Genomic DNA, 80,928 nt, shown 5'->3' on the forward strand with positions numbered 1-80,928 from the left:
CCCCGGAAAAGCCAAACCTAACTGCTGAAAAAGAAGCTGGTTTCCCAAAGTAGAACTTGGCCGGATATGATTAAGGGCAATTCCCCAATTGTTATTCTGAATGACACTCAGTGATAAAGAGGACAAATTGTTCGTAATGCCGGAGCCGTTGCCTGTTGCCATGATTTCCAGTCTTTGTTTCGCATTCGGATTTTTGGCATCAATGAATCTGGTGACATTGATGCCGATATTGGCGCCGTCTTCATAGATCGAGAATCTCTTTTTGAATAATGGTTTGTCCTGAGAATCTTTGTACACGATGATCTCGTAATTTCCTGAGATTTTTGGCTGGATTTTCTCGTTCGGGAAGGTCAATTCGTAATGCGTATATTTTTGATAGGTATTGAATGAATATTGGAATTGATCGATCAGCGCATTCATACTACCGTTCGCATATTCTGTGAAGAACAATCCGTCTTCTTCCCAGTTTCTGTTGTAATGTTTGTAGGTGTAGCGGTAGATCTGGCTGGAGTTGGAAAGATCATCAAATCTTAAGATCAACTGTTGACCTTGTGCAATGACAGGTGTTTCGTCATTGGTCTTTGGATTGAAAACCTGAATGCTTTTGATCTCCTGCGCAAAAGAAAATGCACTTAAAAAAAGAAAAATTAGTCTAAATACCTTCATCTTGCTAAGTTAATGTTTTATATTTTTACAGATAAAATTAAATAAAATGTTACACGTAGAATCTTTCACTTTCAACCCATTTTCTGAAAATACCTATGTTATTTATAACGATGAAAAGTCGGCTTTTCTTATAGATCCAGGTAATATGCCCGATGAAGAAACCAAAGTTCTGGCTGATTTTATAAAATCTAATGACCTGAAAATACAAAATATTCTTTTGACGCACGCGCATATCGATCACGTGATCGGTCTGCAATGGGCTTATGACGAGTTTCAAGTTCCTGTTTTGATCCATCTTAACGAAATGGAAATTTTGGAAAAAGCACCTTTTACGGCAAAGAATTACGGTTTCTTCTTTCCGGCTTTCAAAGGTGAAATCCGAAACATCAAAGAAGGCGATGAATTGGTATTGGGTTCTAACATTATGCGTGTTTTCGATGTTCCTGGACATTCCCCGGGAAGTGTGGCTTTTTTTAATGAGGACAATGATTTTGTGATTTCCGGAGACGCGCTGTTTATGATGAGCATTGGCAGAACAGATCTTTACAAAGGCGATTACGACCAATTGATCACCAGTATCAAAACCAAATTACTCTCGCTTCCGGAATCTACGAAAGTTTTCAGCGGACACGGAGAATCTACGACGATCGGTTTTGAAAAAGCACATAATTCTTTTTTGAAGTAAAATTTAAAACGATGACATATAGAATTCTTATTCTTTTATTATTAATATTCAATCTTTCGTTTGCTCAAAATGATTTGGACAAAAGCGAGATTGAAAATATTCAAAAACTGATCAAATTATGTCAAACTAAGAATGTCGATGGGATTTCTAAGATCATCAGTTATCCTTTGAATAGAGAATATCCAATTCCTGTAGTTAAAAATGAAGCGGAGTTAAAGAAAAGATTCAATCAGATTTTTGATAAGAAGATTATTGATCTAATTTCAAATTCTAAAATTGATCAATGGTCAAAAGTGGGTTATAGGGGAATTATGTTTGACGATGGAAATCTATGGATTGAATCTGATGGGGAAATAAAAGCGCTCAATTATCAAAGTGATTTTGAAATAAGTCAAAAGAAAAGTCTGATTAATAATGATAGGGAGAAGTTGTTTTCATCTTTGAAAGTTTTTAAATCTCCGACTTACAAAATCAAAACTAAAAGTTACCTGATCAGAATTGATGAATTGAATAATGGAAAATACCGTTATGCTTCTTGGAAAATCGGAAAATCAGAAGCTGCAAAACCAGATTTAATTCTAACAAACGGAGAACTTAAGTTCGATGGAAGTGGTGGCAATCACACCATCATTTTCAAAAAAGGCGAATATGTTTATGCAATTTACCGTGGAATCATCGGAGAAAAAGATGCGGCGGAAATTTCTTTGACTGTAGAACAAGAAGGGCAAATGATTTTACAGCAAGACGGCCAATTAATAGAATAAAAAAACGCTTCCGAATTGGGAGCGTTTGATTGATGTTTTAATCTCGGAAATTCACATCTCTGATGTTAAGGAAGTGAGAAACGTTCCCTTTCCAATGGTTTTCTTCTATGGTGAATGCCAAATCGAAAGTTTTAGTTTTGAAGTCTTCGGCAAACTGTCCAAATCGGAATCCGACACATTCTATATTTCTCCCTGTTGTCGGCTGGGAAATATTAAATTTGAGATGCGTGCTTTCTTTCCCCATCAATCGGACGTAACCACTGACTTTCACATTTTTGAGAACCAAAATAGGTTTCATATTTTGCGGGCCAAAAGGCGCTAGTTTTCTGTGGAAATTGATAAATTCTCTGTTTAAGTCTTCAGGATTGACCACACTGTCCACGTAAATTGTTGGTTCTTTCTGGTGTTCCTGGATGTTGTTTTTGACGTAGTCTTCGAATCTGATTTTAAATGCCTCAAACTTGTCTTTCTCCATAGAAAGTCCTGCCGCAGCCTGATGTCCACCAAATTTCATAAAAAGGTCGGCGCAATGTTCCAAAGCTTTGTGGATGTCAAAATCCGAAACAGATCTGGCAGATGCTACCATCTCCCCGTTATTTCCTTCGGTAAAAACCAAAGTCGGTTTAAAGTAATTTTCGATCAGCCGGGACGCAACAATTCCAATCACGCCTTTGTTCCAGCTTGGATCATAAACAATGGTGGAATAACGCGCTGTTTGCTGTAGTTCCAAGGCTTGGCTCATTGCAGACTGCGTGATGTTGATGTCCATCTCGCGGCGTTCGTCATTCAGGTTGATGATGTCTTCCACGATTTGCTGAGCCTGTTTTAGGTTGTCGGAAATCATCAGTTCAACCGATGCCTTGGCATGTGAAATCCTTCCTGCTGCATTGATTTTCGGAGCGATATCAAAGACGATATTTGAAATTTCGAAATGCGCGAGTTTCTCTTCCGGAATTAGTAATCTCAATCCAAATTTCCTTGTTTTTCTTAGAAATTTGAGACCTTGCATCGCCAACACCCTATTTTCACCGGTCATTGCAACAATGTCAGAAGCGATACTGATGGCCAGCAAATCCGTCAATTCAAACAGTTCACTTTCCGGAATTTTATAGATCGTATTAAGACCTTGGCAAAGTTTGAAACCAACGCCACAACCACTCAATTCCTTGTAAGGGTATCGGCAGTCTTTTCTTTTAGGATCCAGAACAGCAATCGCTTTCGGAAGTTCGTCTCCTGGTAAATGGTGGTCACAGATGATGAAATCCACACCTACAGAATTGGCATAATCTATTTTGTCAACAGATTTGATCCCGCAATCCAGAGCAATAATCAATGAAAATCCGTTGTCTCGTGCGAAGTCAATGCCTTCATCAGAAATACCATAGCCTTCTACGTTTCTGTCCGGGATGTAAAAGTCTAGGTATTTTTTGTCAACTATTTTGCTGAGGTACAGGTACATCAATGCAACAGATGTAGTGCCGTCTACGTCATAATCGCCGTAAACTAATATTTTCTCACCATTTTCTATGGACGTTGCAATGCGTTCTACCGCCTTTTGCATATCGGCCATCAGAAAAGGATTGTGAATGTCTGTACCGTTTGGTTTGAAGAATTCTCGGGCTTTCTGATAATTATCGATGCCGCGCATGACCAGGATTTTGGATTCTAAAGTTCCAAAGCCAATAGAGGAAATTAATCCATCAACAATGTCTTCGTCCGGCTCGGTTTTATAGATCCATTTTTGACTCATAGCTACAAAAGTAATGAAAAATTTATCGATAAGAAATTAAAACAGCTGCCAATTTGATTGATAGCTTGGATTGGAAAGGGTCTGTATTGTTTTAATTTTTGATGAGTTTTTGGGTTTCAATTCCTGATAGTGTTTCAATGGAAATCAGGTAATTTCCTTTAGAAAAGGCGGAAATATCAATCTGCGAAGTTTGATCAGACTTGATTAGTGAGCCTTTGATGTCATAAATTTTAACTGATTTGATGTCTTCTTCAGATTTAATAGTAATGAAATCAGAACTTGGATTCGGAAAAACACTGATTTGATTTTTAGTGATTTCCTGTACCGCCAATTGGTCCATATCTTTAATGGTAATATGGTCCACGATAAAACCACTGCCATCATTGTCGAATTCGAAATTCAGCTCATTAGCTCTTACTACTTTATTGCCAAGGGCGGACGTGTGAACCAGTTGATTGTCAAGATAATATTTCACGTTTTTTTCTGTGACGTGGTCTATTTCAATCGTTAGATGATACCATCGTCCGGCAGTCCAGTTTCCTAAATCTAAGAAATTGACGTCGCTGTCCGCATACAGTTTACCGCTGTACATAAAATTAAATCCGCCAGCCCAAGCGTAAGTGCCATTGTTATGGTAATACAAAGACAGCATATAGTAATCCGACTTGTCCAGTTTTTCCAATTTCACATCTGCAGAGATTGAAAGTCTGTTGTATTCAGGGATTTTTTTGAAAAGAAAAGACATGTTTTCCGTGTACGCCCCAGTGCTTGTCACTTCAACAGAGTTGTTGCCGTCTGTAGCTTTCCCCGTGACCACTTTGAAATTATTGTTAGGCACATTATCTGTCTTTACCGTCCATTCTTTTTGCCCGACAACCGTTCCGGGTTGATAACCTTCGGAAGTTTCAAAGGAAATTTTTTGTTGAGCGGATGTTGTGATTGCTAAAAAAATAGTGGCTAACGAGAATAGAAATTTTGTCATAAATTCATTTGAAAAGGCAGGCGAATTTAGAAAAATAATTATTGATTCCCTTAAAATCAATAAAAAAACCTTCCGAAAAAAATCGAAAGGTTATGTTTTGACTGAGTATGTCCTAACGTGCCAAAGTCTATTTGGTGTGATTCATCGCATTAGCATCGATATTGACACCAAGTCCTTGCGCAACTCTCATTCCAAGCTCTATATTCGCACGGAAAAAGTGGCAAAGCTGACGGTTGATGATCTCGTCTCGTTTGGGTCCGTCTACGCCACCAAGATGTCCAACGATGTTGTTTACCAAAGCGGTTCTGGCTTCCTGATCCAAAGCTTTTGTGTAGAAAAGTCCGGGCTGCGTGTAATGATCATCGTCATTCTGATTTCTGTCAAAGTGTGCCACTCGGGAATGGTCCAAGTCATATTCCAGATTCTTGTAAGATTCTGTAGGCTCTACATCGCTGAAGCTGTTTGGGAAATAATTTGGCTTGTCACCATAATCAGTGTCTTCTGCCATATGGCCGGCTCTCTGGAAATTGTTCACAGCGAATGGGCATCTGTTGACTTCCAGCTGATGAGAGTTAACACCTAACCTGTATCGGTGTGCATCTGAGTAAGAGAATAATCTGCCTTGCAGCATTTTGTCCGGAGAAAAACTGATGCCGTCTACCAGATGGCTTGGTGCAAAAGCTGCTTGTTCAACGTGAACGAAGTAGTTTCTTGGCACTTCATTCAGTTCCATGACGCCAACTTCCTGTAAAGGAAATTCATCCTGGAACCAGACTTTGGTGACGTCAAACGGATTCCAACGGAATTCTTTCGCCTGCTCTTCTGTCATGGTCTGGATGTAAAGTTTCCATTTTGGAAAATTTCCAGCTTCGATTTCTTTGATCAGATCTTCTTGGGAAAAATCCGGGTTTTCACCTTTCATTTTTGTAGCCTCGTCGTCAGAGAAGTTTTTAATGCCTTGTTGCGTTTTGAAATGGAATTTGACCCACGTTCTTTCATTTTTATCATTGATCAAAGAAAAAGTGTGGCTTCCAAATCCGTGCATGTGTCTGTATCCGTGAGGCGTTCCTCTGTCAGACATCAAGATCAGAACCTGATGAAGAGATTCCGGGTTCAAAGACCAGAAATCCCAAACCATCGTTTTGCTTTTCAAATTGGTTTTGGGTACACGTTTTTGAGTATGGATGAAATCAGGGAATTTCTTAGCGTCCTTGATAAAGAAAACAGGTGTGTTGTTTCCTACCAAATCCCAGTTTCCGTCTTCTGTATAAAATTTCAAAGCGAAACCTCTTGGGTCTCTTTCTGTATCAGCACTGCCCATTTCTCCACCTACTGTTGAGAATCGTGCGAACATCTTGCAGGAGTTGCCAACGCTGGAAAAAAGTTTTGCTCTTGTCAAATGTGTAATGTCGTGTGTTACGGTAAAAGTTCCGTAAGCTCCAGAACCTTTGGCGTGTACAATTCTTTCCGGAATCCTTTCTCTTACAAAGTGTGCAAGATTCTCCTGAAGAATAAAATCCTGTAACAAAACCGGACCGCGTGGGCCTACAGTCTGCGAATCCTGATGCTCGTAGTAAGGAGCACCTACAGAATTGGTGAGTTTTTTCTTGTTTTCCATATTTCAGATTTTATTGATGTATGTTATTTTTAAGCGAAATTCGATAAAAAAACTTATTTATGAAACAAATTAATAATTATATTTGTCATAGATAAAATAAATTACAAGTCGTGAATATCCAACAATTAGAATATTTAATTGCAGTAGATAAATATAAACATTTTGGCAAAGCTGCACAAGCCTGTTTTATTACCCAGCCTACGCTGAGCGCAATGATCCAAAAGTTTGAAGATGAGCTGGATGTCAAGATCTTTGACAGAACCACACATCCTATCAGAACGACTGATGCAGGTGCAGAATTGATCAAAGAAGCGCAGAAAGTGATTGATTCTGTGATGGAATTGAGAAACAAAGCTAATTTCCTTAACAATATCCTTGCAGGAAAGCTTAATTTGGGAATTATTCCTACGGTTTCTACCTATGTTTTACCAAACGAGATTTTTAGTTTCCTTAATAAGAATCCGCAGATAGAGCTTAATATCAAGGAGATGACCACGGAAAGCATCATCAAGTCTTTGAAATCCGGAGAGTTGGATGCTGGTATTATTTCCACGCCTTATTCTGCTGCGGATGAGTTTTATCAGGATTTTCTTTTTAATGAAGAGCTGATGCTTTATTCCGGTACAGAATCCGGACAGAAAAAGGACTGTTTTGTAGTTCCAGAGGATATAGATGTGAATAAAGTATGGCTTCTGGAAGAAGGCAATTGCTTGCGGACTCAATTTGAAAATATCTGTCACCTGAAAGAAAATTCTTTGAAACCAAAAAACCTGGAATTTTTAGCTTCCAATGGCAATACCTTGATCCAAATGGTGGACAAAGTGGGCGGAATTACGATTCTTTCTGAGATTGGCGTCCAGCAATTATCAGATGAGCAAAAACAAAAAGTTTCCAGATTTATCAAGCCATTTCCTTACAGAGAGATCAGTCTAATCTATTACAAGCCAACTTACAAGCAGAAGATCATAGATGAATTGATCTCGGAGATCCGCACTTCTATGGAGCAGAAACTTAATTTTTATAAAGACCAGGACAATTATGTCAGCATAAAACCTGAATAAATTCATACTGGATTGATAGGGATTGATTTTGAAATCTAAAAAATAGTATGTAAATTTGCAGTCGATTTTTGAATAAACGGAGGAGAACTTTGACTGATTGCAACCTCAATAAAAAATGCTAAAACAGATTCTTTCTCTTTTAGTTCCTTTTTTAGAACAATCATTGTTTGACCTCAAAAATTTAATATAAAAAGGAATATTTATGTCTTATTTATTTACGTCCGAATCAGTTTCTGAAGGACATCCTGATAAAGTAGCAGATCAGATCTCTGACGCGCTTATTGATCACTTTTTAGCTTACGACAAAAACTCAAAAGTAGCTTGTGAAACGCTTGTGACTACAGGTCAGGTTGTTTTGGCAGGTGAGGTGAAGTCAGAGGCTTATCTTGATGTTCAGCAAATTGCAAGAAACGTGATCAACAAAATTGGTTACACAAAAAGTGAATATATGTTCAATGGTGATTCTTGTGGTGTCATCTCAGCGATTCACGAGCAGTCTCCGGACATCAATCAAGGTGTAGATAGAACATTGGATGAAACCGATTTTGAGACCAGAGCAAATGCTCAAGGTGCTGGTGATCAGGGGATGATGTTCGGTTATGCTACCAATGAAACAGAAAATTATATGCCTTTGGCATTAGATCTCGCGCACCAGATCCTGAAAGAATTAGCAGAATTAAGAAGAGAAGGTTCTGCTATCTCTTACCTGCGTCCTGATGCAAAATCCCAGGTCACTATTGAGTATTCTGATGATCACAAACCAGTGAGAATAGACAGTATCGTGGTTTCTACGCAGCACGATGACTTTGCAAGTGAAGAAGCGATGTTAGCGAAGATCAAAAAAGATATCATAGAAATTTTGATTCCCAAAATCAAAGCGAAACAGAAACCGGAACTTCAGAAGTTGTTTGATGATAATATCAAATACCATATCAACCCAACAGGGAAATTTGTGATCGGTGGGCCTCACGGAGATACAGGTCTTACGGGAAGAAAGATCATCGTCGATACTTACGGAGGGAAAGGTGCTCACGGTGGTGGTGCATTCTCTGGTAAAGATCCAAGTAAAGTGGACAGAAGTGCAGCGTACGCAACAAGACATATTGCGAAAAATCTAGTTGCAGCCGGTGTTGCAGATGAGGTTTTGGTTCAGGTTTCTTATGCTATTGGTGTGGCAGAGCCTTGTGGGCTTTACATCAATACTTACGGGACTTCCAAATTGGATATCAATGATGGCGAATTGGCGAAGAAAGTGCAACAGTTGTTCGATCTAAGACCTTACGCAGTTGAGAAAAATCTTAAATTAAGAAATCCAATTTATATTGAGACAGCTGCTTACGGCCATATGGGAAAAGACTATTACGTAGCTGATAAAACCTTTAATAAAGGACTTAAAAATGAAATCACTTTGAAAGACCTGGAATTTTTCACTTGGGAAAAACTAGATCGAGTAGAGGACATCAGAAAAGAATTTGGGTTATAAAACCTGATTTTTTAGAAATCTCGAACTGCTTTGTCTTTGGATGAAGCAGTTTTTTTTAAATTTGAAATCTGATCATCTCGTAAAATCGCACGGTATAGTGTCCTTGGAAATGTTACTATTCAAAAATCTATTTTTTTATTTTTGTCGTCAATTAATATTAAATTAAAATGAAATCAAAATATTACATGATCGCGTTCCTCTTTGTTTTTTGTGCTTTTGCAAAATCACAATTGACGATGCATAAGTTCATAACCGCTGGTTATGTCTATCAAAACCAAAGCTTTGGTGAGCTGGGTGGTAAACTGCTTTTCCTAAGCAATGACGACGTTCTGTTCCGCGTTGGAGCTTCTGCTTTGATGGGTTCTGCCAATAGTAAATTGGCGATATTGCCCAAAGTAAACGCCGATTTTTTATTGAATTTTCAACGAAATGTGGACTTCTATCACGCGAATTATTTCATTTTGGGAGCAGAAGCAACCCATAAATACATCGCGCCGAAAGCAGGATTCAGTCTTTTTGGAATTTTGGATCTAACAGGTGGATACGCTTTTTCGCTGGACAAAGAAGGAATCAATGGTAAAGAGTTGAAAGGGCTTAATATCAATTTCACAATCAATATCCCATTAGTTGTGATTAATTGATTTAACTATTTCATTTTTTTTGAATCAAATTAAAGAAATATAAAAATTTAACAGTCTATTAACATTTTGTTTAGTCTTTTTTATTACTTTTACAGACCTAAAAAAAAGCGTATAGAAAAAATTTACTTCATTAAAAATTAAAAACAACCGGGTCAGGACAATTAGTTACCGCAGTAACTGATGGTTTGCTGGGTGTTGTATTAAAGAAGTATTATTATGAAAACGCAAACTGATAGCCAATTAATCCTAAAATATCAGAATGGTGACGAGAGGTCACTTTCCCTTCTGATCAACAGACACAAAAAAGATCTTTTCAGCTTTATCTATTATAAGTTGATGGATGAAGATCTGGCCAATGATATCTTCCAAGATACATTTGTCAAAATCATTGTAACACTCAAAGAAGGCCGTTATAAAGAGGAAAACAAATTTATTCTCTGGGCAAAACGTATCGCCCATAATTTGATTATTGATCATTTTCGTCTGCAGTCCAAACACATCAAAATTTCCGAAACATCTTATGAAAATGAAGAGTTTTCCATCTTTGATATCATCAAAGAACCGGATAGCAATATTGAGGACAGATTGATAGACAAACAAATAAATGACGATCTTTTGAGAATGCTTGTTATGCTTCCGGAGAATCAGCAGGAGGTCGTAAAGCTTAGGTTTTTTGACGGTCTCAGTTTCAAAGAGATTGCAGATCATACAGATACCAGTATCAATACCACACTTGGAAGAGTGAGATATGCGCTGATTAATCTCAGAAAAATAATGGAAGAGCATAACATTATTTTGACAAAATAACCACTGTGTAATAATAAAGATTTTCTTTTGGCGTTATTGTTGTAAAAGTCAGCCTATGAAAAGAAACGACACTTTAACAACGAAAACATTGACGCCAAAAAAAGAAATAATCGATTTTCTGATGAACTATTCCAAGAATATTCATCCGATAAAAACCAAGAACAGAAAAACTATTTTAGTTTCTAAGAACTAAGCATTTTAGATTTTTAAATAATTGATTTTTATGACAGAACTTTCCTATGTAGATCAAAAATGATTAGATTTGTGCCTTATGACAAACGTAAGGCACATTTTTTTTGATCTCGACAATACGCTTTGGGATCACCGCAGAAATGCATATTTGACCATCAAAGAGTTATTTGAGCAGCAGCAGATTGCGGAAATCTATCACATCGATTTTGAATCCTTTCACGACGCTTATCACGAAATTAATGAAAAACTTTGGGAGCAGATGCGCGATGGCGAAATCGATAAAGACTATTTAAGAAAACACAGATTTTTTGATACCTTCCTAAAATTCCAGGTGGATGACCAAGATTTGGCAGATTATTTTGAACATCATTTTCTTGACGAAATTTTGAAGTATAATGAATTGGTTCCTGGCGCGGCTGACCTTCTGGATTATCTGCAGGATAAAGATTATAAGATGCATATCATCTCCAATGGTTTCCAGGAAGTGACTGAGAGAAAATGTGTTCTTTCCGGCATTGCTGATTATTTTGAAACCATTACCAGCGCAGATTCCGTTGGTATTAGGAAACCAAGACCGGAAATATTCCAATATTCTTTGGACCTTGCAAAAGCTGAGAAAAATGAAAGTCTGATGATTGGTGATGATTGGATTGCGGATGTAAAAGGCGCTCAGAGATTTGGGATCGATGTTATTTTCTTTGACGTTTACCATGACAATCCACGGGAACAAAATCTGAAAGTCATCAAACATTTATCAGAAATCAAACAATACGTATAAAAGATAAAAGCCTTTCATTGTTGAAAGGCTTTGCTGTATTTGAAAAGAAATAGAGATTAGATCCCCAAACTTTCTCTCACTCGGGAAATTGTATCCAAAGCTATTTTTCTTGTTTTCTGCGCACCTTCCTGTAGTTTGGCTTCAAGCTCGTCCAGATGAGTCATGTAATAGGCAAAAGTCTCTCTTTCTTGTGCAAATCTTGTCAGGATCAGATCCAGTAATTCTTTTTTAGCATGTCCGTAACCATAGTTTCCAGCCAGATATTTGGCCCTCAACGCCTCAGTTTGTTCCGGAGTTGCTACCAAAGCATAGATTGCAAAAACCTTATCTGTTTCAGGATCTTTAGGATCTTCCAAAGGTGTAGAGTCTGTCTCGATGGACATTACCTGCTTTTTCAGTTCTTTTTCTGGTAAGAAGATATTGATGATGTTACCTCTCGATTTTGACATTTTGTGTCCATCGGTTCCTGGTACATATTTGGTGTCTTGCTGCAACTCCGCCTGAGGCAATACCAAAACTTCACCCATTTGATTGTTGAATCTGGAAGCCACATCTCGTGCGATTTCCAAGTGCTGAAGCTGATCTTTCCCCACAGGAACTATTTCCGCATCGTAAAGCAGAATATCAGCCGCCATTAGAATCGGATAGGTGAAAAGGCCTGCATTTACATCTTGCAACCTGTCTGCTTTATCTTTGAAAGAATGCGCCAATGTCAGTCTTTGATAGGGGAAAAAGCATGACAAATGCCACGACAACTCACAGGTTTCCGGGATGTCACTTTGTCTGTAGAAGTAGGTTTTTTCTGTGTCTAGTCCGCAGGCCAGCCAAGCTGCGGCAATCTCATAGGTGTTTTCTTTAAGTTCAACAGCATTTTTGATCTGTGTTAAAGAGTGAAGATTGGCGATGAAGAGAAAGGATTCGTTCTCCGCTTTTTTGGATAGTTCTATTGCAGGGATGATGGCTCCCAAAAGATTTCCCAAATGTGGCGTTCCGGTGGCTTGTATTCCGGTAAGGATTCTAGACATTAAGATGAAGATTAAAATTTCAGATTTCAGATTTTCTAAAATCGAGTCACAAAAATAGGAAAGATAAAATGTTCCACAAAGAATTGGTGCAGGGTTTTATTTAATCTCAATCTTTTCTCCACCGAATTTTGGCTCTACATCAAAAAGAAGATCTACGAACACCTTTGCTTTTGCAAGATATTCCCGAAGGTTTGTTTGGATTCCCGCATATTGATTCACATCCGCTGCATTGTAACCGTACGCTGTGGTATGGTTTTTTTGAGCCAGAAAAACAGCCCGTTCATTATGGAATCTCTGGGAAATAATAATGAATTTATCTTGACCGAAAATTTCTTTCGCCCTCACCACAGAATCCAAAGTTCTGAATCCTGCAAAATCTTCAAATATTTTTTCTGCCGGAATGCCTTCTGCAATGAGGTCGTTTTTCATTTGTTCAGGCTCATTGTAGCCCTCAACAGAGTTGTCTCCACTCACGATGACAAACTGTATTTTTCCAGCTTTGTACAATTCCGAAGTAGCTTTGATCCGATAAGAGAAATATAAATTGGGATTTCCGTTGTTCAAAGTTTTACTTGTTCCCAAAACCAAGGCTGTTTTGCAGGTTGGGATTTTGCTGACATCGGTATAAAGAAACGCGTCGCTTTTACTTTTGATGGTGTAATTGGCAAAAAGGATAAAAAGAAATCCTGTCACAAGAAGTAACAGGAATAGGTTGATAAAGTTTTTAGTGAGTGTCATTGGTGTTTTTTTAACCCATTTTAAAAATCCAATCCGTTCGGGAAAGCTTTCTTTCTGAAGAGATAAAGAAACAGTGCGCCGGCTGTGATAGCACTATCAGCAACGTTGAAAATGTATTTGAAAAACTCAATTCTGTTGCCACCTAAGACAGGAACCCAATCCGGCCAAACGGTGTCTACTAACGGGAAGTGCAGCATATCTACCACGCAGCCTTTCATCAAATCTGAGTAGCCCTGCCCGAACGCCGTAAGTTGGGAAACGCCGCCGTAATCGATCCATCGTTCCGAAGTGGTGTCATAGAAGGTGCCGCTGTCGAAAATGACGCCATAAAAAATACCGTCAAAAACATTCCCGATGGCGCCGGCAAAGATCATGGCCATTGGAATAATCAAATAATTAGAAGCGCCTTCTTTCAGCCATTTTTTGAAAAGAAAAACCATTCCTACGGCAAGCCCAAGTCGAAGAATAATGAGCGTGTATTTCCCCCATAATCCTCCGAAATGCAGCCCATAAGCCATTCCGGGATTTTCCACGAAGGTCAGTTTGAACCAACTGAGTCCTAAAACATTGATGCTCTCGCCAAGGTAGAAATGGGTTTTGATATAGATTTTGGAGAACTGGTCGATGAAAAGGATCAGCAAAGTAATGGCCACTATTTTCTTCATTACAATCCTTTTGGTTTAGTTGGTTTGAAGATTTTTTTATCTTTTCTGTCCGTGATTTTTTGGATGGTTTTCTGATTATGAAAATTGTTCTTAGTATGAAATTTTTCGAATTCGATATTCATATCTTTCAATACACTTTTCAGTGCGGTCAATTCCATGGCGTTTTTTGGATGTACAATGATGGATTCCATTATGTCAATTTTTTGGGGTTAAAATCAAGATTGTATTAATTTTTCCTGAAGAAAAATTTTTGCAAATGTAATTTAAATTACTTATTTCTTAGACAATTCGTCCAGTCTTTTACGTTCTTTTTCACTCAAATCGGCCAACCCATTTTTCCCGATTTTGCTAAGAAGATGATCGATTTCGTCCTGGCGTTCTTTGCGCTTTGCATTGAATGCATCATCAATGGTGTAATATTTCTGATCGGGTTGAAAGATATTCTTTACAGCCTTATTCCTAAAAACAAAAAAGCCGATCACAATAACCAGGAGTAAAATAATAATTAGAATCATCTTTATAAAAAAAATACAAAGCAAAAGTGCCGAAACACCTTATGCTTTGTATGATAGTTGATTACATTAAACGCTGTACTTAATACTTTTTACAACAGCTTATCGCTGCATGTTTTTGGCTTCAATACTCAACGTTGCGTGAGGTACGGCTTTTAATCTGTCTTTAGGAATCAGTTTTCCGGTGACTCTGCAAATACCGTATGTTTTGTTCTGGATACGGATCAAAGCATGCTTCAAGTCACGTACAAATTTTTCCTGTCTTCCTGCAAGGATAGAATTCTGTTCTTTGCTCAGTGTTTCTGCACCTTCTTCAAAAGCTTTAAAAGTTGGCGAAGTATCGTCTGTGCCATTATTTTGATCATTGATAAAGCTTTCTTTGATAAGCATGAGATCGTGTTCTGCTTTATCTATTTTATCCTGGATCAATTGTTTGAATTCCTGAAGGTCTGCGTCACTATATCGTAATTTTTCGTCGGCCATTTCCATTGTTATTAATTGTTTAATTTTTTTTTGGCTTTTTGCTTTTAGCAGCCACGCTTATTTTATGATTCAACAAGTATAGAAATAAAATTCAAAAGATATCTACAAAGAATTGTCAATTCACAATTTCTTAACAATAATAAAAATTTGTTTACTTTTTATTAATTTTTACCTTGAATTTCTCTTCATCTATCTCTATTTCGTCAAAATCCGAGAGTGAATTTACAAATTCTATTTTATCTGACAATACCTCTGCAGAAATATATGCATCATTGCTAATAATTTCTTTCTGGAAAGGAGAATCTTCTTCCAATTGGATTGCTATCTTATCCGTCAAATCAAAATTCTTTTCTTTTCTAAGATTCTGAACCCGATTGATGAACTCTCTCGCAATGCCTTCCGATTTCAACTGATCCGTGAGCGTCAAATCTAATGCCACAGTTACTTTTCCTTCACTAGCAACAGTCCATCCTGGGATGTCTTTTGTGGAAATTTCGACATCATCAGTGGTGATCTCGTATCCGGAAACAGTCGCTTTTCCTTCTTTTTCTAATGAAGCAATTTGCTCAGAAGTGAAATTCGAGATTTCTCCAGCCACAGTTTTCATATCTTTTCCTAATCTCGCCCCAAGGGTTTTGAAATTCGGTTTGATTTGTTTTACAATCAGGTGCGCCGCTTCTTCAGCATTAATCAGTTGTAATTCCTTCACATTGACTTCTTGCTTAATGAGTTCAGAAACCGCTAAAATCTGCTGCTCAGTTTTCTTATCCAAAACTGGGATCATCACTTTTTGAAGTGGTTGACGAACCTTTATGTTCTCCTTTTTTCTTAATGAAAAAACCATCGACGTGATTTGCTGAGCCAAATGTGTTTTCTCAACCAGATCCTGGTCAATCAGGCTTTCATCCACAACCGGGAAATCTGTTAGGTGAACAGAGTTTACCACGTCTTTTCCAGTCACTTTGTTCAAATCTTGGAACAATTGATCCATAAAGAACGGCGCAATTGGTGCGGAAAGTTTCGCAACAGTTTCCAGGCAAGTATAAAGTGTTTGGTAAGCCGAAATTTTGTCATCAGAATAATCGCCTTTCCAGAAACGCCTTCTGCACAGTCTTACGTACCAGTTGCTTAAATTATCATTAACGAAGTTATTAATGGCTCTTGATGCTTTTGTAGGCTCGTAATCTTCGTAGAAAGATTTCACGTCTTTGATGAGTAGATTTAATTCAGACAAGATCCAACGGTCAATTTCCGGCCTGTTTTCAATGTTGCTTTCCAAATATTTGAAACCGTCAACATTGGCATACAAGGCGAAGAAAGAGTAGGTGTTGTAAAGCGTTCCGAAGAATTTTCTTCTCACTTCATCAATGCCTTCAATGTCAAATTTCAGATTTTCCCAAGGATTCGCATTGGAAATCATATACCAACGCGTCGCATCTGGCCCGTAAACAGAAAGTGTTTCGAAAGGGTCAACGGCGTTTCCAAGACGTTTGGACATTTTCTGTCCGTTTTTGTCTAAAACCAAACCATTTGAAACGACGTTTTTATAAGCTACAGAATCGAAAACAGTTGTTGCAATTGCGTGTAAAGTGTAGAACCAACCACGCGTTTGGTCAACGCCTTCTGCAATGAAATCTGCCGGGAAAGCTTTGTTGTTATCAACTTGCTCTTTATTCTCAAACGGATAATGCAATTGCGCGTAAGGCATCGCTCCAGAATCGAACCAAACATCAATCAAATCGCTTTCACGCTTCATCGCTTTTCCGGATGCTGAAACTAGAGTGATTTGGTCCACAATATTTTTATGAAGATCTACCAAAGCGTAATTTTCTTCAGACATATTTCCAATCTCAAAACTTTGGAAAGGGTTTTCTTTCTGGAAACCAGCTTCGATGGATTTTTCAATGGCGTTGTACAATTCTTCCACAGAACCGATGATCACTTCTTCTTTTTTGTCCTCAGTTCTCCAAATTGGCAACGGAATTCCCCAATATCTGGAGCGGGAAAGATTCCAGTCGTTGGCGTTTTTCAACCAATTTCCGAAACGGCCTTCTCCTGTAGATTTTGGTTTCCAGTTGATGGTTTCATTCAAATCGAACATTCTGTCTTTCACATCAGTCACTTTGATGAACCAAGAATCGAGTGGATAATACAACAAAGGCTCATCCGTTCTCCAACTGTGCGGATAACTGTGAACATATTTTTCAACCTTGAAGGCTTTATTTTCTTTTCTTAATTTTAAGGCAATTCTTTCATCAACAGAAAGATAGGCTTTCAAATCAGAAATAATTGATTTTAAATTTTCTTTCTGAATGTTAAATTCTACAGCTTTTTCTTCTTCATTAAGGTATTCACCTTTCACATATTCATTGGCAAAACCGTAAGTTTCATCTTTAACAATCGATAAAAATTTACCTTGCATATCCACCAACGGAACCGGATTTCCATTCTCATCCAAAACCAACATTGGTGGAACTTCTGGCGTTGCTTCTTTCGCAACTTTCGCATCATCTGCACCAAAAGTCGGCGCGGTGTGCACAATTCCTGTTCCATCTTCTGTTGTCACAAAATCTCCGGCAATCACTCGGAAAGCATTTTCCGGATTTTGGTAAGGCGTAGCGTAATCTAAAAGTTGTTTATATTGAATTCCAACCAAATCAGCACCTTTGAATTCGGCTAAGATTTTATATGGAATAACTTTAGTTTCAGAAGTGTAATTGGCAAAATCTTCATCTGTTCCTTCCGCATATTTCTTCGCAAATTGTTTTGCAACCAAAGCTTTCGCCAAAATAATATTAATTGGTTCGAAAGTATATTGGTTAAAAGTCTTCACCAAAACATAATCGATTTTTGGTCCAACCGTCAAAGCGGTGTTGGAAGGTAAAGTCCAAGGCGTCGTCGTCCAGGCAAGAAAATAAACATCAGATCTTGGTTGCTGATTGTCAAATTCTTCCCAATGCAAAGCTCCGCCACAACTATTTCCTGCAGCTTCAGAACTATCTATTTTGGAACCGGAATAAGCAATCGCCGACAATTTTTTCCAGGTTTCGCTTGCGTTTTCGGGTGCTTGTTTTATTTTAAATTGAGCTACAACCGTCGTGTCAGAAACATCACGATAAGCGCCTGGCTGATTCACTTCGTGAGAAGACAAACCTGTTCCCGCTTTTGGAGAATAAGGTTGGATTGTGTAACCTTTGTACAGCAAGCCTTTGTCATAGATTTGTTTCAAAAGCCACCAAACCGATTCCATATATTTTGGTTTGTAGGTGATGTATGGATTTTCCATATCCACCCAATAACCGATTTTTTCGGTCATATCGTTCCAGACATCGGTGTAGCGCATCACGGCGTTTTTACAAGCTTCGTTGTATTCTTCGATGCTGATTTTCTTGCCGATATCTTCTTTGGTAATTCCCAATTCTTTCTCAACACCCAATTCTACTGGAAGTCCGTGTGTGTCCCAACCTGCTTTTCGGAAAACTTGTTTTCCGGATTGCGTTTGGAAACGGCAGAAAATATCCTTAATTGCTCTCGCCATCACGTGGTGAATACCCGGCATTCCGTTGGCAGAAGGCGGTCCTTCATAAAAAACAAACTCCGGCTGTCCTTCGCGGATCTCTACGGATTTTTTGAAAGTGTCGTTGGTTTTCCAAAATTCTGCAACGTTTTTTGCAGTTTCGGTAAGGCTAAGATTTTTATATTCGGTGAACTTGCTCATTTTCAATGTCTCAAATCTGTTTTTGATAGATTAAGTTTGCGAATTTAGTGATTTTTGTCGATTTTTAAAGCATCTTTTATGCGGTTTCTGAATGTTAAAAACTTCAAATTCAGAATCATAAAATTGGTTTATGTTTTTATAAATTTGTCACTTAAAATTATCATCCTTGGAACTATACCCAACCATTGAAAAATCCGATTTAAAATCAATCAAAACCTTTCAGGAAAGCCAACTGAAAGAGCTTTTGGTTTACTTAAAATCCAATTCGCCGTTTTATCAAAAATTATTTAAAGACCATAAAATTGATATTAAAGACATCAAGACGCTTGAGGATTTGTCCAAAATCCCGACAACTTCAAAAAATGATATTCAGGCAAATAATCAGGATTTTTTCTGTGTTCCTCAGACGGAGATTGTGGATTACAGCACGACCTCGGGAACTTTGGGTGATCCTGTCACTTTTGGGTTATCAGATAAAGATCTGGAAAGACTGGCTTATAACGAAGCCATTTCTTTTGCCTGCGCAGGGATCCAAAAGGGCGATGTGGTGCAGATGATTACAACCATCGATAAGCGTTTTATGGCTGGTTTGGCTTATTTCCTTGGATTGAGAAAAATGGGAGCCAGTGTTGTAAGAATGGGACCTGGGATTCCGGAATTGCAATGGGATTCGATCTTTCGATACAAGCCGAAGTATCTGATCACTGTTCCTTCTTTCCTTCTTAAAATGATAGATTACGCAGAGAAACACGGTATCGATTATAAAAATTCCAGCGTTTACGGCGCAATTTGTATTGGTGAGGGTCTTAAAAACCAAGATTTTACAGATAATATTTTGTCCCGTAAAATAAAGGAAAGATGGAATATCCAATTGTTTTCCACATACGCTTCTACGGAAATGAGCACGGCTTTTACAGAATGCGAATTCCAAATTGGCGGTCATCACCATCCGGAACTCCTCATTACAGAAATTCTTGATGAAAATGAAAAGCCAGTGAAGGAGGGCGAAAGCGGCGAATTGACGGTTACAACTTTGGGTGTAGAAGCCATTCCATTGTTAAGATTCAAAACCGGAGATCTGTTGAGAGCACATTACGAACCTTGCCAATGTGGTAGGCATACGATGCGACTGGGTCCGGTTTTGGGCAGAAAACAGCAGATGGTCAAATACAAAGGAACCACACTTTATCCACCGGCTATGACTGATATTATGAATGATTTTGAGAAGATCAGCTGTTATCAGATTGTCATAAAATCGGACGAAATCGGCTTGGATGAGATCATTATCAGACTGAGTACAGACCATGAAACCGATACATTTGTGGATGAAGTGAGGGATCATTTCCGAGCAAAGTTGAGGGTGAGTCCGAAAATCGAAGTTTTGGATTTTGAAATGTTGTCGAAAGTTGTTTTCAATCCCACGAGTCGTAAACCGGTTAATTTGATAGATCTTCGAAATTAAGTCAGAGTACTGCTATTGTTGCTCCAGCTTTTCGGATTTGATAAAATGAGCCAGATTCTTGATTGCGGTGTCGTGGATCCTCACAAACGTATTTTTTTTATCCCAAACATAACCTGCCAAAACCGCGCAGATTTTTCTTTTCACATCGGGGTTTTCCGGCTGATGAAAAAATAGTTCCTGAAGATTTCCGGTGTACCATTCCTTCACGTACGTTGTGAAAACATTCACGCCGTATAAGATGTAATCTGCATATTCCTTTTGCCAATCTATGGTTTCGCCGTTCAGTTGTCTGATGGCTAATTTTGCAGCCAGCATTCCTGATTCTGTCGCAAAGGCCATTCCGGAGGAGAAAACCGGATCCAAAAATTCTGAAGCATTTCCAGTCAAAGCAAATCCGTCCCCGAATAACTTTTTAACAGAACAGGAATAATCTTTCAGATGTCTCGGTTCAAAAAGAAAATCAACATGGCCGAAGCGTTTCACGTAATAATTTGAGAGTGAAATGGCTTTTCTTAAAGCTTCTGAAGTATCACCATTTTTGGATAACTGATCAATGTAATCTGTTGGACCTACGATGCCGACGCTTGTATTGCCGTTAGAAAAAGGGATGACCCAAAGCCAGACCTCGGTTTCAATGATGTCAAATGAGATCAAAGTTCCTTCCTCACCTTCTTCTCTGTTAATATCTTTAACGTGGGTAAAAATAGCGGAGTGCGGAGACAGTTTAGAGGGTTTTTCAAGGTCTAATAATCTTGGAAGAACTCTACCGTAACCGCTGGAATCGATGACGAATTTTGAGTGGATCTCTTTAAGTTGTCCGTTTTTACTTTTAACAGTAGTGATAGAATCTGTTCCATTGAATTCGATTCCGATCACTTCGGTTTCAAATTCCAGATCGATGCCTTTGCTGGTCACTTCCTGAGCCAAAGTGTGGTCAAAATCAGCTCTCGGAACCTGCCAGGTCCAATCCCAGCCTTCTCCAAATTTGTTGCTGAAATCGAAAACACAAATGTCGTCTCCTCTCATAAAACGGGCACCGCGTTTTTTTTCAAAGCCCATCTTGTCTAAGGCAGGAAATAATCCCGCTTCCTCGAAATGATCCATTACTCTGGGAATCAGGCTTTCACCAACAACGAGTCTTGGGAATCGTGTTTTTTCAACAACTTTGACATTGATGTTGTTTTTTTTGAGAAAAGAAGAGGAAACGCAGCCCGAAGGGCCGGCTCCAATGACCAAAACATCAACAATTTCTTTGTCCATTTGATTAATAAAACTTTTATCTTTGCGCAAAATTAACGACAATATATTTAATTATATTACAATTTTACCTTTTATTACTATCATTAATGAAAATCAGCAACTATCTAGATATTAGAGATTTCCAGAAAATAATCATTGAGCATAAAAACATAGAATTAGATGATGCGCTTCTGCAGAGGGTGAGTGCCAGCTTCCAGTTTCTAAAAGAATTTTCGAAAAATAAAGTCATTTATGGTGTCAATACTGGTTTTGGACCAATGGCACAATTCAAGATCAATGATCAGGATACGCATCAGCTGCAGTACAATCTTATCAGAAGTCATTCTTCCGGCATCGGAAATTCATTGCCTGCAGATGAGGTAAAAGCCTGTATGTTGGCGAGGCTCAATACGCTTTCATTAGGAAGATCGGGTGTTCACGATTCTGTGGTTCATTTGCTTAAAGAATTGATAAACAGAAATATTACGCCCTTGATTTTCGAGCACGGCGGTGTTGGTGCCAGCGGCGATCTGGTTCAGCTGGCTCACTTGGCTTTGGTTCTCATTGGTGAAGGTGAGGTTTTCTACAATGGCGACAGAAGATCCACAAGAGATGTTTTTGAAACTGAAGGTTTACAGGCAATTAATGTTGAAATCCGAGAAGGTCTTGCTCTGATGAACGGAACATCTGTAATGTCAGGAATTGGGATTATCAATGCTTACAAAGCCAACCAGTTAACCGAAATTTCTATCAGATTATCTTGTGCGATCAATGAATTGGTTCAGGCCTATGATGATCATTTTTCAGAATCGCTTAATGCGACCAAAAAACACCTGGGACAACAGAAAGTAGCAGAAAAAATGCGCACTTATTTGTCTGATAGCAAGCTGATAAGAAAAAGAGAAGACCATCTTTATACCAGTTTCGAAGAGCAGGACAAAGTTTTCAAAGAAAAAGTACAGGAATATTATTCTTTGAGATGTGTGCCGCAGATTTTGGGCCCAGTTCTGGATACTTTGGAATATACGGAGAATGTTCTCGAGAATGAGATCAATTCAGCCAATGACAATCCAATCATTAATGTTGAAGATCAGCACGTTTACCATGGTGGGAATTTCCATGGGGATTACATTTCACTCGAAATGGACAAGCTGAAGATCGTTGTGACAAAAATGACCATGTTGGCAGAAAGACAACTCAATTATCTTTTGAATGCGAAGATCAATGAGATTTTTCCACCTTTTGTAAATTTGGGTAAGTTGGGATTCAATTTTGGGATGCAGGGCGTTCAGTTTACTGCGACTTCTACCACGGCAGAAAGTCAAATGCTGTCCAATCCTATGTACATTCACAGTATTCCGAATAACAATGATAATCAGGATATTGTAAGTATGGGAACCAATGCAGCTGTCATTTGCAGAAAGGTAATTGAAAATGCTTTTGAGGTTTTTGCGATTGAATTGATTACCGTTGTTCAGGCAGTAGAATATCTTGGTTTTCAGGAGCAGATTTCGTCTAGTACAAAAGAATTATACACAGACATCAGGAAAATTATGCCTGCATTTTCAGAAGATATGGTCATGTATCCGTACTTGGAAAGCGTCAAGCAGTATCTGAAAAATTATAAATATTAAAGGCAAATAACCTATGAAATGTGCAATCATCACAGGCGGATCCAGAGGAATCGGTAGAGCCATTTGTCTGAAACTGGCAGAAGAAAAACATTATCATATTCTCATCAACTACACTTCCAATGAAGCTGCAGCAAAGGAAACTTTGGCTAAAGTTGAAGACTTGGGTTCTACGGGAGAAATTCTTAAATTCGATGTAGGAAATGCCGAGGAAACTCAAAAAGTTTTAAATGAATGGCAGGAAAATAATCCAAAAGCTATCGTTGAGGTTATCGTCAATAATGCCGGAATTACAAGAGACGGATTATTCATGTGGATGCCAAGCGAAGACTGGAACTCTGTGATTAACACGAGTTTGAATGGTTTTTACAACGTCACCAATTTCTTCATTCAGAAGTTATTGAGAAACAAATACGGCAGAATTATCAATATGGTTTCTGTTTCCGGAGTGAAAGGAACTGCCGGACAAACCAATTACTCAGCCGCAAAAGGCGCTTTGGTGGGCGTTACAAAAGCTCTCGCTCAGGAAGTTGCCAAGAGAAACATCACGGTAAATGCCGTGGCGCCAGGTTTCATAAAAACGGATATGACGCAGGATTTCAATGAAGATGAACTGAAAGCCATGATTCCCGCCAACCGTTTTGGTGAAGCGGAAGAAGTGGCAGATTTGGTTGCATTTTTAGCGTCAAAAAAAGCATCTTACATCACAGGAGAAATTATTAATATCAACGGCGGAATTTACTCCTAAATAATGTACCAATGTACCAGTTTATCAGTTTAACCAATGTGCCAGTTTACCAATCCTTAAAATTGTTACATTGTCAGACTGATACATTGTTAAATTTAAAATGATGGAAAATAGGGTAGTTATTACTGGAATGGGAATTTATTCTTGCATCGGCACTTCTTTGGAAGAAGTGAAAGAATCTCTCTACGAAGGTAAATCCGGAATTGTTTTGGTTGATGAAAGAAAAGAATTTGGTTTCAGATCTGGTCTTAGTGGGGTCGTTCCGAAACCTGATCTGAAAAATCTTCTCAGCAGACGACAACGCGTAAGCATGGGAGAAGAAAGCGAGTACGCCTATGTAGCAACCCTTGATGCTTTGAAACAAGCGAATATCGACCAAGATTTTTTAGACCAAAATGAAGTTGGAATTTTATACGGAAACGACAGCGTTTCAAAAGCTGTTGTAGAATCTATCGACATTGCGAGAGAAAAAAAAGATACGACATTAATGGGTTCAGGAGCGATTTTCAAATCGATGAACTCCACTGTGACAATGAATCTTTCTACTATTTTTAAATTAAGAGGAATCAATTTAACCATCAGCGCAGCCTGTGCCAGCGGTTCTCATTCTTTAGGATTGGCTTATCTGCTGATCAAGAATGGGATGCAGGACATAGTGGTCTGTGGAGGTGCCCAAGAAACGAACAAATATTCTATGGCAAGTTTTGATGGTTTAGGAGTTTTTTCAGTAAGAGAAAATGAACCTACCAAAGCTTCAAGACCTTTTGATTCGGGAAGAGACGGGCTTATTCCTAGCGGAGGTGCAGCCACCCTGATCGTGGAAAGTCTGGAATCTGCACAGAAAAGAGGTGCCACAATCCTTGCAGAAATTGTAGGCTGCGGATTCTCATCCAACGGCGGACATATTTCTACGCCTAATGTAGACGGTCCAGCTCTGGCTATGGAAAGATCTCTGAAACAAGCCCATCTTTCTCCAAAAGACATAGATTACATCAATGCCCACGCAACTTCTACACCTTTGGGCGATGCCAATGAAGCTAAAGCAATCTATGAAATTTTTGGAAGTAAAGTTCCGGTAAGTTCTACCAAATCGATGACCGGTCATGAATGTTGGATGGCAGGTGCTAGTGAAGTGATTTATTCGATCCTCATGATGCAGAACGATTTTGTGGCCCCGAATATTAATTTGGAAAACCCCGATGAAGACGCAAAAAAGATAAATTTAATCTCCGAAACTACAAATCAAAAAATTGACGTATTTTTGTCGAATTCTTTCGGATTTGGGGGAACCAATTCTGCATTGATTGTTAAAAAATACGTTTAGATAAAGCTATGGAAAAAGACGAAATTGTTGCGGTTGTAAATGATTTTTTGGTTAATGAATTTGAAGTTGATCGTGATGATATTGTAAATGATGCTAATTTCAAAACCACTCTAGGCCTGGATAGTCTGGATTATATTGATATGGTAGTTGTTATAGAATCTAATTTCGGTGTTAAATTGGGAGAAGCGGACTTCAAAAAAATTGTTGTTTTCGATGATTTTTATAATGCTATTCAAAACAAAATTTCTGAAAAAATATAACAATTTAGCAATCTACCAATATTTTAAAATTGTGACACTGTTCCATTGATATATTGTTAAATTGAAACTATGAATAAGTGGAAAGGCAAATCTAAAGGCACAATTTTAGGATATAGAATCTTCGTCTGGTGCATTAGAAACATAGGAATCCGCAGTTCATATTTTGTGCTTTATTTTGTTGCTTTGTACTATTTTCTATTCGAAAAAAAGAGCAACCATTACATCTCATATTACTTCAGAAAACGGCTCAAATTCAGTTTCTGGAAAGCCAAACTAGCAGTATATAAAAGTTATTTTACGTTCGGAAAAACGTTAATTGATAAAACGGCCATCTCAGCAGGGTTGAGAGGAAAATACACCTACGAATTCGACGGAATTGATACGCTCAAAAATCTTTTGGCCGAAAAAAAAGGTGGCGTCCTCATCAGCGCGCACATCGGTAATTTCGAAATAGCCGAACATTTTTTTGCCGATATTGATCTTGATTGCCAAATCAACTTAGTGACAACAGATCTGGAAGTTACAGTCATTAGAGAATACTTGGAAAGTGTTTCCGTAAAGAAAAGCAATGTGAAATTCATCTATGTGAAAGACGATATGTCGCATATTTTTGAAATCAATCAGGCGCTTTTAAACAATGAACTTATCTGTTTCACAGGTGACCGCTATTTCGAAGGCTCAAAATTCTTGGAAGCAGAACTGCTCGGAAAAACGGCCAAATTTCCTGCAGGACCTTTCCTTATTGCCTCCAGACTGCGCGTTCCCGTGGTGTATGTTTACGTGATGAAGGAAAAAAATCTCCATTATCACCTTTACGCAAGAGTTGCAGAGAACATAAAAAACCGAGATTCCCAAGGTTTGCTCAATTCCTACACCCAGAATCTGGAATCGATGCTCAAAAAATATCCACTACAGTGGTTCAATTACTTCGATTTTTGGGACGATGTTGATTGATTTTCAATATATTTAGAGAAATAATTTACTGGTTGAGTAAATTTTACATCTAATGTCTACTATCTCAATTCTAAGAAAAAATGAAAAAAGAATACGACATATTGGTCATTGGCAGCGGTCTCGGCGGTCTTGTTTCTGCACTTATTTTAGCGAAAGAAGGCCTGAAAGTCTGTGTACTCGAAAAAAACAACCAGTATGGCGGAAACCTCCAGACTTTTTCACGAGACAAACTTATTTTCGATACAGGAGTTCATTATTTGGGCGGATTGTCTAAAGGGCAAAATCTCAACCAATATTTCACCTATCTCGGCATTATGCAGGACTTGGATTTGAAAAAAATGGATGAGAACGGCTATGACAGAATCACCTTTGATGGCGATGAGGTGGCGTATCCGCATTCTCAGGGTTATGATAATTTCGTGGAACAATTGGCCAAGATCTTTCCAGAGGAAAGACAAAACCTCGCGAGATATGTGCAAACCATCCAGAATGTCTGTGCTCTCTTTCCACGGTATAATCTAAAAAGTGATCCTTACAATGAAGATAGTCTGTACATCAATGCACGGGATTTTTTAAGGTCTGTAACGCCCAATAAAAAGCTACAGGTTGTCTTGTCGGGATCTAGCTTCCTTTACGGTGGAGTCACAGCAAATACGCCGTTGTATGTTCACGCTTTGACGGTGGATTCTTACATTCAAAGTTCTTATAAATGCGTCAAAGGTGGCAGCCAAATTTCCAAACTGTTGATAAAGCAACTTAGACATCACGATGCAGAAGTGTATAAACATTCTGAAGTGTCCGAAATGATCTTTGATGAAGAAAACGGTTTAAAGTCTGTTAAAACAAAAAATGGGAAAGAATTTTACGCCAAAAAGTTTATTTCCAATATAGAAATCAGAACCACTCTGGATCTGGTGGGGAAAGAGCGTTTGAAAAAATCTTATACCAATAGAATCTGTGATCTGGAGCCTGTTATCTCGTGTTTCAGTGTCTATCTGGTGTTAAAACCGAAGTCCTTTAAACATTTTGATCATAACTATTTCCATTACCGATCCGAAGATTTGGTTTGGCAAAATCCCAATATTTCTCCAGATTACTGGCCTGGATTTTATATGCTTTCTTCAACAGAATCAAAACGTTATCTGGGATTTGCGGAGAGTTTGACTGCTTTGACTTATATGAGTTATGACGAGGTGGAAAAGTGGGGAGATACGTTCAATACCGTTGCGGAAAAGTATGAACGCGGAAAAGACTATGAAAAATTTAAGGAGGAAAAGGCAGAGAAAGTCCTTTTTGAGATAGGAAAAAAATTCCCGGAATTACGTACAATGATACAATCTGTTTACACCTCTTCACCACTTTCTTACAGAGATTATATCGGTGGTTACAAAGGTAATATGTATGGCTTCGTAAAGGATTCTGACCATCCTATGAAAACTATTTTTTCTCCAAAGACAAAAATCAGCAATCTGTTTCTTACGGGACAAAGTGTGAATATGCACGGGATTTTGGGTTGTACAATTGGCGCGTTCAGCACCTGCTCTGATATTTTGGGCAAAGAAGTCATAGACGAACGCTTGGAAAATGTCACAGAGCAAAAAGATCGCTGATAGCATTTTTTTTACCCCTTGGCGAAGCGCAACCCGACTTGAACGGAAATCCTTTTTTGTGGCTGGAAAAGCGTAGGCAAAAAGATTGGGAGTGGAAGGCGGAAAAGTTGCCCAAATAATCCTACCCGTTTTCAGGATTTACTTTATTTAAAAAAAGATAAAAACCAACGCCCAAAATAGTAGAAACAGAACTGGCCAAAATGAGACTTCCAATAATGTACTGAAGCAGGTGATTTTTCACCAATTCGAAATTGATTTCGTGATTCAGAAAGTTGGTTTCTCCATCTACGAACGGCGCACCAATAAAGAGAGAACCCGCAATAATAAACGGAATAAATGGCGGGAAACTGATGTTTGAAGAAACAAATGCCAGCACTTTGTTGAGTTTGAAAATAACAGCCAAAGATATCGTTAAAGCCGTTTGAAAACCCCAAACCGGCGACAGACCAATGAATGCACCCAAGGCAATAGAGAGCGCTTTGGTGCGGTTGCTCCCGTCGCTTTCCAAGACATCTTCTTTGATGAAGCTCCTGAAGCTTTTCTTTCTGAAATTATGGATAAAATTTCTGGGCTTGATGTACACCAAAGCGAAAAAAACCAAAATCGTATTCAGTATACTGATTCTTGTAAAATCTTTAAAAGGTCTGAAATGAGAAACTCTTTCCGCAGGATCGTACAAAACTTTTATAGGAATATTCTTCACGGGAACGTGTCTCCAGGCGGTTCGGACGATAATTTCAATCTCAAACTCAAACTTTGGAGTATAGTACTTTTCCGGAATTTTATGTAGAGGATATAATCGGTAACCAGATTGCGTATCTTCCAGCTTGATTCCGGTTTCAAACCAAAACCAAAAGTTAGAAAACCTGTTACCGAAACTGCTTTTTTTGGGAATTCCGTCTTGTGACATATTCCGGTTTCCGATAATTAAAACATCTTCGGTTGCATTCTGTAATGCTTCAATAAAAACGGGAATGTCGTCTGGATAGTGCTGTCCATCAGAATCTATAGTAATTGCGTAGTTATAGCCAAGATCCTTTGCTTTTCTGAAACCGATTTTCAAACCATTTCCTTTACCCTTATTTTCAGGAAGATTGATGACGGTAAGCTGAGAGTAATTTTCTAAAATTTCTGAAGTAGAATCCGTAGAACCGTCATTAATGATGATGATGTTTTGTGTATATTCTAAAACACCGTTTATTACTCTTTTTAAAGTTTTTTCGTTGTTGTAAGTAGGAATTAAAACGCAGATTTTCTTCTCGTTTATTGCATCTTGTACTTCAGAAATCAGCATTTATTTCAATGAGTTTTTTTCCGTTGCTGTCATTGTTTTAGACTGCATTGCAAATTTTTTAATATACACTTTCAGCACAGAATTTTGCCTTGTATAGTTACTCAAAATATAGGCTTTGTCTTCTTTTAAATTCTTAGAATATCCCACAATTTTCGGAATATTTTCTTGTATACTCATTCTGATGAGTCTCATTTCTACGTTGTTGGGGTTAGATTTTATCACGGTTTCCAACTCTGTAGCGCCAGATTTTACGAAAGATTTTCTTTTGTTTTTTTCTGTTGTCACTTTGGCTTCCAAAATTTTTGCAGCAGCTTTGTAACCTTTGATTAATGGGTCAGAAGAAGAGCTTTTATCAGCCAATTCAATGAAGTTTTTTGCGCCTTCGTTTGAGGTATTGGCTTTAGAATAAGCATTTCTAAGGGCATCCAAATCTGATGTTTGAAAAAATAAAAACAAACCAGTGAAAAGAGATAATATCAGTTTCATCTTAAATTTTAGTATAATTAACAGACATTTTCAATGCAATAGTCTCGCCAAAAGCGGTAGTGTTTTTCACTTTAACTTCGGTTTCACTTTCGGTAATGATGAAACTTAAATCTAAATCTGGCGTCTCAAAAGGATTAATAATCGCCATAAATTTTACATTGGAAGCAGATTTTAGGAATAATTTTTTTCCGGTAAACTCCTCCGTCAATTCTTTTACGATCTGCATCATACAAACACCTGGTGTTACAGGATTGCCTGGGAAATGGCCCTTAAATATTTCGTGATCTTTATTGAGGGAAATGTTGGCAATAAAACTTCCGTTTTCCGTCTTTTCAGAGGATTTTAATGTGTAAAAATCTGTAAGAATAGTCTGCATTATTTATTCAGTTTCAGTGATTTGGAATAATTTTATATTGATTTTAAAATCTTTATGGTCAAGAAGAATCATCTCTGCAAAAGTAGGTTTTTTTGCATCAAAACTAAAATCGATTTTTTCCTTATTGCTCTTGGTATAAATGATTTGTTTCAGCAAACTATTTTCTTTGTTGAAAAACAAATAATAGCTTTTCTTCTTAGTTTTCGAGAGGTAAATTCTTGAGTTTTCATTTTCAAAACTTTCGTTCACAAGGTATTTTTGCCTTAAAAATTCCTGAAAATCATTTTTCAAAAAATTAATAACCATTTTTTTATCTAAATCTGCCAAAACATAGTTGAGCTTAAAATTATTTTCAGAAATTTCAAAATCAATCATTTTATTGCCAAAATCTGATGTCATCACCACCCGATGTGTGTCATCTGATATTTTTTTGATGATTAAAATTCCGCTGACGTGATTTTTATAAATATCCATCTGGCATTTGTATACATAATCTTCTTTCGACGAAAAATATAAATTTTCAACCGTTTTTTCGAAATTTGAAATAGGTTTTACATCTTTTAGCTGGTACGTCTTACAAGAAATCAACAGCAGAAAAAGTGAACTATAAAGAAAACTCAGCAGCAGGAATCGGCGCATTGATTTTGGTGTTTTTGAAAACAATATTCGTGGTGTCGCCCGAAGCTTCGGTCATATTCACTTGTGAAACGGTGGATTGGTTTTTAGGAAAATGAAGTTCAATCTGTTTGATGTATTTCAGTAATTGAGGAGATTTTGGTGTAAACTTGGCGATGTTTGAACTTCCATTTTTAAAATATGAAACTACAAATTCCGGATCGCTAAACATTTTTCCGTTAGAACTTCCTACAATTAATTTGTTGATCTTTTCAAAAGTTTTGCTTTTTGCATCCACCGAAGATTTTTTTCCTTGGTCGTTGATGAAAATTTTATTTTCCTTGAAGATAATATTGTACTGATATGGTTTTGTGTACTTCCAGCTTAAGTTATTTGGGGATTTTAAAGACATTCTGCCTTGCGTGACAATATTTTTATCTAGAAAATCCATTTTTTTGGTCTGAACAAAATCACTTTGCAAAGTTTTAATTTCCTTAGTTTCAGACGAAATTTTGTTTACAAATGCTTTTGATTCAGCACCTGTCATTGCCGTATTTTGTGCAAAAACAAAACTTGAAATTAGTATAAATGTGGTAAAAACTATATTTTTAATCATTGTCTGGCATTTTACTTTCAACCACAAAGATTTCACAAAGGTCACTATTTTAAAGTTATTTGACTCACGCTTTGTGTTCTTCGTGAAAATTTCTTCGTGGACTTAGTGGTTTTTGAAATTATCAATTGTAAAAGTCGAATACTTCATACGTTCCAAAAATAACAATAATTCTACCAAAACATTGTAGGTTTTTTCTGAAGTATCGTGCAGCAGAATTACACTTCCTTTTTTTAAATTTTTTGTTACTCTTTTCAGAATTTTATTTTCTTCAACAATTACGGTGTCTAAGGACCGAACGTTCCAGCCGATACTCTTTTTATTTGTTTTCTTGATGGCTTTAGCAATATTAGGATTGGTTACGCCAAAAGGTGGACGGTAAAGATTGGTTTTAATATTCCCGATTTGATGAATCACTTCATCACACTTTTCAATTTCCTTAATCATCTTTGAAGTAGATAAAAATCCGGTATTATTAGAATGTGAAAAGGTGTGATTTCCTATTGTGTGACCTTCCGCAATAATTCTTAGAAAAGTTTCGGGATATTTTTCAATCTGTTTTCCGATGCAGAAAAATGTGGCCTTGATGTTGTTTTCCTTCAAAACATCTAAAAACTTCGGCGTAAACTCAGTAGGTCCGTCATCAAAAGTCAAAGCGACTTCTTTTATTTTCGTTCGTTTGTGGGTAAAATTGTTAACAAAATATCCTAACTGAATATCAAACGATCCCCAAATTACAACTACTGAAAATAGAATGAAACAAAAGATGTAGACCCAAATAGTTCCCTGAAACCCGAAAATAATAAGGTTGCAAAACAAGTAAAATAGGACGAAAGAATAGTGTTTCATTTTTTTATGTCTGTAAACCTCCAAGGTTTGGTTTTAAGCCTTCTCCAGCAAAACCAAACTATGGTCTTTTCCTCCAAGATGATTATAGAGAAGAATATTTTGAATGTTTTCCCTTTTCACATCATTAATTTTCATCACTTCTGGAATCTCTTGATTTTTAAGAATCTTGCAAGCCATAAACGTTGAAAAACCACTTGTTGTATTGTATTCGCCACTCAAATGCTTGTAATAAAGTAGTGAAGAATTTGGAAATAATTCAGATGCATTTTTATAATAAACATCAGATGCAGAATCTCCGCTGAAACCAAAAATTACAGCATCAAGCTCTTCGTTTTTCAACTTATTTTTAACTAAAAAATCCTCAATGAATTGTTGAGTTTCGTTTAATTCTAATGAGTTAATAATTTTAATATCTTTTAGTTTGGCATAAGAATTTTCAGTTTTCTCTTTTCCTAAAACAAAAAAGCTAGAACCTTCGCCCCAAATTACGCCTTCACTTTTTGAGTTTAAATAATCAACCGGAAGATTTTCTTCTTTTTTAATGGCATTGGTAAGCTTGTACAGTTCCATTGTTCGCTCGGTTTGCTCGTCTGTAGAACCTACCAAAACATTGTCTGCTTCACCGTCCAAAATCTGAAGTTTGGCATCCAACATAGAAAATTCCAGCGAAGAAGAGCAATTAACGTAAGTGAAATTATAGCCGTGACATTGCAGTCCCAAAGCGATTTGTCCGGCAACGGTGTTGTGAGTTGACTGGATAAAAAAGGTAGGCGTCAAAAACTCTTCATCGTTATCAATCACATTTTTCAGAAATTTTTCAGAATCTTGTGAACAACCCATTCCGGTTCCTACGATGATGGCGTCGGGTTTTTCAATTCTAGCTTCTTGTAAAGCTTTTTTGGAAGCTACGGAACTCATTTTCACTGTTTTAGACATTCTTCTGCTCATCGCTGGCGGAATGAATTCTTTGTAATTCGGTTCAATGGCTTTTAAAACTAGAACTGTATTTTCAGATTTTAAATGGTCTAAGAAATTGTCGTTTAAAGTGTCCTGAACCGAGATGCAGGCGGCACTGTTGATGTAAACGGTACTCATTGTTTAGAGAAAATTAAAGTTGAACAGTTTCCTCCAAACCCAAATGAATTGGAAAGTACGTGGGTGATATTTTTCTCCTTCAGTTCTGTAACTGGCTTCAGGTCAAATTCTTCCATTTTTGTTTTGAAATTAAGATTTGGAAAAATCACATTGTTCTGCATTGCTAAAATAGAATAAACTGCTTCAATTCCCGCCGCTGCGGCTAAAGTGTGACCAGTAAACGCTTTCGTAGAACTGAATTCAGGAACTTTGTTTTCCCCAAAAATCCGAATCATTGCAATGCCTTCAGACAAATCATTGTTCGGAGTTGCGGTACCGTGAACGTTGATGTAATCGATGTTTTCTTTATTTAAACCTGAGACTTTCAATGCTTTTTCCATTGCAAGATAAGCACCTTGTCCGTTTTCCGAAGAAGCGGTTTGGTGGTGCGCATCGTTGGCATTTCCGTAGCCGGAAAGATAGGCAATTGGTTTTTTATTTTCTTTTTTTACAATTTCGTCAGATTCCAAAACCAAGAAAGCAGCTGCTTCGCCCAGATTAAGACCTTTTCTGTCGTTGTCGAAAGGGGTATTGTAAGAATCAGTTAAAATCATCAGCGTATTAAAACCATTCAAAGTAAACTTCGAAAGTGAATCTGTTCCGCCAACAATCACACGGTCTAGGACGCCGTTTTTAATGAGTTTTGCGCCCATCATAATCGCATTGGCTGCAGACGAACAGGCTGTGCTGATGGTAGAAACTATTCCTTTCAGACCCAACAATTCTGCAATCGCCAAAGATGAATTTCCTGCGTCGTGAGCGTCGATGTATTTTTGCTTTTCAGGAAAATCTTCGTAGGTGTAGAAATATTTTTCGGTGACATCCATTCCTGCAACACTTGTAGAGGAAATAAGGCCGGTTTTGTATGCGTTGATATCCGATATTCCGGCACTTTCTACGGCTTCTTTTGCAGCAACCATTCCCAATAAAGTGGTTCTCGTTGCTTTGTTATCTTCACTAAGTTGAAGTTTCCGCACAAGTTCTTCGTTAGATAATTTTATCTCGCCTGTTTTGATGCTTCCTTTATGGCGACTTTCAAACAATTCAATGTCTGAAATACCGTGTTTGCCGGTTGTGAGCGAAATAAAATTTTCCTCAACATTGTTACCAATGGAGGAAATAATGCCCATTCCTGTAATGGCAATTTTTTGACTCATCTTTTACAAATGTAACAATGTAGCAATGTAACAGTTTACCAATAATTGCCAGACTGTTACACTGTTAGATTGGTAAATTAATTTATTTTGTTCTGTTTTCTTCGATGTATTTCGCCATCACTTCGATAGACTGGAAGATTTCTTTTCCTTTTTTCGGATCAGCCAATTTAATTCCGTAGTCTTTGTCTAGAAGTACAATTAATTCTAAAGCGTCGATAGAATCTAAACCAAGACCACCACCGAAAAGTGGATCTGTATCTTTGATTTCTTCTACTGCAACGTCTTCAAGGTTAAGAACTTCTATAATTTTGTTTTTTAATTCTAATTTTAAATCTTCCATTTTTCAAAAATTTACCAATGTATCAATGTATCAGTTTACCAATTGGAACTGAAGTATTGTTACATTGTTATACTGTTATATTGTTAAATTACGTAGTCAGCAAATATACAAAAGCTTTATAACTTTCCTGATATAGTTCCACCCAGCCACACAAGACTTTTTCGGCTTTTCCAGATTGCAGAATCTGTGCCGAATAGGAGTTTAAAAATTCTTCATCAAATTGATCTAAAACGAAAAACGCATTTTCGGTTTGCATTTTATGTTTAATGCTGATTTCTCCTACGCAGATATTGGGTAAAGTGTACACAAAAACCGCAGGACTCGGGAAAAAATCTTCCTGAGAATTGATGCTTTGCTGGTATTTAAAATCCGTATCTAAACTTGAAGATTTGTTGGCGAAAACCAAAGCCGTTTTGCTGTGATCATCGTTTTTCAGAATCATTTCGGAAGCGAGAAAAGCGAGTTTGCTGAGATGATCCATCTTATGAAATTTGGGATAATTCAGTTCTAAAGTTTTGTAGGCTTCTTTCGCAAAGTCTGAGAAATTTTCGGTTTCAGTTTCAAAAATAATTTGTTCGTTGAGGATTATTTTTGAGTTTTCTATGGTACAAATGTCTGTTTTCTTCATTAAGGTTTTTCAAAAAGGTTAAGGCTTTTTTGTTGGATTTTGATGAGTGTTGAAAACAGAAAGCACAATTATTTTGGAATCAATAATGTCAAAAACGATGAGATATGGAAACTTTTGAATAAAAGCTTCTCTATAATTTTTTTTAAGCTGGAAATGTTTCGGATCGTTTTGAATTCTACGCAAGTATCTATCTAAATTTTTCATAAATTTTTATCCCAAACCTTTCTGCGCATTTTCATAATAAATATATGCTTCCAGAATTTCCAGGCTTGCTTCTTCCTGTAAAATTAATTTATAGGTCATTTCAAAGCAGATTTTGCTTTTTCTTTGACTTCCTCCCAAGTATACGAAGGCGTTTCTCCTTTCAAATGCTTTTCCCTTTCAATTTCAAGCTTTTCATAATACCAATCAGGAATTGCTGGATAGTTGTCTTCCTGCTCCTCAACATTAATAATTCCGTTAATGATGCGCAGAATTCTCTCATCTGCAATATCGGTGAAGTCGTGAATTCTTTTTCTGAGTTCTAAAGTAGATTCCATTTCCTAAAACTTTAATGCTATCAAAATTACAAAATTATTTTTATGCTTTTTCCAAAACAATTGCCGCATTACATCCGCCAAAACCCGAAGCCGTTTTCAAAATATATTTAATTTTTGCCGATTTATTTTCCTTAATAATATTCAAATCCTGTGAAATGCCCATTTCTTCAAAATTTTTAGAAGGAATCAAAGTATTGTTTAAGGCAGATTGCATAGAAATAATACTTTCCAAAAGTCCTGATGCGCCCAAACAATGTCCATAATAACCTTTCATACTGTTGAGGGGCACATTTTGCAAATCCATTCTGTTGAAGGCAATGGCTTCCATCTCGTCGTTGTAAAGTGTCGCTGTTCCGTGAGCGGAAATGAAATCTATTTGTTCTGATGAAATATTTGCTTCATTCATCGCATTTTGAACGCTGGCAAACAATCCGTCGCCAGTTCTTGATGGGCCAGAAATATGATTGGCATCGTTAATGGCAGAATCGCCTAACACTTTAAACCGAAATTTTTCGTTTTCTGATGGAGTGGAAGTGATGTAAGCTGCTGCAGTCGCTTCGCCCAGATTAATTCCGTTTCTGTTTTTGTCATAAGGTTTGCACGGTTCGCTTCCAATGGCTTGAAAAGAATTAAAACCCGAAATCACAAACTCAGAAATCTCATCTCCAGCAACCACAAAAGCGTCTTTATAGTTTCCTGCCAGAATCATATTTTTCGCAACAGCAATCGCCATCACTCCAGAAACGCAAGCGTTGGAAACCACGATTGGTTTGGTTTTAAATCCGAAAAAATCTGCTAATTTTTGAGCTAAATTCGAGAGATAAACACCTTCCGGTAGAGAGCTTTCGTGCTTTAATAAGCTGATGTTTCCCTTCGTTGTGGAGAGAATAAAAGCGGTTTGATCTGAAATCGGATGTCTTTCTACTAAAGGTTTCAGACTTAGTAAAAACATTTTTTCAAGTCTTGTGAAATCCTTATTGTTGAAGTTATTATTAAATTTTTCTTCCAGCTTTTCAGAATCAATTTTAGAAACAAAAAAAGCTTCGTGATTATCAACAACTTTATGCAGTGCAACGCCAGATTTTCCTTGCAAAATTGCTTTCCAGTTTGATTCTACATCAAAACCCATAGGCGTGACGCAGTTGTAATCTGTAATGTAAATTTCTTTGTTCATTAACTACTAAAATTTTTGAATCTTATTTTGAAAACATTATTGCCGATTAAATACAATTAACAGGTCGCTCCTACGGAGCTTTAATTTTTGAATAATTTTTTCTATTATCAGTATGCTCCTAACGGTGCTGTGTTTATTCCTATCGGGATTTACTGTTAATAGAAAAAAGTGAAACCACCAAAAACAGAGCTCTAGAGGAGCGAAATGTAGATTTGTCTTGTAAACATCGTGTTTGTCTGTTTTCATCGGACAACAATTTTTTAAAAAGCTAATAGCCAATTGCCAAAAGCCATCTAAAATCCCATTTTGTTTTTCCAAGCCAGAAAAAACTCGGGATTGTACAGGCATAAATTATTGTCGGAATCCAGAAAAACCTGAATGGTTTCTCCACTGCAAACCAATTGATTTTGCTGATTGAAAATCTCGTATTTGAAAATCAGTTTCGCTGACACAGAATTCACGAAAGTCGTAACGATGTTGAATGTTTCACCGTATTTCAAAGGTAGAAAATGTTCGCACGTACTTTTCACAATCGGTGTTACAAATCCCGCTTTTTGGATGTCGAGATAGGTTAAGCCGTGTTGTCTTCCGAAAGCTTCTCTTCCATCTTCAAAATACACGATGTAATGGCCGTGCCAAACAATTCCCAGCGGGTCTGTTTCGTTGAATCGTACGCGTACTTCTTCTGTACAAGTTATATTTTTAGACTGCATTTTGTATTCTTTTTTTTTACCACAAAGGGCACAAAGGTTTTCACAAAGATTTCACCAATTATAATCTGATAAAATTGAAATAAGATTATCAGGTCGCTCTTCTAGAGCTTTAATTTTATCAATATCTATTTGCTATTAACAGTTTGCTTCTAACGAAGCTTTGCAAAGTCCCATCGGGGCTTACTGTTAGTAGAAAAAAATGAAGCCCCAAAAGCAAAGCTCCAGAGGAGCGAACTGTTTATTTATCTTTCAACTTTGCCAAAGTTTTGTCTCTTTGATAGGGTTGACGAAACGTGAATTTCCAACGAAATCCCTAGCCCTGATGGGAACGGCATCCTTTTTTGTTATTGCGGTTGCTGACGGGTTCAATAGATAACTTCACTTCGTTCGCAATGACAAAAAAGATATAGTGGACAGCAGGTTCCCGGCTCCTAAAAAAATCACACACTATTTTGTTTCCTCTCATACAATAAAGAAACAGTTACCATCACAATATAAAATAAAAATAAGAAAATAAGTTCTTTGGCAATTTCGCCAATCCCGCTGTTTCTTAAAATGATATCGTAATACGCATTCAGCCCCCAATTCATCGGGGAAAACTGCGCAATTTTCTGCATAAATTCGGGCATCAGGAAAACCGGAACCCAGATTCCGCCAATCGCTGCCAAAACCACCACTGAAGTTGCTCCAAAGGGCGCCGACTGCTCCTGAGTATTGGACATTGTTCCGATTAAAACCCCAAATCCAATCGCTGCCAAGCCCGCAAAAAGCGTAACAATGAGAAGGTGGAACATTTTTCCGGAAACATCAAACTGAGGCAAATCCATCAGTGGGAAAAGCCAGATTCCTACCGCTACCATCAGAAGAAACTGGATGACGCAAATGATAAGATACGTCAATGTTTTTCCTAAAATATGAATGTAATACAGCGTAGGGCTCACTCGAACTCTCACGCTTGTTCCCTGGCTTTTTTCTTTCACCAAATTAATAGACAAAGGCACCACAATGAAGAAAATCGCAAACAATGCCCAAGCAGGAACGTTGTGCTGAACAGAATTCGGTATTAGTTCTTCCTTGCCTTTGTTCGGCGTGATTTCTTTGAAGCTAATTAAGCTTTGATTTTTAAGGTCTTCCGTTGTTCCCAGTTGATCTTGGAAAGCTTTGTATATTTTTTTATTCTCGATTTCAAAAACCATTTTATTGATGGAATTCATCACAGAATTTTTGAAACCTGCATTGGTTGCAGGGTCGAAATAGAGATGAATGTTTTTCGCTTTAGAAGCCACGGCTTTTGTAGCAGTAGAATCGGTCTCCAAACCAAACGAACTTACGATGGCTTGAACTTTAGAATCAATATTAGAATTTAAATCTTTCGTTAGATTTTCGGGGATGACGATGGCCATTTGATAATCACCAGAAAAAACGGCATTTTGAGCGGATTTTTCATCATAATTGGTGAGTAAATCAAAAGTTTTACTGCGTTGAAATTCTAGTTTGATGTTCTTAGAAATTTCAGATTTATCTTTATCGATAAAAATAATCGGAATTTTTGAACCTTCCAGATTTTTGAATGTCGAATCCTGAATTAAGGTAATTGTAATAATCAGCAACAACGGCATCAGAAATATAATGACAATTCCGCCAGAATCTCTTTTCAATAATTGAATTTCTTTGATGAAACTTCTCCACAATTTATACAACATCTCTCAATTCTTTTCCGGTTAATGAAATGAAAACATCCTCTAGGTTTTCGGCATTGGCAATTCTTTCTACCAATTCTTGCGGAGTTCCCGTTGCGTGGATTTTTCCGTGGTCTATGATGGCGATTTTTGTACAAAATTCCTCAGCTTCAGATAAGTGATGCGAGGTGTAAATAATGCACGTTCCTTTTTTATTTAGATCTAAAAGATAATCAATTATTGCTTTTTTTGATTGAACATCAACGCCAACGGTCGGCTCATCCAAAAACAGAACTTTCGGATTGTGGAGCGTTCCTGCAATCAAATTGCAACGGCGCTTCATTCCACCGGAGAACTGATCTACTTTTTTATTGGCAAATTTCGTTAGACCCATTAATTCCAACGCTTCATCGATGGCTTTGTGAAGGTAATTGTTCTTCAAACCATACAGACTTCCGAAGAACAGAAGGTTTTCTTTCGCCGTCAGAGTCGGGTAGAGCGCATATTCTTGAGGAACAACGCCAATGATTTGTTTGATTTTAGAACTGTCTTTTTTCGGAGACAATCCGTTGATGGTAAAACTTCCTGAGGTTGGTTTAATCAAACCAGAAAGCATAGAAATCAACGTGGTTTTTCCTGCTCCATTGGGACCGAGAATTCCGTAGATTTCGTTTTTATCAATATTCAAAGAAATATCATTAACCGAAAAGTCTTCCGAGTTTTTGTATTTCTTGTAAAGGTTTTTTATTTCGATGATATTCTCCAAACTAAATCGCTTTTCGTAGTTTCTTATAAAAAGCCTCTTCCAAATCAGCAATATGCAACATCGATTTTGAAAGCTGATTGTAAATGTCGCTTTTCGAATTTCTATTTTTGTAAACTCTGGCAATATCCACAGCAAAGTCTCTCCATAGATCACCGATGGCGGTAATTTCTTTGGATAATTCCTTTAACTCGTCATTTTTAAGAATCACAGCTGCTTCCTGTAAAAAAGCACCGTAAATAAATCTAAAACCGCCACCGCCGGTCCCGATTTCTTCCTGCATTCTGATCAATTGTCCGAGATAATGATTGGTCACTTTTGTGCCTTTTTTCTCGGCCCATTTGGGGATGCTTTTGGCTACCCAACGCATTGCTTTTACGCCGATAATCGGAACGGGAGCCAGCATATTTTTGCAGGTATCTTTAATTCCTTTTTTAATAGCTTCTTCCAGATTTACATTCTCAGGAATGTGTGTCGGGAAATACATATGACCTTTTGGAGCGAGTGCGCCTTTTGCATAGCGAACTTTTTCAAGTTCAGCTTCCGTCAAAGTTGTTGCGAAATCCATTACTGGGTCGCTGATGAGGAATTTGCCGTCCTCTTTTCCGTAAACCACAAGGTTGTGAGCGTTGAAATGGAATTTATATTCTTCAGGGAAATACGTGAGGTTGAAAACTCCGACTTGCAGACCTGTCGGGATATTTTGTTCTAAATTTTTTTCCAAAGCAGCCTGAGCTTCTTTAGGATTTGAAAATTTTATTCTTTTGATTTTAATTCCAAGCCTTTTTGCAGCCTTGCTGAAAATAGCTCCCGGCATCGGACGGTAGCTGAAACCCGGCGCAAAATTGACTTTTAAGAAAGGCAGATAAACGAAAAACAATCCGGAACCGATTCCGAAAATCATTGGTTCGCTGAGTTTCAAACCTCTATTGAGAAGTAGATTGGAGGCAACACCGTTTTCGCAGTGGGCAGTCTGATGGTGTTCAAAATTCAATTTCATTATTTACCGTCGAAGTTTTTGAGTTCGTCTACCGAAATTCCGAACGTATCGGCATATTTCTTCAAAGTAGAATCACTGAGTTTTTTGAAAATTTTTGGTTTTGCGTGTCTTTTAACCGTCCATTGCCACATTCCGACGTAAGCCGCGAGAACCTGCAAATCCATTTTGTTAAATTCCATAAAATAGATGATTGGGCTCACAATCTGGTTGGCAACGTTTTGTTTTGCCTCTTCAATTCTCTCGTTGATGAGCGCCATAGATTCATCGAGTGCTGCTTTTTTGGCGTCCCAGCCGATGCTGTTGGCGGTAGTGTAATTGTTGTTTTCATCAGTCACATAGAGCATCTCCGTCATATTTGCTGATTGAAGATTGCTTTCATCTTGTGGAATATCTTGTTTTTTCATCTGATTCTTAGTTTTTCAATTCCTGGATAAACAAATTGATTTCTGCCCTTGTCAATAATTGTTCATTCATAAAAGTCTCGCAGAAAATATGGCAAATGTTCTCGTATTGAGAAATCATCGATGCTTTTGAGATGATATGGTCTCCCACTTTGGGTAAGGCAAAAATCTCTATCTTTTTGATATTGGTAATGAAACCGATGACCTTGGTTTCTACCTCAGGATTCTGAAAAAAACTTTGTCCAAGAATTGATGAACAGGTTTGTGCGACATTTTCTATCAGTCCGGCTTCTACAAATTCATCATTGATAAGAAAAATATTATCTGTTCTGATTTCGAAAGAAGTGATAACGGTTTCCGGAGTGAGTTCCAAAATATAATCCGTCATCAGCATTGGTTTGCGATGGGGAAGAAAATTGTGGATGTTGATTAAGTTTTCGGCCTTCAGTTCCATATTTTATTTTAACCACAAAAGTCACAAAAGCAGTTTTTGATTTTCCTTTTGTGACTTTCGAAGTTTATTTTTTTTATTATTTCACAACGGTTTTCATCTGCGATTTCGCAATTACCGTCTCATTGATTTTCGTGATGATTTCAACCAAAGTTACGCCCATCATTTCATTCAAAATTGTGGCTTCAGAAATCAATTGGTCGCCAACTTTCGGTAAGCTCTCCGCTTCGAAAGATTTGATTGCGCCGATGTAACCGGTCGGAGATTCCTTACCCAAGAGAAAATATTTGTAACCAGTATGCAAAGCCACAGTTTGCGCTTGATGTTCAATTAATCCTGATGCTTGAAAAGTGCCTTCGTTTACAAAAATGTGATCTTCCTTAATCGTGAATTTCGAAACAAGGTGACTTTCAGAATAGTCAGAAACTTCGCCAACCATGACGAATGGAAACCTTTGCGGAATCAGACTTTCTACAAAATCTTGATCTGAGTTTGGTAGAGTAGTTTCCATTAGCAAACCGTTAACAAGGCACAAGAATAAGCGAATCTTCCACTTTCCGGAACACAAAGAAGGATTTTTTCGCCTTTCTTCAATGTCCCGGAATTCATCAACTGTTCAACAGCGATGAAAATAGAACCGGCACCAATATTTCCTACTTCGGACAGGTTGTAGAACCATTTTTCCCAAGGGAAATCTAATCCAACATTGGCGAATTCTTCCTTCAAGCCATCTTTGAAATAGCCGGAAGAGATGTGAGCCAAAACATGATCCACAGATTCTGGATCCAACTGATGTTTATCAAAAGAGGTTCTGAGGCTTTCTGCTCCTTTTACCAAAATGTATTTATCAAGAATTTTGGTGTCTTGCTTCAAAGCGAAGATCGATTGTTTCAGCCATTCGTCAGAAGGATAATCTGCCCAGGATTTTAGGCTTCCGTCTTCTTGTTTTTCACAGCCAGAATACATACAAGCTTCAATCTGGTGTGCGTAAGAATAGAAATCGATCCATTCTATTCTCAGAGAAGTTGTATTTTCCCTTGGTTTATTTTCCAGCAAGAAAGCACCTGCACCGTCAGATAGCATCCATCTTAGGAATTCTCTTTTGAAGGCGACAATGGGTCTTTCTTCCAGAAGTTTGAGGTTTTCTGCCTCGTGGTCAAATTTGTCAGCGGTCATCCAGGAAGAAAATCTTTCAGAACCTACACAGACTGCATTGTCCTTTACGCCTGCTTTTACAGATAGGAATCCATAATTCAGGGCGTTCATTCCCGAGTTGCAAAGTCCCATTGCGGTATTCACCTCTACAGATTTTCCAATGTTGAGCTCGCCGTGAACCATAGAAGCATGCGACGGTTGGATCTGGTCTGCAGAAGTGGTTCCGCAAGACAGCAGTTCCATATCTTCTTTTTTGAAATTCTCATCAAAAAGTCCATCAATTGCCCTTGCTGTTATTTGAGCATTGGTATGCGTTGGGTTTCCGTTTTTGTCCAAGGCATAATACCTTGTTTTGATCTGATTGTTTCTGAGAATCAGAGCTCTTGCTTTAGAAGGTGTGTTGTTTACCAATCCCAGGTGTGTTTCCATTTCGTCATTAGACACGGGGTCGTTTGGTAAGTATGTGGATGATTTTGTGATGTATACGTTGCTCATCTTTTATTTTAAATTTATGCCTTGTAAATATTCTCTTTGCTTTTTTCTTTTGGACCATAATAATGGTGCCGCCAATATATGGAAAACCAATACAATAGGTGAAATAATCCATATGGCTGACATCAAATATACCTTAAAGAGGTTAATCAGCAAAGGACGTTTTTCTTTTTTTGTGATAATCAAATTGGACCAGACGGTGAAAATTTTATTCCCTACTTTTTCTACGCGGACCAAAAATGGGCGGATCTCGACGGCTCCGTTTTTCACCAAGTCCGGCTGTAGGTCTTGAAAGTCGTTGGTGCGGAAATGCGCTTCAATGATCTTGCCATACTTGACAGATCCTGTAATTTCTTCGTCAGAAATGCCTGCCGCTGGTAATAATCCTGATTTTTCTTTTTGTCCTGTGGTGAGCCATCGCAGGATGGTCAAAACGCTTGTGTAATTGTCTCGCCTGTCTACCAATGCGATGTTCCCAACCAATTTGGCATTCATTCTTTTCAGATAGACTTTCAGTTTTTCCTGTGAAAGCATCCACATATTTCTGGTTGCGGAAATGGTCACCACGGGTGTGTCCTTGAGGATGTTTTCTGCAAATCCACTTTTCAAAAATGAAATAATCGGGATAGACGGTGTGAGATACCACACCTGATAGCCAAAAAGGATAAGGTCGAATTTGGTGTTCTGTATTTCATCGGATGGTGGGAGTATGTCGCTCGGGATCTGCAAATAGGATTCGGGAAAAGTGTTGAAAAAGACATCACTCGGCCAAGGGAAAGGAAAATCCTGTTTCAGCTGAATGTTGTAATAGGTGACTTTGTATTGTTCATTATTTTCAAACGGTTGGGCGATGTTTTTGACGATATCTTCCAGTTGTCCGGTTTGCGAATAATAGATGACAAGTATGTTTTTCTGCATTATATCTAATATGTAACAAAAATAAGATTTTCAAATTTATTATTTGCGTCTCATTATCTTAATTGATTCTGTATTGTGAATAAGGTTAAATTCAAAATGATCAGAAAGCGAATTTTCTGCATTGAGAAAAATCACAGTTTCTGGAAGATTCTGGATTTCGGAAAGATCAAAATTTTGATCAGAAATCAAAATGACATCAATACTTTTATGGACGTCAGATACGTGTTGGATGTAATTTAGCTTTCGTCTTTTGACAACATAATTTTGTTCTGCAATCGCGCGTTTTTCCTGGTTTTTTATAAAACTAAAGATGTTCCTGCTGGCTTGCTGCATGGTCAGAAGAAAGTCTTTTTGCCCAAAATCATCCGCGATGTGAAGAATGGTCGCGTCTTTAGCAATATGCTTATTCAGCTCAAAATAAACCGATTTATTCGTATTGAAATCTTTCTTAATTTCTTTTACAACATCGCTTTCTTTATAAAGAAAACTTAAAAATAATTTCTTTTTAAAATAATTTTCATCCTCAATTTCACTTCGCAGTTTTGCAAATTCTTCGCGGAAATGTGCATTTATTTTTTTTGAACGTTCAGAATAGGTTGTTCCAAATGATCCATTATCGTTACGGATTCTTTCACCTATTTTTACAGTGATACTCCCGTCATAAATGATACAGTCACCTTTTGGCAAAACCTCAGAATTGCCGTGGATGTAGATGGGAAGAATATCGATCCCGAATTCCTCCGCCAGATAAAAAGCACCTTTGTGGAAACGCTTGATATCATTTGAAAAAGAACGTGCAGCTTCCGGAAAAACAATCAGAGAATAGCCTTGGTTGACCTTTTCACGCAATGTTTCTATGCCGTTTTCTATGCCCTGAGAAACAGGATAAAAACCCAAAGCCTTCACTATTTTTCCGAAAATAGGCGAGTCGTAAACCCAGTTGTTTACCAAAAAAACCATTTTGTGGGTCGTCATCGCAATGACCAAAATATCTAAAAATGACGTGTGATTGGCAATGATCACTGCTGGCTGACTGAAGTCTTCGTCCGGGTTTTTAATTATTTTTTTCTTCACAAAAAGATTACTGTACAAAACAGAAGCCATAAATTTGGCTAAGATCAATTTGATAATATCTAAAGTTTTCCCTTTTGCTTTTCTCACAAAAAGACTGCCGAAAACCGAGAAAAATAAGCCGCCCAAACCATAATAAGTAAAAGACAGGACAGCGTTCAAAAATAACCTTAAGGTGATTGGCGACAATCCTTTTTTCTGTCTGTTGATAATTAAAAACCGAAACCAGAACGGATATAATGTGGAGGTAATGATAATCACAGAAAGCATCCCGATCAACGCGACTAAAGCCAAAGAATGCAGCGCTGGATGTTTGGCAAAAATCAATGAACCAATGGATAAAACGGTCGTGAAAACGGCTAATATAATGGAAATGCGATACGTGGGAAGCTCATTTTTACCCGTCGTGTGCTCTTTCTGCATCGCCTTCGTTAGGAAAATACTGAAGTCGTCTCCAACCCCAAAAACCAAGGTGCAGACCACGGTGCTGAAAATATTAAGTTCTAATCCTAAAAAATATAAAATTCCGGCTGTCACAACACCCGTCAGAACAATCGGGAACATGGTAAGAAGTGTGAGCTCCAAATTTCTAAAGAAAACGATAATGGTCAAAAGAATCGCCAATAATGAATAATTAATCAGCGTATTGAAATCTCTTTTCAGCAATCCTAAAAAATTCTCATTCATCTGCTGACGGTCGATGGCGATGGCGTCGTGCCTCTTTTCCACGTCTTTGATGAACACATCTCTTTTCTTCTCGTCCACTTTGACCACATTCGAAACCGTGAAAAACCCATTCTCCTGACTCAGGAATTCTGAGATTTGGAGTGCTTTTATTTTTGAGTAATCTTTTAAGCTTAAAGTGGAGTAGGTTTTGTTTAAATTTTCATTAAACTGATCAAAAGCAGAAGACTTAAAGCCAAGTTTATGGCCATTGCGAACCAATGCTGAAATTGTTGAATCTTTCCTGTTGTCGTTCCAGAATTGTAGCCAGATTTCTACTTTTTCCTGCTGATCTTCTTTTGATAACACCACATTCCCAACTGAGTTATAACTGAGGATTTTACCTTCTTTTTTTTCTTTTTCCAGAAACTCACTCAGATCTGAGTTTCTCGCCAGAGCTTCCTCTTCAGAATTTCCGTATGAGATGGTGTAAATGGATTTCGATGTGATGTCGGACAGTTTTGCAAGTTTTGCTTCACTGATTTTTAAATCTTTCGGAATGTAATTGAGATCACCAATATCTTCATTAAAACCAACGTGGCGGAAACCAAACAAACATGCCATGATCACCACTGAACAGGCAATAATCAAGGGCTTATTTTTCTCGTAAGGATAATGCCCGATTTTGTCTATGAAATTGGTACGTAATTGATCTGAATTTTCTTTTGGACGATACAGTTGCGGAACAATGATCAAGGCCAAAACGGAAGAAAATAGAACGGTAATGGATGCAAAAAGTCCCAAATCTTTCAAGGCCTCAGAACGTACAAAAACCAGACACAAAAAAGAAACGGCCGTGGTGGCACTGCTCAGGATGATCGGCTGGGTGATTTCTTTGTAGAGCTCTTCAATATTATGGTTGTGCTTGTAATGCGTGAGAATATGAAGCGCATAATCAATCGTAATGCCAATCAAAATAGCGCCAACACTGAGTGAGATGGCAGAGATCTGATCTTTAACAAAATACAAAACCATCAACGCCAGCAAAACGGAAAACAGCGTTGGGAGAAAAATAATGATAGGCGTGAAAAAGCTCCTGAAATAATACATCAACAAAATCAAAAGTACGCTCATCGAAATAACCACCGTATTCTGAATGTCCTTCTTGATTTGCTGCGCATTAGCCACCGCAATCACCGGCGAACCGAAATAACTCAGCTCAGTTGTTCCTTTGAACTCTCTGTTGAGCTTGTCTTTGATTTCATTAAGTTGATTCACGAAAGCCTCATTGTTTTTGGTGTCGTTGCTTTTATACTTCGGCTCGATGAACAGCAGAAGGTTTTTTCCGTCTTTGGTAACGACGTAGTTGTCTTCGAGTTTGAAATCTTTGCTGATATTAAGCGCATTCAGCTTTTTGATGCCTAAAAAAGTGATTCCCAGCGGATCTTTTTTAATGAAATCTTTGGTCACCAAACTCGTAGGCGAAACCAAAGAAACATAATTGTTCTCAACCTGTTTGGCGATGCTGTCTTTGTTGACTTTCCTTTCGATTTCCTGATAATCGTTTTCGTCTAAAAACAAAGGCAGATTCTGATTGACGAAATCAAAGGTTTCAGAAATCTCGCTGTCATTCACTTTGCCTTGGATCGTGCTGATGTACTTTTCTAAAGGTTTTGTCTTTTCTAAAAATTGGTCCGCCGTTTCGGACAATTGGAAAAGATCGTCTTTCGATTTTTTTTCGATGATGACAATGATCTTATCCGAGAAATTGAGTTGCTTCAGAACTTTCGCCGTCAGATCAGACTTTTCATGTTTTGGAATGATTTGATTGATGTCTTCTTCAAAATTGATCTTCGACGCAAAAAAAAGACACAGCGCCGCAATTCCTAATGCAGTTGCAATAGAAAGAATTCTGTTTTTGGCGATCAAATCATATAAAAAAATGAAAAAGCGATGCATGATGTGTCTTAAACCTGCAAATTTAATGCTTTGATCGGTATAATTAATACCGGCTAATTCAAAATCAAGAGCTCTAAATTAGTTGTATAAAAAAAAACCTCTACTTTTGCAGAAATTTTCCAGTATGCCAAAAAATTTAGTAATCGTCGAATCACCAGCAAAAGCCAAAACAATACAGAAATATCTGGGTAGTGATTTTGAGGTGAAATCCAGCTTTGGACACATCCGCGATTTGCCTAAAAAAGGAATGGGAATAGACCTCACGAGTTTCACGCCCGACTATGAAGTGTCTGCCGATAAGAAAAAATTGGTAGCAGAACTGAAGGCTTCTGTGAAGAAGGCAGAAATGGTTTGGCTGGCATCCGATGAGGACCGCGAGGGTGAAGCGATTGCCTGGCATCTTGCGGACGAACTGAAATTAAAACCCGAAAACAGAAAAAGAATTGTTTTTCACGAGATCACCAAAAATGCGATCCTCAAAGCCATCGATAATCCAAGAGATATAGACCAGAATCTGGTGAATGCCCAACAAGCAAGACGGGTTCTGGACAGAATCGTAGGTTTCGAAATGTCACCAGTTCTCTGGAAAAAAGTAAAAACCGGGCTTTCCGCTGGTCGTGTACAATCCGTTGCCGTAAGACTGGTGGTAGAAAGAGAAAAAGAGATTCGTGAGTTCACACCAAAACCGAGTTTCAAATTAGAAGGCATTTTCTTAAATAATGCGCAACAAGAAATCCTGGCGAAACTGAAAAAAGATTTCGAGAAAGAATCTGATGCAGAGAACTTCCTTAATCTAGCCCAAACCACAGACTTCAAAGTTCTGAATGTAGAAACCAAACCTGGAACTAGAACTGCTTCGGCACCATTCACGACTTCTACTTTGCAACAGGAAGCTTCTTCCAGACTGGGTTATAATGTGACCAATACAATGCGTCTGGCGCAGAGACTTTACGAGGAAGGATTTATCACCTATATGAGAACGGATTCCGTGAATCTATCACAAGAAGCGATCAATGGTGCGAAGGCGCAGATCATCTCAGAATACGGTGAAAATTATTCTAAACCAAGAAATTATACTACCAAATCATCTTCTGCACAGGAAGCCCACGAGGCGATCCGTCCTACAGATTTCGCTTTGAAATCCATTGGTGATGTTCAGTTGAATAAACTATACCAATTAATTTACAGAAGAACGTTGGCTTCTCAAATGGAGAATGCGAAGATCGAAAAAACGGTGATCGAAATTGGAAATGCCAAATTACCGCAACATTTCGAAGCGCAAGGAGAAGTGATTATTTTCGATGGTTTCCTTAAAGCTTACGGCATCGTAAAAACGGAGGACGAAGATGACGAAAGCAATGAAAAATTATTACCAAAAGTTTCCATCGGCGAAGCTTTAGACTATAAAAAAATTACAGCGACAGAAAAATTCACGAGACCTTCTGCAAGATTTACGGAGGCTGGTCTGGTGAAGAAACTGGAAGAGTTGGGAATCGGTCGTCCATCGACATATGCACCTACCATTCAGACCATCCAGAACCGTGAATATGTAGATAAGAGAGAACTTGAGCCTCAGAAAAGAGAGATCGTGAAAATGACATTGGGCAAATCCGGTGTCAAAAAAGAAGTGCTCGAAGAGAAATTTGGTGGTGATAAAAACAGATTTATCCCGACCGATATTGGGGAAGTGGTGAATGATTTCCTGACCAACAATTTTGCTGAGATCTTGGATTACGGTTTTACGGCAAGGGTAGAGGAGAGTTTTGACCACATTGCAAGCGGCGACCAGAAGTGGAAGGAGATGATGACGGATTTCTATTCCAAATTCCATCCAAGGATTGAAGATGTGGAGGAAAATGCAGACCGCGCGAATGGCGAAAGGATATTAGGTGTTGATCCGAAATCCGGTAAAAACGTTCACGCAAGAATCGGAAGATTCGGACCGATGATCCAGATCGGCGAGCAGGACGATGAGGAGAAACCAATCTTTGCCTCATTGATGGCGCATCAGAATATTGCGACCATCACTTTGGAAGATGCTTTGGAAGTGTTCAGACTGCCTTTTGACCTGAAAGAAGTGGACGGGCAACCTGTTGCGGTTGGTGTGGGAAGATTCGGACCTTACGTGAAATGGGGCGAGACTTTCATCAGCATTCCGAAAGGTGAAGATCCGCTTTCCGTAGATCAAAACCGTGCGGAAGAGATCATTAATGAAAAGAAAGTGGCAGACGCGCCAATTGCAAGCTACAAAGGCGAACCAGTGACGAAAGGAACGGGGAGATTCGGGCCGTTTATCAAATACCAAAGTATTTTCATTAATGTTCCGAAACGCTATAACTTCGATAATCTGTCTCAAAGCGACATCAATGAACTGATTGATGCGAAATTGGAGAAAGAAGCCAACCGATACATCCAGCATTGGGAAGCAGAAAAAATCTCCATCGAGAATGCGCGATGGGGACCAATCGTAAAACACGGCAAGAATATCCACAAAATTCCTAAAAAGAAAGACGACACCAAATATGAAGCAGACGACCTGAAAGACGTTTCTCTGGATGAGGTGAAAAAATGGATCACGGCGCAAGACCCAAAAGCCTTCGTTGAGAAAAAGAAACCGGCCGCCAAAAAACCAGCCGCCAAAAAAGCGACAACAGCTAAGAAAGCACCGGCTAAGAAACCTGCTGCTAAGAAGTAATAGTTTTTAAACTTAATATAAAAACCCCTTTTGGATTTCAAAAGGGGTTTTGTTTTTATTGGATCTGCGAAATTGAGATGTCTATTTTTTACTCGTTTATTCTGTTTTTCAAGTCCATTCTTTCGTGTAATATTCTAATGACTTCTATTTCATCTTCTGAAATTTGGTGATAAAATATGATGTGTTTTCCTGATTTTAATCCAAATAGACCCTTGCTTATCTCAGTATAAATCTTTCCAATATTAAAATTTGCTTCAATACCTTTACAAGCTAATTTTATCGTATGATAATATATGTCGGCTTGATCTTCTGACCACTCTTGAAATGTATAATCCCAAATATCGGTTAAATCGTCAATTGCCTCTTGTCTCAATATGACTTTAGCCATTTTTTCTTTTTTCTGATTTTAGCTTGGACAGATGTTCATCAAAATCAAAATTTTCAACTCTTGGACTATCTAGGCCTTGTTGAATGGCACTTTTCAAAGCAATTACTTTACTTTCTTCATTTTCTAGAAGTCTAAGTCCTGCACGAATAACTTCGCTCACATTTTTATATCGTCCGATAGAAACTTGGCTACTAACGAATTGATCAAAATAATTTCCGAGTGATACTGATGTATTTTTCATTATTAATAACTTTCTCCAAAGTTACCAAAAATTGGTAAATAGTCAAATTCTATTTTCATTTTGCAATTCCAATAACGTCATTTCCCCTTCATTATTTTCACATTCTTCATCCACTCAATCATCTCCTCCACCGGCTTTTCATCATCCGAGAATGCCGTATTATTTCCTAATGCCGGGAATAGTTGATAATCATAGCGTTTGCCCTTGGACTTTAAAGTATTGAGTTTTTCAATAGAAAGAGTCACGGGGACTTGGATGTCTTTGCCGCCGAAGATCCACAATCCTGGGATTGATAATTTGGAAAGCGTAGGGATTGGGTTTACGTCTGTGAACTCGTATCTGTCCGGATCGGTCATTGTGTGTTTGCGGGCATCTTCTTCTGTATGTGTATCCCAGAATTTTGTATTGCCGTTGGTGTAAAACTGAAACCTCAGCTGCTCCTTCACGGTTATCAACGCGCCACTGAAGATCGCCATAAATTTGACTTTCCGGTTCTTCTCTGCCGCCAGCGGAATGATCCATCCTGCCTGGCTTCCACCTGTTAAACCTATTGCGATTTGCTTGTTTGAGAGATATTTGGATAAGACATCCACAGCAGCGCTCGCATCCAGAGAGAGCAGATTGAGATTGGCGGCGTCCACATTATTGGTGTCTACTTCCGGTCCGGCATAGATCCCGCCAGATTCTCCGACGCCTCGTTTGTCATAAGTGAAAACAGCAATCCCACTGTTAGCCAGCATGATCGCAAATTCTGTCATTCTCTTCTCTTGTCCCGATCCGTGAATGATGACAACCGCTGCAGAAATGTGATGTGGCTTATAAATAGTTCCGGCAAGCGAGTCGCCTTGGCTTAGGAATTTGATGTTTTTGGTGGTGAAGTTGGGTGGGATTGCGAATACTTGAGTGATAGTGGCAAAAAGGAATGATATGAGAAGGAGGTTTCTGGAAAAGTGTTTTGTGGTTTTCATTTTCATTTAGTTGATTCTATATTAGAAACGTCGCTGGCGCAAGCCTCTTGCTTGTGCTGTTTTATTAAGTCTTTCTGGTGATTTTATAATAAAAAATAAAAAATACCAGCTAGAATTACAACTCATATCGAGAGGATAAAATACCTTCTTCTCAAAGTTTTCACGACGTATAATTGTACTCAAATATAAGGATAAACTTTTCTCTTCCCACGCCACCCAAAACACTCACAAACCAGTCATTTATACTCGCCATACAGTCTCAGGGGTGAAGTCATAGGTTTTATTTTACAGATTGCGGATTAATTTTAATATTTTTGACCCATCTAAAACCGAAAATACATTCTCGAATGGGCGAAAAATTACAATGGGCAAACTGGAAGAACTTTCCTTGGCTTGTTTTTTTTGTGGCAATTTTTATCTGGATTGCTATTGCTGGTGTCAATTTCTATTATCAAAGTCAGGGTGGTTTTACAGGAACAGGTCCGCTTTTCCCTATTTCGGTCATCTATCCCAATCAATTTCTTTGGAGTGGATCTGTCTTCGCATTTCTGTTTTTGTGGAGCGGGATTTTTGCTTTCCAGTATTCAGAAAGGCTGAACATCTATCTGTTGTTTCTGATAGCCATTGTTCTCGTGGTGTTAGGAAACCTGAGTCAGGGTGATTTTGATATTGCTTTCCTGCAACCGTTTTACTTGAAAGGCCGACAGTATTATGCTGATGCTATTCATATTACAGATGGAAGCGTGTGGCTGAGAGATTTTACCAAAAACCTGGAACATTTTCAGCTGCATACCAAGACGCATCCGCCGTTTGTAACACTTTTGCATTTTTGGATTTTAAATATTTCTAATATTGAAACTTTGGCCATCGTATTCTTTGCGATTGGCTGTCTGTCTTTCCCGATATTTTATAAGATCTTGGGCTATCTCGGCTTCGAAGAATCGAGAAGGAAATGGATGCTGCTTTTATTAGCGGTGGTACCTTCTGTTAATATTTACCTCTTGGTTTCTATTGACTCTTTGGTACTCACTTCTACTTTGATCTTTCTTTTGGGATTGGCGAGGATCTTCAGTCAAAATAAAATAGATGTCGTTTCTTTCCTATTGATCTGTTTGGGAGTAATCCTGACCAATCTGATGACGTTTTCTGGATTGTTTCTGTTTGCGTTTTTGGGGTGCATCAGTCTCTACTTTATAAGCAAAGGAAAATGGAATTTTGTTTGGCTCAGTATGATGGCAACGGTTGTTTTTGTGCTTGGTTTTCTGCTCATCTATGCAACGACAGGTTATGACCATCTCGACACCTTCTTGCGGGCTTCCCATTCCGAAAATCCGGATGGTTTCAGATTGTTGCACCAGCCGTTTGTTTATCTGATGACGAGGCTGGAGGATGTGGGTGAGATCTTTCTGTTTATGTCTTTCGGATTTTTAGCGGTATTCTTTTCCAAGAAATCGGGTACTGAGGTTTTTGAAAATAGAAACAATAACATTCTTTTTTTCTCTGCAGTTTCTGCCATTTCAGCAATGTTTGTAACCGGTGCGTACGGAACTGGCGAAACGGCGCGAGCCTGCCTGTTTTTGGTACCTTATTTTTTGGTCCTGTTAAAAGATATTGATGCTGATCACTTTAAGATGTTGTTCTATCTCTGCATTTTGCAGACTTTTGGGATGCAGATGATTGGGAATTTTTATTGGTAAAATATGATTGTTTAAGATCCCCATCCAACACCATACAATTACTTGTAGCAACTGCTGCAGGTAATTTTTTTTTTTAACCTGTATTTGTTTTTAGCTTATATTTGTGGTGAAAACACATAACAAATGATGAAAATTGATGCGATAGCGCTGCTCTTTTGCCGCATGTTTCTGTACGGGTTCTATCCTGTTTTTAAATCGCCATTAGCTTCCGGTATTAATCGTTTCCGATTAGAATAGATCTGTCCAATATCTGACTGCACAATACGCTGGCAGTAATTTCTGCCAGTTCTAACGACTCTATTCAAATTTGAACTGTTATGCTTAACAATCTTACCGGATTGCGCTTTTATGCTGCGATGTGGGTTTTTTTATATCATTTTTCTGTCTATGTTGGCGGATTGGAAAATATCCTTTTTCAAAAAGGGTATCTAGGCGTGGATGTTTTTTTTGTTCTCAGTGGCTTTATTCTGACTTTTGCCTATTACAAAAGTTTTTTTTTGGAAGCTATGACCATCAAAAAATATTATCACTTTCTCGTGAAAAGGTGGGCTAAGATCTATCCCCTTCATCTATTGACCTTTTTAATGATTTCTGTTCTTTTATATGTGGGAAAATACTTGTTTCATCAGAATGATCTGGTGATTAGGAACGATCACATCGTTTCCAACTTATTCATGAGTCATGCCTGGGATATCAATGATGCACTCAGTTGGAATACCCATTCCTGGAGTCTCTCAGATGAATGGTTTGCATACCTGTTCTTGTTTGTTGGATCAGTTTTCCTGGTCAGGACAAATAAAATATGGGGCAGAGTAGTGCTCGCAGGAATTACCTTTTTCTTTGTGCTGAAATGGTTGATTGTTGAGGATTTTAATTTGAATAATTATACGTACAAAGGGTTGGAAAGAATCATTCCGGAGTTTTTCCTTGGAATAAGCATTTGTTTGCTGCGGTTTGATTTCCAAATTTCAAAAAAAACGGCCAGTTTTATTTTTGTTTGTTGTGTTGTCACATTTTTGACACTAGCTTTTACCAATTATAAAGTAGATGCCCTGTGTATGATTGTTTTTGGGGGTGTTATTTATTCTTTATCATTTCCCACCTATTTTGATGTTTTTTTTAATTCTAAAACCTTGGTAATATATCTTTTGCATTTTATATGTTTCAGCTTATTGCCTTCTATTTGTTCAAACCATTTCAAAATTATATCGTACAGGCTGGTCTGTCGTACTATGTTTCCACTCCGGTTGCGCTGTTGTTTTTATTTTTGCTTAATTTTCTGATGGCATCACTTACTTTTAAATATTTTGAAGAACCAATGCGGATTTTATTAGTGAAAAAAATGATAAAACCGTAAAATGTCACATTGAAAAATTTGTGTATGATCTCAATCAAGAATGATATATTTGGCTTAAATGCTGAAAATAAAATTATCTTTGTCAAATCTAATTCCCATTATAAAAGAATTTAATGTTGTTCTTACATCCAGTATTCACTATTCTCTTTGTTTTTTTGGTGGTCTACAGCTTTTATGAAGTCTATGGAGCAGAAAAAAAGACCTCGAACGTTTTGGTGTGGATTCTTGGGATTTATATGATCATCATTATTGGATTCAGGAATTATGTGGGTGCAGATTATCCCATCTACATGAGCATGTACGGAGAGTATTTTCCGACGATAGATTACGCTCAGCTGATCAATAAGATGTTTTTGAGGGAATCCAAATTAGATATCGAATGGCTCTATGTTTTCCTGAATAAAATCATTTACGAAACCGGAGGGCCTTTCTACCTTTTCACCTTGGTCAGCGCCATACTGAGTATTGGTGGCAAGCTGCTCTTCTTTTCCAAAAATTCTAAGTATCCCGTATTTGCAATATTGTTATTTATGATTCCTGCTTATTTCATTGCAGACAGCGGACATATGAGGCAGGCATTAGGGATGACGGTTTGCGTGCTGTCTTTCAGGTTTATCAAGGATAGGCAGGTGTGGTGGTATCTCTTGTGTGTTTATCTGGCATTTGGGTTTCACAAGTCTGCGATTATTTTTTTGCCAGCTTACTGGCTGGTAACGATACCGATGAATTCCGGTAGGATTTTTTACGCCATCATGGTTTGCATTATTTTATCACCGTTTCAGGTTTATAATTTATTTTCAACTTTTTTGGATACACTTAATGTACAGGATGTAACCAATGGGTTCAACGGTTATGTGAGCTATGAAGCCAAATCTTCCAGTTTTATGGATGGACTTGTGCTCACCTTTAGTTTTATTTTGATTACCTATGACAAGGTCACTTGCGAGAAAATCTATTACTATGAGTATATGCGTAATATTCTGGTAGGCGGTGTTTGTCTTTACTTTATTATGAGAAGCAATCCGGTATTTTCTACGAGATTGGTAGGACCGTATTTGGCATTTGCGCCTTTGGTGATTACCGCCATTGTGTTTTCAGTACAGCTGAATACCAAAAGAATGCTGCATCTCTTTTTTGTGTCTTTTATGATATTTTATTATTTCGTATTTGTCCGATATCAGGGTGTTGCAGGTCGATTTACATCAGAAACCTATCATAATATCCTTTGGAATAACTAATACAGAACTATGAAAAAAAGTACAACCGTTGTTTTGATTATTTTGCTTCTGGGCGTGTTGATTGCGTATCATATCTATGCCGTTGCAGGTTTTGCAGGACGATTCATTTACCCTTTAGATGACGCTTACATTCATTTGTCTATGGCGAAGAATTTTGCAGAATTTCATGTGTGGGGCATTACACAATATGAGTTTTCTTCCACAACGTCTTCACCTCTTTTTACCTTTTTAATAGCTGTGTTGATCAAAGTTTTTGGAAATTGGGAATACATTCCATTGGTTGCCAATACAATTGCTGGATTGCTCCTGATCTGGATTTCTCATAACGAACTAAAAAAGTTTTCAACGGCAACGTATGTTATTTTTCTGGTGGCCATTGTACTGTTGATGCCTTTGCATCTGATGGTAATGACAGGCATGGAGCACGTTTTCCATACACTGTTGATGGTTTTGGTTTTGCTCGGTTTTAAAAAATATATCGAGAATGAAACGCCAAGGGATTTTTCTAATTTGGCATTGCTGTCAATTTTGGCGACAGGATTCCGATACGAAAGTCTGTTCTTCATTTTTTTTATCTGCGTCTATCTTTTTTTTGTGAAGAAAGCCTATTTTCAAAGCGTTGCATTGGGATTATTTGCCATGACACCCGTTTTGATTTACGGTTGGATCTCTGTAGATCACGGCTCTTTTTTTCTACCAAATTCTTTGATTTTAAAGGGAAATACAAATGACGGGATTGTCGGTTTTCTGACACGGGTTGCAGGAAATGCCTACCGGGGAATTTCTGTTTTAATATTGATTTTGATATTAATAATCCAGATTTTCATCAAATCCAAAAATCCAAAAACATTATCGGAAAAGATTTCAAAAAATGCAGTCCCAATGGTCGTTTTTTGCGGGTTCACCGTTCATCTTCTATTTGCAAACTTCGGTTGGCTGATCCGCTACGAAGCCTATTTGGTAGTGGTCATTTTATTGGCAATAGCGCCATTTGCGGACGATCTTTTTCAGAAGAAAATGCAAAATCAGATTTTGAAGTTTGCAATGCTTGTTCTCTTGTTCATCACTTTTTCGCTTCGGTTTGTTCCGATGCTGAAAAATCAACCAACGGCGTCCAAAAATATCTATGACCAGCAGATCCAGCTCTCAGATTTTATTCATAAATATTACAGAAATGCCAAAGTGGTAGCAAATGATATTGGAGCCATTACCTATTACAACAACATCCATCTTTTGGATACTTACGGACTGGGAAGCATAGAAGTGGCAAAGCTCAGAAAAGAAGACCACGGGAAGTTTACCGATAATAAAAAACTTCAAAGTTATATCTACAATACAGCGAAGTGGCAGGGCTATGATGTGGCGTTGGTTTTCGATGAGTGGGTCAGGATGCCGGATTATTTTACCAAAGTAGGAACACTTACGATTCAGAACAATTATATGTCCGGAGGCACAACGGTTTCGTTCTATTCCGTTAAAAAAGAAAACACAAAAAAGCTCAGAAACCAATTGACGGCGTTTTCCAAAGACGTGCCCCAAGACGTGATCATCAATATTATAAAGTAAGAAAATGGATTTCGAAGATTTTATTATTCCACCAAGAAAAATCCGAACAGAGAGTTGGCAGATCGGAGACAAGATCACCAATGATATCAAAGAGGATAGTATTGTTTTGCTTTTTCTCTCAGACTACCGTGGCGCTGATGGCGATGCAGACAGTCAGGAGTTTACTCAGATCCGGAGAGAGTTCTACAGGCTTTCCCAACTTGATTTTGATATTCCCATTGTAGATCTTGGTGATCTGGTTTCCGGAAAAACACCACAGGATTCCCACTACATTCTGCAGGAAGTGCTTTCTGCCTGTCACTACAAGCACGCCATTCCTGTGATTATTGGTGGCAGCAATGATTTTGCATTATCACTTTTCTCAGCCCTCAGTTTTCATCAGAAAGACATCAGTTATACGCAAATTAGTAACGTGGTTTCTCTGAAACAGGATGACGAAATCCACGAATCCAATTTTCTCAGCAAAATTCTGGGATCGAAAAATTTTTCAATTAAAAATTACCACCATCTGGGCTATCAGAAACATCTGAACGAGTCGGATTCTGTAAAGTTGATCAAAGAAGTCCAGTTCGATATTATACGTTTGGCGGAAATGATGAACTCTACAGAAAAAACAGAACCATACTTCCGGAAAGCAGATCTGGTAACGATCAACTGTGATGCTGTCGAGAGTTTTAACGAATCCTTTTCTATCAACCCACAGGTGAATGGCCTTAACAAAAGAGAAGTCTGTGCCTATATGAAAGAAATCGGACTTGGCGAAAAGTTGAAATCTGTCGGGATCTTCAATTATAATATCTACTCAGATTCTCAGCTCAATCACCAGCTTTTGGCACAGATGATCTGGTACCTGATCGAGGGAATTAACATCCAAAGATCACACCCGAAGGAAAAATCTTTCGAAACATTTTTTGTTTTGATCAATGATGAACAGTACGCTTTCAAAAGAGACGTTTTCAGCAATCTCTGGTATTTTGGCGAGGATGAGGCGATCGACAATTGCATCCCTTGTTCGCGTTCGGATTTTGACGAAGCAAAAAGAGGCTTTATAAGTCCCAGATTTACAAGGATTTAAGATATGAATACCGATCTTGCTATAAAAGTGTCCGTCGTCGTTCCGGTTTATAATGTAGAATTATATCTGGAAAAATGCCTGCTGTCATTGGTCAGCCAGACTTTGCAGGAGATGGAGATCTTGGTGGTCAATGATGGCAGCAAAGACCATTCTCAAAAAATAATCGAAGATTTTCAAGTGCGGTATCCGGATAAGATCTTTGGGTTTACAAAGGAAAATGGCGGATTAAGTGATGCTAGAAACTTTGGGATCGATAGAGCAAAAGGGCAATACATCGGTTTTGTGGACAGCGATGATTTTGTTTCCGAAAAGATGTTCGAAGAGATGTACCATCTTGCAGAAAAATACGGTGCAGAAATGGCAATCTGCAATCTTCAAAAAGTGGATGAGAATGGAAATGTGACGCAGCAGCTCACACAGTTGCCAGGTTTTCCGGATAGAATTGTTCTGGAGGACCATCTTTCTGTTTTTTCTGATATTTCTTACTTTGCCTGCAACAAGCTTTTCAAAAGAGATTTGTTCCAGGAGAAACGATTCAAAAAAGGCATTCATTTTGAAGACATCGAGCTGATTCCGCAACTTTTGCTAAAGTGTCATATTCTGACATTTACACCCCAATATCATTATCAATATCTTGAAAGACAGGATTCGATCAGCAAGAGTCATACGGTGAAAGGCCTTGATATTCTGAAGGCTGTAGAAACGGTAGAACAATCATTTATTCAAAGCCGATTTTCCCATCAAAAAAAGGCATTGAGGAATTTTCAGATTCTGGAAGGTGTTTATACTTTTTTGGCCTATTTGGCTTTTGTGAAAAAAGATGTGGATTTTTATCAGATGTCGCAAGTTTTGGATGATTTTGTGGTTAGCAAGGGCTTGAAAGCTAAAGAAATCTTGCAATTTAATCGGTTTGGTAAGAATTATCTGTTATCTTTGCCACTGAAGAAAAAAATCTATTATCTCTTGTACTTTTTTGGGTTTAAGGGTATTATCAGGAGGTTAATAAAGTAGAAATTGAAATCCAGAAAATGAGGCACACAAATGAATAATTTCCAATTTTTTCTAGAAAGTTACGGGTTATCTTTTTTCTATTTCAAAATGATTTTGGGGTTCGCCCTGTCATTTTTGATCACTTATCTTGCTATTCCTACGATCATCAAGATTTCCAGAAGGAAAAATCTGATGGATGAGCCGGGAGCGAGAAGTTCACATCTGCGAAAAATTCCGAATCTAGGAGGCATCGCTGTTTTTTTTTCGTTGGGGGTTTGCGCACCTATCTTTGCTTACGAATTATTCGACCGTTATAAGTTTTTATTCGCATCCTTTATCATTCTTTTCTTTGTTGGGGTGATGGATGATATTATGGTTTTACGAGCATACAAGAAACTGATTGCTCAGATTCTTGTTTCGGCGCTTATGGTCATTGGATCTGATGTTAGGATCAGAAGCCTTTTCGGACTTTTCGGTGTGGATGAGATCAATTATTACTTCAGCATACTGTTCAGCATCGTTACATTTATAATTTTAATAAATGCCTTTAATCTCATAGATGGTATAGATGGCCTCGCCGGTGGCTATACGGTTGTCACTAGCGCGTTATTTGGGATCAGTTTTTTTAGATTGGGAAGTAACAATGATCCGTTGGTGATTTTGTGCGCCATCATTATAGCGGCCACCGTAGGATTTCTGATTTATAATCTGTCCAATAAGAGGAGCAACAAGATCTTTATGGGAGATACGGGCTCTATGATATTGGGTTTCCTGCTGGCTTTTACAGGTATTTCTTTTATCGACATTTTTATTGAAAAAAAAGAAGCTGTTTTCTATCATCTACAATCTGCTCCCGTAATTGCCGTTGCTATATTGATTCTGCCAATTGTGGATACGATTACCGTGATTATCACAAGACTGTATCATGGCAAATCTGTCATGTCTCCGGACAAAAATCACATCCACCACAAATTACTCAATTTAGGCCTTACGCACCGGCGTTCTACAGCTTATATCATTACCTATTTTTTGTTTATCATTTTTGTCGCTTATTTTTTAAGACATATCGATGTGAATCAATTATTAGTAGTGGTGATGGTGTTGGGTTTTTTAGGTGCCTACATGCCAATAGTGTTGTTAAAGTTTAAAAAAGATTAAAATTGTTATATTTTTGCAAAAACACATCGATGAAAAAAAGTGATTTACTTAACCTGTTCTTAATGTTTGTTTTATTTGGATTGTCGTCGTGCATTTCTCAGAAAGATGTTCGGTATTTGCAGCCAAGTGAGAGTCTTACCATTAATGAAGAGGGTCTTGTGCCTTATAATGTTCCGGAGTACAGAATCACCAAAGGTGATATTCTGAGCCTCAATGTAGTGACTACTCCCAAAGGTGATGCAGCACAATTTTATTCGTCTCTTAATGCCTCATCATCTGTTAGCGGAGGTGCCCAAGCAGGATCGTCTGGTGGTGCTGCTTCTCAATCAGCAGGAGGCACAGGTGGAAATCCCACGTTTTACTTCAATGGGCTGAAGGTAGATTCAAACGGTGATGTCAATGTTTTTGGGATCGGTTATGTCAAAGCGGAAGGTAGAACTGTGGAAGATATGACAAAGGAAATTCAAACCCGCGTCAATGAAAATTTTTTACAGGGAAAAGCAGAAGCACGGCTCAACCTAGACGGTATCCGCTACTATGTATTGGGAGATATAGAAACAGTAGGTGTAACCGGCGAAAAGACAGCCTACGTTACCCAGCTCAATATTATGCAGGCTATTGCGATGAATGGCGGTCTCAACCGTACAGTTGACAGAAAAAACATCACCATCCACAGGAAATATCCCGAAGGTATAAAGACGGCAAAATTGGATCTGACCAGAGAAGACGCCATGAACTCGCCCTATTATTGGTTGCAGAATGGTGATATCATCTATCTTAATACCAATGGTAAAAGTATCAATGGATTTGGGAAAGAGCCACTACAAAGTTTAACGACAGGAGTATCGGTTATTACAACGGTAATGTCTATTTATTTAATTCTTAAGACATTGTAGTATGATCCCAGACAAAAACGTAAAAAGCGCACAAGATCCTTCTCAGAACGTTGATAAAATGGGTTCATTCAGTTTGTTTGATCCAATTCATTTTGCACAAAGAGTTCTTAAAAATTGGTATTGGTTTGTGATTCTTGGATTCTTAGGCTATTGCATCTCCTTTGTTTACAGCAAGTACTATGCACAAAGAGTATATTCTTCGAGCCTTTCATTGAGTATTTCAAATAATACATCCAGTTATTTTACACCCAATCAGTCTATTAATTTTATATGGGGACAAGGTGGCAATCAGGATGGTGTGTATCTTAAAAAAATATTGCTTTCCAGAAGTCACAACGAATATCTGGTTAAGAAACTGAATCTCAATACCAATTATACCACCAGAGGTCTTATTAAAACGACCTATTTGGATCAGGAAGACAGTCCTGTTTTTCTAGAGATCGATAAGGATCATCTTCAGCAGGTGAACTATCCGATTAACATCATTCCTAAAGGGAATGATACTTATGAAATCATTTTGCCAGAAGAAGGATTGTCAAACAATCTCTACAATTACAATACAGAAAGCGTACAGACCATACCTTCTTATGCAAAACCTAAGAATAAGGTGATTAAGGTCAATGAATGGTACGAGTCAGCTAATTTTAAATTTAGGTTGATTCCTAATCCTACACCTAGTAATTTGGGGTTGGAAAACATTATGGTAACATTGATACCTGTCAATCAAGCGGTTAATAGTATTATCGGAAGTCTTTTTGTTGAGTTTGATAAGGAACTTTCCTCTATCATGATTATCAGCAAAACTGGCTATAATCTTAATAGTACAGTTAATTTCCTTAATAATTCTGTACAGGAATTGATCAAAAAAAGGTTGCTGGATCAGAATACTGTGGACCAGAATACCGTAGAGTATCTTAATGATAACCTAACAAAAATTAGGAAAAAATTAGATTCCAGTGGTACGGTTCTCAATAATCTGAAAATCAATAACCGCCTTTTCGATATGGAAAATATCGATTCCAAAACACTTCAGAAATTAACTGATCTGGAAGGCAGAAAAGCTGAATTGGTTACAAAAATAAATTCTTTAAACGATATAAAGGCTTCTGTCAATACCAACAGCATAGAGAAAATCATCAGCCTGAACGTTGCAGGAATAGAAGACGGAAGTTTCAATGCATCCGTTTCTGAGCTGAAAGCTCTCTACGCAAAAAGAAGAGAAATGGCACAGATCTACACGCCAAATTCTGAACCAATGCGGGAAATCAACAGGCTGATAAATGAAGCCAAATATTCTTCTCAAAGTGGACTCAAAAAATATTTCCAGGGTTATAATGACAAATTACTGGCCCTGGATGCAGATATAGGAAAAATAGACCAGGAGCTGGTAACCCTGCCAGAAAAACAACGGATCTTTTTGCATGCACAAAGAGGTTATAATATTATAGAAAATACCTATAATACGCTGTTGACAGAACAGGCCAAATCTCAGATGCGCGTTGCTACAAATCAAAGTAATCTTCGGATTATTGATAAAGCCAAAAATCTGGGGCAAGGTCCTATTGCGCCCGATGTAAAATCCACGCAAATGCAGATCATAGGAGGTCTGTTATTATTTCCATTTTTATTTTTGGTGTTGGGAGAATTACTTGATAACAAAATCAGAAATATTAAAGAACTGCTTTCGGCTACAAGGATTCCGCTTCTGGGCGTTGTGGGTCATAATAATTATGATACCAACTTAACCGTTATGGAGGAGCCGAAATCTTCAATATCAGAAGCATTTAGGGCTATCAGGGCCAATCTTCGGTTTCTCTTCAATGAGGAGCAAAAAAGCAAAGTTATCTTGGTGACTTCATCCATAAGCGGTGAGGGGAAAACCTATGTCTCCATCAATATAGCCTCTGTGTTAGGACTTAGCGGAAAAAAGGCTGTTTTGCTTGGAATGGATCTTCGTAAGCCGAAGATTTTCGGAGATTTTAAGATCAATAATAAAAACGGAATTTCTAATTATCTTACAGGTCAGGTAGGCTTGGACGAGATTATCAATCGTACAGCTATTCCAGGGCTGGATGTGATCACTTCGGGACCTATTCCGCCCAATCCATCAGAACTGTTGATGAGTGATAATAATATGAAATTTATAGAACAACTGAAGGAAATCTATGAATATGTCATTATAGATTCTCCACCGGTAGGTCTTGTTGCCGATTCTTTTGAACTGATCAAAAAAGCCGATACAACGATCTATGTCGTTCGTCACGAGTATACAGAAAAGCATATGCTAAGGATGATCAGCGAAAAGTATTTTAATAAAGAAGTTACAAACCTGGGATTGGTTTATAATGACTTTAGTATCAAGCAAGGCTACGGCTACGGCTACGGGTATGGTTACGGATATGGCTACGGATATGGCTATGGGTATTTTGACGAAGACAAAAATTATAAAGAACCTACGATCATCAAGATCAGAAATAAACTGAAAATGTTTTTTAGTAAAAAATAAGAGCCTTATTTAAGGCTTTTATTTTTTTTAAAGACTATTTTGATAATATGTTCGTTTTTATAACAATAATTTATATTTTTCCGACCTTATTTAACTTAACATTAAGAAGTTCCTTAAACTAAAAATGTTTTATATTTGCACCAAATTTTTGAATAATATACGTTTCAGTAAATTGAAAATGAAGAAAGAACTCACTTACTCCCTTATTGCCCTCTTATTTTTTCTAAGCTTTGCAAAAGCGCAAAGACACGAAATTGGGGTGCAGCTGGGTATAAGCAATCTTGTAGGAGATATTGGGAGGACCAATTATGTCCTGCAAAAGCCGATAGGTCGTATTTCTGATAATGGATTGCCTTTTTATGGTGGATTGATGTACAGGATGAATTTTAATCCTTATCAAACCCTCAGGCTTAATTTGGGATACAGTCATATCCAGTTTGATGATAGATATGCTAAAGAAAATTATAGAAGAATGAGACAGCTGAGAGGCACCAACTCTGTTTTCTCCGCAGATTTGCTTTTCGAATATAATTTTTTGCCAGTCAATGATGAGCAGGTAAGTATGCTGAGTCCGTATATCTTCGGAGGATTTTCCGGTCTGTATATGGAAGCCGCTAAACCAGAGCTGACGATCAATTCTGCTGCTGATGTTCTTGTAAATTACACGCAGGAGAAAGCATTTACGATGGGTATTCCCTTTGGAGTTGGACTCAAATATAAATTTAATTACAACTGGGCACTGTCTGGGGAGTTTACTTTCCGGCCAACATTCTCAGACCAAGTAGATTACAGTATGCTGAAAGAAGAAGATGTAACAGTAAGGAAAACAGCGCTTAATGATGAAAACACAGCTTTGGTGGTTCAGGATTTTATCAATAAAAGAAATATTGGAAATCCAAATTCAAAAGATTGGGTTAATTCTGCAACACTTATTTTGTCTTATTCTTTTGGAAGACCACCTTGTTATTGCAAATAATTATGATGCCGGATTTAAAGACACTTATAAATAAAGATAAACTTCCCCAACACGTTGCTGTAATTATGGACGGCAATGGCAGGTGGGCAAAATCCAGAGGAGAAGAAAGAACCTTTGGGCATAGGAATGCGATTAGCGCAGTGCGCAATGTGATCAATGCTTGTAATGAGATTCAGATTCCATATCTTACGCTTTATACCTTTTCTTCTGAGAACTGGAACAGACCAAAAGAAGAAGTAGACACCCTGATGAGTCTTCTCTCTGAAACATTGCTTTTGGAAGCAGAAGAGATATTTTCAAAAGGATTGAGGATGCATGTTGTAGGCGATATCAGTCAGTTACCGGAGTTGGTAAAAGATCAGCTTCTCAATGTCATAGAGCTTACAAAAAACAATAAAAATGGTAACCTAATCCTTGCTCTCAATTACGGATCTCAAAAGGAAATTCTGAAAGCGGTGAAAGAGATCAGCGAGGAAGTGAAGGCAGGGAAAATAAATTCAGAAGACATAGACGAGAAATACTTGGAAAACCATCTTTACACAAAAGATTTTCCGTCTGTAGATCTGATGATAAGAACCAGTGGTGAAGTGCGAATCAGTAATTTCCTGCTTTGGCAGATTGCGTATGCAGAATTACAGTTTCTAGATGTGCTTTGGCCGGATTTTACAAAAGATACATTTTTTCAGTGCATTCTGGATTATCAAAATAAAGAGAGAAGATACGGAAAGACAAGCGAGCAGCTGCTTTCATAATATATTTAGAAAAGAGAACTTCAATAAGAATGAGATTAAGATTTATACCCATTATTTTGTTAGCGGCTTCGGCGTTTTTGCACGCACAAGTCGTTCCACAGGGTACCAATGCAGAAAACACAGAACTTGCAGCAAACCAAAATCAAGAGTATGTGCTTAAAGATATCGTTGTAGACGGTGTCAAAAGATACACACCCGCTCAGATTTTGCGTTTTACAGGACTGGTGAAAGGAGAGAAGTTAGAAATCCCAGGGCAAAGAGTTAGCAATGCTATCAAAAAGCTTTGGGAAACACAATCTTTTTCTAAAGTCGAGGTGTATATCCAAGATGTTGAAGGGCAGAATGTTGTCCTACAATTCGCTTTGCAAGACCTTAAAGAATTAGGAGAAGTCAAATTTACAGGCAAAGGGATTGGTAAGTCCAAAAATGAAAAACTCATCAAGGATAACAATCTGAAACCTGGTACGAAAATTAATAACAACCTGGTTTCCAGTTTGCAGAATAAAATCCCTCAGGAATATATTGCGAAAGGATTTGCTGATGCGAAAATTAATATAGAGGAAAAAGCCAATGGAGGAGATGCCAACCTGGTAGACTGGACCATAGAAGTATCTAAAGGTAAAAAAGTGAAGATCGATAAAATCGACTTTGATGGTAATACCAGTGTTTCTGACAGAAAGCTTAGAAAAAGTGGTTTTAAAGATACCAAGCAGAAGCGATTTCTCATCGGGATTATCAAGCCTTCAAAGTTTGTTCAGGACAAATATGATGAGGATAAGAAAAACCTAATCAGCTATTACAACTCACTTGGTTTCCGTGATGCAAGTATTGTTTCTGACTCGGTCACGAGAAGTGAAAAAGGATACAACATCAATGTCAAACTTAATGAAGGTAAAAAGTATTACATCGGCGATATCAATTTCATCGGAAATACAACCTTTACAACAGAGTTCTTACAAAGGATTTTAGGTTATAAAACAGGAGATATCTACGACGCTGTGGGATTCAACAAAAAAGTTGGAGATGATGGTGGTAAAGAAGATGACTCTGATATCAAATCCATTTATATGAACAATGGATTCTTATTCTCCAATGTAACCCCAATAGAAAAATCCGTAAAAGGAGACTCTATTAACTTGGAAATCAGGATCAACGAGGGTGAAAAAGCAACCTGGAACCGTGTCACCTGGTCTGGTAATACCACGACTCATGACCACGTGATCCTGAGAGCACTGAGAACAAAACCAGGTGCTTTGTTTGCGAAAACGGATATCAAAAGAACTTATTTCGAATTGGCAGGGATGCAATTCTTTGATCCACAACAAATTGGAACAGATGTAAAACCTAATCCGCAGGATAATACCGTTAATATGCACTGGACACTTGTGGAGAAAGGGTCTTCTCAGGTACAGTTACAAGCTGGTTATGGTGGTGGATCTTTCATTGGAACACTTGGTTTGACATTTAATAACTTCTCTTTGAGAAACTTCCTGAAATTCAAAGACTTCAAACCTGTTCCTCAAGGTGATGGGCAAACATTATCGCTTCAGGCTCAGGCAGGACAGTACTTTACCAATTACGGCGTCTCTTTTACAGAACCGTGGGTTTTTGGAACCAGGCCAACTGCACTTAGCGTTGGATTGAATTATTCAAATGTGCATTATTCAACATCAACAGGAGAACAGACCATGAATATTTTCTCGGCAAGTACAGGTCTTACGAGACTGTTGAAATGGCCGGATGACTATTTCTCACTTTATACAGGGATACAGTACCAGAGCTATCAGTTCAGTAATTATCCATTCTACTTTGGTGACGCTTTGGAATATTACGGAAATACAAAATCATTCAGTTTCAATATAGGCTTGAGCAGAAGTTCTGCCGGTTTAGATCCGGTCTTCCCGACTTACGGTTCAAACATAGAAGCGACTTTAAAATTCACGCCGCCCTATTCCTGGTTTAGTAACAAAGATTACTCTACAATGAGCGTACTGGACAAGTACAAATGGATGGAGTTTTACAAAGTGAAATTAAAAGCAGATTTCTACAACGAAGTGATTGGGAAATTAGTTCTTAGAACAACTGGTGAAATGGGATTCCTGAACGGATATAGCAAAGATCTGGGTGCACCACCATTTGAAAGATATTATGTTGGCGGAGTAGGATTGTTCAATGGTCGATATGACGGTAGAGAGTTGGTACCTTTGAGAGGTTATGAAAATGCTTCTTCTACAGGTTTCAGTTCATCTTCTACTTATGACATTACGCCTTATGGAGGTGCGACGATTTACAACAGATTTGCGGCGGAACTTAGATATCCAATTTCGATGAACCAAACGGCTAAGATCTTTGTTTTGACTTTTGTAGAGGCAGGTAACGCGTGGAACAGCTACGGCACTTATAATCCGTTTAAACTGAAAAGATCTGCAGGTCTTGGTATCAGGGTATCGATGTCAGCATTCGGATTGATTGGATTTGATTTCGCTTATGGATTTGATAAAACGTTAGGAAGTTCAGATCCTTCAGGATGGCAGCAGCATTTCTTGATGAATCAACCATTATAAAAAAATTGATTATTTTTATACGATGAAAAAAATAGCATTAATTGTAACCATTCTTTTTACTTCAACACTCATCTATGCACAAAAGATCGGTGTGGTGGATACAGACTACGTTTTGAGTAAATTGCCTCAGTATAAAGAAGCCGAAAGCAGACTCAATTCACAGGTCACCCAATGGCAGGCTGATATCCAAAGACTTCAGGCAGAATACGAAAGAAAAAGAGAGGCTTTTGAAAATGAAAAAGTACTGCTTGTAGGCGATCAGCTTAAGCTTAGAGAAAAAGAAGTGGTGGATATGGAGAAAAGCATTCGCAATACAATTGGTGCAAGATTTGGGACAAACGGTGAAGTCAATCAGTTGAGATCTAATCTTACAAAACCTTATCAGGATCAGATATGGAACGCCATAAAAACCGTTTCCACAAAAAATAATCTGGGCATAGTTCTTGATAAAAGCAACAACATCAGTGTGATCTTTCTTGATAAAAAATATGACTATACAGAAGCCGTTCTCAATCTTTTAGGTAAAACGCTTCCGAAATCTGAAGAAACCAAAAACAACAGCAAACCAGGTGTGAACGGCAAAGGATCAACGCTTAAAACCGGCGCTAAGGCAAAAGGTGCCATGCAGAGAAAACAGGCACCGTCTGAATCCGCTGATCTCAAATAACAAAACTTAATATAAATTATAAACATAACTTTTTAAAATGAACAAATTAAATGTATTATTAGTAGCCGTTGTAATGGTTTTTGCAACTGGATTTGCACAAGCTCAAAAAATAGCTTCTGTTGATATCAATGCGATCTTTACATCAATGCCGGAAATGAAGGCGCTTGATGCTCAATTGCAAACTTTGCAGACTGCAAAACAAGGTGAATTGGAGAAACAAGGTAAATCTCTTCAGGATCTGATGAAAAAATACCAAGATGAAGCACCTAAACAAACTCAAGCGATCAACGAAACAAGAAGTCAGGAAGTTCAAAAACTTCAAGACAACCTTCAGCAACTTTACGCTGCTGCTCAAAAAGATATCGCTGAAAAAAGAGACGCAGGTCTAGCACCAATTGAGAAAAAAATCAATGATGCTATCTCTAAAGTTTCAAAAGCTGCTGCTTACGATTTCGTATTTGATGCTTCTAGCCCGGCTTTAGTTTACAAAGCAGGTACAGATGCTACGCCAGCTGTTAAAAAAGAATTAGGTCTTTAATTTTAAGACAAGAAAATAATCCCAAACCGCTCTTTTTACGGAGCGGTTTTTTTATTTTTGCACTATGGAAAAAGAATTTTCATCGACGGTAAAGATCCGTTTTGCAGATTGCGACCCTATTGGGCATCTCAATAATGTGAAATATCTGGAGTATATGCTCAATGCGAGGGAAGATCACGTGGAACAAAACTACGGATTCACCTATGAGCAATATACCAGAGAAACAGGCTGCACTTGGGTCACCATCCAGAATGAGATCGCCTATCTGAAAGAAGTAAAGTACAACTCAACCGTGGATATTACCAGCAAGACTGTTTTTGTGGATGATCTCACCGCGGTGGTAGAGTTACTGATGAAAGACGAAAACGGAAAAATAAATGCCGTGTTTTGGCTGACCGTCATCTATTTCAACATGAAGACCAGAAGGGCCGAGAAGATGCCGAATGCCACTTTAGATAAATTCGCACATTTTCTAGTGGATATAGATCATAAAACATTCAAAGAACGCGTTGCTTTTTTTAGAAGCCAAAATAAAATCAAATAATTATGCAAAGAATTTTAGTTGTTGGCGCAAACGGCCAGTTGGGACATTGCCTTCAAAAACTAGCACCGAAATACCACGACCTGTTTGATTTCAACTTTACAGGTTCGGAGGCGCTCAATATTACAGATAAAGCGCAGATCGAGAAAGAATTTGAAGAATACCAACCTGATTTTGTCATCAATGCCTCCGCTTATACGGCCGTAGATTTGGCAGAGAAAGAGGAAGAAAAAGCCTTCTCAGTCAACGCCATTGGCGTTGGTCATTTGGCAGAAGTTTCTAAAGACCACAACGCTATTTTGATTCACGTTTCCACAGATTATGTTTTTGATGGTGAGACCAACCTTAGTTATTCTGAAGATGATTTTACAAATCCAATCGGTGTTTATGGCGCTTCAAAACGGGAAGGTGAAGAGCTGGCTTTGGAAAATAATCCGGAAACAGTCATTCTCAGAACCTCGTGGCTGTATTCAGAATTCAATAAGAATTTTGTGAAAACAATGTTGCATCTTTTCAATATTAAGGAAGAATTGGGAATTGTAGGCGATCAATACGGTCAGCCGACCAACGCCAATGATCTTGCAGAAGCCATTATGGCTATCATAGAGGCAAGAAGTAAAACATTCGGGATCTATCATTTTTCCAATTATCCGGAAACCACTTGGTTCGATTTTGCAAACAAAATAAAAGAATTCTCAGGATCTGGCGTTGTACTAAAGGCCATCACCACCCAGGAATTCCCAACACCGGCCAAACGCCCGAAAAGAAGTACAATGTCTTTGGACAAGATTGAAAAAGATTACAACATCGAGCCAAAACATTGGGAAAATAGTCTTCAGGATTGTATAGAAATCCTAAAAATAACCAATGCGTAAACTATTATTTTTAATCAGTGTTTTTTGTTTTCAGTTCTTTTACCTTCAGATCGTTACGCTCAATAAGGTAGAGAAAACAAACCATAACAAAGACAAGTTTTTTTATAAAATCAATGAGCCTTCGAAATCCGAATTTCTAGGTGAGATTCTTGTGAATGCATACGCCAAAGATGACGTCACAATTTTTGGTGATATTTATAAAAAAGCGAAACAAATAGGTGCCAATTCATTCAATTTGAAACCTCTTGAAAATATGGATGGGACCATTCAGAACTTCAATCCGTCTTATTATATTTTGAATTTGTATTACACGGCTATTGATGATATTCCTGCAGAAGAGAACATAGCCTATTTGCTTTCATCTTCAGAGAAGAAGCAGAAGATCAATATCAATAACAAAACCATAGAGCTGCAGCCGCGAAGTTTCATCAGGCTGGATTTGAATGAGAACCAAATAATGGCAGTTTCCACCAGAAAATTACTGGGTTCAACGGTAAAATTGTCAGCAAAATCCGGACAGCCTTCTTTGTACCTTTCTTTGACCAATTTCAAAATTCGCAGCAATGATAGCCTTTACGGCGGTATCAACCTGAAATCGGGTGATATTACGGGATTAGAAAAATCGTTTGGTATGTTTTTGACTACAATATATACCGAACAAAAAAAGGATTAATGTTAATAAGTTGTGACACATCAGGTGCTTATTTTCAAAATTTAATTTATTAACTTTATACAAGCAGATTTCAGGACCGGGTATTTGTAATTCTCAACACTCAATCTCTAGTCTAAATCTTTACACTATTGGAAGAATTTTTTGAAAACGAACTTGCTAAAAAGTTCGAAGAAATGATAGAGAATAATGATGAATTCTACTTCGATACCGAAGAATATATAGAAATAATCATCTATTATCTGGAGCTGGGAGATTATAGCTATGCAGAAATGGCTGTCAACCATGCTTTGAAAATACATCCCAATTCCCTCGAAATCAAAACCAAGCAATTGGAAGTTTTCCTGGAGCTGGAACGTTATACAAAAGCCAAAGAACTGATTGATGAGTTACATCAGTCATCTTTGGAAGATACAGACTTTTTGGTCTGCTGCGCAAAATATTACTCCAATCTAGGAAATCCGAAAAAATCCATCGAGTATTGCCAGAAAGCCTTGGAGTTAGAAGAGGAAGAAAATTTCCTTCACAACTTCATCGCAGACGAATATGTGAATCTGGACGATCCTTTCAATGCGCTCAAACATTATACTTCAGCTTTGGAGCATGATCCTTATGACGATTATTCTCTAGAGAACGTCATGGTCTGTTACAGCAAACTGAACCGTTCCCAAGAAGCGTTGGACTTCCTGAATCAATATCTGGACAAGTTTTCTTTTTCAGAAACCGCTTGGTACGAGTATGGGCAATTCCACTTCAACAAGAAAAACTTCGAGGAGGCCATCAAAGGTTTCGATTATTTATTAGCCATCAACTCCCAAGCTGTTGGCGTTTATGCGAATAAAGCCGCTTGCTATGAAGCAATGGGAGAGTGGGACAAAGCCATCGCGGTGTACGAGGAAATGCTGGAATTGGAATACACCAAAGCATTTACCTTCTACAAGATAGGCTTGTGTTACAAGGAAGGGAAAAAATTCGTTCCTGCACTCACGTCATTTCAAAAATCTCTAAGAGAAGATCCACAGTTTTATCTGGCCATGATGGAGCAATCCTACATTTATGAGGAATTGGGAAATCCCAAAGAAGCCCTTTATTTCGCTCAGGAAGCTGCCAATCTTAGCGAAGGCAATGTTGAGTATCAAAAACGTCTCGCATTCCTTTACATCACTTGTGGCGATTACGAAGAAAGCCTCACCTGTCTGAAAAAATTGATAGAATCAGAGCCAACCAGATTCTACAACTGGTACGCCTATTCAGAAGTTCTGATGCTGATTGGTGAGTACGAAGAAGCGGTTACCATTCTGGAAAAAGCCCTGAAAGCACATCCACGAGCCGAATTATATTACCAGTTAAGCAATTGCTATCTGCATTTGAAAAATGAAGCAGAAGGCATAGCAATGCTGGAAAAAGCTTTGGAACTGGATTCTACACTCAGCAAAGATATGCAGCAAAAATATCCGTTCATCAAAGAACAAGTAAAAAAAATAAAGGCCAAAAAAAAATAAAACAAAAGCTCAGATTCGTGTCTGAGCTTTTTCGTTTTCAGGAGCCGGGAACCTGCTTTCCACTCTATCTTTTTCTTTCCCGTTGCCTATGCGAAGCCGAAGTTAACGACAAAGAAAAAGGATGCCGTTGCAATCAGGGCTATGAGCTTTGTTATCCAATCAACATTCAATAGTAAAAACAGAATTTTGTCATCCCGAAGAAACCTAGCGGCGTTGTTCAACAAAGTTAATCTGAATGACAGCAGAGAATCAGCTTTTTCTTTGATGAGTTTTTAGTTTATACTAAGCTTGTCGACGTGTCTTTGGGAACCTTCAAATATCTTCAGTGATGTCAAAAAATAGGCGCGGCCTTTGCATTCAAAAACCCATCAAACAACCTTAGGCTTACTCCTCAAAAATATCAACCCAGCTAAAATGACCAGAGCACCAACAGATTGCTGCGTCGTCAATTTTTCGCCATCCAGAACGCCCCAGATGATGGCCACGATTGGCATCAATAAAGTCACGGTGGAGGCAAAAAGCGGCGTCGAAATACTCAGTAATTTATAATTCATCATCATCGCCAATCCCGTCCCGAAGACTGATAATATCGCCACGAAACCCAATCCTTCCATTGTGCTTTGATCTAAAGTCAAATCTTTGAAAAATCCGGCAAAAATCAAAGCTGTTAAGGATGGCAGAAACAAGACCAACGAAAAGACATAAGCTGACATCAAAACCGCCGGAACTTCATGTAATTTTGATTTTACAGTTGTCACGCAAATGGCGTAGAGTAGAACCGCAAGGATCAGTAAGAGAATCGGATAGATTTTGATTTCACCACTTTCGCCACTTCCCAAAGCCAAAATACACGCTCCGATAAAACTTATCAGAACACCAAACAATTGCCGTTTTGTCGTCGAAAATTTCCAAACCAAAGACCCCACAATAATCACAAATATCGGCATCATAGAATTGATGATTCCGGCTATGCTGCTGCTGATCTCAGTTTCTGCCATTGGAAACAGAAACATCGGGATAAAACTTCCTGTAAAAGCAGCCACAATCAGCCACTTCAAATGTCGCTTTGGAAATAATTTTATTTTTGCAATCGCATATGGCATGAGAACAATGCCGGAAATGAGAACACGCAAGGCGCCTACTTCATAAGGATTAAAATGCGCCAGAGATTTTTTGATCAATATAAAAGACGATCCCCAAATCAATGATAATGCGATGAGGAGAATCCATTTTTGTTTTTCTGCTGTCAAGATATTTGTTGTTTTAAGATTTTTAAATAATCGATTTTCGGAATCATTTGAGCGCCCAAACTTTCCAGATGCTGCGAATGGATTTGGCAATCAATGAGTTCCCATTCATTCTGATATTTGGTAGTGAAATGGATAAAGCCAGCTTTCGATGCGTTGGAAACTTTGGCAAACATACTTTCGCCACAAAACACATTTCCAACCTGGATGCCATAAAAACCACCAACCAATTCTTGATTTTGCCAAACCTCAAAACTTTTTGCTTTGCCAAATTGATGAAGTTTCACAAACGATTCTATCAATTCTTCATTGATCCACGTGCCGTCCTGATCTTTCCGTTCAGCCATTTTGCAGCTTCTCATCACATCCTCAAAACGTTGGTTTTCTGTGAATTGAAAAACATCATCTCGGAGGATCTTTCGCATGGATTTTGAGATTTTGATGTCATTAGGGAGAAGAACAAACCTCGGATCCGGACACCACCAAAGGATTTCTTCGCCTTCGTTGTACCAAGGAAATAGTCCGAGTTGATAAGCGAACCAAAGTCTTTCAGGCTTCAAATCACCACCAATAGCCATCAGTCCGTCTGCCGGATCATAAAGTTCCGGATCGGGAAAAGAAATACCGTTGGGATCTAATCGGAGCATTTTAATTAGCGTATTTTAATTTCATTAATTGATTTCACAAAACCTTGTCTAGCTTCTTCATAATGCGCGTGTTTTCCGTTTTTCACCAGCCATTCTCCGGCCACTACAGTTCCCAAAAGATGTGAAGAATCCGATGCATAAACAATAGTATTACAAAGATTTTTAAGAGAAGATGTTGCTATCAAAGGTGCTTTTGCATCAATCACAACGGCGTCAAAACTCTGTCCGACTTTGAAAAAATGCTCATTCTCAAAAGCCATCGATTGTCGCCCGGATTTCCAGGCTGTCTTTAGAGCATTGAAACCGCTATCACCCAGATTGGCCCGGAAAAAAGTATCACGTCTGTGCGTATGGATCCGTTGTCCGTAATCCAAAATTCTGAGATCTTCCAAAGGATTCAAGCAAATCTGACTGTCGGTCCCGATGGACCAACGGCCTCCAAAACTCTGATAATCTTTAAATCTAAATCTTCCGTCACCTAGATTTCCCTCTGTCGATGGGCAAAGCACAATGTTTGCACCTGATTTTGCAGTGCCTTCAACTTCATGATCTTCCAAGTGTGTGCAATGGATTAAGTTGAAATTCTCATTCACATCACAGTTTTCCAACAACCATTCCGCAGGTCTTTTTCCATAGAAATCTACAGAATCTTTGATTTCCTTCAGCTGTTCTGCGATGTGAATATGAAACGGATAGTCTTTCGCAAGCAGCGAGGATGCAATCAAATCCTCTTTCTGAACGGCTCTCAACGAGTGCGAACCAACCGCCAAATTGGCTTTGTCATAATACTTTATCGACTGTTTAGAAGCTTCCAGCAAATGATAGTAATTATCGCTATTTTTTGAAATGAAGCGCCTTTGCAAATCATAAGGCTCAGTCCCAAAATTTCCTGTCTGGTAAAACATCGGGATCAAGCTTATTCTGATTCCGACTCTTTTTGCGGCAGCCACCAATCTTTCGCCCATTTCTGAGAGATTTTGATATGCTTTTCCATCTTTGTCGTGATGTACATAATGGAACTCCGCCACAGATGTGTAGCCGTTTCTCAGCATTTCTACGTACAACATGGCCGCCACATCTTCCATTTGCTGCGGCGAAAGCGACAGCGCAATTCTATACATCGCATCGCGCCAGCTCCAGAAATCATCCGGAACTTCCGAACCTTCAAAATATTCGGCCAAACCGCACATCGCATATTGGAAAGCGTGCGAATGCGCATTTTGAAACCCTGGCAGAGCATACGCGTCAACGTATTCGCCCTCTGGCTTTTCCACGGTTTTCAGTTCAGCGACAGTTCCGGCGTCGTCCAGCTTTACAAAAGCATTTTCCATCCATCCGTTTTCGGTCAGTAATCCTTTGAATGTGTACATTTTATGAGTTGATACTTTTTGGTTCATAGTTGATGGTATCACCGTTTATTTTAATTATTTGGGCAGCTATTCCGCCTTCCACTCCCAATCTTTTTTGCAGATGACTTCAGTTGATTAGGGCTTTTGTTTAAGCAAAAAAGGATTTCCGTTCAAGTCGGGCTGCGTTTCACGGCGTAAAGTAATGAAATCAAATCAATTTCATTTTTTCGACAAGATTAGTGAAAGTCTGTTTCAAAACCACTTGAATGCTCTTCGCATTGGCCTCATCATAAATCTTTTCGGAAGAATCCATGTAATTTGTCTTGCACATTTCCAACTGCAAAGCGTGGATGTTTTCTTCCGGTTTCCCAAAACTTCTCGTGATATAGCCGCCTTTGAAAGGATGGTTATGAGAAAACTCGTAACCTTTATGTTGCAAAGCGTCGATTGTTGTACTGATCAATGCCAGACTTGCAGAGCTTTCATCATTATCGCCCAGGATCAACTCAGGAAAATCTTCACTTCTAATTCCGGGAACAGATTTCCGGATAGAATGGGCATCAAACAACAACACTTTTCCAAATTCGGCTTTTCTCTGTTGTAGAAGCTCAGTTAGTTTCTCGTGATAAGGCGTGTGGTATAACGCAACACGCCTGGCAATTTCATCAGAATCCGGAACGTAATTGTCTTTATAAATCTGATTTCCATTAAAATCTGTCATCGGCACAACATCCGTAATCACTCTGCCGTCGTTATAAAGCGGTTGCTTTTCTGGATTTCTATTAAGGTCAACAACCCATCTGCTGTAATTGGCTACAATCATAGTGATTCCCAACTCTACGGCGAAACTATAAAGCCTATCAATAAACCAGTCTGTATCGTCTGGTTTTTCAGATAGTTCGGGATTCATTTTTGCTTTTAGATCTTCCGGGATGAAAGTGCCCGCATGAGGAATGCTTATGATAATGGGAACTTGCGGAACAGTGGGATCAATGATTTTAAAGATTTCCATACACGATTTTAAAGTTGAAATATAAAAAGAATCCCTGCATTTTTGATAAAAAATGCAGGGAATTTATAAGTGTAAGCGATTCTAAAATCTTAGAATGGCAAATCGTCATCTTCATCCTCTGCGAAAACGTTTTTGTTCTCAGCAGCCGGTTGACCTTGGTTGGGTGTCGCTTCAGTCGGTTCGTTGAAGTCAGAAGAGCCTCCTTTTTCCATTCTCCATCCTACAATCGAATTAAAATACTTGACTTCACCTTGAGGACTAGTCCACTCTCTACCTCTAATGTTGATATGAACTTTTACGCTATCTCCAACTTTGTGTGCATTCAGTAAGTCCACTTTATCCTGAGTAAATTCAATATTAATTGGTTGTGGATACTGTTCTTCAGTCAAAAGAACGAGTTCTTTTTTTTGAAATCCGCTTGCAAATGTTTGTAAATCAGAAATCTTCTTGATTGTTCCTGTTAATTCCATGTCTTCAAAATGTTTTAAGGGTGTAAAGGTAATAAAAAACTAGCGATGTAGTCCAAAAGTGGCGCTTGAAAAAAAAACTTAAAAAAAGATTGAATTAATTTGGAGGTAATATGAAAAGTCTCTATATTTGCACTCACCAAAACGAAAGAAAAGAAGTTCTTAAAAATAATGCGGATGTGATGTAATTGGTAGCCATGCCAGACTTAGGATCTGGTGCTTCACCGCGTGGGGGTTCGAGTCCCTTCATCCGCACAATGTTAAAAAATTTCTAAGCAATTAGAGATTTTTTTTATGCGAAAATAGCTCAGCTGGTAGAGCACGACCTTGCCAAGGTCGGGGTCGCGGGTTCGAGTCCCGTTTTTCGCTCCACCTCTGCCCTGGTGGTGGAACTGGTAGACACGCAGGACTTAAAATCCTGTGTCCGTAAGGACGTACGGGTTCAAGTCCCGTCTGGGGTACTTAAAAGCCTTGATAATCGACTGATTATCAAGGCTTTTTCATTTTTCGTGCAATATATGTGCAATGTTTAATGAGGAATTAAAAAATCAATTAGAGGACTTTTTTTTAACCATTTATCAATTATTTATCTTGTTCAATAATTCGGTTGCGTAAAAGAAATCTAGTAAATGTAAAATAGAATCCCAACTTTCGTCAGAATTCTATTTAATTTTTGATAAATATGCCATTCTTATTTTAAAAATCTCAACGTAAATTTTAAAATGAGCATATACAATGATTTTTATTGCCCTTCTTCCTCTACTAATTCATAATCCACGAGTTCATCATAAATTGCTCCAAGTTCAGAGTTCAACTGTACAAGGTATTCTGTGCAAATGTTATGATATAGATCTTGAGTTTCGTCTTCAAGACTAAATTCAATTGCTCCTTTTTTTAACTCTTTCAATAAGCTATTAAATATCATCTTGACATTATTAGGATTGTCATCAGTAAGTATTATTTGAAGTGGGGTTTCACCGACCTCTAAGACCAAATATGTATTGGTCTCTTCTCTCTTAATAGTTGCTCTTTTAGTTTCCATATATTTTTCCTCTTTCTCCGAAGGCATCTTTACCACCTTCCAATGTTTTCATACTTATTTCTTTCCAATTTAGTTCCGGTCTTGAACCATAAATACATTTTAACGAATTAGAAAATGGATTACCTGTTAAAGTAAAATATTGCCCTTGATCGTGTAATCTGTATATCGAATTATAGGGTAAGGTTCTAACTGCGATATTTGCATCGTGTGTAGCAATAATAACTTTTTTTCCAAGCAATGCTTTTTCTTTTAGCAGTGGAACTATTACATCGTTGATATAATCGTTACCCAAACTTTTCTCTGGTTCGTCAATCAAATAGATGTCTTTATCTTCTACTAATTCCTTATGAAGAAGAATCATAGAAGATTCACCATTTGATGGGCTATATGAAAATCCATTAAGTGTAAAATGTTTACTTTTAAGCAATAAATCGCTTAATGAATTTATGGTCTCTATTCCCTCGATTTCATTTAATTCTGATATTTTTAGAAATAATTCACTGGAATGAATGTGCCGTGAGATAGACTTTATTGCATTTACAAATTGTTTTTGAGGAGTCTTTTTTACATTTTTCACTGGCGAAAAATTACTGTCAGTAAATACGCCATTCTGAATCACTAGATTAGTGTTACAATTTAGTTCTCCTTTTTCTCCTAAACTTCCTGCGTATTCTTGTATTGGGGTAATTTCGATCTTAATATTTTCAAGAATTTCTTTTGCCAACCTTTCTATTTTAATTCGATTTCTAGAATAATCTGCAAATCCTGTTTTAGTGGGTTTTTGAATATTCCGCTGTAAACTACACCACCATTCCGAGGCAAAGTGCACCACTTATTCCGAGACAAAGTGCACCACTTAAATGCATTATTTAAGAAAAAATCGCGAATTATATTTTTTAATGACTCATTAAAAAAGTGTGACATTCCGACACAAAGTACACCACTGAGGTTCAAGTAAACAAATTAATTGCTAGTTTAAATTCCACAAGAATAAAAGCTAGCATTATGGCAAATAAACCTCTACGTATGCAAAAAATT

General features: G+C 38.0%; 79 protein-coding genes and 3 tRNA genes (1 of these 82 running past the window's edge). 37 read left to right on the plus strand and 45 right to left on the minus strand.

Annotation, left to right across the window (positions count from 1 at the left end):
• A protein-coding gene (locus F564_RS0101400) for a type IX secretion system plug protein (protein ID WP_028121023.1) crosses the window boundary here: on the minus strand, positions 1–666 show its 5' portion. The gene continues 546 nt to the left of window position 1, outside the view; 666 of the gene's 1,212 nt are visible here — the first part of the coding sequence; its start codon is at positions 664–666; the stop codon falls past the left edge of the window.
• 46 nt (positions 667–712) lie between these two features.
• Between F564_RS0101400 and F564_RS0101405 the strand changes: the two genes are divergently transcribed.
• Both F564_RS0101405 and F564_RS0101410 read left to right on the plus strand, forming a co-directional pair.
• Entirely contained in the window at positions 713–1,351 is a 639-nt protein-coding gene (locus tag F564_RS0101405) for an MBL fold metallo-hydrolase (protein WP_028121024.1), read from the plus strand.
• An 11-nt stretch (positions 1,352–1,362) separates the two neighbouring features.
• Positions 1,363–2,115, plus strand: a complete 753-nt coding sequence (locus tag F564_RS0101410; RefSeq protein WP_028121025.1) for a hypothetical protein — start codon at positions 1,363–1,365, stop codon at positions 2,113–2,115.
• Positions 2,116–2,152: 37 nt separating this feature from the next.
• On the opposite strand, the gene recJ is transcribed toward F564_RS0101410, so the two are convergent.
• The 3 genes from recJ to F564_RS0101425 form a co-directional block, all read right to left on the minus strand.
• On the minus strand, positions 2,153–3,865 hold the full coding sequence (gene recJ, locus F564_RS0101415; protein WP_028121026.1) for a single-stranded-DNA-specific exonuclease RecJ: 1,713 nt from the start codon (positions 3,863–3,865) through the stop codon (positions 2,153–2,155).
• Between the two features lie 91 nt (positions 3,866–3,956).
• Positions 3,957–4,847: a T9SS type A sorting domain-containing protein gene (locus tag F564_RS0101420; RefSeq protein WP_028121027.1), complete on the minus strand. Its 891-nt coding sequence runs from the start codon at positions 4,845–4,847 to the stop codon at positions 3,957–3,959.
• A 127-nt stretch (positions 4,848–4,974) separates the two neighbouring features.
• A complete protein-coding gene (locus F564_RS0101425) occupies positions 4,975–6,465 on the minus strand; it encodes a catalase (RefSeq protein ID WP_028121028.1) in 1,491 nt (496 codons plus the stop codon).
• 110 nt (positions 6,466–6,575) lie between these two features.
• On the opposite strand from F564_RS0101425, the gene F564_RS0101430 reads away from it, so the two are divergent.
• From F564_RS0101430 to F564_RS0101460, 6 genes are all read left to right on the plus strand, one after another.
• Positions 6,576–7,526, plus strand: coding sequence for a hydrogen peroxide-inducible genes activator (locus F564_RS0101430; protein WP_028121029.1), 951 nt, complete (start codon positions 6,576–6,578; stop codon positions 7,524–7,526).
• Between the two features lie 202 nt (positions 7,527–7,728).
• Entirely contained in the window at positions 7,729–9,009 is a 1,281-nt protein-coding gene (gene metK / locus F564_RS0101440; protein ID WP_028121030.1) for a methionine adenosyltransferase, read from the plus strand.
• A gap of 236 nt (positions 9,010–9,245) precedes the next feature.
• Entirely contained in the window at positions 9,246–9,650 is a 405-nt protein-coding gene (locus tag F564_RS0101445) for a hypothetical protein (protein WP_316928784.1), read from the plus strand.
• Between the two features lie 216 nt (positions 9,651–9,866).
• Complete coding sequence (locus F564_RS0101450; RefSeq protein ID WP_028121032.1) at positions 9,867–10,457, plus strand: RNA polymerase sigma factor; 591 nt, start codon at positions 9,867–9,869, stop codon at positions 10,455–10,457.
• 55 nt (positions 10,458–10,512) lie between these two features.
• Positions 10,513–10,650: a hypothetical protein gene (locus tag F564_RS20820; protein WP_169816747.1), complete on the plus strand. Its 138-nt coding sequence runs from the start codon at positions 10,513–10,515 to the stop codon at positions 10,648–10,650.
• A gap of 78 nt (positions 10,651–10,728) precedes the next feature.
• Positions 10,729–11,427 (plus strand): YjjG family noncanonical pyrimidine nucleotidase, encoded by a 699-nt coding sequence (locus tag F564_RS0101460; protein ID WP_034980415.1) that lies wholly within the window; start codon positions 10,729–10,731, stop codon positions 11,425–11,427.
• A 56-nt stretch (positions 11,428–11,483) separates the two neighbouring features.
• On the opposite strand, the gene trpS is transcribed toward F564_RS0101460, so the two are convergent.
• The 7 genes from trpS to ileS form a co-directional block, all read right to left on the minus strand.
• Positions 11,484–12,452 carry a tryptophan--tRNA ligase gene (gene trpS / locus F564_RS0101465; protein ID WP_028121034.1) on the minus strand — a complete coding sequence of 323 codons (969 nt, stop codon included), beginning with the start codon at positions 12,450–12,452 and terminating at the stop codon, positions 11,484–11,486.
• A gap of 96 nt (positions 12,453–12,548) precedes the next feature.
• A complete protein-coding gene (locus tag F564_RS0101470; RefSeq protein WP_028121035.1) occupies positions 12,549–13,190 on the minus strand; it encodes a SanA/YdcF family protein in 642 nt (213 codons plus the stop codon).
• Positions 13,191–13,210: 20 nt separating this feature from the next.
• A complete protein-coding gene (locus F564_RS0101475; protein WP_028121036.1) occupies positions 13,211–13,855 on the minus strand; it encodes a lipoprotein signal peptidase in 645 nt (214 codons plus the stop codon).
• The gene (locus F564_RS0101480; RefSeq protein WP_028121037.1) at positions 13,855–14,046 is read right to left on the minus strand and encodes a DUF2683 family protein; all 192 of its coding nucleotides are present in this window, start codon (positions 14,044–14,046) and stop codon (positions 13,855–13,857) included. Before F564_RS0101480 ends, F564_RS0101475 begins: the two co-directional genes overlap by 1 nt.
• Before the next feature lie 81 nt (positions 14,047–14,127).
• Complete coding sequence (locus F564_RS0101485; RefSeq protein ID WP_034980419.1) at positions 14,128–14,370, minus strand: DUF6576 domain-containing protein; 243 nt, start codon at positions 14,368–14,370, stop codon at positions 14,128–14,130.
• A gap of 99 nt (positions 14,371–14,469) precedes the next feature.
• On the minus strand, positions 14,470–14,850 hold the full coding sequence (locus F564_RS0101490) for a TraR/DksA family transcriptional regulator (protein ID WP_028121039.1): 381 nt from the start codon (positions 14,848–14,850) through the stop codon (positions 14,470–14,472).
• A gap of 151 nt (positions 14,851–15,001) precedes the next feature.
• Positions 15,002–18,568: an isoleucine--tRNA ligase gene (ileS, locus tag F564_RS0101495; protein ID WP_028121040.1), complete on the minus strand. Its 3,567-nt coding sequence runs from the start codon at positions 18,566–18,568 to the stop codon at positions 15,002–15,004.
• A 166-nt stretch (positions 18,569–18,734) separates the two neighbouring features.
• Here ileS and F564_RS0101500 point away from each other — a divergent pair, with 166 nt between their 5' ends.
• Positions 18,735–20,030 carry a phenylacetate--CoA ligase family protein gene (locus F564_RS0101500; RefSeq protein ID WP_028121041.1) on the plus strand — a complete coding sequence of 432 codons (1,296 nt, stop codon included), beginning with the start codon at positions 18,735–18,737 and terminating at the stop codon, positions 20,028–20,030.
• Between the two features lie 12 nt (positions 20,031–20,042).
• Here the strand turns inward: F564_RS0101500 and F564_RS0101505 are convergent, their stop codons facing one another.
• The gene (locus F564_RS0101505) at positions 20,043–21,290 is read right to left on the minus strand and encodes an NAD(P)/FAD-dependent oxidoreductase (protein WP_028121042.1); all 1,248 of its coding nucleotides are present in this window, start codon (positions 21,288–21,290) and stop codon (positions 20,043–20,045) included.
• A gap of 86 nt (positions 21,291–21,376) precedes the next feature.
• Here F564_RS0101505 and F564_RS0101510 point away from each other — a divergent pair, with 86 nt between their 5' ends.
• The 6 genes from F564_RS0101510 to F564_RS0101535 all read left to right on the plus strand — a co-directional run bounded on the left by F564_RS0101510 (position 21,377) and on the right by F564_RS0101535 (position 27,796).
• Positions 21,377–22,903: an HAL/PAL/TAL family ammonia-lyase gene (locus F564_RS0101510; protein WP_028121043.1), complete on the plus strand. Its 1,527-nt coding sequence runs from the start codon at positions 21,377–21,379 to the stop codon at positions 22,901–22,903.
• Between the two features lie 13 nt (positions 22,904–22,916).
• Complete coding sequence (gene fabG, locus F564_RS0101515) at positions 22,917–23,648, plus strand: 3-oxoacyl-ACP reductase FabG (protein WP_028121044.1); 732 nt, start codon at positions 22,917–22,919, stop codon at positions 23,646–23,648.
• A 103-nt stretch (positions 23,649–23,751) separates the two neighbouring features.
• On the plus strand, positions 23,752–24,972 hold the full coding sequence (locus F564_RS0101520) for a beta-ketoacyl-[acyl-carrier-protein] synthase family protein (protein WP_028121045.1): 1,221 nt from the start codon (positions 23,752–23,754) through the stop codon (positions 24,970–24,972).
• Between the two features lie 8 nt (positions 24,973–24,980).
• Positions 24,981–25,232 (plus strand): acyl carrier protein, encoded by a 252-nt coding sequence (locus F564_RS0101525; protein WP_028121046.1) that lies wholly within the window; start codon positions 24,981–24,983, stop codon positions 25,230–25,232.
• Between the two features lie 69 nt (positions 25,233–25,301).
• Positions 25,302–26,186: an LpxL/LpxP family acyltransferase gene (locus tag F564_RS0101530; RefSeq protein ID WP_028121047.1), complete on the plus strand. Its 885-nt coding sequence runs from the start codon at positions 25,302–25,304 to the stop codon at positions 26,184–26,186.
• An 80-nt stretch (positions 26,187–26,266) separates the two neighbouring features.
• A complete protein-coding gene (locus F564_RS0101535) occupies positions 26,267–27,796 on the plus strand; it encodes a phytoene desaturase family protein (protein WP_028121048.1) in 1,530 nt (509 codons plus the stop codon).
• Between the two features lie 121 nt (positions 27,797–27,917).
• Here F564_RS0101535 and F564_RS0101540 read toward each other — a convergent pair whose 3' ends face one another.
• The 23 genes from F564_RS0101540 to F564_RS0101665 form a co-directional block, all read right to left on the minus strand.
• Positions 27,918–29,090, minus strand: a complete 1,173-nt coding sequence (locus F564_RS0101540) for a DUF2062 domain-containing protein (RefSeq protein WP_034980424.1) — start codon at positions 29,088–29,090, stop codon at positions 27,918–27,920.
• Positions 29,091–29,576 (minus strand): hypothetical protein, encoded by a 486-nt coding sequence (locus F564_RS0101545; RefSeq protein WP_028121050.1) that lies wholly within the window; start codon positions 29,574–29,576, stop codon positions 29,091–29,093.
• A 1-nt stretch (position 29,577) separates the two neighbouring features.
• A complete protein-coding gene (locus tag F564_RS0101550) occupies positions 29,578–29,952 on the minus strand; it encodes a 3-hydroxyacyl-ACP dehydratase (RefSeq protein ID WP_185094323.1) in 375 nt (124 codons plus the stop codon).
• A 3-nt stretch (positions 29,953–29,955) separates the two neighbouring features.
• Entirely contained in the window at positions 29,956–30,426 is a 471-nt protein-coding gene (locus F564_RS0101555; RefSeq protein ID WP_228373826.1) for a hypothetical protein, read from the minus strand.
• A gap of 130 nt (positions 30,427–30,556) precedes the next feature.
• Positions 30,557–31,183: an outer membrane lipoprotein carrier protein LolA gene (locus F564_RS0101560; protein WP_034980427.1), complete on the minus strand. Its 627-nt coding sequence runs from the start codon at positions 31,181–31,183 to the stop codon at positions 30,557–30,559.
• Between the two features lie 102 nt (positions 31,184–31,285).
• The gene (locus F564_RS0101565; RefSeq protein ID WP_028121054.1) at positions 31,286–32,029 is read right to left on the minus strand and encodes a polysaccharide deacetylase family protein; all 744 of its coding nucleotides are present in this window, start codon (positions 32,027–32,029) and stop codon (positions 31,286–31,288) included.
• A gap of 33 nt (positions 32,030–32,062) precedes the next feature.
• Positions 32,063–33,124 (minus strand): beta-ketoacyl synthase N-terminal-like domain-containing protein, encoded by a 1,062-nt coding sequence (locus F564_RS0101570; RefSeq protein ID WP_028121055.1) that lies wholly within the window; start codon positions 33,122–33,124, stop codon positions 32,063–32,065.
• Entirely contained in the window at positions 33,121–34,320 is a 1,200-nt protein-coding gene (locus F564_RS0101575; RefSeq protein ID WP_028121056.1) for a beta-ketoacyl-[acyl-carrier-protein] synthase family protein, read from the minus strand. The genes F564_RS0101570 and F564_RS0101575 overlap by 4 nt, the downstream gene beginning before the upstream one ends.
• An 82-nt stretch (positions 34,321–34,402) precedes the next feature.
• Positions 34,403–34,660: a phosphopantetheine-binding protein gene (locus F564_RS0101580; RefSeq protein ID WP_028121057.1), complete on the minus strand. Its 258-nt coding sequence runs from the start codon at positions 34,658–34,660 to the stop codon at positions 34,403–34,405.
• Positions 34,661–34,748: 88 nt separating this feature from the next.
• On the minus strand, positions 34,749–35,288 hold the full coding sequence (locus F564_RS0101585; protein WP_028121058.1) for a hypothetical protein: 540 nt from the start codon (positions 35,286–35,288) through the stop codon (positions 34,749–34,751).
• Between the two features lie 18 nt (positions 35,289–35,306).
• Positions 35,307–35,492 (minus strand): hypothetical protein, encoded by a 186-nt coding sequence (locus F564_RS20085; protein ID WP_228373827.1) that lies wholly within the window; start codon positions 35,490–35,492, stop codon positions 35,307–35,309.
• 95 nt (positions 35,493–35,587) lie between these two features.
• A complete protein-coding gene (locus F564_RS0101600; protein ID WP_028121059.1) occupies positions 35,588–35,827 on the minus strand; it encodes a hypothetical protein in 240 nt (79 codons plus the stop codon).
• A 40-nt stretch (positions 35,828–35,867) separates the two neighbouring features.
• The gene (locus F564_RS0101605) at positions 35,868–37,001 is read right to left on the minus strand and encodes a beta-ketoacyl synthase N-terminal-like domain-containing protein (RefSeq protein WP_028121060.1); all 1,134 of its coding nucleotides are present in this window, start codon (positions 36,999–37,001) and stop codon (positions 35,868–35,870) included.
• 293 nt (positions 37,002–37,294) lie between these two features.
• Entirely contained in the window at positions 37,295–37,714 is a 420-nt protein-coding gene (locus tag F564_RS0101615) for an acyl-CoA thioesterase (RefSeq protein ID WP_028121062.1), read from the minus strand.
• 440 nt (positions 37,715–38,154) lie between these two features.
• Positions 38,155–39,417 carry an ABC transporter permease gene (locus F564_RS0101625; RefSeq protein WP_028121063.1) on the minus strand — a complete coding sequence of 421 codons (1,263 nt, stop codon included), beginning with the start codon at positions 39,415–39,417 and terminating at the stop codon, positions 38,155–38,157.
• Positions 39,407–40,159 (minus strand): ABC transporter ATP-binding protein, encoded by a 753-nt coding sequence (locus F564_RS0101630; RefSeq protein ID WP_028121064.1) that lies wholly within the window; start codon positions 40,157–40,159, stop codon positions 39,407–39,409. The genes F564_RS0101625 and F564_RS0101630 overlap by 11 nt, the downstream gene beginning before the upstream one ends.
• 1 nt (position 40,160) lies before the next feature.
• On the minus strand, positions 40,161–41,156 hold the full coding sequence (locus F564_RS0101635) for a BtrH N-terminal domain-containing protein (protein WP_028121065.1): 996 nt from the start codon (positions 41,154–41,156) through the stop codon (positions 40,161–40,163).
• The gene (locus F564_RS0101640) at positions 41,156–41,560 is read right to left on the minus strand and encodes a hypothetical protein (RefSeq protein WP_028121066.1); all 405 of its coding nucleotides are present in this window, start codon (positions 41,558–41,560) and stop codon (positions 41,156–41,158) included. Before F564_RS0101640 ends, F564_RS0101635 begins: the two co-directional genes overlap by 1 nt.
• A 7-nt stretch (positions 41,561–41,567) precedes the next feature.
• The gene (locus tag F564_RS0101645; protein ID WP_028121067.1) at positions 41,568–42,011 is read right to left on the minus strand and encodes an ABC transporter permease; all 444 of its coding nucleotides are present in this window, start codon (positions 42,009–42,011) and stop codon (positions 41,568–41,570) included.
• 76 nt (positions 42,012–42,087) lie between these two features.
• Positions 42,088–42,519, minus strand: a complete 432-nt coding sequence (locus F564_RS0101650) for a hypothetical protein (protein WP_028121068.1) — start codon at positions 42,517–42,519, stop codon at positions 42,088–42,090.
• Positions 42,519–43,658 (minus strand): beta-ketoacyl-ACP synthase III, encoded by a 1,140-nt coding sequence (locus F564_RS0101655; protein WP_028121069.1) that lies wholly within the window; start codon positions 43,656–43,658, stop codon positions 42,519–42,521. Before F564_RS0101655 ends, F564_RS0101650 begins: the two co-directional genes overlap by 1 nt.
• Before the next feature lie 3 nt (positions 43,659–43,661).
• Positions 43,662–44,573 (minus strand): hypothetical protein, encoded by a 912-nt coding sequence (locus F564_RS0101660; protein ID WP_028121070.1) that lies wholly within the window; start codon positions 44,571–44,573, stop codon positions 43,662–43,664.
• Positions 44,574–44,612: 39 nt separating this feature from the next.
• Complete coding sequence (locus F564_RS0101665) at positions 44,613–48,236, minus strand: MMPL family transporter (protein ID WP_228373829.1); 3,624 nt, start codon at positions 48,234–48,236, stop codon at positions 44,613–44,615.
• Positions 48,237–48,390: 154 nt separating this feature from the next.
• Between F564_RS0101665 and topA the strand changes: the two genes are divergently transcribed.
• Positions 48,391–50,961 (plus strand): type I DNA topoisomerase, encoded by a 2,571-nt coding sequence (gene topA / locus F564_RS0101670; RefSeq protein ID WP_028121072.1) that lies wholly within the window; start codon positions 48,391–48,393, stop codon positions 50,959–50,961.
• Positions 50,962–51,049: 88 nt separating this feature from the next.
• Here topA and F564_RS0101675 read toward each other — a convergent pair whose 3' ends face one another.
• The 3 genes from F564_RS0101675 to F564_RS18520 all read right to left on the minus strand — a co-directional run bounded on the left by F564_RS0101675 (position 51,050) and on the right by F564_RS18520 (position 52,558).
• Positions 51,050–51,349, minus strand: a complete 300-nt coding sequence (locus F564_RS0101675; protein ID WP_028121073.1) for a type II toxin-antitoxin system RelE/ParE family toxin — start codon at positions 51,347–51,349, stop codon at positions 51,050–51,052.
• Positions 51,342–51,590: a type II toxin-antitoxin system ParD family antitoxin gene (locus tag F564_RS0101680; RefSeq protein ID WP_034980432.1), complete on the minus strand. Its 249-nt coding sequence runs from the start codon at positions 51,588–51,590 to the stop codon at positions 51,342–51,344. The genes F564_RS0101675 and F564_RS0101680 overlap by 8 nt, the downstream gene beginning before the upstream one ends.
• A 77-nt stretch (positions 51,591–51,667) precedes the next feature.
• Positions 51,668–52,558: an alpha/beta hydrolase family protein gene (locus F564_RS18520; protein ID WP_051259527.1), complete on the minus strand. Its 891-nt coding sequence runs from the start codon at positions 52,556–52,558 to the stop codon at positions 51,668–51,670.
• A gap of 347 nt (positions 52,559–52,905) precedes the next feature.
• On the opposite strand from F564_RS18520, the gene F564_RS0101690 reads away from it, so the two are divergent.
• From F564_RS0101690 to F564_RS0101775, 18 genes are all read left to right on the plus strand, one after another.
• The gene (locus F564_RS0101690) at positions 52,906–54,255 is read left to right on the plus strand and encodes a hypothetical protein (protein ID WP_034980435.1); all 1,350 of its coding nucleotides are present in this window, start codon (positions 52,906–52,908) and stop codon (positions 54,253–54,255) included.
• A 317-nt stretch (positions 54,256–54,572) separates the two neighbouring features.
• Positions 54,573–55,538 carry an acyltransferase family protein gene (locus F564_RS21185; RefSeq protein ID WP_028121076.1) on the plus strand — a complete coding sequence of 322 codons (966 nt, stop codon included), beginning with the start codon at positions 54,573–54,575 and terminating at the stop codon, positions 55,536–55,538.
• Between the two features lie 187 nt (positions 55,539–55,725).
• Entirely contained in the window at positions 55,726–56,850 is a 1,125-nt protein-coding gene (locus tag F564_RS0101700; RefSeq protein ID WP_028121077.1) for an EpsG family protein, read from the plus strand.
• 9 nt (positions 56,851–56,859) lie between these two features.
• Entirely contained in the window at positions 56,860–58,416 is a 1,557-nt protein-coding gene (locus F564_RS0101705) for a glycosyltransferase family protein (RefSeq protein ID WP_028121078.1), read from the plus strand.
• Between the two features lie 4 nt (positions 58,417–58,420).
• The gene (locus tag F564_RS0101710) at positions 58,421–59,491 is read left to right on the plus strand and encodes an arginase family protein (RefSeq protein WP_028121079.1); all 1,071 of its coding nucleotides are present in this window, start codon (positions 58,421–58,423) and stop codon (positions 59,489–59,491) included.
• Between the two features lie 3 nt (positions 59,492–59,494).
• Positions 59,495–60,502 (plus strand): glycosyltransferase family 2 protein, encoded by a 1,008-nt coding sequence (locus F564_RS0101715; RefSeq protein WP_028121080.1) that lies wholly within the window; start codon positions 59,495–59,497, stop codon positions 60,500–60,502.
• Between the two features lie 87 nt (positions 60,503–60,589).
• A complete protein-coding gene (locus F564_RS0101720; RefSeq protein ID WP_316928785.1) occupies positions 60,590–61,639 on the plus strand; it encodes a glycosyltransferase family 4 protein in 1,050 nt (349 codons plus the stop codon).
• A 29-nt stretch (positions 61,640–61,668) separates the two neighbouring features.
• Entirely contained in the window at positions 61,669–62,535 is an 867-nt protein-coding gene (locus F564_RS0101725; RefSeq protein ID WP_028121082.1) for a polysaccharide biosynthesis/export family protein, read from the plus strand.
• Between the two features lies 1 nt (position 62,536).
• Positions 62,537–65,041: an exopolysaccharide transport family protein gene (locus tag F564_RS0101730; protein WP_028121083.1), complete on the plus strand. Its 2,505-nt coding sequence runs from the start codon at positions 62,537–62,539 to the stop codon at positions 65,039–65,041.
• Between the two features lie 178 nt (positions 65,042–65,219).
• Positions 65,220–66,017 carry a type IX secretion system protein PorG gene (gene porG / locus F564_RS0101735; RefSeq protein ID WP_028121084.1) on the plus strand — a complete coding sequence of 266 codons (798 nt, stop codon included), beginning with the start codon at positions 65,220–65,222 and terminating at the stop codon, positions 66,015–66,017.
• 5 nt (positions 66,018–66,022) lie between these two features.
• Positions 66,023–66,769: an isoprenyl transferase gene (locus F564_RS0101740; protein WP_028121085.1), complete on the plus strand. Its 747-nt coding sequence runs from the start codon at positions 66,023–66,025 to the stop codon at positions 66,767–66,769.
• A 29-nt stretch (positions 66,770–66,798) separates the two neighbouring features.
• Positions 66,799–69,333 carry an outer membrane protein assembly factor BamA gene (gene bamA, locus F564_RS0101745; RefSeq protein WP_028121086.1) on the plus strand — a complete coding sequence of 845 codons (2,535 nt, stop codon included), beginning with the start codon at positions 66,799–66,801 and terminating at the stop codon, positions 69,331–69,333.
• 22 nt (positions 69,334–69,355) lie between these two features.
• Entirely contained in the window at positions 69,356–70,000 is a 645-nt protein-coding gene (locus tag F564_RS18530) for an OmpH family outer membrane protein (protein ID WP_076605637.1), read from the plus strand.
• Between the two features lie 37 nt (positions 70,001–70,037).
• Positions 70,038–70,538, plus strand: a complete 501-nt coding sequence (locus F564_RS0101755; RefSeq protein WP_028121087.1) for an OmpH family outer membrane protein — start codon at positions 70,038–70,040, stop codon at positions 70,536–70,538.
• Positions 70,539–70,602: 64 nt separating this feature from the next.
• Complete coding sequence (locus tag F564_RS0101760; protein ID WP_028121088.1) at positions 70,603–71,082, plus strand: acyl-CoA thioesterase; 480 nt, start codon at positions 70,603–70,605, stop codon at positions 71,080–71,082.
• 2 nt (positions 71,083–71,084) lie between these two features.
• Positions 71,085–71,954, plus strand: a complete 870-nt coding sequence (gene rfbD, locus F564_RS0101765) for a dTDP-4-dehydrorhamnose reductase (RefSeq protein WP_028121089.1) — start codon at positions 71,085–71,087, stop codon at positions 71,952–71,954.
• Positions 71,947–72,627, plus strand: coding sequence for a hypothetical protein (locus tag F564_RS0101770; protein WP_028121090.1), 681 nt, complete (start codon positions 71,947–71,949; stop codon positions 72,625–72,627). Before rfbD ends, F564_RS0101770 begins: the two co-directional genes overlap by 8 nt.
• Before the next feature lie 128 nt (positions 72,628–72,755).
• Entirely contained in the window at positions 72,756–74,126 is a 1,371-nt protein-coding gene (locus F564_RS0101775) for a tetratricopeptide repeat protein (protein WP_028121091.1), read from the plus strand.
• 368 nt (positions 74,127–74,494) lie between these two features.
• On the opposite strand, the gene F564_RS0101780 is transcribed toward F564_RS0101775, so the two are convergent.
• The 5 genes from F564_RS0101780 to F564_RS0101800 form a co-directional block, all read right to left on the minus strand.
• Positions 74,495–75,376: a DMT family transporter gene (locus F564_RS0101780; RefSeq protein WP_028121092.1), complete on the minus strand. Its 882-nt coding sequence runs from the start codon at positions 75,374–75,376 to the stop codon at positions 74,495–74,497.
• Entirely contained in the window at positions 75,373–76,020 is a 648-nt protein-coding gene (gene aat, locus F564_RS0101785) for a leucyl/phenylalanyl-tRNA--protein transferase (RefSeq protein ID WP_028121093.1), read from the minus strand. Before aat ends, F564_RS0101780 begins: the two co-directional genes overlap by 4 nt.
• A 5-nt stretch (positions 76,021–76,025) precedes the next feature.
• Complete coding sequence (hutF, locus tag F564_RS0101790; protein WP_034980487.1) at positions 76,026–77,390, minus strand: formimidoylglutamate deiminase; 1,365 nt, start codon at positions 77,388–77,390, stop codon at positions 76,026–76,028.
• Between the two features lie 187 nt (positions 77,391–77,577).
• Entirely contained in the window at positions 77,578–78,381 is an 804-nt protein-coding gene (locus F564_RS0101795; protein ID WP_051259524.1) for an N-formylglutamate amidohydrolase, read from the minus strand.
• An 89-nt stretch (positions 78,382–78,470) separates the two neighbouring features.
• Positions 78,471–78,851, minus strand: coding sequence for a DUF3127 domain-containing protein (locus F564_RS0101800; protein WP_028121096.1), 381 nt, complete (start codon positions 78,849–78,851; stop codon positions 78,471–78,473).
• A gap of 170 nt (positions 78,852–79,021) precedes the next feature.
• Here F564_RS0101800 and F564_RS0101805 point away from each other — a divergent pair.
• From F564_RS0101805 to F564_RS0101815, 3 genes are all read left to right on the plus strand, one after another.
• Positions 79,022–79,103: transfer RNA gene (locus tag F564_RS0101805), tRNA-Leu, on the plus strand.
• Between the two features lie 41 nt (positions 79,104–79,144).
• Positions 79,145–79,220: transfer RNA gene (locus tag F564_RS0101810), tRNA-Gly, on the plus strand.
• 5 nt (positions 79,221–79,225) lie between these two features.
• Positions 79,226–79,309: transfer RNA gene (locus tag F564_RS0101815), tRNA-Leu, on the plus strand.
• A gap of 281 nt (positions 79,310–79,590) precedes the next feature.
• Here the strand turns inward: F564_RS0101815 and F564_RS0101820 are convergent.
• Both F564_RS0101820 and F564_RS18535 read right to left on the minus strand, forming a co-directional pair.
• On the minus strand, positions 79,591–79,890 hold the full coding sequence (locus tag F564_RS0101820) for a hypothetical protein (RefSeq protein WP_028121097.1): 300 nt from the start codon (positions 79,888–79,890) through the stop codon (positions 79,591–79,593).
• On the minus strand, positions 79,880–80,614 hold the full coding sequence (locus F564_RS18535; RefSeq protein ID WP_154656778.1) for an OLD family protein: 735 nt from the start codon (positions 80,612–80,614) through the stop codon (positions 79,880–79,882). The genes F564_RS0101820 and F564_RS18535 overlap by 11 nt, the downstream gene beginning before the upstream one ends.
• Between the last annotated feature and the right edge of the window lie 314 nt (positions 80,615–80,928).

It is taken from the genome of Epilithonimonas tenax DSM 16811 (assembly GCF_000428485.1).
Lineage (GTDB): Bacteria > Bacteroidota > Bacteroidia > Flavobacteriales > Weeksellaceae > Epilithonimonas > Epilithonimonas tenax.

What these genes read in the sequence shown, in the direction of transcription:
- F564_RS0101405 (WP_028121024.1), top strand. Translation starts at nt 713, where the DNA reads ATGTTACACGTAGAATCTTTCACTTTCAACCCATTTTCTGAAAATACC.
- F564_RS0101410 (WP_028121025.1), top strand. Translation starts at nt 1,363, where the DNA reads ATGACATATAGAATTCTTATTCTTTTATTATTAATATTCAATCTTTCG.
- recJ (WP_028121026.1), bottom strand. Translation starts at nt 3,865, where the DNA reads ATGAGTCAAAAATGGATCTATAAAACCGAGCCGGACGAAGACATTGTT.
- F564_RS0101420 (WP_028121027.1), bottom strand. Translation starts at nt 4,847, where the DNA reads ATGACAAAATTTCTATTCTCGTTAGCCACTATTTTTTTAGCAATCACA.
- F564_RS0101425 (WP_028121028.1), bottom strand. Translation starts at nt 6,465, where the DNA reads ATGGAAAACAAGAAAAAACTCACCAATTCTGTAGGTGCTCCTTACTAC.
- metK (WP_028121030.1), top strand. Translation starts at nt 7,729, where the DNA reads ATGTCTTATTTATTTACGTCCGAATCAGTTTCTGAAGGACATCCTGAT.
- F564_RS0101445 (WP_316928784.1), top strand. Translation starts at nt 9,246, where the DNA reads ATGCATAAGTTCATAACCGCTGGTTATGTCTATCAAAACCAAAGCTTT.
- F564_RS0101450 (WP_028121032.1), top strand. Translation starts at nt 9,867, where the DNA reads ATGAAAACGCAAACTGATAGCCAATTAATCCTAAAATATCAGAATGGT.
- F564_RS20820 (WP_169816747.1), top strand. Translation starts at nt 10,513, where the DNA reads ATGAAAAGAAACGACACTTTAACAACGAAAACATTGACGCCAAAAAAA.
- F564_RS0101460 (WP_034980415.1), top strand. Translation starts at nt 10,729, where the DNA reads ATGACAAACGTAAGGCACATTTTTTTTGATCTCGACAATACGCTTTGG.
- trpS (WP_028121034.1), bottom strand. Translation starts at nt 12,452, where the DNA reads ATGTCTAGAATCCTTACCGGAATACAAGCCACCGGAACGCCACATTTG.
- F564_RS0101470 (WP_028121035.1), bottom strand. Translation starts at nt 13,190, where the DNA reads ATGACACTCACTAAAAACTTTATCAACCTATTCCTGTTACTTCTTGTG.
- F564_RS0101475 (WP_028121036.1), bottom strand. Translation starts at nt 13,855, where the DNA reads ATGAAGAAAATAGTGGCCATTACTTTGCTGATCCTTTTCATCGACCAG.
- F564_RS0101480 (WP_028121037.1), bottom strand. Translation starts at nt 14,046, where the DNA reads ATGGAATCCATCATTGTACATCCAAAAAACGCCATGGAATTGACCGCA.
- F564_RS0101485 (WP_034980419.1), bottom strand. Translation starts at nt 14,370, where the DNA reads ATGATTCTAATTATTATTTTACTCCTGGTTATTGTGATCGGCTTTTTT.
- F564_RS0101490 (WP_028121039.1), bottom strand. Translation starts at nt 14,850, where the DNA reads ATGGCCGACGAAAAATTACGATATAGTGACGCAGACCTTCAGGAATTC.
- ileS (WP_028121040.1), bottom strand. Translation starts at nt 18,568, where the DNA reads ATGAGCAAGTTCACCGAATATAAAAATCTTAGCCTTACCGAAACTGCA.
- F564_RS0101505 (WP_028121042.1), bottom strand. Translation starts at nt 21,290, where the DNA reads ATGGACAAAGAAATTGTTGATGTTTTGGTCATTGGAGCCGGCCCTTCG.
- F564_RS0101510 (WP_028121043.1), top strand. Translation starts at nt 21,377, where the DNA reads ATGAAAATCAGCAACTATCTAGATATTAGAGATTTCCAGAAAATAATC.
- fabG (WP_028121044.1), top strand. Translation starts at nt 22,917, where the DNA reads ATGAAATGTGCAATCATCACAGGCGGATCCAGAGGAATCGGTAGAGCC.
- F564_RS0101520 (WP_028121045.1), top strand. Translation starts at nt 23,752, where the DNA reads ATGGAAAATAGGGTAGTTATTACTGGAATGGGAATTTATTCTTGCATC.
- F564_RS0101525 (WP_028121046.1), top strand. Translation starts at nt 24,981, where the DNA reads ATGGAAAAAGACGAAATTGTTGCGGTTGTAAATGATTTTTTGGTTAAT.
- F564_RS0101530 (WP_028121047.1), top strand. Translation starts at nt 25,302, where the DNA reads ATGAATAAGTGGAAAGGCAAATCTAAAGGCACAATTTTAGGATATAGA.
- F564_RS0101535 (WP_028121048.1), top strand. Translation starts at nt 26,267, where the DNA reads ATGAAAAAAGAATACGACATATTGGTCATTGGCAGCGGTCTCGGCGGT.
- F564_RS0101540 (WP_034980424.1), bottom strand. Translation starts at nt 29,090, where the DNA reads ATGCTGATTTCTGAAGTACAAGATGCAATAAACGAGAAGAAAATCTGC.
- F564_RS0101545 (WP_028121050.1), bottom strand. Translation starts at nt 29,576, where the DNA reads ATGAAACTGATATTATCTCTTTTCACTGGTTTGTTTTTATTTTTTCAA.
- F564_RS0101550 (WP_185094323.1), bottom strand. Translation starts at nt 29,952, where the DNA reads ATGCAGACTATTCTTACAGATTTTTACACATTAAAATCCTCTGAAAAG.
- F564_RS0101555 (WP_228373826.1), bottom strand. Translation starts at nt 30,426, where the DNA reads ATGGATATTTATAAAAATCACGTCAGCGGAATTTTAATCATCAAAAAA.
- F564_RS0101560 (WP_034980427.1), bottom strand. Translation starts at nt 31,183, where the DNA reads ATGATTAAAAATATAGTTTTTACCACATTTATACTAATTTCAAGTTTT.
- F564_RS0101565 (WP_028121054.1), bottom strand. Translation starts at nt 32,029, where the DNA reads ATGAAACACTATTCTTTCGTCCTATTTTACTTGTTTTGCAACCTTATT.
- F564_RS0101570 (WP_028121055.1), bottom strand. Translation starts at nt 33,124, where the DNA reads ATGAGTACCGTTTACATCAACAGTGCCGCCTGCATCTCGGTTCAGGAC.
- F564_RS0101575 (WP_028121056.1), bottom strand. Translation starts at nt 34,320, where the DNA reads ATGAGTCAAAAAATTGCCATTACAGGAATGGGCATTATTTCCTCCATT.
- F564_RS0101580 (WP_028121057.1), bottom strand. Translation starts at nt 34,660, where the DNA reads ATGGAAGATTTAAAATTAGAATTAAAAAACAAAATTATAGAAGTTCTT.
- F564_RS0101585 (WP_028121058.1), bottom strand. Translation starts at nt 35,288, where the DNA reads ATGAAGAAAACAGACATTTGTACCATAGAAAACTCAAAAATAATCCTC.
- F564_RS20085 (WP_228373827.1), bottom strand. Translation starts at nt 35,492, where the DNA reads ATGAAAAATTTAGATAGATACTTGCGTAGAATTCAAAACGATCCGAAA.
- F564_RS0101600 (WP_028121059.1), bottom strand. Translation starts at nt 35,827, where the DNA reads ATGGAATCTACTTTAGAACTCAGAAAAAGAATTCACGACTTCACCGAT.
- F564_RS0101605 (WP_028121060.1), bottom strand. Translation starts at nt 37,001, where the DNA reads ATGAACAAAGAAATTTACATTACAGATTACAACTGCGTCACGCCTATG.
- F564_RS0101615 (WP_028121062.1), bottom strand. Translation starts at nt 37,714, where the DNA reads ATGCAGTCTAAAAATATAACTTGTACAGAAGAAGTACGCGTACGATTC.
- F564_RS0101625 (WP_028121063.1), bottom strand. Translation starts at nt 39,417, where the DNA reads ATGTTGTATAAATTGTGGAGAAGTTTCATCAAAGAAATTCAATTATTG.
- F564_RS0101635 (WP_028121065.1), bottom strand. Translation starts at nt 41,156, where the DNA reads ATGAAATTGAATTTTGAACACCATCAGACTGCCCACTGCGAAAACGGT.
- F564_RS0101640 (WP_028121066.1), bottom strand. Translation starts at nt 41,560, where the DNA reads ATGAAAAAACAAGATATTCCACAAGATGAAAGCAATCTTCAATCAGCA.
- F564_RS0101645 (WP_028121067.1), bottom strand. Translation starts at nt 42,011, where the DNA reads ATGGAACTGAAGGCCGAAAACTTAATCAACATCCACAATTTTCTTCCC.
- F564_RS0101650 (WP_028121068.1), bottom strand. Translation starts at nt 42,519, where the DNA reads ATGGAAACTACTCTACCAAACTCAGATCAAGATTTTGTAGAAAGTCTG.
- F564_RS0101655 (WP_028121069.1), bottom strand. Translation starts at nt 43,658, where the DNA reads ATGAGCAACGTATACATCACAAAATCATCCACATACTTACCAAACGAC.
- F564_RS0101660 (WP_028121070.1), bottom strand. Translation starts at nt 44,573, where the DNA reads ATGCAGAAAAACATACTTGTCATCTATTATTCGCAAACCGGACAACTG.
- topA (WP_028121072.1), top strand. Translation starts at nt 48,391, where the DNA reads ATGCCAAAAAATTTAGTAATCGTCGAATCACCAGCAAAAGCCAAAACA.
- F564_RS0101675 (WP_028121073.1), bottom strand. Translation starts at nt 51,349, where the DNA reads ATGGCTAAAGTCATATTGAGACAAGAGGCAATTGACGATTTAACCGAT.
- F564_RS0101680 (WP_034980432.1), bottom strand. Translation starts at nt 51,590, where the DNA reads ATGAAAAATACATCAGTATCACTCGGAAATTATTTTGATCAATTCGTT.
- F564_RS18520 (WP_051259527.1), bottom strand. Translation starts at nt 52,558, where the DNA reads ATGAAAACCACAAAACACTTTTCCAGAAACCTCCTTCTCATATCATTC.
- F564_RS0101690 (WP_034980435.1), top strand. Translation starts at nt 52,906, where the DNA reads ATGGGCGAAAAATTACAATGGGCAAACTGGAAGAACTTTCCTTGGCTT.
- F564_RS21185 (WP_028121076.1), top strand. Translation starts at nt 54,573, where the DNA reads ATGCTTAACAATCTTACCGGATTGCGCTTTTATGCTGCGATGTGGGTT.
- F564_RS0101700 (WP_028121077.1), top strand. Translation starts at nt 55,726, where the DNA reads ATGTTGTTCTTACATCCAGTATTCACTATTCTCTTTGTTTTTTTGGTG.
- F564_RS0101705 (WP_028121078.1), top strand. Translation starts at nt 56,860, where the DNA reads ATGAAAAAAAGTACAACCGTTGTTTTGATTATTTTGCTTCTGGGCGTG.
- F564_RS0101710 (WP_028121079.1), top strand. Translation starts at nt 58,421, where the DNA reads ATGGATTTCGAAGATTTTATTATTCCACCAAGAAAAATCCGAACAGAG.
- F564_RS0101715 (WP_028121080.1), top strand. Translation starts at nt 59,495, where the DNA reads ATGAATACCGATCTTGCTATAAAAGTGTCCGTCGTCGTTCCGGTTTAT.
- F564_RS0101720 (WP_316928785.1), top strand. Translation starts at nt 60,590, where the DNA reads ATGATTTTGGGGTTCGCCCTGTCATTTTTGATCACTTATCTTGCTATT.
- F564_RS0101725 (WP_028121082.1), top strand. Translation starts at nt 61,669, where the DNA reads ATGAAAAAAAGTGATTTACTTAACCTGTTCTTAATGTTTGTTTTATTT.
- F564_RS0101730 (WP_028121083.1), top strand. Translation starts at nt 62,537, where the DNA reads ATGATCCCAGACAAAAACGTAAAAAGCGCACAAGATCCTTCTCAGAAC.
- porG (WP_028121084.1), top strand. Translation starts at nt 65,220, where the DNA reads ATGAAGAAAGAACTCACTTACTCCCTTATTGCCCTCTTATTTTTTCTA.
- F564_RS0101740 (WP_028121085.1), top strand. Translation starts at nt 66,023, where the DNA reads ATGCCGGATTTAAAGACACTTATAAATAAAGATAAACTTCCCCAACAC.
- bamA (WP_028121086.1), top strand. Translation starts at nt 66,799, where the DNA reads ATGAGATTAAGATTTATACCCATTATTTTGTTAGCGGCTTCGGCGTTT.
- F564_RS18530 (WP_076605637.1), top strand. Translation starts at nt 69,356, where the DNA reads ATGAAAAAAATAGCATTAATTGTAACCATTCTTTTTACTTCAACACTC.
- F564_RS0101755 (WP_028121087.1), top strand. Translation starts at nt 70,038, where the DNA reads ATGAACAAATTAAATGTATTATTAGTAGCCGTTGTAATGGTTTTTGCA.
- F564_RS0101760 (WP_028121088.1), top strand. Translation starts at nt 70,603, where the DNA reads ATGGAAAAAGAATTTTCATCGACGGTAAAGATCCGTTTTGCAGATTGC.
- rfbD (WP_028121089.1), top strand. Translation starts at nt 71,085, where the DNA reads ATGCAAAGAATTTTAGTTGTTGGCGCAAACGGCCAGTTGGGACATTGC.
- F564_RS0101770 (WP_028121090.1), top strand. Translation starts at nt 71,947, where the DNA reads ATGCGTAAACTATTATTTTTAATCAGTGTTTTTTGTTTTCAGTTCTTT.
- aat (WP_028121093.1), bottom strand. Translation starts at nt 76,020, where the DNA reads ATGCTCCGATTAGATCCCAACGGTATTTCTTTTCCCGATCCGGAACTT.
- hutF (WP_034980487.1), bottom strand. Translation starts at nt 77,390, where the DNA reads ATGTACACATTCAAAGGATTACTGACCGAAAACGGATGGATGGAAAAT.
- F564_RS0101795 (WP_051259524.1), bottom strand. Translation starts at nt 78,381, where the DNA reads ATGGAAATCTTTAAAATCATTGATCCCACTGTTCCGCAAGTTCCCATT.
- F564_RS0101800 (WP_028121096.1), bottom strand. Translation starts at nt 78,851, where the DNA reads ATGGAATTAACAGGAACAATCAAGAAGATTTCTGATTTACAAACATTT.
- F564_RS0101820 (WP_028121097.1), bottom strand. Translation starts at nt 79,890, where the DNA reads ATGGAAACTAAAAGAGCAACTATTAAGAGAGAAGAGACCAATACATAT.